This is a genomic window from Alkalibacillus aidingensis, assembly GCF_014595945.1.
Lineage (GTDB): Bacteria > Bacillota > Bacilli > Bacillales > Alkalibacillaceae > Alkalibacillus > Alkalibacillus aidingensis.
In genome coordinates, this window is sequence record NZ_JABXWU010000010.1 from 1 (window position 1) to 83,403 (window position 83,403).

General features: G+C 37.4%; 79 protein-coding genes and 1 pseudogene. 54 read left to right on the forward strand and 26 right to left on the reverse strand.

What is annotated here, in order from left to right; translation table 11 throughout:
• Positions 1 to 267: 267 nt before the first annotated feature.
• Positions 268 to 561, reverse strand: a complete 294-nt coding sequence (locus tag HWQ49_RS12045; RefSeq protein ID WP_188207875.1) for a hypothetical protein — start codon at positions 559 to 561, stop codon at positions 268 to 270.
• A 570-nt stretch (positions 562 to 1,131) separates the two neighbouring features.
• Between HWQ49_RS12045 and HWQ49_RS12050 the strand changes: the two genes are divergently transcribed.
• Positions 1,132 to 2,652, forward strand: coding sequence for a hypothetical protein (locus tag HWQ49_RS12050; RefSeq protein WP_188207876.1), 1,521 nt, complete (start codon positions 1,132 to 1,134; stop codon positions 2,650 to 2,652).
• A 321-nt stretch (positions 2,653 to 2,973) separates the two neighbouring features.
• Here the strand turns inward: HWQ49_RS12050 and HWQ49_RS12055 are convergent.
• Positions 2,974 to 3,173, reverse strand: a pseudogene (locus HWQ49_RS12055) (IS256-like element ISBsu2 family transposase); the annotation flags it as partial.
• A 565-nt stretch (positions 3,174 to 3,738) separates the two neighbouring features.
• Between HWQ49_RS12055 and HWQ49_RS12060 the strand changes: the two are divergent.
• Positions 3,739 to 4,734, forward strand: coding sequence for a virulence RhuM family protein (locus HWQ49_RS12060; RefSeq protein WP_188207877.1), 996 nt, complete (start codon positions 3,739 to 3,741; stop codon positions 4,732 to 4,734).
• Between the two features lie 171 nt (positions 4,735 to 4,905).
• On the opposite strand, the gene HWQ49_RS12065 is transcribed toward HWQ49_RS12060, so the two are convergent.
• From HWQ49_RS12065 to HWQ49_RS12075, 3 genes are all read right to left on the reverse strand, one after another.
• Positions 4,906 to 6,068 (reverse strand): IS3 family transposase gene (locus HWQ49_RS12065; protein WP_188207878.1). Its coding sequence is split into 2 segments (ribosomal slippage): positions 4,906 to 5,789 and positions 5,789 to 6,068, totalling 1,164 coding nucleotides; the frame shifts between segments, so codons are not numbered across the junction.
• A gap of 155 nt (positions 6,069 to 6,223) precedes the next feature.
• On the reverse strand, positions 6,224 to 6,376 hold the full coding sequence (locus HWQ49_RS12070; protein ID WP_188207879.1) for a small acid-soluble spore protein P: 153 nt from the start codon (positions 6,374 to 6,376) through the stop codon (positions 6,224 to 6,226).
• A gap of 202 nt (positions 6,377 to 6,578) precedes the next feature.
• Positions 6,579 to 7,235: a hypothetical protein gene (locus HWQ49_RS12075; protein ID WP_188207880.1), complete on the reverse strand. Its 657-nt coding sequence runs from the start codon at positions 7,233 to 7,235 to the stop codon at positions 6,579 to 6,581.
• 458 nt (positions 7,236 to 7,693) lie between these two features.
• Here HWQ49_RS12075 and HWQ49_RS12080 point away from each other — a divergent pair, with 458 nt between their 5' ends.
• The 8 genes from HWQ49_RS12080 to HWQ49_RS12110 all read left to right on the forward strand — a co-directional run bounded on the left by HWQ49_RS12080 (position 7,694) and on the right by HWQ49_RS12110 (position 14,715).
• Positions 7,694 to 8,650, forward strand: a complete 957-nt coding sequence (locus tag HWQ49_RS12080; protein WP_188207881.1) for a PAS domain S-box protein — start codon at positions 7,694 to 7,696, stop codon at positions 8,648 to 8,650.
• Between the two features lie 339 nt (positions 8,651 to 8,989).
• Complete coding sequence (locus HWQ49_RS12085) at positions 8,990 to 9,685, forward strand: Na-translocating system protein MpsC family protein (RefSeq protein WP_188207882.1); 696 nt, start codon at positions 8,990 to 8,992, stop codon at positions 9,683 to 9,685.
• A gap of 137 nt (positions 9,686 to 9,822) precedes the next feature.
• Positions 9,823 to 10,116 (forward strand): Na-translocating system protein MpsC family protein, encoded by a 294-nt coding sequence (locus HWQ49_RS14710; protein ID WP_317450932.1) that lies wholly within the window; start codon positions 9,823 to 9,825, stop codon positions 10,114 to 10,116.
• A 12-nt stretch (positions 10,117 to 10,128) separates the two neighbouring features.
• Positions 10,129 to 10,506: a Na-translocating system protein MpsC family protein gene (locus HWQ49_RS14715; protein WP_223155166.1), complete on the forward strand. Its 378-nt coding sequence runs from the start codon at positions 10,129 to 10,131 to the stop codon at positions 10,504 to 10,506.
• A gap of 273 nt (positions 10,507 to 10,779) precedes the next feature.
• Positions 10,780 to 12,297, forward strand: coding sequence for a malate:quinone oxidoreductase (locus HWQ49_RS12095; RefSeq protein ID WP_188207883.1), 1,518 nt, complete (start codon positions 10,780 to 10,782; stop codon positions 12,295 to 12,297).
• Positions 12,298 to 12,470: 173 nt separating this feature from the next.
• Positions 12,471 to 13,220, forward strand: coding sequence for a methionine ABC transporter ATP-binding protein (locus HWQ49_RS12100; RefSeq protein WP_188207884.1), 750 nt, complete (start codon positions 12,471 to 12,473; stop codon positions 13,218 to 13,220).
• A complete protein-coding gene (locus HWQ49_RS12105; RefSeq protein ID WP_188207885.1) occupies positions 13,213 to 13,875 on the forward strand; it encodes a methionine ABC transporter permease in 663 nt (220 codons plus the stop codon). The genes HWQ49_RS12100 and HWQ49_RS12105 overlap by 8 nt, the downstream gene beginning before the upstream one ends.
• Before the next feature lie 12 nt (positions 13,876 to 13,887).
• Positions 13,888 to 14,715, forward strand: coding sequence for a MetQ/NlpA family ABC transporter substrate-binding protein (locus HWQ49_RS12110; RefSeq protein ID WP_188207886.1), 828 nt, complete (start codon positions 13,888 to 13,890; stop codon positions 14,713 to 14,715).
• A gap of 496 nt (positions 14,716 to 15,211) precedes the next feature.
• On the opposite strand, the gene HWQ49_RS12115 is transcribed toward HWQ49_RS12110, so the two are convergent.
• A complete protein-coding gene (locus HWQ49_RS12115) occupies positions 15,212 to 16,123 on the reverse strand; it encodes a nuclease-related domain-containing protein (protein WP_188207887.1) in 912 nt (303 codons plus the stop codon).
• A 218-nt stretch (positions 16,124 to 16,341) separates the two neighbouring features.
• Between HWQ49_RS12115 and HWQ49_RS12120 the strand changes: the two genes are divergently transcribed.
• Positions 16,342 to 16,554: a hypothetical protein gene (locus HWQ49_RS12120; protein WP_188207888.1), complete on the forward strand. Its 213-nt coding sequence runs from the start codon at positions 16,342 to 16,344 to the stop codon at positions 16,552 to 16,554.
• A gap of 39 nt (positions 16,555 to 16,593) precedes the next feature.
• Here HWQ49_RS12120 and HWQ49_RS12125 read toward each other — a convergent pair whose 3' ends face one another.
• Both HWQ49_RS12125 and HWQ49_RS12130 read right to left on the reverse strand, forming a co-directional pair.
• The gene (locus tag HWQ49_RS12125; protein ID WP_188207889.1) at positions 16,594 to 17,460 is read right to left on the reverse strand and encodes an FtsZ/tubulin family protein; all 867 of its coding nucleotides are present in this window, start codon (positions 17,458 to 17,460) and stop codon (positions 16,594 to 16,596) included.
• 145 nt (positions 17,461 to 17,605) lie between these two features.
• The gene (locus tag HWQ49_RS12130) at positions 17,606 to 18,061 is read right to left on the reverse strand and encodes a MarR family winged helix-turn-helix transcriptional regulator (protein WP_188207890.1); all 456 of its coding nucleotides are present in this window, start codon (positions 18,059 to 18,061) and stop codon (positions 17,606 to 17,608) included.
• 109 nt (positions 18,062 to 18,170) lie between these two features.
• Between HWQ49_RS12130 and HWQ49_RS12135 the strand changes: the two genes are divergently transcribed.
• The 5 genes from HWQ49_RS12135 to HWQ49_RS12155 all read left to right on the forward strand — a co-directional run bounded on the left by HWQ49_RS12135 (position 18,171) and on the right by HWQ49_RS12155 (position 23,807).
• Complete coding sequence (locus HWQ49_RS12135) at positions 18,171 to 19,103, forward strand: ATP-binding cassette domain-containing protein (RefSeq protein ID WP_188207891.1); 933 nt, start codon at positions 18,171 to 18,173, stop codon at positions 19,101 to 19,103.
• Positions 19,104 to 19,115: 12 nt separating this feature from the next.
• A complete protein-coding gene (locus tag HWQ49_RS12140) occupies positions 19,116 to 19,943 on the forward strand; it encodes an ABC transporter permease (RefSeq protein WP_188207892.1) in 828 nt (275 codons plus the stop codon).
• A 154-nt stretch (positions 19,944 to 20,097) separates the two neighbouring features.
• Positions 20,098 to 20,727: a response regulator gene (locus HWQ49_RS12145; protein WP_188207893.1), complete on the forward strand. Its 630-nt coding sequence runs from the start codon at positions 20,098 to 20,100 to the stop codon at positions 20,725 to 20,727.
• A 627-nt stretch (positions 20,728 to 21,354) separates the two neighbouring features.
• Positions 21,355 to 22,563: a D-alanyl-D-alanine carboxypeptidase family protein gene (locus HWQ49_RS12150; RefSeq protein ID WP_223155167.1), complete on the forward strand. Its 1,209-nt coding sequence runs from the start codon at positions 21,355 to 21,357 to the stop codon at positions 22,561 to 22,563.
• 203 nt (positions 22,564 to 22,766) lie between these two features.
• Positions 22,767 to 23,807: an acyltransferase family protein gene (locus tag HWQ49_RS12155; protein ID WP_223155168.1), complete on the forward strand. Its 1,041-nt coding sequence runs from the start codon at positions 22,767 to 22,769 to the stop codon at positions 23,805 to 23,807.
• Between the two features lie 62 nt (positions 23,808 to 23,869).
• Here the strand turns inward: HWQ49_RS12155 and HWQ49_RS12160 are convergent, their stop codons facing one another.
• Positions 23,870 to 24,100, reverse strand: a complete 231-nt coding sequence (locus tag HWQ49_RS12160) for a YetF domain-containing protein (protein ID WP_394810781.1) — start codon at positions 24,098 to 24,100, stop codon at positions 23,870 to 23,872.
• A gap of 54 nt (positions 24,101 to 24,154) precedes the next feature.
• On the opposite strand from HWQ49_RS12160, the gene HWQ49_RS12165 reads away from it, so the two are divergent.
• From HWQ49_RS12165 to HWQ49_RS12195, 7 genes are all read left to right on the forward strand, one after another.
• Complete coding sequence (locus HWQ49_RS12165; protein ID WP_188207896.1) at positions 24,155 to 24,733, forward strand: CBO0543 family protein; 579 nt, start codon at positions 24,155 to 24,157, stop codon at positions 24,731 to 24,733.
• Positions 24,734 to 24,854: 121 nt separating this feature from the next.
• Complete coding sequence (locus HWQ49_RS12170) at positions 24,855 to 25,499, forward strand: LytTR family DNA-binding domain-containing protein (RefSeq protein ID WP_188207897.1); 645 nt, start codon at positions 24,855 to 24,857, stop codon at positions 25,497 to 25,499.
• 134 nt (positions 25,500 to 25,633) lie between these two features.
• Positions 25,634 to 27,148 carry an acetyl-CoA hydrolase/transferase family protein gene (locus HWQ49_RS12175; RefSeq protein ID WP_188207898.1) on the forward strand — a complete coding sequence of 505 codons (1,515 nt, stop codon included), beginning with the start codon at positions 25,634 to 25,636 and terminating at the stop codon, positions 27,146 to 27,148.
• A 140-nt stretch (positions 27,149 to 27,288) separates the two neighbouring features.
• Positions 27,289 to 28,785 (forward strand): acetyl-CoA hydrolase/transferase family protein, encoded by a 1,497-nt coding sequence (locus HWQ49_RS12180; protein ID WP_188207899.1) that lies wholly within the window; start codon positions 27,289 to 27,291, stop codon positions 28,783 to 28,785.
• A gap of 175 nt (positions 28,786 to 28,960) precedes the next feature.
• The gene (locus HWQ49_RS12185; protein WP_188207900.1) at positions 28,961 to 29,182 is read left to right on the forward strand and encodes a heavy-metal-associated domain-containing protein; all 222 of its coding nucleotides are present in this window, start codon (positions 28,961 to 28,963) and stop codon (positions 29,180 to 29,182) included.
• 147 nt (positions 29,183 to 29,329) lie between these two features.
• Positions 29,330 to 31,225 (forward strand): heavy metal translocating P-type ATPase, encoded by a 1,896-nt coding sequence (locus HWQ49_RS12190; RefSeq protein WP_188207901.1) that lies wholly within the window; start codon positions 29,330 to 29,332, stop codon positions 31,223 to 31,225.
• Positions 31,226 to 31,281: 56 nt separating this feature from the next.
• A complete protein-coding gene (locus tag HWQ49_RS12195; protein WP_188207902.1) occupies positions 31,282 to 31,971 on the forward strand; it encodes a Crp/Fnr family transcriptional regulator in 690 nt (229 codons plus the stop codon).
• Between the two features lie 105 nt (positions 31,972 to 32,076).
• On the opposite strand, the gene HWQ49_RS12200 is transcribed toward HWQ49_RS12195, so the two are convergent.
• Both HWQ49_RS12200 and HWQ49_RS12205 read right to left on the reverse strand, forming a co-directional pair.
• On the reverse strand, positions 32,077 to 32,697 hold the full coding sequence (locus HWQ49_RS12200) for an NUDIX hydrolase (protein WP_188207903.1): 621 nt from the start codon (positions 32,695 to 32,697) through the stop codon (positions 32,077 to 32,079).
• 96 nt (positions 32,698 to 32,793) lie between these two features.
• A complete protein-coding gene (locus HWQ49_RS12205; RefSeq protein WP_188207904.1) occupies positions 32,794 to 33,594 on the reverse strand; it encodes a DUF2935 domain-containing protein in 801 nt (266 codons plus the stop codon).
• A gap of 764 nt (positions 33,595 to 34,358) precedes the next feature.
• Between HWQ49_RS12205 and HWQ49_RS12210 the strand changes: the two genes are divergently transcribed.
• The 6 genes from HWQ49_RS12210 to HWQ49_RS12235 all read left to right on the forward strand — a co-directional run bounded on the left by HWQ49_RS12210 (position 34,359) and on the right by HWQ49_RS12235 (position 42,472).
• The gene (locus HWQ49_RS12210) at positions 34,359 to 36,020 is read left to right on the forward strand and encodes a BCCT family transporter (protein WP_188207905.1); all 1,662 of its coding nucleotides are present in this window, start codon (positions 34,359 to 34,361) and stop codon (positions 36,018 to 36,020) included.
• Between the two features lie 228 nt (positions 36,021 to 36,248).
• Positions 36,249 to 37,469, forward strand: a complete 1,221-nt coding sequence (locus HWQ49_RS12215; RefSeq protein ID WP_188207906.1) for a carboxylate--amine ligase — start codon at positions 36,249 to 36,251, stop codon at positions 37,467 to 37,469.
• A 36-nt stretch (positions 37,470 to 37,505) separates the two neighbouring features.
• Positions 37,506 to 38,555, forward strand: a complete 1,050-nt coding sequence (locus tag HWQ49_RS12220) for a lipid II:glycine glycyltransferase FemX (protein ID WP_188207907.1) — start codon at positions 37,506 to 37,508, stop codon at positions 38,553 to 38,555.
• A gap of 361 nt (positions 38,556 to 38,916) precedes the next feature.
• Entirely contained in the window at positions 38,917 to 40,410 is a 1,494-nt protein-coding gene (locus HWQ49_RS12225; RefSeq protein WP_188207908.1) for a Mur ligase family protein, read from the forward strand.
• Between the two features lie 45 nt (positions 40,411 to 40,455).
• Positions 40,456 to 41,190, forward strand: a complete 735-nt coding sequence (locus HWQ49_RS12230; protein ID WP_188207909.1) for an aspartate/glutamate racemase family protein — start codon at positions 40,456 to 40,458, stop codon at positions 41,188 to 41,190.
• 232 nt (positions 41,191 to 41,422) lie between these two features.
• Positions 41,423 to 42,472, forward strand: coding sequence for an SDR family oxidoreductase (locus HWQ49_RS12235; protein WP_188207910.1), 1,050 nt, complete (start codon positions 41,423 to 41,425; stop codon positions 42,470 to 42,472).
• Positions 42,473 to 42,516: 44 nt separating this feature from the next.
• Here HWQ49_RS12235 and HWQ49_RS12240 read toward each other — a convergent pair whose 3' ends face one another.
• Entirely contained in the window at positions 42,517 to 44,052 is a 1,536-nt protein-coding gene (locus HWQ49_RS12240; RefSeq protein WP_394810780.1) for a DEAD/DEAH box helicase, read from the reverse strand.
• Between the two features lie 345 nt (positions 44,053 to 44,397).
• On the opposite strand from HWQ49_RS12240, the gene HWQ49_RS12245 reads away from it, so the two are divergent.
• Together HWQ49_RS12245 and HWQ49_RS12250 are read left to right on the forward strand one after the other, a co-directional pair.
• Positions 44,398 to 45,645, forward strand: coding sequence for a TraB/GumN family protein (locus HWQ49_RS12245; RefSeq protein WP_188207911.1), 1,248 nt, complete (start codon positions 44,398 to 44,400; stop codon positions 45,643 to 45,645).
• Between the two features lie 19 nt (positions 45,646 to 45,664).
• A complete protein-coding gene (locus HWQ49_RS12250; RefSeq protein ID WP_188207912.1) occupies positions 45,665 to 46,948 on the forward strand; it encodes a glucose-6-phosphate isomerase in 1,284 nt (427 codons plus the stop codon).
• A 67-nt stretch (positions 46,949 to 47,015) separates the two neighbouring features.
• Here the strand turns inward: HWQ49_RS12250 and HWQ49_RS12255 are convergent, their stop codons facing one another.
• Complete coding sequence (locus tag HWQ49_RS12255) at positions 47,016 to 47,882, reverse strand: ROK family protein (protein ID WP_188207913.1); 867 nt, start codon at positions 47,880 to 47,882, stop codon at positions 47,016 to 47,018.
• A 298-nt stretch (positions 47,883 to 48,180) separates the two neighbouring features.
• On the opposite strand from HWQ49_RS12255, the gene HWQ49_RS12260 reads away from it, so the two are divergent.
• From HWQ49_RS12260 to HWQ49_RS12270, 3 genes are all read left to right on the forward strand, one after another.
• Positions 48,181 to 49,350, forward strand: coding sequence for a TraB/GumN family protein (locus tag HWQ49_RS12260; protein WP_188207914.1), 1,170 nt, complete (start codon positions 48,181 to 48,183; stop codon positions 49,348 to 49,350).
• Positions 49,351 to 49,493: 143 nt separating this feature from the next.
• Positions 49,494 to 50,567 (forward strand): 23S rRNA (adenine(2503)-C(2))-methyltransferase RlmN, encoded by a 1,074-nt coding sequence (rlmN, locus tag HWQ49_RS12265; RefSeq protein ID WP_188207915.1) that lies wholly within the window; start codon positions 49,494 to 49,496, stop codon positions 50,565 to 50,567.
• 111 nt (positions 50,568 to 50,678) lie between these two features.
• Positions 50,679 to 51,419, forward strand: coding sequence for a coiled-coil domain-containing protein (locus tag HWQ49_RS12270; protein ID WP_188207916.1), 741 nt, complete (start codon positions 50,679 to 50,681; stop codon positions 51,417 to 51,419).
• 35 nt (positions 51,420 to 51,454) lie between these two features.
• Here HWQ49_RS12270 and HWQ49_RS12275 read toward each other — a convergent pair whose 3' ends face one another.
• From HWQ49_RS12275 to cudC, 3 genes are all read right to left on the reverse strand, one after another.
• On the reverse strand, positions 51,455 to 51,637 hold the full coding sequence (locus HWQ49_RS12275) for an H-type small acid-soluble spore protein (protein ID WP_188207917.1): 183 nt from the start codon (positions 51,635 to 51,637) through the stop codon (positions 51,455 to 51,457).
• Between the two features lie 16 nt (positions 51,638 to 51,653).
• On the reverse strand, positions 51,654 to 51,839 hold the full coding sequence (locus tag HWQ49_RS12280; protein WP_188207918.1) for an H-type small acid-soluble spore protein: 186 nt from the start codon (positions 51,837 to 51,839) through the stop codon (positions 51,654 to 51,656).
• A gap of 154 nt (positions 51,840 to 51,993) precedes the next feature.
• Positions 51,994 to 52,551 (reverse strand): choline uptake/conversion transcriptional regulator CudC, encoded by a 558-nt coding sequence (gene cudC, locus HWQ49_RS12285; RefSeq protein ID WP_188207919.1) that lies wholly within the window; start codon positions 52,549 to 52,551, stop codon positions 51,994 to 51,996.
• Positions 52,552 to 52,815: 264 nt separating this feature from the next.
• Between cudC and betB the strand changes: the two genes are divergently transcribed.
• On the forward strand, positions 52,816 to 54,273 hold the full coding sequence (gene betB / locus HWQ49_RS12290) for a betaine-aldehyde dehydrogenase (RefSeq protein WP_188207949.1): 1,458 nt from the start codon (positions 52,816 to 52,818) through the stop codon (positions 54,271 to 54,273).
• A gap of 126 nt (positions 54,274 to 54,399) precedes the next feature.
• On the opposite strand, the gene HWQ49_RS12295 is transcribed toward betB, so the two are convergent.
• Both HWQ49_RS12295 and HWQ49_RS12300 read right to left on the reverse strand, forming a co-directional pair.
• Positions 54,400 to 55,965: a vanadium-dependent haloperoxidase gene (locus tag HWQ49_RS12295; RefSeq protein ID WP_223155169.1), complete on the reverse strand. Its 1,566-nt coding sequence runs from the start codon at positions 55,963 to 55,965 to the stop codon at positions 54,400 to 54,402.
• A gap of 90 nt (positions 55,966 to 56,055) precedes the next feature.
• Positions 56,056 to 56,814 carry a 3-hydroxybutyrate dehydrogenase gene (locus tag HWQ49_RS12300; protein WP_188207920.1) on the reverse strand — a complete coding sequence of 253 codons (759 nt, stop codon included), beginning with the start codon at positions 56,812 to 56,814 and terminating at the stop codon, positions 56,056 to 56,058.
• Between the two features lie 688 nt (positions 56,815 to 57,502).
• Between HWQ49_RS12300 and HWQ49_RS12305 the strand changes: the two genes are divergently transcribed.
• Both HWQ49_RS12305 and HWQ49_RS12310 read left to right on the forward strand, forming a co-directional pair.
• On the forward strand, positions 57,503 to 57,658 hold the full coding sequence (locus tag HWQ49_RS12305) for a hypothetical protein (RefSeq protein ID WP_188207921.1): 156 nt from the start codon (positions 57,503 to 57,505) through the stop codon (positions 57,656 to 57,658).
• A gap of 142 nt (positions 57,659 to 57,800) precedes the next feature.
• A complete protein-coding gene (locus HWQ49_RS12310) occupies positions 57,801 to 58,181 on the forward strand; it encodes a hypothetical protein (protein WP_317450933.1) in 381 nt (126 codons plus the stop codon).
• A gap of 11 nt (positions 58,182 to 58,192) precedes the next feature.
• Here the strand turns inward: HWQ49_RS12310 and HWQ49_RS12315 are convergent, their stop codons facing one another.
• The 5 genes from HWQ49_RS12315 to HWQ49_RS12335 form a co-directional block, all read right to left on the reverse strand.
• Positions 58,193 to 58,975, reverse strand: coding sequence for a C40 family peptidase (locus HWQ49_RS12315; protein ID WP_188207922.1), 783 nt, complete (start codon positions 58,973 to 58,975; stop codon positions 58,193 to 58,195).
• A 91-nt stretch (positions 58,976 to 59,066) separates the two neighbouring features.
• Positions 59,067 to 59,789, reverse strand: coding sequence for a DUF421 domain-containing protein (locus tag HWQ49_RS12320; protein WP_188207923.1), 723 nt, complete (start codon positions 59,787 to 59,789; stop codon positions 59,067 to 59,069).
• Positions 59,790 to 59,908: 119 nt separating this feature from the next.
• Positions 59,909 to 61,153, reverse strand: a complete 1,245-nt coding sequence (locus HWQ49_RS12325; protein WP_188207924.1) for an ABC transporter permease — start codon at positions 61,151 to 61,153, stop codon at positions 59,909 to 59,911.
• Positions 61,146 to 62,078 carry an ABC transporter ATP-binding protein gene (locus HWQ49_RS12330; RefSeq protein WP_188207925.1) on the reverse strand — a complete coding sequence of 311 codons (933 nt, stop codon included), beginning with the start codon at positions 62,076 to 62,078 and terminating at the stop codon, positions 61,146 to 61,148. Before HWQ49_RS12330 ends, HWQ49_RS12325 begins: the two co-directional genes overlap by 8 nt.
• 65 nt (positions 62,079 to 62,143) lie before the next feature.
• A complete protein-coding gene (locus HWQ49_RS12335; RefSeq protein WP_188207926.1) occupies positions 62,144 to 62,533 on the reverse strand; it encodes a GntR family transcriptional regulator in 390 nt (129 codons plus the stop codon).
• 273 nt (positions 62,534 to 62,806) lie between these two features.
• Here HWQ49_RS12335 and HWQ49_RS12340 point away from each other — a divergent pair, with 273 nt between their 5' ends.
• Together HWQ49_RS12340 and HWQ49_RS12345 are read left to right on the forward strand one after the other, a co-directional pair.
• Positions 62,807 to 64,003 carry a multidrug effflux MFS transporter gene (locus HWQ49_RS12340; RefSeq protein WP_188207927.1) on the forward strand — a complete coding sequence of 399 codons (1,197 nt, stop codon included), beginning with the start codon at positions 62,807 to 62,809 and terminating at the stop codon, positions 64,001 to 64,003.
• Between the two features lie 138 nt (positions 64,004 to 64,141).
• Entirely contained in the window at positions 64,142 to 64,849 is a 708-nt protein-coding gene (locus tag HWQ49_RS12345) for a DsbA family oxidoreductase (protein ID WP_188207928.1), read from the forward strand.
• 41 nt (positions 64,850 to 64,890) lie between these two features.
• On the opposite strand, the gene HWQ49_RS12350 is transcribed toward HWQ49_RS12345, so the two are convergent.
• Together HWQ49_RS12350 and HWQ49_RS12355 are read right to left on the reverse strand one after the other, a co-directional pair.
• Complete coding sequence (locus tag HWQ49_RS12350; RefSeq protein WP_188207929.1) at positions 64,891 to 65,526, reverse strand: GDSL-type esterase/lipase family protein; 636 nt, start codon at positions 65,524 to 65,526, stop codon at positions 64,891 to 64,893.
• A gap of 80 nt (positions 65,527 to 65,606) precedes the next feature.
• Positions 65,607 to 66,083, reverse strand: coding sequence for a hypothetical protein (locus tag HWQ49_RS12355; protein WP_188207930.1), 477 nt, complete (start codon positions 66,081 to 66,083; stop codon positions 65,607 to 65,609).
• Between the two features lie 809 nt (positions 66,084 to 66,892).
• Between HWQ49_RS12355 and HWQ49_RS12360 the strand changes: the two genes are divergently transcribed.
• Positions 66,893 to 67,417 carry a GrpB family protein gene (locus HWQ49_RS12360; protein WP_188207931.1) on the forward strand — a complete coding sequence of 175 codons (525 nt, stop codon included), beginning with the start codon at positions 66,893 to 66,895 and terminating at the stop codon, positions 67,415 to 67,417.
• 107 nt (positions 67,418 to 67,524) lie between these two features.
• On the opposite strand, the gene HWQ49_RS12365 is transcribed toward HWQ49_RS12360, so the two are convergent.
• Entirely contained in the window at positions 67,525 to 67,908 is a 384-nt protein-coding gene (locus HWQ49_RS12365; protein WP_188207932.1) for a rhodanese-like domain-containing protein, read from the reverse strand.
• 161 nt (positions 67,909 to 68,069) lie between these two features.
• Here HWQ49_RS12365 and HWQ49_RS12370 point away from each other — a divergent pair, with 161 nt between their 5' ends.
• The 14 genes from HWQ49_RS12370 (at position 68,070) to HWQ49_RS12435 (ending at position 83,312) form a co-directional block, all read left to right on the forward strand.
• Complete coding sequence (locus tag HWQ49_RS12370; RefSeq protein ID WP_188207933.1) at positions 68,070 to 68,531, forward strand: GNAT family N-acetyltransferase; 462 nt, start codon at positions 68,070 to 68,072, stop codon at positions 68,529 to 68,531.
• Positions 68,532 to 68,752: 221 nt separating this feature from the next.
• Complete coding sequence (locus HWQ49_RS12375) at positions 68,753 to 69,712, forward strand: MBL fold metallo-hydrolase (protein WP_188207934.1); 960 nt, start codon at positions 68,753 to 68,755, stop codon at positions 69,710 to 69,712.
• Positions 69,713 to 70,610: 898 nt separating this feature from the next.
• Positions 70,611 to 71,873 carry a YeeE/YedE family protein gene (locus HWQ49_RS12380; RefSeq protein ID WP_188207935.1) on the forward strand — a complete coding sequence of 421 codons (1,263 nt, stop codon included), beginning with the start codon at positions 70,611 to 70,613 and terminating at the stop codon, positions 71,871 to 71,873.
• A gap of 90 nt (positions 71,874 to 71,963) precedes the next feature.
• Entirely contained in the window at positions 71,964 to 72,368 is a 405-nt protein-coding gene (locus tag HWQ49_RS12385) for a hypothetical protein (RefSeq protein ID WP_188207936.1), read from the forward strand.
• A gap of 18 nt (positions 72,369 to 72,386) precedes the next feature.
• The gene (locus HWQ49_RS12390) at positions 72,387 to 72,605 is read left to right on the forward strand and encodes a hypothetical protein (RefSeq protein WP_188207937.1); all 219 of its coding nucleotides are present in this window, start codon (positions 72,387 to 72,389) and stop codon (positions 72,603 to 72,605) included.
• A 78-nt stretch (positions 72,606 to 72,683) separates the two neighbouring features.
• The gene (locus tag HWQ49_RS12395) at positions 72,684 to 74,327 is read left to right on the forward strand and encodes a CocE/NonD family hydrolase (RefSeq protein WP_188207938.1); all 1,644 of its coding nucleotides are present in this window, start codon (positions 72,684 to 72,686) and stop codon (positions 74,325 to 74,327) included.
• 5 nt (positions 74,328 to 74,332) lie between these two features.
• A complete protein-coding gene (locus HWQ49_RS12400; RefSeq protein ID WP_188207939.1) occupies positions 74,333 to 75,418 on the forward strand; it encodes an alanine racemase in 1,086 nt (361 codons plus the stop codon).
• A 338-nt stretch (positions 75,419 to 75,756) separates the two neighbouring features.
• Positions 75,757 to 76,149 (forward strand): aspartate 1-decarboxylase, encoded by a 393-nt coding sequence (gene panD / locus HWQ49_RS12405; protein WP_188207940.1) that lies wholly within the window; start codon positions 75,757 to 75,759, stop codon positions 76,147 to 76,149.
• A 138-nt stretch (positions 76,150 to 76,287) separates the two neighbouring features.
• Complete coding sequence (locus HWQ49_RS12410; protein WP_188207941.1) at positions 76,288 to 77,862, forward strand: ATP-binding protein; 1,575 nt, start codon at positions 76,288 to 76,290, stop codon at positions 77,860 to 77,862.
• An 11-nt stretch (positions 77,863 to 77,873) separates the two neighbouring features.
• Positions 77,874 to 78,542, forward strand: a complete 669-nt coding sequence (locus tag HWQ49_RS12415) for a response regulator (protein ID WP_188207942.1) — start codon at positions 77,874 to 77,876, stop codon at positions 78,540 to 78,542.
• Between the two features lie 260 nt (positions 78,543 to 78,802).
• Entirely contained in the window at positions 78,803 to 79,858 is a 1,056-nt protein-coding gene (locus HWQ49_RS12420; RefSeq protein WP_188207943.1) for a tripartite tricarboxylate transporter substrate binding protein, read from the forward strand.
• A gap of 79 nt (positions 79,859 to 79,937) precedes the next feature.
• Positions 79,938 to 80,396, forward strand: coding sequence for a tripartite tricarboxylate transporter TctB family protein (locus HWQ49_RS12425; RefSeq protein WP_188207944.1), 459 nt, complete (start codon positions 79,938 to 79,940; stop codon positions 80,394 to 80,396).
• A 12-nt stretch (positions 80,397 to 80,408) separates the two neighbouring features.
• Positions 80,409 to 81,899: a tripartite tricarboxylate transporter permease gene (locus tag HWQ49_RS12430; protein WP_188207945.1), complete on the forward strand. Its 1,491-nt coding sequence runs from the start codon at positions 80,409 to 80,411 to the stop codon at positions 81,897 to 81,899.
• A 12-nt stretch (positions 81,900 to 81,911) separates the two neighbouring features.
• Complete coding sequence (locus tag HWQ49_RS12435) at positions 81,912 to 83,312, forward strand: SLC13 family permease (RefSeq protein ID WP_188207946.1); 1,401 nt, start codon at positions 81,912 to 81,914, stop codon at positions 83,310 to 83,312.
• Positions 83,313 to 83,403: the final 91 nt, after the last annotated feature.

The following is an 83,403-nucleotide window of genomic DNA, read 5'->3' on the forward strand; positions in this document are numbered from 1 at the left end:
TTCGGATGATCATTTTTTGATCATCCGAACCTTTTTATTCGTAGAAACTAGTTTTGTCCCAGCCTCTTTTTTGCCTCTTAAACCATCACGCTGAACCGTATCATCGTTAATGGTAAAGACCAAGGAAAAAGCATGTCGACGATCTGGAAAAAGAAACGCATTACTCAGGGGCCGAATTAACTGCGTTAGTGCTAAGTTTAGAATTAAGGCCACATTGCATATGTCGTAATTTCACTACCTAGTTCCATTTAGTTGTTACCAATATTATTAAGTAATGATAAAAAAACTGTACAATTGAGAGAATACAAAGTTTATAATGACCCATACCCAGCGTTTCCTCCCTAAACCGAATGCTGCGGCTATTATTCCTAAAATGGGCATAAATCCTATTAAACCAGCCCATGTGCTAATTTCGAATCCAGAGTGTTCCATAGTGAGAAGAACGCCTAATGTAACCAAAAAAGTTGCTAATATAGACTGAGCAATAATAATTGAAACTTTTCGATCCTTTTTAAAGAGTCCACACTGCTTTAGCAGTTTGAATATAATAATCTTTTTCATTAGCTGTTTTTCTGAGCAAAAATAAATGCATTAACTAAGCGTAGCGGCTCTTTTCGTTTTGGAAGAGAGCCAACTAATAAACCCGATTCATCTAATATCCCATCCTACTGGAATTGTTTTTCAAAATCTCTCATTGTTGATTCAATTTCTATTCGATTTTTATCTTTGTTAATTTTTTTCAGCAACTGGTTAGTAGTCATTTTTAAGTACTTTAGTGTTATATCATAGAAAAATTTTCGCAAGTACTATCCCCTCCCAAGTTAATATTTAACATATCAATACAATAGTTTATTTAGCGTGGTTCCAGACCTTAGAAAGCATCAAGCACCAATGATGAAGTCACAATTAACGACTTCATCATTGGTGCGATCATGTGAATATCTAAATAGATAAGGTAACTATAAATTTATGGTTAATAGTTTATTGATCTTTATACAACAATATTTCTGATAGTTGATAATTTTTAATCATTTATGACTAAAAATTCCCTAAATATGTTATTATTATGGAAAAGATATGAAAGAGAAGGTCCGTTTTGATAGGATTCTATGATAAGGAGAGGGTAAATTCATGCATTTACAAGATGTATTACCGTTGATGTCGAAGATGTATTTGTCAAGGACAGTGGATAGTTTTTTAAAAGATGTGAAGTTAAACAATGAAGAGGAAATGCGGGACATTATAATTAAGAATATTGATGAGTTTAAGAATGCTGAAAGAGTCAAGCTAAACTTGGACTTTAGGGAAGCGAATCGTGATATTACATTAATGAATCGATTTATCTTGAAATGTTTACTTGGAAGCGAAGGTTACATTCTTTCAGAAAAAGAGATGCATGAGAATGTTTTGGAACTTGAAAGGCAGATACTAGAGGATAGTCAGGATGATTATTTTGTTGAGAATAAGATTGATGAGACGGCTTTCCGAGTGTATAGTGCAGTCTTAGATACGGCTTGGAGTAAAGGAGAAGCCTTAACATCTGATGAAATAAATATTTTATATACGCTTCGTGAAGTCCTTGAGCTGACAACAAGAGAGCATTACATAATGGAAAGTAGAATCGGTAGATTTCCTCAAAAGGGTAACAAACTACATAACTCAAAACATGTGGATCGATCTCTTAAGGATCTTCAACTTAGAGGAATATTATTGCGGTTCAAAACGGATGATGTTTATTACGTCATACCTCATGATATTGTTAGAGAAGTAAGGTATGAGATGGGAGAAGAGCTTCGTACGGCAACTTATATTGAGTTATTGAACTCATTAAATCTAAAACAGATAAGGACAATCTTATCTACACTCAATATAAATATGAGTGGTAACAAAGATGAGTTAGTAGATAAGATCGTGAAATATAATATATTACCTTCAAAAGCGCTCTCTCATTTAAATACTTCAGATTTAACACAGTTGCTACGTTCACTAGATGGATCTAATGTGAGCGGAACAAAGGATACTAAGATACAGAATATAATAGATTATTATGAAAACGTGACGACAACTGAAGACTCAGACCCTACAGATGAACGTTCTATTTATTATGATTATTTTGATGATCTAGCTTCGCGTAACTATAAAGCTTTACGGGCTAATAAAGTAATCGAGAAGGATAACCAGGTTGAGAAATATTTTGAGGAAGCCACGCGATACCTTTTTGAGAAGAAACTTAAAATGCAATTAGAGAACATGAAAGGAAGTAAGCACGCTGACGGTAAAATTAAGATTAGTTCTAATGTTAGTTTATTATGGGACAACAAAAGTGTAGAAAAGCCTTACACTTTCCCAGAAGAACACCTTGAACAATTTTTAGGGTATATTAGATCAGAACCTACACGAGTTTCGATATTCTTGATAGTAACCAGTGACTTTACTCAAGAAGCAGTTCATCAGGCGCAAAAACTTAAAGCATTTTCAGAAGATGATACGGATGTTGCTATAATTACAGCTGAAAACTTAAAATATGTAAGTGATGTGTGGGAAGAGTATTCGGGTAAAAAGGATCCAGAATTTAGCCATCAAGTACTGAACTTAACAGGAGGGCTTAATAGAAGTTTACTTACTAGTCGAATGGAGTGGGCTTTGAAGTAGTGTTCAAGAACTTCTCAATTAAAGTTCTTTGGGTTTGTTAAATAAAGTGTGTAAGTAAGAAATGCGTACGGTTTCTTACTCGCACAGTTTTTTTATTTGGTAGAATATAAGTTTAAAACACCAATAAAGCCGCTCCAATAATTGCAATTATAAATTTATTCATTTTTACTACTCCTCATTTTCTAAATGATGAAATTAATTCCTATGAAATAGTTACCTTAAGGTTAAAAAAGGAAATAAGTGAAGTCAAGTTAGTTTCAAATATCAATCAATTTATCCATAAAAAAGTAGCACCTAAAATTAATAAGATAGGTGCTACTCACTCTTTATTGGTTTTGGACCAATTTCATTAGAATCATACCCTAAATGGTGATTCATCTCACCTTTTAACATCGACTCAAACATGGGACCAAAGATGTTCTTTAACGCATTTTGCATGTTTTCCACTGACTCTGGTTGATACTGTTCAATAATCTTTTAGCTAATTCTACGGAGTTAAGATCTCTTTTCAATTTCCCCAATAAACACTCCTTTAAAGTATGCCTGTGGTGGTTTCTGCAAATGAGTATTGGGAGAAGTCTTTGAACATGAACTGAACTCCCATGAAGAGTCATATGCTGTGACGAAAGTTGAATCTTATTCGATGATTGCAGGTGAAGCCAATGAATCGCCATCAATCTTTAAGAACCCGATCACTTGGGTAGGATTGTTAATCTTAATTGGTTAAAGCGGTAGTTTATTATGGCGTTATAAACGCTTGCATCATTAGTGTTAACCGTCCCTTACGGCCGAGATCCAAAATACAATAGCTTGGTTTAATAATAAAAAAAACGTTGATTACAATTTAACAGATGACAAATTCTATTATTAATGAATGTGAACCATTCATACATTGAGCATGGACGAAAAAGGGTGTTAACCGTTATTATTATCAAATATTAACCATTAAGATTGAAAGGCCTATTGTTACTAGTCCCCTTTGAACAGTCAAACGTTTGAAGGTTTTTTTATAGTCAATAAAAGAACAAGTGTTCTAAAAAGTGATATAATAATGGAAAATAGGAGATAAAAGGAGTGAGAGGTTTAATGCAAAATGATACAAATATCCTAATTTACCAAACAGAAGAAGGAAATACAAAAATAGATGTAAGATTAGAAGGTGAAACAGTTTGGATGACTCAAAAGGCAATAGCAGATCTTTATCAAACATCACCACAAAATATCACATTACACATAAAAAATATTTATGAAGAGTGCGAATTAAAAGAAGAATCAACTTGTAAGTATTTCTTACAAGTTCAAAATGAAGGTTCAAGAGAGATAAAAAGAAAAGCAAAACATTACAACCTCGAGATGATTATTGCTATAGGTTATCGAGTTCGATCCCATCGAGGGACACAATTCCGCCAGTGGGCGACCGATCGTTTGAATGAGTATTTGGTCAAAGGCTTTACAATGGATGATGAACGTTTAAAAGAAATGCGTAATTTTGGTCAAGACTATTTCGATGAACTCCTTGAACGAATTCGAGATATCCGTGCTTCTGAGAAGAGGTTTTATCAAAAAATCACTGATATTTATGCTACATCTGTTGATTATGATCCTAGAGCAGAAATTACACAGGAATTCTTTGCAATTGTTCAAAATAAACTTCATTTTGCTATACATGGTCAAACGGCGGCCGAATTGATCGCAAATAGAGCTAGTGCTGAAGAGGAAAATATGGGTTTGACTTCTTGGAAAGAAGATAAAGTTCGTAAGCCGGATGTTACAGTCGCAAAAAATTACTTAACTGAAAAAGAGATAAAGTCATTAAATCGAATTGTAACAATGTATTTGGATTATGCAGAAGACCAAGCGGAGAGGCAAAGACCAATGTACATGAAAGACTGGGTTATTAAACTAAATGCATTTCTTCAGTTTAATGAAAGAGATCTTCTTGAAAACGCTGGAAAAGTATCGAAGGTCGTGGCTGATCAAATTGCCATTGAGCAATATGAAAAATATAACCAAAACCGCCTAGAACAACATAAAAAAGACGATTTTGATGAATTTGTTCAAAAAAATCAGTTGAAGAAATAACTACAGAGCATATAGAAGAATATATATGAATTACCAGGAAATTTTACTGAGCCATAGCACAAGAAAATAATGATCCATTTAAGTGGTTAACCTCGACATGACCGAATCCCAAAAATAAACCCCGTATTACCATAATGAACTGACCCGAGGAAATGGGACAAGAAAAAACACCTATGCTGCCACGGTCCTGTATTCAACAGGACTGTGGCAATTTAATTTTGAAAAAGGTCGTATATAATTGTAATAATACATGTAATTTATTACTTTTTCTATTACAATAGTAGTTGTTAGGGTCGCTCTTAATTGAGCGACGAATTCTTCTGACTTTAGCGAGGAATGGAAGGATTCAATGACGGCATTATCAAAGCAATTGCCTTTGCGGGACATGCTTGTGGTAATGCCGTTTTCTTTTGCTAGTGCCTGAAAGGCATAGGATGTATATTGTGCTCCTTGATCACTGTGTAAGATGACTTCATGATTCTCCCTTCCGTTACAAGCCTCACGTAGCGTATCCAAAACAAAATCCACCTGTTGCGAGTCACTAATTTTGTAAGCAATAACTTCGTTATTATACAAATCCATAATAGTGGATAAATACAACATTTTTGGCCCGTAAGGTAAGTATGTTATATCTGTCACCCATTTTTGATTCGGTTTCTCAGCTTTAAAATCTTGTTTTAATAAGTTAGGAACTATAATTTTACTTTCTCCTGCAATATATTTTTGTCGCTTTACTTTTACACGACACTGGATTTCGTATTTTTGCATCACTTTTTGAACTGTCTTGCGGTTCTTCTTAATCTGATAATCTTTCCATAAAATCTCTCTAACTTTTCGGTGCCCCACTCGATGTGAAAGTTGTTTACAGGTATTAATGATAAGTTGATGAAAATCTGGGATTTGTTGATTTACCCTTCTTTTCCATCGATAATATGTCGAGCGAGGGATTTCAAAACACTCGCATATTTCTTTCGTCGTAAACCGATCTTTAAAAGCTTCAACAACTTCTACAAAAATTTCTGGTACCACTTCCTTTCGATTTCTTGGTACTTTCCCATTAGCTCATCCCGCATTTCATAATAAGTGACCTTTCTTTTTAATTGCGCTAGTTCACTATCATCCTCAGGACCTTTACCGAAGGTATATTGTTTTCCAATCGGTTGAGCCAATCTGTGATTCTCACCATTACGATGCCATCTCATCCAGGTTTTGATTTGGCTTTTACTCTTTATTCCATACCTTTCCATAATCTCACGATTAGTCCACTCACCAGTTAGCTTCAAACGAATTACTTCTTGTTTCACTTCTTCAGGATAAAATCGATTTTTACCCATAAAGAAAAACACCTCCTAAATTGTCGAATACTTTTACATACGACATAGGGGGTGTTTTTTCCTGTCTCATATTTTTGGGTCACTCTATAACGTGGTACGGGGGTTATATACTGCAATGTAAGCCTTCCAGTTTGGATTAGTCTTTTTTCTAAACTCTACATATCATGATGCGTATTTTGTTTTTGCCGTGAATGATTTCGTTGTTTTACTTTGTGTGAGCCTTGCATGGGTTTGCCATATGGCTGTTGCGGACTCTTTGGTAAGTTTGGTTCTTCCTGCTGTTTTGGCCCTTTTGGTTTTCCACTCATTTTCTATCTCCTCCTTGCTGATTTACGTATAGCTTTCGACAAGGGGAAGAAATCTATACTTTGGAAAGCTTAAAAGGCATCAAATATTGAAGGACCTTATTTTCATGATGCACAGGACGTACAAATGTAGGTGTTAACATATGCTTAAAAACTCCTCAATCAACCCAATCCTATCATGGGCTTGTAAGTATTAATGGTATAATCACCAAATCCTTATCATATAGCCATGTTGAGTTTGTTCCCCGATTCTCTCCACATCAATTTGCTGACTTTGTTGGTTGTAATTATACCTCAACCATCCAACATAAAGACCGTCTTGTGCGGCAACTTGTTCTTCCCACAAGCCTACGCCACTAATCCATTCACCTGTAACATCACCTGGTGGTTGGCCTGGTTGGGGATAACTTGATCCCATAGCTGCTATTACTGTACAGCCAGAAATGGCAGCTAGTTCTTGTGGAAAATAACTCGCCGCAACTCTACATCCAGTCAGAATAATTTCGCAGTCATGACAAAACTTTATTCTTCCTTGTTGAACTAATGAGTTAAGGTCCTGGATGTACCTAGCATGATCGGAATCGATTGGTAACCTGTATGAATAAAATCCTGCATGGTCGATCCCACCTAATTTGACGCCACCTCGATTTCCATTGGGGCTGTATGGCCAAGCATGAGAGAAGATATAAATTTTTTCTAAACAGTCTTTTCCTTGATTGGTAGCTTGCTCAAGTGCTTTAAATATGTCTTTTCCACTACTCCACTGCTTTGTGTTCTCTTTACCTACTGCTCGCTCTCCCCAGGCTAAAAAAGCACCTTCATCCTCTCCAGTGGCGGCAAGGGCTAGATTTCTTTTATTCATATAAACACTCCTTTTCAAGGTATGACTATGCAATAAAAAGGAGTTTTATGTCATTCGCATATCGGAGCCAGGTTATTTATTCACATTTTCTGTAATTGCGTAAATAGTTTTAAATTCTTTTCCAATTTTCTTGAGTAGCATTATCGCAGTGGACAGTAGCAGGTGGGTGTCGATGGCCATATCTCACCTTGAATAGCAAAGCTTAGGAAAATACTTGACGAAAAACCTAAAAACTTGTCAAATTATTCAACAAACGGTATGATTAATCTTGGATAAAGGGATTTATGCCCATATCTAATGACTAGTGACAGCTGACTGAAAATAATTTAATAAACTGGCAATAAGGTCTTTAAGTAAGTTATTGCTTAAGTAATAGTAGCCAAAGTAAGAGTAGAGTTGAGAAAACGACTACGTCTTATTTTGGCTTTTTTAGGCTAATTGGAGAGGAAAATGAAACAATGAATCATGAAAATTCAAAAGTTGCAAAAAATAAAAATGAACTTCTTGACGAATATATCCATTTGGGGGAGGAAGATCGGTTTACGTTAGTGCCTGAAAATGCCCCAGCTCTTATTGTTAACCTGAATGATGAAATTGCTTATGCCAATAAGTTCTGTCAACATATATCCGGTTATAAACCTGAAGAATTAGTTAAGACCCATGCTAATGAAATAATCGTAAATGAAAGTATTCCATTAAGTCATTTATCAAATGACTCTATTCAAATTATACAGGCAGAATTGCTCAAGAAGAATCGTGTAGAAACTATTGATGTGGAGCTTAATTCTATACCTATTTTCAAAGATGAAAGTATAATCGGTAGATATCTCATTATTAAAGGAGAACAAGATTATAGAAAGCACAAGCTTGTGGAAGAGATTGATGATGATACATACTATAACCGTTTAGTCGAATACTCACCTCATGGCATTATTGTATTGAAGGGTGATATTATTAAACAAATCAACTTGTTAGGTATGAATATGATAGAAGGTAGCAACAGAGAATCGGTGTTGGGTCGATCTATTTATTCTCTAATTTATGACGAAGACAAAGATACTCTTAGAAAAAAGGTAAATAAAGTTAAAAAAGGCTTTAATACCAAACCGACTAAACTAAAATTGAAAAAGCTGAATGGAGATATGGCTGAAGTAGAGGTACAAGTCTTACCAACTTTATATCAGAATAAAAAAATGATGCACTTGATCTTAAGGGATTTTACCAATGAAAACGAACATTTGGATTTATCACCACTAATTGCAACGGGGATGGCTCAAGAGTTAAACAAACCGATCATACGTATAAAAGGGTTTGTGGAACTTATAGATCAAGGTGTACATGATGAAGAATATTTAAAGGTCATCAAGGAAGACGTTAATTATATCCAAGAAGTGATCAAAGAGATATTAAGTTGAATTCAAACTCAAACTGTGTTAAAGTATTAAAGGCTAATGTCTTACTGTCATTGGTTTTTTAAACGACTGGAATTATAAAAACTAATACTTTTCAAATATAGTATGGTAAATGGATGGAAACTATTAACTATTAGATGTCTGTCCATGGCCTAACTTCTTTTTGTAGAAGTTAGGCCTTTTTTTATTTTGGCTCGGTTAACAGAATCCATTGTTGATCTGTCTGATTAAAAAGTGTGTAATATTTAAAATTTGAGGGTAAGTCAGCAGTAGAAAAATTAGAATCAACGATATGTTTTAACAGCGCCTTAATAATGTTTATGAAAGGGGAAGAGGATAAAAATGATAACGGAAAAAAACATAGACCAAGAAGACCTCCTAATGCTTAACACGACATTGAGTAAACTGTTAAAGCGCTGGTTTGGTAAAGGACCGGAAAATTGTTTTACATCATTTCATGAGAATAAGTTAATAATCAATGTGAATAATTTTACGACCCCAGCTGAAGGGACTTTAATTGAAAACGATAAGTGTCAATTAGCTTACGAATTTCGCTGTGGTGTCATGGATGTTGTGAAAAATCAGTTCACAGATACACTTAATCAGTCTTTTGGGCTGAAATTTAATTATTTTCATAGTGATTGGAATTTCAGCGATAATTCAGCCCTCTTATTATTTCAAAATGAACATTCTAATTGGGACGATGACCGTATAGGTACTAAGTTGAAAACGGAATTGACCCATCAAATCGAATGTGTTGGTAAGGACATGCATCAAACACCGGCAAAAACTCAGGTGGTGAAAATTAATCCAAAAATGTTTGCCGTAAAGTGTGATGGAGTCATGGTTCAGGTCGAAAAACAATTATATGCTCAAGGACACATAAAGATCCTGCAACAAAGATCGTTCGAGATCCGTGATGCTTATCAAGATCAATATAAAGTGTTTGAAAGTGTCTTTGGAAAAGCAATTGAAAACATTTATATGATCTGGGATTACCGTAATGATCAAAGTTATATTTTCTTCTGTACAAAATAGGACCTACTAAAAATCCAAAATAGGCAGAGGACCATGTTAATCTTTGCCATTTTGGATTTAATTATATTGTTTAATAAGCATATTTAACTAAAAAATCGCACCTTAATACTAAGACCTCGTTATTAGGAGGGGTGGTTGTGAATAATGATAAATTAAATGAAATTAGCAGCTATATGAGTAAATTGTTAAGAAAGAGCTTCGGTAGAGGACCTAAATCGTGTCAGGCTGTTATGTCTGATCAGTTTTTAGTGATTTATGTTCGTGGTTTCATTTCACCAATGGAAGAGGTTCTAATGGAACAAGGTCAAGAGGTTCAAGTGGAAAAAGCAAGATCAGCAGTGATTAACCATTTGATTGATGAATTGACAGGGGTTATACAAGTTTCCTTAGGGATAGAGCTAGAAGAACCATATGATGATTGGAATTTCTAAAGCAACTCTGGAATGATTACTTTTAGAATTAAAAACCAATTGCCTAGTGAGAATGATGATTTACCTATTAATCCGTCTTTATTAGAAGGTGAAGTCGCGAGGGTTAGTGAATTAGTTCAAAAAGTACCCGGTAAGATTCACGTCTATAAGCTGTCTACATCTATCTATATAGTAGAAAGGATCGGGATCTTAATTCCAATTGAGAAAGCTCTGATTAAGAAGAGGTTTAAAAAAGAATTGTTAATAACGAAGGATACGTTAGAAAAAAGCTATTTTCATCGTTATGGAAGGTTTAATGAGATATTTAATAGCGAAATTAAGGACATTTTTATTGACTGGTTTATTGATGAGGATAAGTCGTTGATGGTATTTATTTTAGATAAGAAGTAATCTGTTTATTTTTATTTTATGACTGTTTCCAATCCACTCTCAAACTACATACCAAGAAGGGGTTCTTACACACAACTTACCCACCCGTTGGCTATTTCCCCCCTAATTTTTACCTGGTAAACAAGCCTGCCTATCTATTAGTAAATTATTTTAATCTATTAGTTTTAGTGATAAACTATAAATAGATAATAATGTAGAATTATATGTAATATTGTCGAGTTATTTTACAGATAAAGATTACATTAATCTACCAAAGGGAGTATGAGAGTTAAAATGAGTAATGAACATACTAAATCAGACGTTATACTAATTGGTGCTGGAATTATGAGTGCGACGTTAGGATCATTGCTGAAAGAATTAGCTCCAAACTGGAATATTAAAGTCTTTGAAAAGTTAGATCGTGCAGGAGAAGAAAGTTCTAATGAATGGAACAATGCTGGTACGGGACATGCGGCACTGTGCGAATTAAACTACACCAAAGAACAATCAGATGGATCCATAGATATTAGTAAAGCGATAGATATTAATGAACAATTTCAAGTTTCTAAACAATATTGGTCTTACCTTGTCAATCAAAAGCTTATTGATCGCCCACAAGAGTTTATCATGCCTTTACCACATATGAGCCTAGTGCAGGGTAAAGAAAATGTAGAATTTTTAAAAAGACGATTTGATGCGATGTCTAACAATCCACTATTTAATGGTATGGAGTTTTCGGACAATCCTGAACAGTTAAAGGAATGGATTCCATTAATTATGGAGGATCGCGAATCAGGTGAATCAATCGCAGCTACTAAAATTGACTCTGGTACGGATGTTAATTTTGGAGCATTAACTCGTAAGCTGTTTGATCATTTAGAAGACCAAGACGTAGAAGTTAACTATAAACATAGTGTTGGTGATTTATATCAAAATAGTGATGGTTCATGGGATTTAAAAATAAACAACTTAGAAACAGGCGCGGTTGAGCGGCATAACGCTAAGTTCGTTTTTATCGGTGCTGGGGGAGGAAGTCTTCATCTCCTTCAAAAGTCAGGCATTCCTGAAGGTAATAACATTGGAGGCTTCCCAGTTAGTGGACTGTTCATGGTGTGTAAAAATCCAGAAGTTGTTGAAAAGCATCAAGCTAAGGTTTATGGTAAAGCACCAGTAGGGGCACCACCAATGTCAGTCCCACACTTAGACACAAGATATATCGGTAACGAAAAGTCGTTGTTGTTTGGACCGTTTGCGGGTTTTTCCCCTAAGTTTTTGAAAACAGGTTCCATGTTTGATTTAATTACATCTGTTAAGCCTAACAACGTCCTTACGATGTTATCTGCTGGTATGAAGGAAATGCCACTAACTAAGTATTTAATTGGCCAGGTGATGTCATCAAAAGAAAAACGTATGGAAACGTTGCGAGAGTTTATTCCGAATGCAAAGAGTGAAGATTGGGAACTAGTTGTAGCCGGACAACGTGTACAAGTCATTAAGGATACTGAAGAAGGTGGAAGAGGAACACTTCAATTTGGAACTGAGGTTGTTAGTGGTTCTGATGGTTCGATTGCTGCACTACTAGGTGCATCACCAGGTGCATCGACTGCTGTTTCAGTTATGCTTGAAGTACTTGAACGATGCTTCCCAGCGCAAATAAAAGAGTGGGAACCAAAGATTAAAGAAATGATTCCTTCTTATGGAAAATCATTAATGGACCATACGGAAATGATTCCAGAAATTCATCGTTATACAGAGAAAGCTCTTGGATTAGCCGATCAAGAAGCTAAAGACGAAGTAGCTGCAACGACATAAATGAAGGTAATTTGTTTAAAGAGGCTAGGATTGAACGAAGCAGTCCTAGCCTCTTTTTATGGGGATAGGTAGAGCTCTATGAGGCGATTTATCTATCAAATGACAACTCTATCATATTCAGTTATAATAAATAGGTTGTAATCACCTTTCAAGCAGTAGAAAGGGGTTTTTTTGTGATTCATTTACAAAATGTAAGTAAACGTTTTGGAGACTTCCAAGCGATTAAATCGGTTTCTATTGACATAGATCAAGGCGAAGTATTTGGGATCATCGGAGCAAGTGGAGCAGGGAAATCAACGTTATTACGGTTGATTAATCTGTTAGAGATGCCAGATCAAGGTAAGGTGCATGTTGGAGGTCAAGATTTAACTAAGTTAACTAGCAAAAAACTTAGACAAGCAAGGCAATCTATTGCGATGATTTTTCAACACTATAACCTTTTAGGAAATAAAACTGTATATGACAATGTAGCCGTTCCATTAGAATTAGCTAAAATCTCAAAACAAGAACGACAAAATAGAGTCTTGGAAAGTTTGCAATTCGTGGGGTTAGCTCATTTAAAAGACCAGTACCCAGCTCAATTAAGTGGGGGTCAAAAGCAACGTGTAGCGATCGCACGAGCTTTGGCAATTCAGCCACAAGTGTTATTATGTGATGAGCCGACTTCTTCACTCGACCCCAACACGACCGCTGAAATTTTAAATGTGTTAAAAAGTATTAATGAAAGACTAGGCGTGACGATTGTGGTTGTTAGTCATGAAATGGAAGTCATTAAAAGTATCTGTCGCCGTGTTTCGGTTATGTCAGATGGTGAAGTTTTTGATACGGTAACTATCGAACCAACAGGAATTCGAACAATCGACCATAGTGCTAAAGGGTTTGTGGAGCGATTGACTAAGGATGGTGACTCAAACCATGCCTGATGTTTTAATGCAATATCAAGCTGAGATATGGCAAGCAATTGGGGAAACGTTTATCATGGTAGGGTTCTCAATTTTAGCGGCGATTTTAGTCGGCTTGCCTGTTGGGACATTTTTATTTTTATGTAGAAAAGATCAACTGTTAGAAAATCAACTTGTTTTTTCATCGTTGAACCTTTTAGTTAATATCATCAGGTCCTTTCCATTTCTACTGTTAGTGATATTTTTGATTCCATTTACGAGATTTATTATTGGAACGGCTTTTGGTACAGCTGCGGCGACTGTCCCACTAACCATTATCGCTATTGCTCATTATTCTAGATTGGTTGAGCAATCCTTGTTAGACATCCCTAAAGGTGTCTTGGAAGCGGCTGTTTCAATGGGTGCTTCTATCAAGAATATTATTTTTAAATTTTTGTTTGTAGAAGCACGTTCGGGCTTGGTGCTGGGTCTTACGACATCAACAATAAGCTTTATCTCATATTCGACAATTATGGGAGTCGTTGGAGGTGGGGGCATTGGAGACTTTGCGATCCGCTATGGTTACCAGCAATTCAGAACCGATTTAATGATGTATATGATTGTAATCATGGTGATTCTAGTGCAGTTTATTCAATTTACCGGAATTACCATCGCAACAAAGATAGACAAAAGATAGGAGAGTCATAACATGAAGAAGTTACTAGTTTTACTCACGTTATCACTATTAGTTTTAGCTGCTTGTGGTGATAACGATGATACGAATGAAAATGAGGAAGCACAAGAGCCAGAACAAGAAGAAGTAACCTTAGAAGTTGCTTCATTAATTCCGCCAATGACTGAAATTCTAGAGCTTGTTGAGCCTCAATTAGCTGAAGAGGGCATTAATCTAGAAATCGTCGTGCTAAGTGATAACATTCAGCCTAATGAAGCATTAGCAGAAGAGGAAGTGGATGCAAACTTCTTCCAACATGTTCCTTATATGGAGGAGTACAACCGTAATAACGATGCAAGTTTAGAAGCGGTTACGCCGATTTACTTTGCTAACTATGGCGTTTATTCAAAAGAGTATGATGCTATGGATGAAATTCCAGAAGGTGCTGACATCGCCATTGCAAACGACATTTCAAACATCGATCGTTCGTTAGCGCTACTAGCACAGCATGATGTCATTACGTTACAAGAAAAAGAAGGCCCATATTATACTCAAGCAGATATTATAGAAAATCCAAAAGATTACAATTTCAAAGAAGTCGATCTACTTATGCTAGCTAGGACCTATGACGATGCTGAAGCAGTCGTGATGACACCAGCTTATGCAGAGCCGTTAGATCTCACACCTAAAAGTGATGCACTTCTAACTGAAGGAATCGAAAACGAATTTGCGATCACTCTTGTTGCCCGTGAAGATAACGTCGACTCAGAGCCAATACAAAAGTTAGCAGAAGCTATGACAAGTGAAGACGTACGCGACTTTTTAGAAGAGAACTATGATGAAACATCCATTCCAGCATTTTAATATCGTTGAAACAGGACTATCTCTATTGTGGGGTAGTCCTTTTATTTTTTGGCTTATGGATGAGTGGTGGTGAGGGGCGCACATCGTCGGTGACGAGATTGATCGAGTAGGGTTGGCTCTCAAGGCCAAAAGAGTTGATGGAGTGGAGAGAAATGTCCGATAGAGCAGTTCTCGAGGCCAAAAGAGTTGATCATTTGGAGAGAAATGTCCGATAGAGCAGCTCTCGAGGCCAAAAGAGTTGGTCATTTGGAGGGAAATGTCCGATAGAGCAGTTCTTAAGGCCAAAAGAGTTGATCATTTGGAGAGAAATGTCCGATAGAGCAGCTCTCGAGGCCAAAAGAGTTGATGGAGTGGAGAGAAATGTCCGATAGAGCAGCTCTCAAGGCCAAAAGAGTTGGTCGAATGGAGAGAAATGTCCGATAGCCCCACTCTCAAGACCAAAAGTGTCAATCGTCAGAGGTAAAAGTCCGGTATACTCACTAATTTATCCAGTATTTTATTTTGCTTGATAGTAAGCCCAACGATTTGTTCCAACTTTTACCAGGTGTTGATCTAAAACTCTCCTTACTCTTTTTTCGGAATCAATAACCTGACACCAGTCATGAATAATACTTGTCGTAATCCTCATGTTGGGGAACAGAAGCATTAACTCTTCGGTAGAACGGATAATAGCGGTTGAGGCAAATTCAGCATGTGTGCATTTACTGCATATACACCTTCGTCCTTCTACATAAACCTCAAAACTCCCACAACAAGGGCACTTCATCCCTTTTCTTAGTTGATTATATTCGTAATCTGGAATATTTTTAACAGGTGACTCTGTGATATGGAGAGAGATTAATTTGTCTGCTAATCGTTTATGGTAATTATTCAATGTTGTTGAGGACGAGTCGAGTTCAGTTAAGTGACGTTTAACTTGGGTTGGGAATATCAAAGGTTGATTAAGAGGTGCTTGATATAATGTGAAAGTGGGATTGATAAAAACGACGGAGGCATCGATGTTGTTTTTAAAGCCCTGTTGAAGGAGTAAATGTTGAAACAAAGATTGACTACATGCTATCTGGTGAAGAGGATTAGTGATCTCATAGCGAGGTTTTTTAAAGAACTGATCAGAATCGTAATAATAATCTCCTTCTAAATTCTTAATTTCATACAGGTAAATGGATGTTGGCTTGATGATGAGAGAATCAATTTGGAAGGTGGTGTTATTGGATTTAAAAAGAAGGTCGTTTAAGATGAGGCAGTCAGATTGAAGCTTCGCTGTAAATGAATCGAAAAGTACTTCGCCTTCATATCCTCTTTTCAACTTCCTAAAATAATGCTTGTCCTTAGTGGATAAATCCATTCGGTCGTGGAGTGATTCAAGAATTTTAAGTTCGGTAGGTTTACTTCGTGGCTTATATAGCATAGCTCACATCCTTTAACAATTTAACTGTTATTATACTAAATAATCAAAATTAATTGAAGGTATCCATCTTGTATTACAGGAATTTTCTAAAAAGCTGGTAGACAGACCCAAACGAGCTTTATCCCCCCACCAATCTCCCTCCAAAAAGCCTTCACACTATCTCTAACTAGCTTCTATGCTTTATAATATGACCAAATAAATACAAGGGGCGTTATACGATGTTTGATGTCTTAAAACCAGGGAGTCAATTAGGCAAAGTTGGTTTAACTCTCTTAATAATAGGGGTCGTAGGCTTTGTCATACTTGAGGTATATTACACGCTTTATCTGCAGGAAAATCAAATGGTTAGTTTATTTTTCTGGGGAGCAGGATTTGTGGGTAGTGTGATGTATATTGTTGATCTGATTAAAAATCGAAAGCTTAAGGAATAGGTACCACGGTGAAATCCAAGACAATGAGTCATACATAACTCACTGTCTTGGTTCATTTTTAAGAAGCTGTAACCGTCTTTTACCCTTTTCGATCAGTCTTTGCCATTTAAAATAGAGTTCCTTATATTTAGAGAGCTCTTTATAGTTATCGGGAACGTCAACTGGATCCTCTATGCCATTGACGACTAAAGTGATTTTAAAGCGTTCGCCTGGTTCGTCAATAAAGTAGGACCCAATTTTAAAGGGTTCAGCTTTTGAAAATAGATCATGGAGACGTAAATTAAGCTGACGAAACATCTCCATATTCACACCTCTTGTATAGCCGATATTAATGATTAACTGCTTTCCGTCAATAAAATCTTCTGGTAAATAGGGTGCAGAGATTAAATATTTTAATGGAATATCAAAGGAATCCCCTTCAACTGTATGTAAAAATAAGGCTCCTTTATTTTTACGGATAAATGCCTCAATATCATGGAAATCAATATTTATATCACCACTATTCTCCAAAAGTTGTGTTAGGGAGTGTATGGCTTCCTCTTCAATGGCATCAAAAGTTGAGTTAGCTTCATGAAGAGGCGTTTCATCATCAATTAACTCCATTAATGCATCACTTTGGAAGTAGATAACTGCATCACAAAGTTCTTTCACCCTGAGATATTGTATGGCTGCTGTTTGTAATCGCTTCTTCCCTTCAAAACGAAATGGGAAGCGGAAAATTCCGATTACAAGAGGTTTCTTGTCTTTTAAAGCACGTAAATTTTCAATCAATCCTTCTGTTTCACTTGGATTCCCACCTATGAATCTAAAGAAATACAAATAGTCTTGTAAGGGATTTGGTGAGAATTGCTTGTCCGATCGTAAATCACCTTGGTTAACATGGTAAATTTTTGCGGGTGTATCCATTCTCTCCTCTCCTTAATAACACTTTTCACCATTATAAGAAACACTAGCTAAGTAACTTGTCAAAAGCTGTTACAAAAAAGAACTTATTTTGTAGGATGATGAAACATCCTCACAAATGATGGAATTTTAAATTATAAGAGGAAAATCATTCATCTTTTATTTTAGATAGTAGCTCTCCTAGAGTAGATAAGGATTCTTGAAGTTTTAATTGTTCTTCGGTATTCAACTCTGATAAACGTTCTTTCACCCTTAGTTGCAGAAACTGTTTCTGGTCTTCCAAAAAGGTTTTGCCTTCCTCTGATAATTCGATGTACGTTTTGCGACGATCTTGTTCACTCTTCATTTGAGTAATGAGTTTTTTCTTTGATAGTTTTTGAATCAATGGGGTTAAATTGGATTTTTTAACCGCTAATTTTTCAGCGATATCACCCATACTAAGAGAATGATGGCACTCTATAATATAAAGGATATGGAAGTGAGTTGGATGAAGGTCATGATTAGATAAGCTTTGTGGGTTTCCGAATAACTTTTTAGGCATAAATGGGATGACAAAAAGAATCTGATTAACGAGTTCATTAGTTTGATTTTCAGGCTGTGTCATGTAATTTCCTCCTAGGTGTTCGATAGTGTTTTGACAAACGACTTCATAAAGCAGATAATGTTAAATAGTTATTGAATCATAACTAATCGTAGGAGTGGGTGTTAGTACTTTGAGTTCTATTATATCAGTTAAAGATCTTACCAAAACATATAAAAAAGTTGATGCAGTTAAAGGGATTAATTTTGAAGTAGAAGAAGGGGAAATATTCGGCTTTTTAGGTCCTAATGGGGCTGGGAAAAGCACGACGATAAATATGATTTGTACGATGTTGAAGCCGACTTCTGGCAGTATTGTCATTAATGGGTACGATGTGAAGAAGTCAAAAGATAAAGTTCGGGGTAGTATTGGCATTATATTTCAGGAAAATACACTTGATGAAAAGTTGACGGCATATGAAAATTTAATGTTACATTGTCGCTTTTATCAAGTGCCAAAATCAGAGCGTGATGAACGAATACAAGAGGTGTTAGAAATAGTCGACCTTATAGATGAGCAAAAGCAGCGTGTAGAAACTTTTTCTGGGGGAATGAAGCGGCGCTTAGAAATTGCGAGAGGCCTATTACACTATCCACGGGTATTATTTTTGGATGAACCGACAGTAGGACTCGATCCCCAAACACGTGCCCATTTGTGGGAGTACATATTAAAACTCAAGGAGAAGAAGGGCATTACCATGTTCTTGACGACACATTATTTAGATGAAGCTGAAATTAGTGATCGTGTAGCCATTATGGATCAAGGTAACATCATTGCCATTGATTCACCGAAAGCTCTAAAGGACCAATTAGGTGGGGATATTATTGAGCTATCAACTGAGGATAATGATCAGGCGTTGAAAGAAATTAGTGAGAAAGTCAAGGAAGCGGAAGTTACTGTGAATGATGACATCATCCATTTGAAAGTAGCAAGTAGTGATGCCTTTATTTCGTCGTTTATTAAAACTTTGGATATTCCTATTACAAGTTTAAATATACGTAAACCAACATTAAATGATGTGTTTCTAGCCTTTACGGGAAGAAAGATCGGGCAGACATCAGAATAGGGGGAGAAAAACGTGGAAGGAATTATCGCCATTTGGCAACGAGACCTGATGAAATTTTTCCGAGATCGTGCTCGATTATTTGGTTCATTTACGATGCCGATCTTGTTCTTATTAATTTTTGGTGGTGGTATGAGTGGTACGATGGAAGCGATGATGACTGGGAGCATGCCAGGTGAAGCTGACAGATTTAATTATGTTGAGTTCGTCTTTCCGGGAATTGTCGCGATGACTCTGTTAATGACATCTGTTTTCTCGGCGATGTCAGTCATTGAAGATAAAGACTTTGGCTATATGAAGGAGATTCTAGTTTCACCAATTTCACGAGTTAGTATTGCTGTTGGTAAGATGCTTGGTGCTGCGTCTGTTGCAACTATTCAAGGTGTACTGCTTTTTATTCTTATCCCCTTATTAGGTTTATCCTATAATCTTAAGGCCTTGGTTCAAGTTATACCTTTTATGTTCTTATTAGCTTGTGCTTTATCGGGCTTAGGGTTATTGTTCGCTAGTTTAATTAGATCGACTCAAGGCTTTCAATTAACGGTACAAATACTGGTCATGCCAATGATCTTCTTATCAGGTGCCTTATTCCCGGTAAGCAATATGCCTGCATGGATGGATGTGATTGTGAAAATTAACCCAGTGACTTACGGAGTAGATATCATGAAAAAAGTTATGATTGATACAGAAAATTTGTCGGCTACTGTTCTAGATGCTATGGGGCTGAATATTACTTTGTTTGGTAGGCAAATCACGATTTTTGAAGAAATGTTGTTTATAATTATTTTCACGATCGTACTCGTCTTATTAGCAACAGTAAGTTTCAAGCGAGCAAACGCATAATTAAGTCTTTCCTTTAAAGTGTCAGGACTTGTGTAACCTGGTTTTTTATTAAAAATTTGTGAATAATGATCTTAAAAAAGTTTGCTCTCCTAAAAGTGGGTATCTATCCAATAAAATAAAATAGAGGTTAAAGCTTTGTTAAGGAGAGATTAATTTGAGTACGATCGCTTTAATTGAACCTAAGCATATTGTTAGAAATGCGTTAAAGAATCGACTTACAGATGAAGGGTATTACGTTTTTGACTTTGAATCGTTAGATAAATTGTTCTTACAACTAGATGTTTTAGTGCATGTTGACCTTATTTTGTTAACCCAATATGACTTAGCAAACTACAAAGATTATGTAAAAAGAATACAAAAACAGCGTACGATCCCGATTGTATTGTTATCAGATCACTTAAATAAAGAGGAAGTTAATGAGGCAATGGATTACGGAGTTATAGATTTTATATTACTTCCGATTGATTATGAAGATTTAGTAATGAGGGTATCGAAAATCCTACCCATTTCTTCTGTGACTCTTAAGGTAGACGACTTACTAGAAAATGAAATTGCCCGTGCTCAAAGAGGTGACTATTCCGTAAGTATTGTGGTGATCGAAGCTAAAGCTAATAATTCATTTTCTTATAACCAATCTTTAAAAATTATGAAGTGGTTAAAAGAAGAGTGTTCAGATGCTCTTCGCAAAACAGATATGGTAACAGAGTTCGGCGATAAGGTTCTAATCTTCTTGCCTATGACTTCCATTCAAGGGGTTCATACAGTGGTTAAGAAAAATAACTGATCATTTAACCACCAATCAAGGCGAATATTCATACAATGATTTGAAGGTTGGATACGCGTCTTTTCCTGATGAAACTAATAACCATGTGGATCTTCTGTCTACTGCTCATGGACGACTTAATTTGAAAACAGAAAGCCTAGTTTAACTTAAATATTGGCACTGACATAATAACAACTTATTCCATCATGAATAAGTTGTTATTTTTTTATTTACCGTTATATAATAAGATCGGAATACGAAATGTTTTTGTATATTAAATTCAGCATTATCTTTTATAAAAATATTGTGGAGTAAGTTAGATAGATAATAAATTCATATGACGTGGATTACTTTATGGGGTGATAGGCACTGATGATTGACGGAAAAGGCTTCGAGGGGTGGTGTAGCGTTAATTAGATCGCTTCTCATTGATGGTAAAAGCTACATGAGGTGGCAAAACGGTATTGAGACCGGTTCTCTCGTACATTTCACGCTTCAACAGGAGCAAAACGTCCTTGAGACCACTTCTATCCGACACTTTGCCTCATCCTATTGCTGATCATGTCCTTGAGCCCTTAATAAGCACCAGAAACCTATTATGAGTAGTACTACCTAAATGCAAGCTATAAAACATAAAGGAGAAACTGCATGAAAAGGGTAATAAAAAATAAAAGAAGAGATAGTTTTACCTGTTCCATGATCTTTATTTTGACACTGATGATTTTCGCACCAGTAAATACGAGTTTCGCGCATGAAACTGAAACTCATTTAAATCTAAATAGTGAAGCGGTTATTATGATAGACGGAACCACAGGGGAGCCTTTATATACTAAGAATGAAGATAGGACGATGTATCCGGCTAGTATTACGAAAATCGTAACAGGAATCATCGCGATTGAGGCAGGAAATCTCGATGAACTTGTCACAATTAGCGAGGAAGCTACTCAAGTAACGGGTACAAGTGTTTATTTACTTGAAGATGAAGAGATTACCCTCAAAAACTTAATTAAAGGAATGTTGATCAACTCGGGAAATGACGCCTCAACTGCCATTGCTGAACACTTTGCTGGGAGTGAAGAGGCTTTTGCTAAAAAGATGAATGAGTTTGTTACTAATACAGTTGGAGTGACTGACACTAATTTCGCTAATCCACATGGCCTTTATCACCCTGATCAGTATACGACTGCAGAGGACATGGCTAAGATCACCCAATATGCATTGGAAAATGAAACATTTCGAGAGATTGTTGCAATTAAGGAGTATGATTGGGTTGGAGAAGGTTGGGAAACAACTCTATATAATCATCATGATATGGTTAGGCAATATGATGAGGTATTTGGTGTTAAAAATGGTTATGTTAGCCAATCCGGTTATACATTAGTTACATCTGCGCTTGAGGAAAATCAAATCGAGCTGATCGCTGTTACGTTAAATGCCAGTACTGCCGATCAAGCATATGAAGATACGAAAGAGCTATTGGAATACGGTCTTTCAACTTATCAAACTAATGAAGTGGAAGAGGGAACTGTGTTTGAAGATGATCAACAAAACAGTTATGAGCTTGAAGAGACATTATATTTTACTAGTTTGATTGATGAAGAGTGGAGTAGTGATGTAGATAACGATGGTAATCTAATTGTACAAGCTGAAAACGGTGAAACACTTTATGAAAACAAACTCAACTTAAGTGAGGATGCCACTGTCCAAACGACTAGCACTGAAGAAGAAAAAGATTTACCTAAAGATGATGACGATGGTCATTCTATGTGGTGGTTATACCCTATTCCTATTGTTGGATTAGCTTTACTGGCCTTACGAATTTGGAGAAAAGGTATGTTTAGTAAAAGGATTTTCTAAAAATAAATTACCATAAAAGAGTCTGAGCGATAATTATAGGTCAATCAGACTCTTTATTTAATATTTCCACTTAGTAAAATTTCATATAGAATTAGAGTTACTAGATGAAACAAATCATAAGTTTTTATCTTGGCATCACTCTATGTTGTTTTAGTAGAATTTCACTAAATGATATGGCATGAAAAACCTTAGGAGTGTTTATGTTGGGAAATCATATTATAAATGAAGCTTTTTGGCTAAGGGCCATCGCCTGTTTAGCTGTTGTGGCAACCCATTCTGTCGATACAACTTTGCTTAATTATCAACACTCAGCTTCTCAAGTTGAGGAGTACGGGTTAATCTTTGTTCGTTTTATGGGGTATTTTGGTACTCCTACTTTTATTTTTATTTCTATATTACTATTGGCAAATGCTTACCCAAAAGGTGTGCCGACTGATTTTTTGGCTAAAAGGGTTAAATACATATTGTTGCCATTCGTGTTTATGGCTTTTGTGTTTGCGATTGTAGAAAATAATTCTATAAATAGTTTTATTAATGGTTTAATATATAACATCTTTTTAGGTGGGTATACGGGGTACTTTATTATAATTATCTTTCAGTTTTATATATTATATATGTGGTTATATAAGCACCTGATGAAATGGTCACCCAAGGTTGTTTTATCAGTCTCTTTCATTATTAATATTAGTTATCTGGCGTTCTTTAATTTCACTGAACCGATCAATATTCCATTGGGTGAATATATTTGGATGAGAGGATATTGGTTGCCGTTTTTAGGTTGGATCTTTTATTTCGCACTAGGTTTTTATTGTGGGAGATATTTTGATCAATTAAAACTTAAACTGAGGAAGTTCCCGGTCTTAATCTGTTCCTTACCTGTATTCAGTCTATTGTTAGTAGTGGTTATGGTTCGTGGTGATATGATTACAGCCGTTTCGTCTAAAAGAATAGATATTATTTTATATACGGTGAGTGTAATATTTCTAATCGTTTTATTGGCATCTTATACTCGGAAGGTCCCGGGATTCATTCTTACGATTAGTAAACACTCGTTTCACATTTATCTTGTTCATAAGATTTTCCTTCATTACTTACAGCGAATAGAGGGTCTCCACCCATGGCTTTATTTTATCTTTGCGATGGTGTATGCAGTTCTTGCATCGATTCTCATTTCTAAATGGGTATCTAAAGTGAGGGTCAGTAAGTTTCTGGTTGGAAGAGTACTGCCTGTTCCCAAGAACTAACCTACTTAATTTTATGAAAAAGGCTGGGACAAAAGTGGTTACACTTAATTTGTCCCAGCCTTTTAATGTTCAATCGGAGGTTCGTTCACGTTTTCTGTATGGTAAAGCGTGACATGTAAATTTAAGTTACGGTTAATAGATGCATAAAAAACATCCTTAACATCGTTAACATCTTTGGCTATTAGCTTCTTTTCAAGCCAGGTCTTATCTAAATTAAATTCACTTATCACATGCTCATAGACTTCCCCTTCAATAATAACTAGGAATGTGATTCTGTTACTTGTTTTACATATTTAGTAAATTGGGAGGTAAATTATTATTGAGAAAAAACGTTTAAGGAGAAGATTATGAAACAAAAACATGTGGCATTAATTGTGGTGATCATTGTCGTCAATTTGATGAAAAAAACCTGGAGAGATATACCCAAGTATTATAAGAGTATGATATATGTTAGTTCAGTCAATGCCTTATACTATTATATTTGTAATCGACATTTAATTTGGGAATTTACGCCCTTCGGCATAAGCTGGAGATTACTCAGGGGGTTACACATCTTAGTTGTCACACCACTTTTAGTTCTAGCTTTTTTATCAAAATATCCGGAAATGTTCTCAAAGCGATTAATCCATTTATTCAGATGGGTATTCGGAGTTACAATTGTTGAACATTTAGCACACAAACAAAAACTGATTCAATATAAACATGGCTGGAATATATTTTGGTCAGGTATTGTGTATCTACAAATGTTTTTGTACAGTCATCTGTTTAATCGCCGTCCAATAATGACTTTATTTATGTCCTTTTTCACGATTATCCTGTTTGTAGCAAAGTTTAAAGTTCCACTCAGAACCAATCACCCATTTTCGAGAAGATTTAGCCGTTCGGTTGATTTCTTTTATCATTCCATTCTCGAGGACGTATTTTAATCACATAAAGGTCTTAGAACAGAGGACTAGCATGCTTTTATAGGTTTGAACTCTATTGGGAAGTCATTTATAATAGATAAATTAGGTTCCAAAACTAATAGTCTTAGGTAGGTGTATTCTGATGGAACCATTAAAGATGACGACCCTTCTAGATTTAATAGGTGAATTACTATCTGATGAAACGTCAATTGCTTTATCGGATACCGATCAGTACCTATATTATTTACCTAGTAAACAAATTGATCTAAAGATTAAATCAGGGGACCCTATTTTAAAAGGAACGATTACTTACAAAGCCTTACAGATGAAGCAAAAAGTATCCGAGTATATTGATCGCGATGTGTTTGGTGTGCCTTATTATGGAATGGCAGTACCTTATAAAGATCAAGGTGAGGTTAAGGGATGCGTGACTGCGATCTTCCCTACATTGACCAATGCTATGTCAGTCGTTTCGATCAAAATGGATGATATCTGGGTCCCAACTCCTTTCGATGAGGTTGTGTACATAGAAGCTAAGCAACGAAAAACATATATAGTTAGTCAAAAACATATGGGGACGCACAAATATACACTTAACGAATTTGATTATTTCTTACCCCGTGACTCATTTATTCGGTGTCACCGTTCATTCATTGTCAATGTTAATCATATTGATGAAATTTATCCAGATAGCCATTCTACATTCACATTAAAGATGGTTGATGGTAGTATCATCCCAGTTAGCCAATCCCATTCTAGTTATTTAAGAAAACTGTTAGGATTGTAAATTTTCTGCCTTATCCGTCTATTTTCTCGTTCACCGTAAGTTCATTAATTTCCGTCTAAATCAGCCCTTTCCCGTTTAGAAATCGGGTAAAATATAAGTGTAAGGTTTAAATATTTAATAAGGGAATGGTTTAGATGGAAAACATCATTGAACGTATACATGACCCAGCCCTAAGAGAGCGAATCGTTACTGCAGAGGAAGCAGCATCTTGGATTAAAGATGGTATGACGCTCGGACTAAGTGGCTTTACTCGAGCAGGCGATGTCAAGGCGGTTCCTTTCTCCTTAATAGAACGTGCTCAAAATGAATCTTTTAAGGTCGACGTATTTACGGGGGCTTCTTTAGGTTCTGATATTGATCGTTTATTTGCTGAAGCAGGTATCTTAAGAAAACGTTTGCCGTTTCAAGCAGATCCGGTTATGCGTAAGGAAATAAATGCAGGTTCTTTTCACTTTGTGGATCAGCACTTATCACATACATCTGAATTAATTCGTTCCAATGTAATGGAATCAATTGATTATGCGATTGTTGAAGCGGTTTCGATTACTAAAGATGGAATGATTATCCCTACTACTTCAGTAGGAAACTCAGCTATTTTCGCTCAGTATGCCAAAGAGGTGATTGTTGAGATTAACTCTTCTCAGACTGAAGCTCTAGAAGGTGTTCATGATATATATACTTTAGAACAACAAGGCAAGCGCCAACCGGTACCTCTAACGAAACCAGACGATCGCATTGGTGAACCTGGTATTAAGGTAGATCCGAGCAGAATCAAAGGGATTGTTATGACCGAACAATTAGACTCACCTTCAAATATCGTCCCACCTGATGAAGAGACCCAAATAATTGCCGGACATTTAACAAACTTTCTAAGAAAAGAAGTGAAAGAAGGCCGTTTAACGAATAGTCTTGCTCCTTTACAATCAGGAATTGGTTCTATTGCGAATGCCGTGCTTCATGGGTTACTAAATTCCGAATTCGAAGACCTTCAAGTTTATTCTGAAGTTCTACAGGATGCGGTCTTTGACTTAATTGATGCGGGTAAAGTGGACTTTGCTTCATGCTGTTCAATTACTTTATCCGAGGAAAAAATGAATCAAGTATTTTCTAACTTTGAACAATATAAAGACAAACTCATAATGAGACCACAAGAAATCTCTAACTTCCCTGAGATTATTCGACGTCTCGGATTGATTTCAATTAACACAGCTCTAGAGTTTGATATTTATGGTAATGTCAATTCCACTCATGTTAGTGGTACTAAGATGATGAACGGAATTGGTGGCTCAGGTGACTTTGCCAGAAACGCGCGTTTAGCAGTCTTTGTTACTAAATCTATCGCTAAGGATGGGAAGATCTCAAGTGTCGTTCCATTTGTTCCCCATGTTGATCACACAGAACACGATGTTGATGTTTTGGTGACAGAACAAGGCTATGCAGACTTAAGAGGTTTAGCGCCAAGACAGCGAGTTGAACTAATTATTGAAAACTGTGCTCACCCAATGTATCGTGATCAGTTAAGAGAATATTATGAAGAAGCGTTACAAAGAGGCGGACAAACGCCACATGTTCTTGAAAAAGCCTTATCTTGGCATACTAACTTGGCTAAGTACGGTACGATGTTAGAGAGAGAACCAGTGCTCACTTAGTTTGTTATATTATACCCATTTAAATAGTCGAACAGTGACCATACCAAAATGGTCACTGTTTTTTTTGTACCTTTATTCATGCTAAATCCCTTGTTTTAGCACATACTAAGGCAAAAACATGTAAGGGAAGGCTAATGTATATGGAAATCATTCAAGACCGAATCAAAGTAGAGCAGCTTAAGAATCGTGTCGTTTCAGCTGATCGTGCGGCTTCATGGATTAAAGACGGTATGACCCTTGGGCTAAGTGGTTTCACGCGTGCAGGTGACGCTAAAGCAGTACCCATGGCATTAGTTGATCAAAAGAGAAACGAAGACTTTAAAGTGAATGTTTATACAGGGGCTTCTTTAGGCTCTGATCTTGACCGATTATTTGCAGAAGCAGGTATATTAAATAAACGGCTACCGTTTCAAGCTAACCCTGTGATGCGTCAGAAAATCAACGATGGTCAGATTCATTTCATTGATCAACATTTATCACACACTGCTGAATTAATCAGAGGAAGAGTGTTAGAACCGATCGATATCGCTGTGGTTGAAGCAATCGGTATAACGGAGGATGGTCAGCTGATTCCAACCACGTCTGTTGGGAACTCTCCGATTTTTGTTGAGCAAGCGAAAGAGGTAATTGTCGAGATTAACGTTGCCCAACCTCAAGAGTTAGAAGGAGTTCATGATATTTACCAATTAGACAAACAAGGAGAGCGCGAACCCATTCCTTTAGTCAAATCAGATAACCGAATTGGCACAAAAGGTATTCCGTTAGATTTTGAAAAAGTGAAAGGAATCGTGATTACTGACCAACAAGATTCACCATCAACCATTGTTCAACCTGATGAAGAGACCAAGATGATTGCAGGTCATTTAATCGACTTTCTAAATAAAGAAATTGAAGTAGGGCGATTGACTAAACAGCTTGCCCCTTTACAATCTGGAATCGGATCGATTGCTAACGCGGTGTTGCATGGGTTAATTGATACGGACTTTGAAGATTTAGAAGTTTATTCTGAGGTGTTACAAGATGCTGTGTTTGACTTAATCGATGCTGGGAAGGTTCGCTATGCATCTTGTAGCTCAATTACATTATCGGAATCAAGAATGAAACAAGTCTTTTCTAACTTTGATCAGTATCGGGAGAAATTAACATTACGGCCTCAGGAGATTTCTAATCATCCTGAAATTATTCGCCGCCTCGGCTTAATATCGATTAATACAGCTTTAGAAGTTGGCATTTACGGAAATGTCAATTCAACACACGTTAGTGGTACAAAAATGATGAATGGCATAGGTGGTTCTGGTGATTTTGCTAGAAATGCGCGATTAGCCATTTTTGTGACCAAATCGATTGCTAAGGATGGGAAAATCTCTAGTGTTGTCCCGTATGTTTCCCATGTGGATTCAACGGAACATGATGTTGATGTCATTGTTACCGAGCAAGGTTATGCAGACTTACGTGGGTTAGCTCCACGAGAGCGAGTCCCTTTAATGATCGACCGTTGTGCACATCCGATGTACCGTGATCAATTGAGGGAGTATTATGAAGAGGCTAAAAAACGGGGTGGACATACGCCACACGTATTAGAAAAAGCTTTATCTTGGCATACCAACTTAAAAGAAAATGGAACGATGCAGTTATAAATTCACTAAATAGAAGGGGTTGGGACACAATTGACATATTGTGTTCCAGCTATTTTTATTTCAATTCATTGATTACGACACATAAATAAAACTTTAACCTAACTTGATGGGCGTCAATTATTTTTGAATATCTTCATTGTACACTTGAGTTAACAAATGATTGGGAGGTATTCGGATGAAAAAAGCAGTCTTTCAATTAGAACCATTAACTTGTCCTTCTTGTATTAAAAAAATCGAGTCAACGTTAGGTAAAACATCAGGTGTTCATTCAACTAAGGTGCTATTTAATTCAAGTAAGGTCCGAGTTGAATTTGAGGAGAATCAAGTGGGTGTGCAACAAATAGAGGGGGTTATCAATAAGTTAGGTTATCCAGTCACATCTAAAAAAGTATCTTAAGTCAGTAAAAAGAACTTAAACCTAAAACGGGTTTAAGTTCTTTTTTTACCTACCGATCAAATTCCCCCCAATTCTTGACGACCATCAATTCATTTAAACTGAACTGGCTGTATGATGAAGTTAAGAAATTCGGAGGGGGGAGAAGTCATGAGATGGATCCACAAGTATAAAAACGTTATAACAGCATTATCTGGTTTATTAATCGTTTTAGCTTTTATAGCTAATAAAGCAGGTTACAGTATAACTAAAGAAGTGGCACTGATTACAGCGACTGTGATTGCTAGTCTTCCAATCTTTCTTAAAGCACTCCAAGCTCTAAGATTGAAAGCTTTTAGTATCGAGCTTTTAGTGACGATCGCAGTGATTGGCGCGCTTTACATTGGTGAATATGTTGAATCAGCTGTTGTTACATTCCTATTTCTATTTGGAGCCTACTTAGAAGGGCGAACTTTAGAGAAAACTCGCTCATCACTTAAGAAATTGACCGATATGGCACCACAAGAAGCAACGGTTATACGTCAGGGCGAAATCATGAGTATAGGAATAAAAGAAGTGGTTGTTGGTGATCGAGTCATCATTCGGCCCGGGGGAAAAGTTCCTGTAGACGGCAAGGTTATCACAGGTCATGCCAATTTAAATGAATCAGCTGTAACCGGAGAAAGTGTACCAGCACATAAACAAATTGGCGATCAAGTATTTAGTGGTACGATTGTTGATGATGGCTATATTGAAATTTCCGCTGAAAAAGTAGGTGACGATACAACATTTGCTAAAATTATTGAGTTGGTTGAAGAGGCGCAAGAGTCAAAGTCAAAAACACAACGATTCCTTGATCAGTTTGCGAATATCTATACACCGTCAGTGATTGTTTTATCGATCCTTGTGTTTCTGATAACGAATAATTTGCTTCTTGCGGTCACCTTTTTAGTAGTGGCTTGTCCGGGTGCTTTAGTCATTGGAGCACCAGTATCTAACGTTTCAGGGATCGGAAATGGCGCCAAACAAGGTGTCCTCGTTAAAGGTGGAGAAGTGATGGATCAATTTTCTAAAGTCGATACCATTGTGTTTGATAAGACGGGAACTTTAACGAAAGGAAAGGCAGAAGTTACAGATGTTCATCCTTTTACAAATGAGGACCCTGATGAACTATTACGCTTGGTTGCCGAAGTCGAAAAAGTATCGGAACATCATTTAGGTCAAACGATTGTAAAAGAGGCTAAACAAAGAAATTTAGATATTTCAAATGATCCTAACCAAGTGGAAGTGGTCAAAGGAAATGGCCTTCAGGCACAAGTAGAAGGGCACTACCTTGTTATCGGCAATCGCCAGTTAATGAATCAACAGGACTTATTTATTTCCGAGGAAATAGACAACTATGCGACACGTCGCGAAAGGGAAGGCAATACGGCGATCTTCTTCGCTATCAATAACGAGATTAAAGGCATTATTTCAATAGCGGACCAGATAAGAAAAGATGCCGTCGAAGCACTTGCTGAACTAAGAGCTAATGGCATTAAGAAGATGGTTATGTTAACTGGGGACAATCAGCATACGGCGCAGTTAGTTGCTGAACAACTAGGTTTAGATGAATATCATGCTGAACTCTTACCAGAAGAAAAGGTAGAGTTTGTACAGAATTTAAAACGAAAAGGTCATGTTGTCGGTATGGCTGGTGATGGAATTAACGATGCACCTGCGATTGCAAGTGCGCATATTGGCTTAGCAATGGGTGAAGGCGGTACCGATATATCTATGGAGACTGCAGATGTTGTTCTTATGGCTGATCGACTAAAGCAGTTTGCCCATGCGTATGCATTGTCCAAAGCAACGATAAGAAATATGAAGCAAAATATGTACTTTGCAGTAGGTATCGTTTTTGTATTACTCATAGGCGTACTGACTGGATATATTCACTTAGCTTCAGGCATGTTTATTCACGAAGCAAGTGTCTTAATTGTCATACTCAATGCAATGAGGTTACTCAAGTTTAGGCCACAACAACGAAAAGAATTCAACATAAAAAATCAACCTGCTTATACGTAATCGTCCATCATGCGCTGAATTTCATGATAGAATAAATTATAACGGAGGTGGTCGAAATGGGATTAGAAGTTGAGCATACTTGTAATCACCATAATCAGTGTATCTCAATTGTACCGATCTTTAATCATTTAAATCAAGATCAGATGGATGAGATTATGAGTAAGGTTAGGTCGGTTTCCTTTAAAAAGGGCGAGGTTATCTATCATTCGGGTGACGAATCAGATTCGCTTTACATCGTTAATAATGGCAAGATTAAAATTTACCGATTGTCTGAAACGGGTAAAGAACAGTTACTTCGAATTCTATCACCGGGTGATTTTACTGGAGAGCTTGCTCTGTTTAAACAGAGTACTCATGAGGCTTATGCAGAAGCGTTAGTGGATACAACAGTTTGCATCATTAAGCGCCCAGATTTACAGCAGTTTTTGTTAAAATACCCATCAATTTCAGTACGGATTCTTAATGAATTTTCCAATCGCTTAGAACAATCGGAGAAACAAACAACTAGGTTTGCGACAGAAAGCGTTGAAACACGGATTGCTTTATATTTGGCTGAGTGTGTTGAAGATGAAGATCATTATGAATTCACATTACCAATGAATAAAAAGGACTTAGCCTCCTATTTAGGAACAACTCCTGAAACAATCAGTCGTAAATTAACAGATCTAGAGACAAAAGGTCTAATCAAGCAGAAAACGCATAAACGAATAGAGGTAAAAGAATTGGATGGGTTACTACTCATATAGTCCAAAAATACTTATGTAAGTGGGTAAGGTCATCGACGGAGGATTTTGTCCACTATCTTCTTTCTAAAGAATAGCTGAGGCTGGGCCATTTCCCAACCTCTTTTTTTATGTCTTTTTAATTAGCGTGATGAATTCTTTTAAGATTTTAGCGGTTAAACCCCAAATGACTTGCCCTTGATAATAATAAAAATTCTCTTCATATTGAAGTGTTTGCCATTTGTAATCATCTCCGTTAACCAGATCATCATAAGGGAAGTTTTCTTCTGGCTTCATATCAATGTTTATGTAATGAATCTTTGGCTCATAGTCGATGAAGAATTGTAGTGGAACAGTAAAGACTTCTTCAACTTCGTCGGGGTTGATAGAAAAAGCGTCTACAGGTTGGATCATTCCGACAAAGACATTAGCCTTCATACCAAATGGGGACACGAATAGTCCGAGTAAGAATATATCTTCTATTTGCTGATTGGAAACTCCTAGTTCTTCATATAACTCTCTTTCTCCGGCATCTTCTGGCCCTTGGTCACTGTTGTCTATTTTTCCCCCTGGAAAACAGACTTCTCCGGGCTGCCGGCGCATCAGTTTAGATCGCACTTCGAAAACAACATGCGTTTCTCCATTGACCTCCATTAACGGCAGGATGATTGAGTACTCCCTTGACTGTGACATGCCGAGGATGGTTGGCGTGTTGTTTACGAGTTTTCGCTTGATTGTTTGTAAGTTCACTATAGTCACCTCGAATAGTTCTGAGTTCCGTTTTTAAGTGTCGTGATTAGCTACCACTTATTATAACATTAATGGTAAATATCACTTCTGACTAGCTTATTCAACTCTTGGTTTAGTTGGGTCACAATCAGGCATGGTCACATTTGAGGATTCTGCAAGCTTCATAAGATAATAGCATTCTTCACGGTACATATGATCCGCCATAAGCTCAGAGAATGTACTAAGGACGGTATTTGATAATTCCATCTCTTCTACTTCATGCAGGAAGGTCTTAAAAAGGTTTAATTCAACCTCAACATCATGGTTAAATCGATTTAATGCTGGAAAGGAATCAATATTTGAGCGTAAATACCCAGTCAGTTCAACAGCCTTTAGATAAAACTGGTCAAAGTGCTCTGCGAATTTTTCACTTTTTTCTTTAAGTCGTTTTTCTACGCCGTCCAGTTCATCATTAATAGCACCGGCGTGACCAGAAGCATCCAGCAACCAAACTAGGTGGTGATGAAGTTCGTGAAAGATGGGAGGTGTGGCGCCTTGCTTTAAGTAACTGAGAACTAATTGATATTCTTCTAGTTCATTTACCATATGGTTTAAGAAGGTTGGTGATAGGTGGATCCCAATGTCCCCGACTAAGTGACGTCTAATAATAGAGAGTTTGAATTCTTTTAATTGGTTGGTCACCATTTCAACTTGGGTGGTGAAATTAACAGCATTAGCTTCCGTTAAATGTCTGGACTGTTCAAGCAGTTGATCAAACTGCTCGACAAACTGTTTAGCGATTTGAACATCCATCACTTCATCAGGATACAAAGAATCACGAATAAATCTAGAGTGGTCTCCAAGAACCTGAAGCCAGAACTGGTGTTCAAATGTAGCACTTTCTAAGTAAGTTTTCATCTAGATGTCATCCCCTTTTATTAATTCTCTTATAACTTTATTCTTATGAAGAGTGATTTATTATCTATAACTCACACTGTGATTAAAAACTCTTTTTGAAAAGCATTGTCAATAACGCTTCTCCTTCGTGTGAAGCGCAAAATGTAAGAGAGAAGGGGCTTCGATAACGTTTTGATATCGTGTGAAGCACAAAATGTAAGAGAGAAGCAAACTCAATACTGTTCTGCCACCGTATAAAGTCCAAAACGTCAATAAAAGCACCAACTAACCAAAAGTTAATGACATCCTATCCATTTTGTGTCATGACCTGTCTCCATTTTTGGACACTAAGTTTCACGGGGGCGATGAGTGTTCCTTTTACAGATTGCCGTTAAGGTTCAGTGGATTTTTCAGCATGAATCAAGCCACTTAGGGAAAATTGTATATATAGGGAGATCTTATTTCGGGATGATGTGCCCTAATCACCTAAACACTTGGGAGAAAAAACCTGCTTTTTGATTATTGACAAAATACTTTGATTGATTGGCCTATCCTTGTAACTCTTGGCTTAATATGGTAGTGTATTAAACGGCGTTTTATCTGAAGTTAGGCATAGGTTTGTCAAGTGTTTTTATGAGAAGTATAAACATTGTTAAAAATGTCATTATTTGTTTATATGTTTAATAGTTCCTGATATGGGTATTGAAGAGACAGGCTATAGTCATGATATTTGATTTTAGAGACATGTTTGATGAATTGGAGAAATTTTAGAGGAGGATCAATTTATGTCACCCAAACGTAAAACTAAACAAAGACCCAAACCAAAAGGGTTAACATCTTTTAGTGCAGCACTAAAGACACCTACGTTTATCATTTCAATTGCTATTGCCCTTATTTTCTTGGCTTTTGGGGTCTTTTTAGAAGACTTTGGAGATTACATGGATGTTACTTTTAACTGGGTTGTAACCAATCTCGGTTGGTCGTTCATCCTAGGAGGAAGTGCATTCATCTTAGTAACCGTTTTCCTAATCTTAAGTCCACTTGGAGAAATTAAATTAGGTGATGATGATGAAAAACCTGCTTTCTCAACAGGTGCTTGGTTTGCGATGTTATTTAGTGCAGGTATGGGGATCGGCTTATTATTCTGGGGTGTATCTGAGCCAATTAACCACTATGATTGGCCTGCTTATGGAGAAGGTGGTACAGCAGAAGCTGTGCATATGGCATTACAGTACTCCTTTTTCCACTGGGGCTTACACCCATGGGCTGTATATGCAGTAGTTGCTTTATCACTGGCATATTTCTCATATAGAAAAAACCTGCCAATGTTATTAAGCTCTACCTTAGAGCCGTTGATCGGAAGAGATCGCTTGAATGGTGGTTGGGGTAATACCGTTAATATTATTGGTGTTATTGCGACGTTATTCGGTATTTCTACATCACTAGGTCTAGGAGTTATGCAAATTGGTGGTGGTTTTGAAACTCTATTTGGGATTCCGAATGATACTGGCCTGTGGTTAATTATTATCGTCGTCGTGACAGCACTTGCCATTATTTCAACAACGACCGGTATTGATAAAGGGATTAAATGGTTAAGTCAGGCTAACCTAGGTGTTGCCGCGTTGCTTCTATTGTTTGTCTTTATTTTAGGTCCGACACTATTTATTTTAAATTCGATGACCCATTCAACAGGTTCCTATTTACAAAACCTATTCCAAATGTCCTTTGGTATTGATGCAGCAGGTGAAGGTGCAGACGGTTGGTATGATGCTTGGACAATCTTCTATTGGGCATGGTGGATCGCATGGGCACCATTTGTTGGTTCATTTATTGCTCGTGTATCTAGAGGACGTACCATTCGGAGTTTCGCTGTCGGGGTTTTATTAGTCCCAACGGCAGTAAGTATCCTATGGTTTAGTGTCTTTGGTGGAACGGCTTTATTCCAAGAACACTTTACCGATAGTAGTATTATGGATGCAGTTTTCGAGGACGAAGCTCAAGGATTCTTTGCGTTACTTGAAGGCTTCCCATTCTCAAGCTTACTTATCGTCGTTGCGATGATATCATTAACTGTGTTCTTCATTACGTCATCTGACTCAGGTACGTATGTAATTGGAATGTTGACCTCTAAAGGTAATATGAACCCACCAATTGCTTTACGTATTACTTGGGGATTAATTGAAGGTGCGTTTGCGGCAGTCTTATTAATGGCTGGTGGTTTAGCAGCGTTACAAACAGCATCTGTTGTTGGTGGCTTTCCATTTATGATCATCATGTTCTTAATGATGTACTGTTTAATATATGCGCTATTTAAAGAGTTGAGTGAAGGTTCACTACCAAGAGAGAGACAGCGTATTTACCACGCACTTGAAGATCTAACAGAAGAAAATAGGGTTTCAGAAGATGTCATTACAGACCCGGATGAGGTAACAGAAGAAAATAAATAATTATCAGTTCAGGGGTTGTCCTGCAGTCAATTTTTATGACTGTTGGGACGACCTCTTTTTATTTAGATGGGGCGATGAGGACGACATAGTTAATCTTACTTAGGCTAAATGCCCTGAGTTTTACTGGTAGCCTTAGCCATTTCTTGACTTAAAAAATGCCCTCATATACACTTAAAAAAGATTGACTGAAGCATGGTTAGATGTAGTTTGGGGTCTTGGAGGATTAAAATGAATAAAGAAAACTTTATCCCTGTCATTCTCGGTTCAGATGATAATGCATATGGAATGGCAAGGGCATTTCATCAGGAATATGGAATTACTAGTGTGGTAGTAACTAAGGGTGAACTTCTTTCAACAGCTCATAGTCAGATTGTTGATAAGAGAATTTTCGAGAATTTTGATGAGCCCGAGTCGTTTGTACAAGCCTTATTAACGTTAAAAGATGAACTTAAAGAGCGGTCTGAACACTTAATTTTAATTGCTAGTAATGAGAACTATGTTGAACTTGCAGTGAGAAATAGGTCTGAGTTAGAGCCTCATTTCATTCTTCCTTTTGTTGAAGAAGAAATGATGGATGCCATTATTTTTAAAGAGAATTTCTACAATTTATGTGAGAAATATGATCTCGATTATCCTGATACACTTATTTTCACCAAGGGTATGGACCCAGAGCAGGAATTACCTTTTGGGTTTCCAGTTGTTGTTAAAGCCTCTGATAGTATGAGGTATTTTAATGCACAGTTTCCTGGGAAGAAAAAAGCTTACGTCATACATAGTAAAGAGGAGTTTGTTCAAACAATCCACAATATTTACTCTTCAACCTACGACGGAACGCTGATTATCCAGGACTATATTCCAGGAAATGACACCGTTATGCGAGTACTTAATGCTTATTGTGATCGTAACGGTAAAGTAAGAATGATGTGTTTAGGACGAGTTGTCCTAGAGGATTACACACCTGTTTTAATTGGAAACTATGTAGGTATCGTCGGTGAACAAGATCAGCAATTGTACGATCAGTATAAGACCTTCTTAGAGGAACTTGGATTTACCGGTTATGCAAACATTGATTTAAAGTATGACCGACGCGATGGTAAGTATAAAATTTTTGAATTGAATATTAGACAAGGCCGTAGTAGCTATTTCGTTACGGCAAATGGCTATAATATGGCAAAATACTTAGTTGAGGATCGTGTGTATCAAAAAGACTCGGAAGTTGATTACGGTAAGAATGAGGTGTTGTGGCATTCTGTCCCTAAAAAGCTGTTAGTCAATTACACGATGGATGAAGATCTAAAGTGCCAAATTAAAAAATTAATTAGACAGAAGAAAACTTCCACCACGCTTTTTTATCAAAAAGATTTCAATTTACTTAGGTATGCAAAGTTACTAAGACAGTATTTTAGTTATTATAAAAGGTTTAAGAACCACTTTAAGGTTAAAGAATGACGTATTAGCATAAAGCCGTGAAAGGATTGAATATTTGTGCCTGTTTTAGATAAAACAGATGAAAAAAAGGTAGATCAATATAAGGAATTTGTTAGGAATTCCACTCACCGATCGTTAACACAAGATTATAATTGGAAAAATGTTAAAGACGATTGGGGTAATGAACAAGTTTATATTGAAAGAGATGGGGAAATAGTTGCCGCGTTGTCTTTACTTATCCAAAAGACACCAGGTGGATACTCTTTGTTGTATGCACCTAGAGGACCAGTTTGCGATTTTTATGATCTTTCCTTAGTTACTGAACTGGTTAATGAGGCTAAGGAAGTGGCAAAAAAACATAAAGCATTTGTGCTTAAAATGGATCCAGAGGTTTTGTATACAGATGAGCTGGATCAGAAGTATCGTCGTGCTGGTTTTGTTGTGAGAAATTCAGATGATGACCAGGATGATTTAATTCAGCCGATGATGAATATGGTGGTTGACTTAGAAAACAAAGATGAAGAATCATTAATGTTAGGTTTTAAACGAAAAACTCGAAATAACATCAGACGAGCATTGAAAAAAGGTGTTAAAACAACTTATTCAAGAGAAGATGATTATTTAGAAAAGTTTTATGAGATTTATAAAACGATGGCTGAGAGAAATGGAATCGCAACTCGTCCTTTCGATTACTTTATTAAATTGCGTGATTCCTTCGAGGGTCTTCGTATTTATTTAACTGAGCATGAAGGGGACTATTTATCTGGAGCAATTACGATCAATTACGAAGGTAAGATGTATTACATTTATGCAGGTAGTACGAATGAAAAGCGTAATTTAAGCCCAAACCATGTCATGAATTATGAGATGATGAAGTGGGGCATTGAAGAAAATGCCATTCAATATGACTTAGGTGGCATCTTTAGTTTAAATAAAGAAGAAGACGGATTATTTGAATTTAAACGAGGATTTTTCAAAGAAGAAGAAGAGGGAGTAAGAAGGTATATAGGTGAAGTGGATTATGTCTATAAACCTTTCATTTATAAATTATTCGTTAAGTTCTTACCAATGATTAAACAATTAAGACGTAAGCTGAAAAGGAACTAATGGATTAGATTCTTAATCATACTACACTAGCCCAGTTAGTTATCATTAAAAGCTAACTGGGTTTTTTTAATGTGTTCCAAGACTTTCTTAAAGATATGATCATAAATTGATATAAATTCATTTAAAACTTATAATGGAATTAATATAAATGTGTTAAATGGAATTTAGCAGTAAAAAATTGAATATATACTGCGAATTAGAGTTTATAAACGTTGAAACTGTTAAAACTAAGGTCAAACTAAAGCTTTTTTGTCCGAATTGACCAAAATACGTTTTAATCTCTCGAAAGGTATATCATGTTAAAGTACTGGTTGATAAGTTGTAACGGTCATTCATTGATAAGTGAAAAGGGGTAATATTTATGAGGTTAGAAACACTTCTTCAGGCGGTAAACGTATCTAAAACATTTAAAGCTGAAGATGTTGTGATTGAGGGAATCGCCTATCATTCTCAGAAAGTAAAACAAGGTGATCTATTTGTATGTGTTCGTGGGTTAAAGACTGATGGACATAAGTATTTAGGACAAGCCATGCGTAAAGGAGCTGTTGCAGCAGTAGTTGAGGAATTTCAGGAGGATTTGGATATTCCTCAATATTTAGTTGAGGATAGTCGTTTGGCTTTGGCGCGTTTAGCCGCTAAATTCTATAATAATCCATCAAAGAAGCTTAATATGATTGGAATTACGGCTACAAACGGAAAGACGACTACAACTTATATGACTAATGCCATTCTTGAACGCCAAGGCTATAAAACGGGAATGATGGGGACTGTAACCGTTAAAATTGATGATTTGTCGATTCCGGCTCAGTTAACTACTCCTGAATCATTGGACTTACAACAATACTTGAGTCAAATGTATCACCGTGGAGTTTCCCATGTTAGTATGGAAGTGTCATCGCAAGCATTAGAGATGAACCGTGTCGAACAGGTTGATTACGATATTGTGACTATGAACAACATTAGCCGTGAACATATTGATGCACACGGGTCATTTGAACGATATTTTGATATTAAATCTAGCTTAATTAGGCATGCCAAACCTGATGCCTTTGCTGTACTAAATATGGACTGCCCTTACACATCAAAGTTAGTCGACCAGACTGAAGCTAATGTATTAACTTACAGTGTTAATAATGACGAAGGTGATTTGATTTGTGAGAATTTAGACCTTTCAACTGGTCGAGCTAATTTCACAGTCAATTTAACTAAACCTTTACAGACTAAAACACAAAGATATAAACCGATGACATTCGATGTGAGCTTAGCTGTACCTGGTTTGCATTCAGTTTATAATGCGATGATGGCTATTTGTATTTCTTTACTTTCAGATGTAGATGTTGAGACTATTCAAGAAACCTTGAAGTCTTTTGGTGGTGTTGAGCGCCGATTTGAATTTATCTATGAGGATGATATTAAGGTCGTTGACGATCACTTCGCAAATGCTGGTAATATTGATGTAACCCTTGAAACGTTAAAGAAAATGGATTATCGTAACTTACACTTAGTCTATGCGATAAGAGGTGAGAGAGGTCCAACAGTGAACCGTGAAAATGCTGAAGCCATTGCCTCTTGGGCTGATGAACTAGGACTTGAAAAAGTGATTGCGACTAAAAGTGAATCACATGTAACAGACAAAGACCGTGTCACTCAAGAAGAACAAGCTGTTTTCCAAGAAGTCATGGATCAGGCTAATATTGATGTTGATATCTTTGATGAATTGCCTCATGCAATTGACCAAGCACTTAACGAAGCACATGAGGGCGACTTGATTTTACTAGCAGGTGCCCAAGGGATGGACAGTGGAGCGAGTATTGCTTTAAATGAAATAGATAAGCGAAAAAAGCAAACCATTTAGTCCAATATGGTAAGGAACAGATTCTACTTAAAAGAAGGTTGATTTATGAAAAGGAAAAAAATAGGTGTACTAGGTGGGATGGGATCTCAAGCTACTTCAGTTTACTTTAATCGGGTAGTTGAACAAACTGAAGTGAAGAATGACCAAGACCATATAGACATGATCATCTTAAACCATGCAAGTTTACCTGATCGTACAGAAGTGATCCTAACGAATCGCGAAGAAACCTTCTTAGAGCCAATTAAAAAAGATATACAGCTATTAACTGACGCTAATGTTGATTATATTGCGATGACCTGTAATACAGCGCATTACTTTTTTGATTTGTTACAGGCGACTACATCCGTTCCTATGATTAATATGGTTGAAGAAACTTTAAAATTAATTGAACAGCATTATGGAAGAGGCTCGAAAGTAGGTATACTAGCTACAGATGGGACGATTGTATGTCATACGTATCAAAACATGTGTGAACGTTATGGTATGATTCCTCACGCACCAAATGAAACCATTCAACAACAGACGATGGATTTAATCTATCGAGTCAAAGCGGATGAAGAAGTTGATGCTGGTCAGTTAGAGACCATAATTCATCACTTAATGGTTGAGGAGAAATGTGATTGTGTCATCTTAGCTTGTACAGAGTTATCATGTATCAACATTGGATCGACTTTTAATAAGCATACAATTGATGCCATGGACGCACTAGTTGGTTCAACGATTCGCTTAGCGGGAGGCAAACTTAAATCATCAGTTCTCCCATATGAGAAAATTAAATAATGAACGTATTAAATTCGTATAATAAGAGGCTGGATATAACGAAGTGAAACAATAGTAAAGCCAAACCATGCACTAGTTAAGCGATGGATATTCGCAATAGCTAATAGTTCGGTTTTTCCATTGATCAACACGTTTGTCTAAGCCTCTTTTTGATAATTGTAGATTTTTATCGCTTAACATTATAAAATGTTTATGGATGATTGCATCATAGAGAAAGGTTTGGTTGATGTTTATGAATATTTTAATCACAGGTGGAACGGGTTTTTTAGGAACTATTTTAGTGAAGCGCCTCGTGCAAAAGCAGCATCAAGTCTATGTTCTAGTTAGGAATCAGTCGAAATTAGAAGCTTTGTATAAACACTTTAATGAACAAGAGCGCCAACAAATCAAGGTAGTAGAAGGTGATTTGCTTGATGAAAACTTAGGTATCAGCTCTTCAGTATTAGCCGAATTAGCGAAGAAAATTGATGCTATTTACCACACTGCCGCGTATTTGTCATTTGATGAGGAAGAAAGGCAACGTGTATTTGACATAAATTTAACAGGGACTAAGCGAGTATTAGAATTGGCGACTTCCCTGGATGTGGACAAATTTATTCATGTAAGTACAGCGTATACGTTAGGTGAGCAAACGATCGGGGAAGAAAAGCTACATTCAACGAACCGTTCATTCGTTAACACATATGAAGAAAGCAAATGTCATGCCGAGCATTTAGTGATGTCTTATCAAGGTCAAATGAATGTCATGATCATGCGTCCAGCAATTATTATAGGTGATTCATTTACGGGTGAAGCGGATACTACCTTTGGATTATACGGCATTTTACGGACGGTTAAATTACTTAAGAAAAAGGTTGAGCGAAAAGGGGAACCTAAGCAAAACTTTAGGCTATTAATTGAAAAAGATACAGTATCCAACTTGGTACCAGTTGACTTTGTGATCAACATGTTGATGCTAGGATTGACTTATGGCGAAGATGGAAAGATCTATCATATTACCAATCCCAACCCACCAACCAATGGTGAGATTTTTGACGCTATTCGTAAAGGGTTGGATTTCCCTCATGTGGAAATTGTGTCTTATTCAGAGGCAAATGAATTAACCGAAGAAGAGCGGAAACTGAATCAGCCATTAGAGGTGTTTGAGCAGTATTTAAACCGTTCAATTACATTTAAAAGAGAGAATACAAAGCGCTTATTAAAACAAGCTAATGAAGCAGATTTGTCCATGGATCAAGAGATGCTTTTAAGGATTATTAAAGGTTTTGATGAGCAAGAATAAAAAGGAGACTAGTCACATGATGATGTGAACTAGTCTCTTTTTGTTTAGTTATTTTGATTTCTTTTTCTGTTGCGACGTGGTGCTTGATTTTTACCGTTACCACGTGGTTTTTGTCCTTGACGGTAACCACCGCCACCACGGTTCCCACCACGATTACCGCCACGGTTTCCACCACTACCTCGATTTCCACCGCCGCCACGACGACCACGTCCACCGCCGCCACGGCCTTTTCCACCTTGACGGTTAGATACTTTTTTGACTCTTAGTGGTTCAACAGCAGATAATTTAACAGGGGTTTGACTTGGTTCTTTTGTTAATAGCTTGACTGCTGCAGCTACGACATCGACTGCTTCTTCTTCAGATAGTAAACGTTTTGCAGCCTCATGATAATCTTTACCTTCACCGGATAATACAGCATGTTTTAATTGTTCGATCGCTTCTTCTTGTAAGCCTTCCAAAACAGCATGGTAAGAAGGAATTGGTTGTTGTTCAATCTTACGTTTGGTTAATTTTTCAATCGTTTTTAAATGGTCCATTTCACGAGGTGTGACAAACGTATAAGCTCTTCCTTTTTCCCCTGCACGTCCTGTACGCCCAATTCGGTGTACATAGCTTTCAGGGTCTTGAGGTAAGTCAAAGTTATACACGTGTGTTACACCAGAAATGTCCAAGCCACGTGCTGCTACGTCAGTCGCAACTAGAATATCAGTCGCTTGGTCTTTAAAGCGACGAATAACTTTTTCACGTTTCACTTGTGGAATATCACCATGAATTCCTTCTGCTGAATAACCACGTTTCATAAGTCCTTCAGTTAGTTCATCTACACGTTTTTTCGTACGTCCAAAAATGATAGCCAAGTCTGGGGACTCGATGTCTAAAGAACGACATAGAACATCAAATTTCTTGTCTTCTTTAACATCAAAGTAATATTGATCGATATGATCAACAGTAAGCTCTTTAGATTTGACGCGAATAATTTCAGGCTCTGACATAAATTTTTCAGCTAATAATTGGATTCGTTTTGGCATGGTAGCTGAAAATAAAAGCGTTTGATGTTCTTGTGGCATTTCAGCAAGAATCGCCTCTATGTCTTCAATGAAGCCCATATTTAACATTTCATCTGCTTCATCTAATACGACGGTTTGAATGTTACCTAGACGAATCGTACGTCTTCTAATATGGTCTAACAAACGCCCTGGTGTTGCGGCAATTAATTGTGGTCGACGTTTTAACGCACGAATTTGTCGGTTGATATCTTGTCCACCGTAAATAGGTACAGTTTTAACGCCTTTTACCTGTCCGATTCTATTTAATTCCTCTGCGACTTGAATAGCCAATTCACGTGTTGGAGCTATAACAACTCCTTGAATATCTTTGTCTTGAGGGTCAATCTTATCAATCATCGGTACTCCAAAGGCGGTTGTTTTCCCTGTACCCGTTTGAGCTTGTCCGATCATATCCTTACCTGATAAAGCTACAGGGATGGCTGATTCCTGAATAGGTGTTGTTGTTTCAAACCCCATCTTGGCTAGTGCTTCTAATATACTGCCTTCAAGGTTTAATTCGTAAAAAGTTTTCAATATTGTTCCTCCTAAGTATTTTTACCTCTATTATTTACATAAAAAAAGTAGCACATGCTAAATGTCGGAAAAAAAGTTGCTTCCTACACTTATTAGTAGCTACAGATTACTTTTCTTCTTATGGTAAATTTAACAAATACGACTAAGTATAACCTTTAGCATGATAAAAGTCAATTTTTATATTTTTCCCTTCGATTTCATTCTAACAAATAATCGGTCGATATGTGTAATCAAAAGGTTTAATTTGGTAATTTTCTTCATATTCAAATGTAAGATACACTCTTATCATGTATAATTAAAGCTAAGGTATGTATGTAATTAAATGACAAAAAGGGAGTTTAATTAATGGGGAATTTAAGAGGATTTGTATGGTTGGCCATATTTTCGGTACTTGTAATAACAGGATGTCAAGAACAAACTATAGAATTTGAAGACAATCAATTAGAAAGTGCAATTATTGATGAGATTGATGCTGATGAGGAAATTATACATTCTGATGTTGAAGGGGTACAAGAGTTAGATTTAGCTAATCAAGAAATTGAAAGCTTAGAGGGACTCGAGGCCTTTACCAAATTAGAAAGTTTGAATATAGAGGGAAATAACGTTTCCGATCTAACACCCATTATGGAATTAGAGAACTTGAGCGAACTTAATATTGTTCATAATCCTCTCCTAGAAGATGAAGAGCAAGTTGCTCTTTTGACTGAGTTAGCTGAGCGTCAAGTAGTTCTTATGGATGAAGAACAGATTGGTGACCCAGACGGACCTGGTGGGTTTTTGTGGAAGGTAGAAAACGAGGGGACAACGGTCTATTTACAAGGGACCATTCATGTGGGCCCTAAGGATTTTTATCCCCTGCATGAAAAGATTGAACGGGCTTATGATGAAGCAGATGTGATTGTTCCTGAGATCGATATGAATAATATCGATCAAGGTGAAATGCAGGAGGTTCAATTCGAATTAGGCATGTATCAGGATGGATCGACTATTGGTGATCATATTTCTGATGATTTATATCAGCAGTTAGAGGAAACACTAACTCAATTTAATATGTCAGTTGAAATGGTTGAGATGTATAGGCCATGGCTATTATCAAGTCTGATTCAGCAATTAATGGTTCAAGAATTGGGTTATGTTTATGGTGTGGATGAGTACTTTCTAAATCAGGCGATGATGGATGATAAAGAAGTGGTGGCACTAGAAACAGTCGAACAACAATTAGATGTCTTATCAGGTGCTTCTGAAGAATATGAAATCACCATGTTAGAAGATACGCTTGTAGATTTAGAAGAGTATGGTGAGGAATTAACAACCATGTTTGACATCTACCGTGAAGGTAATGAAGAGGAACTTCTAGATTATCTATTAGTGGAAGTTGAGGATGAATCAGAGGTAGATGAGGAAGCCACAGCTTATATGGAGGCCTTAAATGACGAGCGCAATTATGGAATGGTGGATAAGATCGATGAATTTTTACAATCTGAAGATGAGCAGACCTATTTTGTGATTGTTGGAGCTTTACACTTAATTTTAGAACCACATGTCGTCTCACTATTGGATGATCTTGGCTATGATGTTGAGCGTGTGCATTAATAGATGTAGGAGGGTTTAGATGATTAAAGTAACGTATTCAGGTGATCGAGAAGCGATATTTACAGACGAGCGAATTAATCAACTAAAAGAAATTAACCATAATCTTTATACTAAACAAGGAGCTGGTTCTGAATTTTTAGGTTGGTTAGATTGGCCAAGCAATATATCTGATGAGTTTTTAAATCGTATTCAGGAAACCGCAAAAGAAATTCAAAATCAAGCCAATGTCTTAATTGTTGTTGGGATTGGTGGCTCTTACTTAGGTGCTAAGGCGGTGATCGAAGCGCTTCAACCTTATTTTGAGAAAAATCATGAATTAGAAGTGATTTTTGCTGGACACCAGGTAAGTGGAGCGTATTTGAAACAGTTAATGGATTATGTTGAGGATAAGGAAGTGGCGCTAAACGTTATTTCTAAATCAGGGACCACGACCGAACCGGCACTCGCATTTCGCTTTTTACAGCAATACTTAGAAGATCGATATGGTGAAGCTGCAGCTAACCGTATTTATGTGACAACCGATGAGAATAAAGGTGCCTTACTAAATCTGGCTAAAGAGAAAGGCTATAACCGTTTTGTTGTACCTGATGATGTAGGGGGGCGCTATTCAGTTTTTACTGCTGTTGGCTTGTTACCTATTGCAGTTGCTGGTTTTGACATTGAGCAGTTGATTCAGGGTGCCAAACAGTCTGAAACCGAATTGGCTCATGTTGATGTGGAGAGTAATCCAGCTATTCAGTATGCAGCTGTTAGGCATCAGTTATATGAGCAAGGTTATACGAATGAAGTACTGGCTACATTTGAACCTAAATTAGCCTATGTTCAAGAGTGGTGGATGCAGTTATATGGTGAGAGTGAAGGAAAGGACCAGAAAGGAATATTTCCGGTGTCTGTTATTTATACGACAGACCTTCATTCCTTAGGGCAGTATATTCAAGATGGAAAGCGTGATTTATTAGAGTCATTTTTGATTATTGATGAAGTGGATGAAGACTTAGAAGTTTTTGAAGCTGAAAATAATGCGGATCAGTTGAATTATCTAGCTGGATTATCCTTACACGAGTTTAATATGGTTGCTTATCAAGGAACGTCTAATGCTCATTTATCTGGAGGGGTACCACAAATAGGGATTCATTTAAAGCAGATAGACGAGTATCATTTAGGTTATCTACTATATTTTTATATGTTAGCTTGTGCTTATAGTGCTTACCTATTGGATATCAATCCGTTTAATCAACCAGGTGTAGAAGAATATAAAACCAATATATTTAAATTACTTAAAAAGCCGGGATATGAAGATTAAATAAAAGCCGGCTCGTCATTTGAATTGACCAATCCAGAACAGGTCATAAATGACGAGTCGGCTTTTATTATTTTAAAACTAATAAGGCTGCACCTAGCATGCCAGCTTCATTCCCGAATTGTGCAATTTTTACATCAATGGGATTAAGTAAGTGATTTTCCAACTGTTCTTCTAATAGTCCAAACCATTTGTCTGCTGATTCAGAGACACCACCACCGATGACTACAACTTCCATATCAAAAACTGCTTGTAGTGTACTTATGATCACAGCAAGGTCACTTGTAAATTCTTTTATAAGCTGTTGAGCCTTAGGATCATGGTCAGCTTGTATGAATAATTCCCTTGGAGTGTAAGATAATCCTGACTCCTTAATACGCCTTTTAAGAGCTGTTCCAGATACATATTGTTCAAAGCAGCCATGATGACCACAAGGGCAGGGCTGTCCATTCGGATATAAAATCATATGACCAAGTTCAGCTGCGCCACCATTTGGTCCCCCTGATACGACGTAATCATCTAAAATAACACCCCCACCGAGACCTGTTCCAAGTGTTAGACATACGGTACGATTATAGTCTTTTGCGACCCCAGCTTTAGCTTCAGCCAATGCTGCAACATTGGCATCATTATCGACTTCGACTTTTCTACCGGTTGCTTGCTCCAACTGTTTTTTTACCTCTGTACCGGACCAGCCTGGAAGTAGCTCAGTTGCGTAAACAACCCTCCCTTTTTTGGAATCTACAAAGCCATGAGTACCAATGCCAATACGCTCAACATCGGGGTGTTCATCTAAGATTGCTAAGATTTCTTTTTCTAACATGTCATATAATGGGAAGGTTGTAGGGACTTGTTGATCTAAATGGACTTTAAAATCTGAATCAACAATTCCCATCCGTACCTTTGTCCCACCTATATCTATACCTAATACTTTCATATTTTAACCTCCCATTATCAGTCACGTTCTTAGCTATATTGTACATTAATTAATGTAGAGAGGTGGAGTATTTTCGATAAATTCCTAAAAATCTAAATTTATCCCACACTCCACTCCCTTAAATGTATTAGTACTGCACATCTTCCGTCCACTGCATGAAAAATCTTATGAAAAAGACTTAACAAGTTACGCAAAATCTTCTCTTTTTCATTAAAATTTAATAGAAAATCATTTTGTCTTGTACGATTAATGTTAAAATTAGATATAGTGCAGAAAACTGAAGAAAAGGAAGTAAAATATGGACGAAAATAACATTACACGCATTCATTTAGATGGCAAAGAGATCATCCTGATCGGTACGGCTCATGTGTCTAAACAGAGTGCAGAACAAGTTAAAGAAGTCATTGAGTATGAACAACCCGATTCAGTTTGTGTTGAGTTAGATGAACAACGTTTTCAATCGGTTAGTGAAGGTAATAAATGGAAGAAAATGGATATATTTAAGGTAGTAAAAGAAAAGAAATCCACCTTATTGTTAATGAACATGATGATCTCATCATTTCAAAATCGTGTGGCAAAGCAATTTGGGATCAAACCTGGTCAGGAGATGATTCAAGGGATTGAATCTGCTGAAGAAGTAGGAGCAGAGTTGGTTCTGGCTGATCGTAACATTCAAACGACATTCTCAAGAGTGTGGCGAAGTATTGGTTTATCAGGTCGAGCGAAGTTGTTACTTTCTGTGTTTTACAGTATTTTTAATCGTGAAACCATCTCTGAACAAGAGCTTGAACGCATGAAGAATCAAGACATGTTAAATACGGTGATGAATGAATTCACTGAAGCATTTCCAAGACTTAAAAAACCATTAATTGACGAACGAGATCAATACTTGGCTCAAAAAATAAAAGAAGCACCAGGTAAGAAGATAGTTGCTGTTTTAGGTGCGGCTCATGTTCCTGGAATTAAAGAGGAGATTTTTCAAGAACAAGATTTAACCAAACTAACGAAGGTTCCTCCAAAATCTAAGGCACCTAAGGTTGTTGCATGGGCGATTCCGATCATCATTTTATCCATTATTGCCTACACATTTTCTGTCAATCCAGATGCCGGGTATCAGCAAACGTTAAGTTGGATTATTTGGAACGGTTCATTATCAGCAATTGGTGCCATAGTCGCACTCGGCCATCCAATTACTGTTTTAACCGCCTTTTTAGTAGCTCCACTAAGTTCGCTCAATCCAATGCTGGCGGCAGGATGGTTTGCTGGAATCGTTCAAGCTTATATTCGTAAACCAAGTGTGGCTGACTTTGAAAATTTATCAGAAGATGTTTTATCTTTTAAAGGCTTCTGGCAAAACAAAGCCACACGAGTCTTATTAATTGTTGTCTTAACGAACATCGGGAGTTCATTAGGTACCTTTATCGGTGGTGCTGATGTCATCCGAGTTTTTCTTGAAAATATTTTTTAATTAAAAATCCTCCTTCATTGAAGGGGGATTTTATGTATGTAAGAAACGGTAAGTCTTCCTCATATTATGGCTTGCTACTCAGCTTGATATCAATTAGTATATACAAAGGAAACATCTAAAGTTTTTGAAATGAGGTTTTATAAATGAAACCATCTATTTATGGTTTAACAAAAGAAAAATTACAGAATTGGTTAGTGGAAAACGGAGAGAAACGTTTCCGTGCTAATCAAGTTTGGGATTGGCTATATAAAAAACGTGTTAAGTCATTTGCTGAAATGAAAAACGTGAATCAATCAACAATCGAATTGTTAGATAAGAACTATTCAGTGCAATCATTAAAGGAAGCGATTAAACAAGAATCGAAAGACGGGACGATTAAGTTCTTATTCGAGCTTCCAGATGGTAACCATATCGAAACTGTACTCATGCGTTTTGATTATGGTTTATCAGTTTGTGTGACTACGCAAGTTGGATGTAATATTGGTTGCTCCTTCTGTGCGAGTGGAATTTTAAGAAAGAATCGTGATTTAACGAGTGGGGAAATCGCTGAGCAAATTATGAACGTACAGCACCATTTAGATGAACGTAATAATGATGAGCGTGTTAGTCACATTGTTGTTATGGGAATTGGGGAGCCATTTGATAATTACGATAACACGATGGACTTTTTAAGAGTGGTTAATGATCAGGATGGACTGTCAATTGGTGCGCGTCACATTACTGTTTCAACAAGTGGTTTAGTGCCTAAAATTTACGAATTCGCTGATGAGAATTTACAAGTTAACTTAGCTCTATCTCTCCATGCACCTAACAATGAGCTAAGAACTAAAATTATGAAGATTAATCGTGCTTACCCGGTCGAAGAACTGATGAAAGCTGTTGATTATTATTTAGAGAAGACCAATCGAAGAATTACCTTTGAATATATTCTACTGCATGATGTCAATGATTCGAAAAAAGAAGCGAAACAGCTAGTTGAATTGCTTAAGGATAAACGACACTTATCATATGTGAACTTAATCCCTTACAACCCGGTTGCTGACCATCCGTACGACCGAAGCAGTAAACAAAACATCCTAACATTTTATGAGACACTTCTTAAAAATAACATCAATTGTGGTGTTCGTGCTGAACAAGGAAGTGACATTGACGCAGCCTGTGGGCAATTAAGAAGTAAACAGCTTAAAAAATCTAAAAAAGAATCGGTTAAGGCATAACTAAAACTTGGCGTTTTCAAAACGCCAAGTTTTTTTGCTTCCATATCGGTTTAACTTAATTACTAACTACTGCATAAGTTATTACAGTAGAACTAAGAAGGATGTGACAGCATGGCTCTATACATCAACAACGGAAAACATCCCAATGTTTATAAAAACAAGAAGCCTGTGAGTGAACCTAATCAAAATTTTTCAAAGATTGATCGCTTAAGCGAATATATGGCTGAACAACAGCGAGTGAATCGGGCTTTATCAAACAAATATAGTTTCTTAAATCAATACCAAAAACAACAAAATAACAGACAGGATCGATTACAAAACCAATTACAAGAGCTAAATAAAAAGGCTTCTAACTATGATTCGTTTAAAGAACAAATATTGGAGAGGTTACGCGTGTTAGAGGGTCAAAGTTATCAGGTGGAAAAGTGGATTAAGGGTGAGCAAAATGTAAAAGTGGAGTTGGTTGACCAAGTAAAAAAACTTAACGAAACGAATCAAGAAATTAAAGAGCAGTTACATGAACAGGATTTAACGAAATCAGACATTTTAGAGCAAATGGATCAACTAATTGAAGCCCACCAACGCTTATCAGATCAAATTGTTGATTATGATAAGGATCAAAAACGGATGGTTGAAAGGATTGAAAATCAAGAGGCGTTAATGGAAAAAGTTCTTAGACAGATGCTTAATCTTCGCTCTATATTTTATGAGCGTAGTCATCATTTAGCTGATAAAATTGAGGATCACTACGAATTAACGTCAACCTATTTCCACAAAATGTTAACAGGAAAAGATCAACCGTTAACCTTGCTGATGGATCAAAAAGATAAAGAGGACTCAAAAAAAGGATGACTCTAACTAAACGTTGAGTCATCCTTTTACTTAATTTAAATTTTTTCGTGTAGATCAGATAATTGAGCATCGAATTCGTTCTCAGGGTCGTTCAAATCATAAACGCGTGCTGTTTCGCTTCCGTCATTTACATGTTGAATATACACTTTCTTTCCATGGCATTGGACATTTTTCATATCCGGTGATTCAGCAATTTCTTGTGCTCGTATTCGATCCATAAGTAGCGACCTCCTTTTAGGTTGGGTCATCCTCATACAACCCATCTAAATCAACTTCTTGTTCGTGGTGCATTTCATCTAAAGGAAATACAGTTGCTGTTTGTTCATCATTTAACTCTTGTATATAAACGGGAATACCATGGTATTTAACATTAATCATGACTAAAGAATCGATAATTTCTTTGGCTCTTTGTTCATCCATTATCCTCCCTGCCTTTCTTACACATATTTTTTGACAGGAAGTACAAAATATACGATGAACAAATGGGTAAAAAATCCCTCACCAGTAATGGTAAGGGATTTAGTCAGTTTAGGATTATATGGGGTTGAAGCCTTAAGATGTTAAGGTTGACGCTTTATTCGTGATGATTTTGTTCAACTGGAAAAGCTTCGAATATTTTACCACTTCTTATACCTTCAACGAGCTGCTGAAGCCAATAATAATAGGCCTTGGAGTACTCAATTTGGACATAAATGGATTGTGCTTCATTTTTAATTTCTTGTGACACATCATCTGAATTAATCACTTCTTCCAAAATGGGTTGAGCTTCTTTAATGGCATCTAAGTTAAGTGTCACCTCACGTTCCCATTTTTTGGTAAAGAATTTATTGAAAAAGCTAAAGAAATTCTTTTCAGCTACAAAAGTTTGCTTTCGTGTCCCTCTTTGAAAGGATTGTTTGACAATATCAAATTCTTGAAGTTTCTTCACACCGGTACTCATACTCGGCTTGCTCATTTTTAGTTTCTCACGCATCTCATCAAGTGTCATACTTTCCTCGAAATACATCGTCCCGTATAAGTTACCTACGCTTCTAGTAACACCATATAAATCCATTGTTTCACCAAGTGATTCGATGACAAGATCTTTTGCTTGATCAATTGATTCTTTAGCTTGCTCATCAGTTGGCTTCATTTAACAACCCCCTAAATTAAGTTTGTTAAATATTTTTCATATAAATATATTGTTAACTATTAAGTTAATAATGTCAAAAGTAAAAAAAGCTTTGGCCTCCCAAACCTGTATCATCACAGGGGTTTGTTTAACATATATTAATTTTTTTCGTCTTTAACCTTTGACAGTTCTATTCGTAAATGCTAAATTTAAATCATAAAATTCGTTAAGAAAAAAATTAACAAACTTAACAAAGGGGAGGCGTCGCAGTTGTCATTAAAACAAATGTACATCGACGGGCAATGGGTTAATGCTAAAAGTGGTCAAACCCGTGAAATTATAAATCCATTTAATCAAGAAATTATTGCTACTGCAACTGAAGGTGATCGGGAAGACACCAAGCAGGCGATTGAAGCAGCGAGGAAAGCATTCGATGAAGAAAGTTGGACTAAGACACCAGCAAGCGAACGAGGAGATATCGTTCAAAAGATCGCTAATTTGATCCGTAGAGATAAAGAAGAACTAGCCAAACTTGAAACGTTAGATACAGGTAAGACGTTAGAGGAAAGTCTAGTGGATATGGAAGATATTGCAGGAGTTTTTCAATACTTCGCTGGACTTGCTGATAAAGATGAAGGTGAAGTGATCGCTTCACCGATTCCGAATTCAGAAAGTCGTGTCGTTCGTGAACCAGTTGGGGTTTGTTCGCAAATTACACCTTGGAATTATCCGTTATTACAAGCTGCATGGAAGATTGCGCCAGCACTGGCTGCGGGTAATACCATCATTGTTAAACCTAGTGAAATTACACCATTAACAACTGTTAAGGTGTTTGAATTAATGGAAGAAGCAGGTGTTCCTAAAGGAGTAGCTAATTTAGTTTTAGGTGCAGGAGCCACAGTAGGTGCCGAATTGTCAGAAAGCAACCAGGTTGACCTAATTTCATTTACAGGTGGTATTGAAACAGGTAAGAAAATTATGCAAGCAGCAAGCAATAACGTGAAAAAATTAGCGTTAGAGCTTGGAGGGAAAAACCCGAATATTGTCTTTGCCGACGCTGATTTTGAATTGGCTGTTGACCAAGCTTTAAACGCCGTATTTTTCCATGCTGGACAAGTTTGTTCTGCAGGTGCGCGTCTTTTAGTCGAAGAAAGTATCCATGATCAATTTGTCGAGGCACTAATTGAGCGTACAAAAAATATTAGATTAGGAAATGGGTTTGATCAAGATACGCAAAGTGGCCCACTTATATCTGCAGAACATCGGGGTAAAGTTGAGAAATATGTAGAAATAGGTATTGAGGAAGGGGCCAAGTTGGTTGTTGGTGGTAAACGTCCTGAACAAGAAGAGCTTCAGAATGGATTCTTCTTTGAGCCGACGATTTTTACTAACTGTACTTCCGATATGCGCATCGTTCAAGAAGAGGTCTTCGGACCAGTTTTAACAGTCGAAACCTTTACAAGTGCTAATGAAGCTGTTGAAAAAGCAAATGATACGATCTATGGCCTTGCAGGAGCTGTGTTCTCCACTGATATTGGCAAAGCTGAGGAAGTTTCTGCGCAGCTACGTATGGGAACGGTTTGGATTAATGACTTCCATCCTTACTTTGCTCAAGCCCCTTGGGGTGGTTATAAACAGTCAGGCATTGGTCGCGAATTAGGTAAGCCTGGATTAGATGAATATACAGAAGTTAAACACGTTTTCCGAAATAAACAACCAGAACCTCTTGGTTGGTTTAAATAAACAATCCTAAATAAATTATAATTTATGTTAAGCTGGGACAAAAATGTTTTGCTAAGAAGGTTTGATCTAGTGGTACAATTAACCATTTAATTAGCATTATTTCACTTTATTATGTCCCAGCTTTTCTTATATGGTAATGGTTTGACCGTCATACTTAGTAAATTTAAACCTTGTAAAATGTTCGTTAAAGGTGTCTTTATAATCCTTTAGAATCCCAATAGCAACTGCCTCTCCAAGCTTGATCCCCTCTATACTATCTGATCTCCAGTGAACACCAGCAGCATCACGACCCAAAGCAATGTTACTGGCAAGTTTATTAAGTTCACCACCTACAGTTAAAGGTTCTCCTTTATAAGGATTAAGCGATAAACCGTCTGAAGAAGCAACTAAAGGTTCTGGAATCGTAAAATCCTCATCGAAAAAAGCTTTTAACATGGTAATGCCTGCTCCTGCAATACAAGCATGACCTGCAGGGTATGCTGGGTGTGTTGGGCATCCTTCTGCAAAAGCCATAGGTAAAAGGTAGGTTCCGTATCTTTCTTCAATATAATTCAGGACTCTAGATTCAACTAGTTCTTGATGAATTGGAGCATATAGGTTGCCAGATAAATATTGGTGAACAACTCCCCCAAATTCTTCTGGTCTCACCCGCCTATGAACAAGCCACTTTTGAAACCAAGCAGCTTCTAATGCATTTCGAGCGGATTTGGTTACCATATCTAGGACATGAGCTGCTCCGAAAGTAATAAACCCAACCTGTGACTGTGAGTTAAGATAAGGGTTGGTAGGGTTAATAGCCTCACTGCCATAACTTAGCAAAATTAAACAAGCGTTAAGAAAGGCTTGGAACGTAAAGTCACGATGTACCCACTCACCTAGGTCACGGGCGTTTCGAACATAACGTCTTTGAGGGTCGTAGATGTTCTGCTCTGAAGGTTTCCTGCCATTTTGAACTTTTAACCACTCATCATAATCAGTCATGTAGTCTTCGCATGAAATAGTTGTACGATACTTTTGTCTTAGAATGTTATTCCCATAAGGGATATCTTGCCACATAAATTGAGAGATAATTGGTCCAGTTAATTCTTCTAAAGAATCACCTCTAAATAAGGTTCGTGTTGTTACTTTCCCTCGAACCTTAGGACCTTTAAAATTTGAAAATCTAGATAGGTCTCTTGTGGCTTCTATAATCAGTCCATTCTTGTGATATTCAGTAAAGGGTATATCACGTGTTAGAGCACGCCAGTATAACTCAGCCATCTCACTAGCATGCCAGCTGGAGTCAATTGATGGTGGATTTGGAATGGGGAAGTGGTGTGAATCATACCCCAATAAGTCAAAAGCGTAAGCTGCTTGAGGATTTGCTAGCTTTAAATCTCCTCCTAATGGTATCGTTTCAAAGCTGTCAGGTTTACCACTTTTCAACGCATTAATTATGGCATTATAAGCAGATGTTTTTACTAAACCAGATTGATCATGAGGCAATCCTTTAGAGTAATTGCCAATCTTATTTGAATAGGTTTGTTCATCATTGTTGCAAGTGTGATCCGGAACTGGTGAATCTCTTTTATTCTCTGCGTTATTTAACCGAATCTGGAAGGCAGCAAGTTTCCTTTCACCACCTCCTAGTGGGGCTAGTTCCTCACACTCAGAGTCAATAAGATGATTTAAGAAATCATCAAAATCATTCAAAATTTCACCACCCTATTAACACAGTTTATAATAACCTATGTCAAAGGATAGAGTGTGATTGTACATTTCTAGAAAATATAGCCCAATTATTTACCACCCACCAGATACGCTTACGCATTCACCTGTAATAGCTGCAGCTTTCTCTGATGCTAAGAATACAGCTGTATCAGCAATTTCCTCTGGATCAAGTAGCCTTTTCATGGGTTGCTTGATCAGTAAATTTGCTTCAAGGGCTTCTTGTTCACTAATACTATCTTGTTCAGCTAGTTTAGCAAGTTGATTTTCAATTAGTTTGGTACGCGTTGCTCCTGGCATAATGGCATTCACAGTCACTCCATCATTAGCCGTTTCGATCGCTACAGTTCTTGTTAAGCCGACGACCCCATGCTTAGCTGATATGTAGGCTGCTTTATAGGGTGATGCTGACTTCCCATGAACAGAGGAGATGTTAATGATACGACCAAATTGTTGTTTTTTCATATAAGGAACAACGTATTTTGTCGTTAAGAATGGCCCTGTTAACATAACGTTGAGTAGTAAATTCCACTTCTCTAAAGGAAAATCTTCAACCTTGTCAATGTGCTGTAATCCAGCGTTATTGATTAGAACATGAATCCCACCATATTCCTCAGCCACATGTTTGATCAGTTCGCGAATCTTTCCCTCATCGGTTACATCAACTTGAAATCCTTTAGTGTTTTGTAAAGTTGAAGCGGCTTCATTCACTTCATCTAAATCCAAGTCACAAATGAAAACTAAATAATCTCTTTCACTAAACGCCTTAGCGATTGCGTATCCAATCCCTCGGGCGCCACCAGTAACCACCACAGTCTTTGAATTATATTGCACTATGAGCCCTCCTTATTTGTCGTTACAAATATTATACAATAAACGGACTGAATTTTCAGATTATTAGTCATTCCTAGTAACTTCCTTGTTGATGGATAATGTTCAGTAACTAATCTTTGTGTTGGACTCAATGATCTTATGAGCAATTTCGTGGTTCGAGGAGCGTTTCAGTGACGATTTGACCTTGTGATAGGCGCAAAATGTTATCGAGGAGCGTTTTCAGTGACGATTTGACCTTGTGATAGGCGTAAAATGTTATCGAGGAGCGTTTCAATGACGATTTGACCTTGTGATAGGCGTAAAATGTCATCGAGGAGCGTTTCAATGACGATTTGACCTTGTGATAGGCGCAAAGTGTCATCGAGGAGCGTTTCAGTGACGATTTGACCTTGTGAGAGGCGCAAAATGTCATCGAGGAGCGTTTTCAATGACGATTTGACCGAAGTGGAGTTACAGCACTCAAAATAGACAAGGTTGTTGCAACTTCTATAAGGTGGTGTCTACATATTAGTCATTCACCACATTACAGCTTTAAAGTTAACCTATATAAAGAGTATTTGGTTATATATAAGAGAATGTAAGAACATTTTAAAGAATTATAAAGTTTATATTGTAAAAATCGGAATATTTGATACTATATAGATGTAAATTATAATATATAGCAAATTTTAGAAAGGGGTGTTGTGTTATGGTTACTTCGTTAATCATGATGTCGTTAGTTGTGTTATTAACTTTATTAACCATTAATGTGGTCGATCATTTCATGACAACGTTTAAAAAAAGAAAAGCGCCACTTCACATAGAACGAGTATCTGACCAAGATATAGAAGTGGGTCATCGTTAATGAAACATCTCGATTAACAAGGTACTAACCAGTTTCCCAAAAGCTGATTAGTACCTTGTTTTTATTTGAGGGCCTACATAACCTCCATTGGTTAGACATATTATGGAATAAGGACATGAGTGGTCTAAAGGGGGGGAGTTAAGTGTCTCAAATAAAGATTAAAGAAGACGAGAGAGAAAGGCGATTTGGACAAGAGCCTAAACCACCTAATGATGTTGAGGAAAATAAGGGTTTAGCTGTCGTTGCCTATATCCTCTTCTTTATTCCATTATTGGTTGCTAGGCACTCGCGCTTTGCAATCTATCATGCTAATCAAGGATTATTACTATTAATTACGGCAATCTTGATATACACTGCAGGACTTATAATCCCAATAATCGGTTTAATGATCATTATACCTATAGGCTGTTTATTCATTTTTATTTTGTGGCTGATTGGAATATTAAATGTGATAAAAGGAGAAATGAACCCTCTTCCCCTCATTGGACATTACCAAGTGATCAAAATGCCTCAAGAGGGTTAAAGTGCTATTCCCTACTTGAGGTAATGCTCCCAGTTTAGGCTAATTTTAAAATCAAAGTTAGGATGTTCATAGACAACTTCAAAATTATCATCATCTTTAATATTCTCCTTTAGATCAACTGGAGCGAATAAGAAAAATGGGTTTGAAAACTCAACACCTGCACCGTAGTAATAACTTAACCAAACTAACTTAGAACAGTAAATCGCACTCCAAGGGTCATCTAGTGAAACAAATGGTGTAAATGAAAACGGGGGTACGGGATCCTCGTTTTGCAGATTTTCATTATACTGGTTTAAGTATCCTTCCGCATACTGTGCCGCTGCTAAGCCGATATTTGGATCTTTACTACGCGCATGTAAAACTTCCGTGTGAGTGGATAAGAAATCTGTGATCAGTGATTTCCTTACCTGGGGATCAGAAGTAACAGCTTCAATCATGTGTTGTTCGTCCACGACAATAGCGGAGTGGCCTATGTAGCCTGATGGAAAGGTATCTCCATAATTATCACTAGCTACAAGAATATCACCAGGTTTAAAGTCCTCAAATGGCTCTTGTTGATTTGACCTACTACTGAATTGGAAGTGAAAAGGGCGCCGTACTTGGGTGTTGTCCACACAGACGACTGTTACTGGTTCACGATGCCTATTTTTAAGTTGCAATGTGCGAACGGGTTCAAAGGCACCTATCCTTTCTCCATTCTGATATATTTCAATATATTTAATGGGATAGCTATCCATATTGATATGAAAGGTAACTAAGTCTCCAACGATATTTGCAGAAACGAGTGAATCCATTGTTAAACCACCTCATTATGATGAAATCTACTATTAACATATAGGTGTTTTGTTTAATTAGTGCTTGTCTAGCTTCTCATTTTTTGATTCGTTAATGGAATACTCGAGGTGGCTTAACTTGGTTCTTTTTTAACGAAACGTGTAGATCATGTTCTTTATTAATTGAAGCATAAAATACGTCATCTTGGCGGTGAATTCCTTGAGCATCAAGTTGTTTTTTTAGCCAGGACGGAGTAAGTCCTAGATCTTCTAAAACATGTTCATAGATCTTCCCTTCGACAATGACAGGGAGAGCAATTCCTAATGATGGTTTCACGATATTCATGTCAGAACGAGTCACATTAAGAGCAGAAGGTTTCTTTAAAACACTCATTTCACCATCTGATTCAATAATTGCCGTTTCCACTTCATTTAAGTCAAAGATATCTTTTTCACGTAAAAACTGTAAAATATTATCAATGGAGTAACCAATCTTTTTGATGTTCTTCTGTAAAAGCTGACCATTTTGGATCACTATAGTGGGTTCGAAGGTGATTAAGCGACCAAAGCGTCGATTAGACAGTTTAAATTTAGTCACAACCTTTTGTAAGACTCCTACAGCAACAACAGCAAGTGCAGTTAGAAAATGACTGATTGAAGGGTCTGCTAAGTCAGCGCCAACGATCGAGCCGAGTGAGATAATAATCAAAAAATCAAAAACAGGGAGCTGGCCAATCGCTCTTTTCCCCATAAAGATAGTGACAAACAATAATAAAGGAAGAATCGTAATGATCCGACCAAGAACGATTAAAGAATCCTTTAGTATATCCTCCATGACTGATCCTCCTTAGGATAATTGGTAATTATAGCTTTAACGTTTCTAAGAAAAATATCGTTAGCTTTTGAAAATCAATAAAAAGCGACCCATCTTGTGAGTCGCTTTTCTAGACACCATTATGCTCTTAGCCATTTCCAAATTTCCTGAGGAGTAGCATTCTTACCGTAAATTAAAATTCCAACTTTAAAAATCTTACCAGCTAACTTCATGAAAATCCAAATACTAACTAATAAAATAGCGATACTGATCAGGATTTCTAGCCATGGCCATTTATCCAAAATAGCTAATCGTAAAATTAAAACGGTTGGTGAAGTAAACGGAATATAACTCGTAACTTGTGCAATGGTACCTGTTGGGTCTGAGACGATTGGTCCAATAAAAATCACAGGTAAGAATGGTAGCATCATGACCATTCCTTGGAAATTGCTTCCTGATGCTGCATCTTCTAGCGTCGCTCCTAAACCTACAAAGATAGAAGCGAATAATAAATAACCTAATACGGCTATAAACACTAAGATCGCAGTCTCTGGTACAAATAAATATTCAAGCACGGGTACATCCTCTAACAGCCAGATCGCAAGTGGGAGAGCAAAGGTTAACCAAACTCCGACTTGGATTAACCCTAACACAAAGTACCCTAAGATTTTTCCTTGCATAAGTTCACCAGGTGTTACTGATGAAAGAATGATTTCTGCTACCTTATCCTTCTTTTCTTGAGAAGCACTTTGGAAGATCATCATTCCCGTAATGACAATTGAAAAGAGAATTAAACCTGCAAATATGGCTGGAATCCCTTTTTCAAAAGGATCAGCACCTAAACCAGCTTCGGCTTCTTCTATTTCTCCAGTCGCGCCTTCGTCAGTCTCGATAGATTCAAAATGAATCGGCATACTAGCCAATTGAAGCTGCTCTTCAGTTAAGTCAGCTTGTTGTAATTGTATTTGTTTTAAAGGTTGCTCTAGAATACGGATTTGCCCGTCAAACGCCGGATCTAGTCCTTCACCAGCTATATAAGTAACAACACTTTCATCGATTGTTTCTTCATTTAATTCGATGTAAGCTGAATTTGCTTGGGTGGCAATTCGATCTTCCATTGTATCCCAATCATCTGTTGTAGGTACCACTTCCCAATTGATCATAGGGTCGTCTTCTATAAACGGTTCAACCATTTCCCATACACCGAGCTCGTCGTTCATGTAAACTTTCGTTGCACTAGTCTGATCTTCATTATCACTTAGCAAATTAGGAACAGTAGCAAAAATAATAAAGATTAACGGTGTTAAAAATAAGGAAATAATAAAGGATTTGTTTTTAATATTTCGCTTAATTTCCCATTTCCCAACCTTAAAGCTGTTACGCATGGGAATCACCTACTTCCTTAGCAATAGATTGACCAGTAGCTACGTCGATGAAAATTTCATGAAGTGAAATCCGATCAACAGATAGTTCCTGGATATTTAATGATTCAGGTATTTGTTTAATCCAAGATGGTACTTGAACATCTTGAGTTAAATAAAGTATAGAAGTCAGACCATCCTGTTCAACACGAGTGACTTGAGGGATGGTTTCTAACTGTCTTAGCTCATTATTTCCGTAGATGGTACATTTAAAGTTCGCATACTCTGCTTTAACATCATTCATCGAACCATAAATCACTTTTTGCCCTTGGTGAATCATAAATAGTCGATCGCACATTTCTTCGACTAAGTTCATTTGATGAGAACTTAATAATATTCCAGTTCCGTTACTGGCTAATTCCTTAATTTCTTGTTTGAAGACTTCCTGACTTACTGGGTCCAACCCAGAGAAAGGTTCATCTAGGATTAGAAGTTCTGGTTCATGGATTATTGAGCCAATAAACTGGACTTTCTGGCCCATACCCTTTGATAGCTCTTCCACAGAGGCATTTTCTTTTCCTTCCAAACCGAATTTTTTTAAATAATCCAATGCACGCTTCTTTGCTTTTTCTTTTGGGTAATCTTTTAACTCGGCAAAATATAATAAAATATCCATTACTTTGACGTTTTTATAAAGGCCACGTTCTTCAGGTAGATAACCTATTTTATGACGTGGGATCCCTTCTCCATGATGGCCATGGAATGTGACTTCGCCTTCATCCGGATACATAATCCCCATAATATTACGGATCGTCGTTGATTTACCCGCACCATTTGGACCTAAGATGGCCATGATTTCACCTTTATTTACTTCAAAGGAAATGTCTTGCAATACCTTTGTCTTCTTAAATGACTTCTCTAAGTTATGAACACTTAGAACGTTTTCCATAAAAACCTCCCCTTTCACTATAAGACCACATTACCTAAGCATTACTATTATGGTGTCTTCTAAATCTAAAGGTTCTCCTCCTTACTTAAAGCTTCTAGAAATGTATCACGTATCTCTTCTTCCGTATAATTGTGTTGCTTAGCTGTTTGTATGGCTTGTTTTACCGCCTGATAGACCATATCTTTCTGGACTTCATCCTTAAGAGATTGATGAACATCTGAAACGAATGTGCCTTTACCTTGAGATGTATGGATCAACTCTTGATACTCCAAGTTTTGATACGCCCTCCTTGTAGTAATGACACTCACTTCTAAATCATTGGACAAGGACCTAATGGAAGGAAGTGAATCTCCAGCTAGTAGTTGGCCACTTGCGATTAAAGCTTTTATCTGCTGTTCAATTTGATGGTAAAATGGCTCACGTGATTGTTTTGAGAGTTTAATCGGAAGCTTCACTTCACATGTCTCCTTCCGTTGTTATTAACATAAATAGTCGATTTCAGATACTTTCTTAAGAGCATAATGACCAAGCACCTAAGCTGAACCAAGTGATGATTACAGTACTAAGGGCTATTATACTGTTCATGTCTATATATACAGTTTATGTTTTAAGTTAGAGTTATTCAAGTGCTTTTATGAATGATGGTAAAGGTGGTTATATAATCAGCTTAAAATGATATGATAGTACCTACAGAGTCTTAAGGGATAATAAGGGAGAAGAGTTATTACATGACACATGAAATGAAAAAGAACAAGTTTAGATTGTTACTAATGCTAGGTGCCTTAACGGCTATGGTACCTTTGACGATTGATATGTACTTACCAGCTTTTCCGGTTTTAACAGATGAACTAAATACAACTGTTTCATTGACACAAATAAGTTTAACGGCAAGTCTACTAGGGATCGCTTTTGGCCAGTTAGTGGTCGGGACATTAAGTGATGTACATGGTAGAAAGAAACCATTAGTTATCTCTATTATAGTATTTATCATCGCTTCTATTATTTGCGCTATTGCACTGAATATATGGGTGTTGATCATGTTTAGGTTTATTCAAGGTTTTGCTGGCGCTGGCGGTATTGTCATCTCTCGTTCTATTATTAGAGATTTATATGATGGCAAGTCTATGACTAAAATGTTCTCATTATTAATTCTGGTTATGGGATTAGCGCCAATATTGGCACCCATGATTGGAGGGCAAGTATTAACATTTACTTCCTGGCGTGGAATCTTTGTTATTCTAGCCATATTTGGAGGATTGCTAGCCTTAGTCACCACCTTTCGTCTAAAGGAAACATTATCTGTTGAGCACCGTTCAGTGGGTGGTTTGAAAAATTCATTCTCGATATTTGTGCGCTTAACCAAGCAACGAACATTTATGGCCTTCGCGTTAATTCAGGGGTTTACAGCAGCATATCTATTTTCCTACATATCTGGTTCTTCATTTATTTTGCAGGACATTTTTGCACTAACTCCACAGACTTATGGTATTGTATTTGCTGTAAATGCATTAGGGTTTATTACACTTAGCCAAGTAACAGGGAGATTAGTTGACTATGTTAAAGAAGAACGCTTATTGATTGTTGGGTTTGGGATCGCTTTAACAGGTGGAACATTCCTATTAATCGCCTCTTTAATACAAGGGGGGATGACTCCGGTATTAATAGGTTTATTTTTTGTTATTTCCAGTGTAGGTGTCATCAACCCTACAAGTCTGTCTTTAGCAATGCAATCACAGACTAAGAATGTTGGAAGTGCCGCTGCTTTACTTGGGTTGTTTCAATTTATATTCGGTGGTATTGCGGCTCCGATAGTCGGTTTAGCAGGAACAGAGTCTGTCTTACCGTTAGCCTTAATTATAATAACTTGTCAGTTTTGTACCATTATTTCATATATGTTAATGGTTAAACAGAAAATAAAGCGCTGAGTACCTATTGAAGTTTTGAAGGCTGCTTATCTTAATAGTGAGTTGGCCTTTTTAGGGAGTCCATAGGCATACCGTTTGCTTTTTAAAGCGGATTCATCAATAATGTGTACAAAGTAGTTCTCAACTGGAGGTTAGATCATGAAAGTAGAAATGTGGTCGGACGTTGTTTGTCCGTTTTGTTATATAGGAAAGAGGCGATTCGAAGCGGCGTTGGAGCAGTTTGAAGGTCGTGATCAAGTAGATGTTATCTTGAAGAGTTTTCAATTGGATCCAACAGCTAGAAAAGGAGAGCACAGTGATATTCACGCCATGTTGGCCAAAAAGTATAATGTGCCATATGAAAAGGGTAAAGAAATGAATAATCAAATGGCTGAACAAGCAAAAGAAGTTGGTTTAGAATTTAATTTTGATTCAGTTATTCCAACCAATACGAAAGATGCACATCGCTTAAGTTTATTGGCAAAAGAAAAGGGTAAAATGTATGAACTGATGGAGCAATTAATGAAGGCTTATTTTACCGAAGGCCGTGATGTAGGTAGTCATGATGTGCTGATAGATCTTGCGAAGGACGTCGGGATTGACGGTGAAGAAGCAAGAAATGTTTTAGCTGGTGATGATTTTGAAACAGGTGTCGAGCAAGACCAACAAGAAGCTGGGCAAATTGGAGTTCAAGGTGTCCCATTTTTTGTTTTTAATCATAAGTATGCCGTATCCGGTGCACAACCAACGGAAACCTTCCTGGATGTTTTGCAAAAAGTTTTTGAAGAAGAGAAGAATGAATCAAAGGTTCAAATTCTTAATGACCAATCAAAAACTGAATATTGTGATGGGGATTCTTGTTCATAAACAAAACGCCATTGGTTTTAAAGAACCAGTGGCGTTTAATTTTATACCAAAGGGTAATAACCAGTTTCTGCTAACTTGTGTGCAATGAGATTATACCCATGTTTATTTGGGTGCATACTTCCAATCGCTAATAACTTCTTCCTTCCTTGATCAAAATGAGGAAGGATGTCAACATATTGGACGATATCAGTAGCAAAATTCTTAAGAATTTGGTTAAAACGATTGACCCAAAAGAGACTATAGCTTAGGTCTGGGTAAGGGTTATAAAGACCGATCAACCGTACGAAATAGGGTGTGGAATGTAAGCTTTTTAACAGCTGAATTTCATGAAGAATGTAAAGAAGGTTTTCGTAAAATTGTTGTTCAGCATGCTCAAAGACGATTGGATTGTACGTCTTTAAAAACATCCGGTTAGCATATAATAAATCATTTCCACCTGTAGTAATGGTAATCATGTTAGCTGGAATCAAGCGAAAACGAACGTGTGGATCTTGTAGCATAGCTCGTAACTGACCACTTGTCATTTTATTTTTGGCAAAAACTTCTGTACGAACTGGACGCCTTAACGTTTTAAGGCTAATTTGAGCATAGCGACTCACGAACCCTCCACTGAAATAATTACCGACACCAAGAGTTAATGAATCGCCTAATGCTCGATAAAACAGATCATCTCCCATTGAAAACACCCATCCTTCATAAGCCATCTCCTACATATAATGAGGGGAGAGGCTAGAAGGTATGGGTGAATCACACTAAATTATAAAAAGAATGGGAATGTTAAACCTCTTAAAAGACCAAATGGGAAGCGACGACGTCTAAAACGACGGAATCTTCTTGGGTAGCCATAACCTGGGCCAAATCCTGGACCAAAACCAGGTCCAAAACCAGGGCCGTATCCATCAAATATACGTTCACCCTCACCGTCACGTTCGTAATCGCCCCAAGGCATAAGAAGTGTTACACCATCATCACCGGTGTCGTCGATAATCCCTTCAACCATCTGTCCGTCCTGTAGTTGAATTTGAACCAAATAAAGATGATGCTGGTGACACATGTCTTGGATTTGTTTAGGATCCATATGTGTTTGATCCATATGATGTGGATTCATGTGGTTTGAATCCATGTATTGTGGTCCCATTTGCTGTGGTGACGGCATCATAGGACCTTGCTGTGGTTGCATAGGCATATGACCACATGGTTGTTGCATCTGTGGTTGTTGATGATAATGACTCATTGAAGTATGACCTCCTTATTGTATTCACCCATAACATATTCAAATATTAGGTAGATGTTACAAGAGTTGGGCAAGAGTGTAGAGTTTTTAGGTGGGACATTTGACTTTAAAGTTGAGGCAGCTGTTTAAAGTACGAAATGGATTAGGATGTTCATTAGCTGTTGGGTAGTTGGTGTTTTTCATTGACGATTTGGGCTACACACGGGGTCAAACCGTCAATGAGAGCAGCAGTCGATGACGTTTTGCGCTTCACATGGGGTCAAACCGTCAATGAAGGCACTAGTCGATGACGATTTGGGCTTCACACGGGGTCAAACCGTCAATGAGAGCACTAGTCGATGACGATTTGGACTTCATAAGGAGGCAAACCGTCAATGAGATCATATCTCCCGTACAATTTACCCCACAAAGTTTCTCATCATATCATTGAGGCCGACACAAAACTCGTAAAGAACATTAATTTATCTAATGCACAATTTAGGTGTTGTGAAATTTGTAGGACTAACTCAGCGGTGGTTGAACTAAGCATCTAAGAAACTTGATTTATTGAGACCCTGGGGAATAAACTGCTGAAATGAAGGTGTTTAGCTCGAGGAGATCCCTAAAGCTATTGGTCAATTGATGGAGAGGGTGATTAAAGAATAATTGCTTGAAGTTATAAAAGTAAGGGTTTTGTTGGAATGAATAGTCTTGTCTATTTTGGTAATTTTTCCAATTATATTATACCACAGTTTTCCAATTTATTTTAGTCTATTATTATATCCTTAAACCTTCTATGATAAAGTAAGATTATTTTAAGGAGGTTTTCTATGTTAGGCGTAAACAAAGGAACTGTCTTATTAAAACCTCATCATGAAGATTATCATCTAATGTTTGAAAAAGAAAAGGTCTTACTAGAAGAGTTATTCGGAGACCATGTTGTAGCAATCGAACATATTGGTAGTACATCTATTAAAGGTATCCAAGCTAAGCCAATTATTGATATTCTAATAGGGGTTCGTGACCTTGAAGCATTTAAACGGATTGAAAAGGTCAACATGAGTAAGAACGATTACTATTTCCTACAGGTGAAAATAGAGGGAAAAGCAGTCATCGCAAAGTTCTCAAGTTTAGAAAACCTTACCAAAACTCACATCCTACACGTCGTAGAGTATGATGGTGATTGGTGGCATGCACATACGGTCTTTCGCAACAGATTAAACGCAGACCCATCTCTTGCCAAGGAATATGAGCAGCTTAAAATTGATTTGGCAGAAAAATATCATGACAATGAGCGGGCTTATATGGATGGAAAACAAGCCTTTGTCAATCGTATCGTTAATGGGAAGGTCTGAGTTACAGAGTAACCCTATTAGTTGCAGTAAGTTTTCTCTCTTGGGTAATGTCGTATCACTTCAAATGTTCGTGACTATTAATACAATTGTAGCTAGAGGTGAGGTAGTTAGTCGACTACCTTACCATCCCAAGAACTCATCCCATCAGCTACGTTTACAACATCAAAGCCCTCATCAGCTAGTATCTCACTAGCTTCAGCCGAACGGTTACCTGTTTCACAAATAATCACATAAGACAAATCAGGTTGAAGAGGGTCAAAGTCTCCATCTTTTAACTCAGATAAAGGCTTGTTAATTGCTCCCTCGATATGGCCAGCTTCATACTCGCTATGTTCACGCACATCGACAATGGTGAATCCTTCTTCTTGTTTGGTTAATACCTCATTTAGTTCGATTGTTTGGAAATCAGCCTCGGCCTCAGTACCACTTCCACAAGCAGAGATTAACATAGTTAATAATAATGTTAGTAAGATTAAAATATATTTTTTCATAAAAAAACCTCCTAAAATCTAATATTAGTTATAGCATTGTTAAAATGAATTGGATACATACACTACCGGTTATGAGCTTTTACGGTTAGAAGTAGAACTGGTACGATGCTCATTGGAATGGATTATATGAAACGAGATCTTTAAAAAAAGGGGGACAGGAGATGAAGTTTATTCCTATTAATCCAATTCAACATCGAGAAGTTACGATAACATTTAGAAGAGACTCCTATAAAGTTAGCTTTGGTCATGATCGAAACTTTGATGATGAGGAATATATAAAATTTCTAGATGTAAAAGTTAGTCAATTCCCGAGTGGCTTTGTATTAGTGAAAGAGCGTGGTGAATTTATTGGGCAACTAGAGCTTTCCATTCGACTATATGAAGGACGACAAATTGGTTATGTACATTTGTTTTATTTAATTCCTAAAGAAAGAGGAACAGGAAAAGGTTTCAAGCTTTATAGCTACGCAAAAGATTTTTTTGAAAAACACCATGTTAATGAATTTCACTTAAGAGTATCACCTACCAATAAACGAGCAAGGAGATACTATGAAAAAATGGGCATGAGAGAACTCAAACCTGAAGTCAATGGTAAGGTGATTAGAATGGTAGGGGAGATTTAACCCTTTTTAATAACGAGCCAAACAAACGTCGCAAAAAAGACGATCCAAAATAGAAGAAATCCGTTACTAAACACAAAATCAAGCATGATGATTCTCCTTTCTTTCTTCATATGTTTACATAGTTGAACAGAAAAAGCTATGGAGAAATCGTGAAATGAGAAGGGAAATCAATAGCTATAATAGAAATTATATAGTAAAGGTTTTAAAGAAAGAGGGAGAGTATGTCGAAGCCAGTAGATTTAGGAAATCAAATATCTCTAATAGACTTGTATGATTTAGGGTTACCTCAGCGAACAGGGTCTTATGTAATACAGGCTGAAGAGTTAACGATCATTGAGACGAGTGCAAGCCCTTCTGTTCCTTATTTACTAGAAGGACTTCAAGATTTGGGATTAAAACCCGAGGATGTCCATCATATTATTGTGACACATATCCATTTAGATCATGCGGGTGGAGTTGGGCTATTATTAGAGAGTTGTCCAAACGCAACAGTTTATGTTCATCCACGCGGAAAACGACATCTGATTGACCCGTCTAAGTTAATTAAAGGTGCACAAGCAGTCTATGGTGACAGATTTGATGAGTTATTCGATCCAATTGTACCAGTTCCTGAGGAGCGTTTAGTAGCAAAGGATGATGGTGATACCCTGGATATTGGTTTTGAGCGGAGGTTGACTTTTTATGATTCACCAGGTCATGCTAAGCATCATTTTTCAATTCATGATTCATTAAGTAATGGCATATTCACAGGTGATACGATCGGTGTCTTCTACCCACAGGTTAAAGGTGTGGATTTCGTTTTACCATCAACTTCACCTAATCAATTTGACCCTGATGCCATGTTAGCATCGCTACAAAAAATAGAAGACTTAGATGTTGATACGATCTTCTTTGGACATTTTGGGAAATCTGACCTTCCTGATTTAGTCTATCAACAAATACGTGAGTGGTTACCGAAGTTTGTAGAAGAAGGTGAGAAGGTGTTAACCAGTCATAAGGATTCGGATATGAACACTCAAACACGCGTGTTAATCGACCGGCTTAATCAGATGGTGATGAGTTATTTAGATGAACAACAATTAGACCGAAATGATCTTGTTAATCAACTTCTAAAAATGGATATGGACGTATGTGCCATGGGGTTGATTGATTACTTACATAAAAAGGTAAGGAGTGTTTAGGTTGAGCTTCACCATGCTACTAGCTTTGGTTGTTGGAGGTATTATTGGAGTATTAGTTGTCGCTATGGTCAATAAAAAATCAGATGACTGATACAAGCCGGTCGTTTAAGATCGGTTTTTTTAATTGGAGGTTGGATTTAATTATTAAGTGGGTCAAACAAGAGAGTGGGGTGCGTCTCTTCCCGTAGTGGTTGTTTAAACGTGATTCCGGTCAAAGAGAGACGTTCTCACTTCCCATAGCAGTCGGTAAAACAAGACTCCGGTCAAAGAGATACGCTCTCTCTTCCCATAGCGATCGATCAAACGAGATTCCGGTCAAAGAGAGGCGTTCTCACTTCCCATAGCAGTCGTTCAAACGAGATTCCGGTCAAAGAGATGCGCTCTCTCTTCCCATAGCAGTCGGTCAAACGAGATTTCGGTCAAAGAGAGGCGCTGTCCCTTCCCATAGCGATCGATCAAACGAGATTCCGGTCAAAGAGAGGCGTTCTCTCTTCCCATAGTAGTCGGTCAAACGAGATTCCGGTCAAAGAGAGGCGTTCTCTCTTCCCATAGCAGTCGGTCAGACGAGATTTCGGTCAAAGAGAGGCGTTCTCTCTTCCCATAGTAGTCGTCAAACGTGATTCCGGTCAAAGAGAGGCGTTCTCTCTTCCCAGAGTAGGTCGTTAAAACCTGCACCTGTCAAATAGAAGCAGTTTCCCCCCACATCCCTCTCATTCTAAGAAGAACCAGGAAAATAGCCTCTCTACCACTTCATCACCTCCCTAAAGCGACCATCCCTTGACAAAAAATGAAAAAGTTCCCATAACGAATTTTTTTTGGGTTGACTAATTGGCTCCAAGCGAATATAGTATAATATGTGTTTATTTCCGAGTAAGTTTATCAGAAAAGGAGAATTAAAATGTCAACAACTAAGATTCAACCGGTTAGTGAAGTAAAAGATCCAGTCACTGTTGATCAACAGGATACTGGTTTAAATAAACCACAAAACAAGTTAATTATTGGTGCGCTTGCTGTTACAGCTGTTTTAATGATTCATTTAATGACATCATATGATGGAGTTCAAGCGTTACTATTGATTATTGGTCTATTATTAGGTTATACGTTATTTCATGCTAGATTCGGGTTTACATCGGCATTCCGTCGTTTAGCATCAGTAGGGAACGGGCAAGCATTAAGATCGCATATGCTCATGTTAGCTGTTGCTGTGACACTATTTGCACCAATTCTAGCATTTGGAATCTCGTTTTTTGATACACCTGTGTCAGGCTATGTATCGCCAGTTGGTGTTAGTTTACTAGTTGGTGCATTTATGTTTGGTGTAGGGATGCAATTAGGTGGTGGCTGTGCATCAGGGACGCTATATGCTGTTGGTGGCGGCCGCTCGGTGATGTTCGTTACTCTATTATTCTTCATCGTTGGTTCAACAATCGGGGCATATCATCTACCATTCTGGACTGAAGAAATGCCTGCTTACCAACCTGTTTCATTAGCAGAAACAACTGGATGGGGATATGGAGGTGCTTGGTTAGTTTCCATTGCATTATTCGGTTTAATTGCTTGGATTACATTAGTCATTGAGAAGAAAAGAAAAGCACCGAAAATGGCACCTCTCCCGACTGAAAAGGGTTGGAAGCGAATCTTCCGTGGGTCATGGCCATTATTTGCAGCTGCAATCGCTTTAGCTGTGTTGAATGCTCTGACTTTAATGACACGTGGTCAGCCATGGGGTGTCACGTCAGCATTTGCCTTATGGGGATCTAAGGTTGCTGATTTTATTGGTATCGATGTAGCTAGTTGGAGTTACTGGCAAGGCGCTAATGCTGCTGCCTTAGAAGCTTCCATTCTAGCAGACTCAACAACAGTCCTAAACTTTGGAGTTATTATCGGTGCGTTTATTGCATCAGCAGCAGGAGGCTTATTTAAGTTTTCTAAACTGACAAAAGGAAATGTATCCGCAGCGATCATTGGTGGATTACTAATGGGTTATGGAGCTCGACTAGCATTTGGTTGTAATATTGGTGCTTACTTTGGTGGTATTGCTTCATTTAGTCTACACGGCTACATTTGGGGAATACTCGCCTTAGCAGGAACGTTCTTAGCTTTATATCTAAGGCCGTTATTTGGACTCTCCGTACCCAAATCAAAAGACTCATTCTGTTAGAGGAAAACTCCCATGTGAACTATTCGCATGGGAGTTTTATTATGTTGAATGGTGGAAAAATATGTTACCATGCTTGTGGGAGTGGTATAAATGAAAAGGTTAATCCTACTTTTAGTGATGTTCCTTATTAGTTGTGGAGTCCTTGAAGAGGAGCCTACTAAAGAAGATGTAGAAGTGTTTATTGGAAACCTAACGTTTCATGAAGAAAGTACATATGCCAAAATTAATTCATATACCATGACGTTTGGTGAAGGAGATGATCTCCGAGTAGAAGCATATTTGATTGAAGACTTCTATGATGAAAATGATCATTATCTGGAAACACACTTAACGCATTCAACCACTGAAGATGGGGATGATGTAGAGGTTGTCAATGAACCACATGCAATTCTACTTGATGATGAAACGGACATACATCAGTCGATCGATTTAAGTGAAAGTGAACAAGAACAGGTGCTTCAGCATATTGAGCAGATTTTTGATAGTAAACATTAATGTATTGGTGAATCGTGAGTGTGTAAGTGTTATAAACATGACAGTTTTAGAGTTCTATTGTTAGTGGGCTTAACCTTAGTTCTAGCGTTATTTACAGCATTTGGACGTCGTGCTTTTTGGCCAGCTCAACCGAAAGTAGGAGAGGATTCGTTAGAGAAGAGTCATTTTTGGGCGAAAATGAGTAAAGTGGCCACAACCAAGCCGATTTTATTAGGACTTTTGTTAATATCCCCTTAAACAATAGGGGCTTTTTTATTTTAAAGGATTTTTGGTTCGAATGTCGAAATATACTACCAAAAGGGAGGTAGATTCACGATGACTTATCGAGTGATGAGAGATATGAAAATTCCACTACGAGATGGCGTATTACTGTCAGCTGATCTTTATTATCCAGAACAAGATGGTGAATATCCAGCGATTGTCGTACGTACACCTTATGGAAAAACACGTGAGAAGGAGCATCAGCAAGGGGAGTATTTTGCTGAACATGGTTATGTGGTTGTAAATGTTGATGTGCGTGGTCGTGGTGACTCAGAAGGAGAGTTTGTTCCATATAGAAATGACGGGGTAGATGGCTATGATGTGATTGAGTGGGTGGCAGAGCAGCCTTGGTGTGACGGTAATGTTGGAACTTTGGGTGGCTCTTATTTAGGGCGAATTCAGTTTTTAACAGCGCTTGAACAGCCACCGTCTTTAAAAGCGATGGTACCTTTAGTCACCCCATCTGATCCTTTTGTGGAATGGCCTACAGGTTTGCCAAACCCAATGCATATTTGTTGGCTATATATGACCAGAGGAAAAGTGATGCAAAATATTAATTTAGTTGACTGGCAAAAGGTTTATTGGCACTTACCTTATTATGAAATGGATACTGAGACTGGGTGGTATTCAGAGCAGTGGCGCGAGGAAATTGAGCACCCGTACTTTGATGATTATTGGAAACACATCGCTTATCAGCATCGTTTTGATGAGATTGATGTGCCAACGTTACATATATCGGGATGGTATGATGATGAGCAGATTGGTACCCCATTGAACTTCCGTGGTATGGTGGAGGCAGGAAAAGACAATCAACATTTGTTAATGGGTCCTTGGCCACACCAATTAAATAAATCGACTAGACTGGGTGACTTAGATTTTGGTGAAGACTCTTTGATTAATATGAATGACTATCAACGTCGATTTTTTGATTATTATTTAAAAGGCTTAGAAACAGATTTTACTGAAAAAGATCCTGTTGATATTTTTGTGATGGGTGAAAATAAGTGGTATCAAGAAAAATCCTGGCCACTACCAGGTACGAAGTGGACGGAGTTTTACTTGAGTAGTGGTGGGCGAGCGAATAGCCGTTTTGGAGATGGTAAGTTAGGTGAAAAACTACCAGCTGAAGGTAGTGCAGAATTGGATCAGTACGCTTACGACCCAGCTGACCCTGTGCCATTTATTACGGAGATGGTATCTCATCAAATAGGTGGTCCGGATGATTATTCCTCTGTCGAGCGTCGGGATGATGTCCTTGTTTATACGAGTGCCGTTTTAGAAGAAGATGTTGAAGTAACAGGTCCAGTGAAAGCGAATCTATTTGTTTCAACCGACGCGAAGGATACTGATTTTACGGTGAAACTACTAGATGTTAGACCGAGTGGAGTGGCGCAACGGTTAACGGATGGATTAGTACGAGGTCGATTTCGAAATGGGACAGACCAACCTGAATTAATGGAGCCTGGCGAAGTCTATCAAGTTGAAGTCGATTGTTGGAATACATCACATGTCTTCAAAAAAGGTCACCAGATTCGAATTGAAGTTGCTTCGAGCGCATTTCCTAAGTATGATCGAAACCTCAATACAGGAGATACCTTAGGGAAAACATCTGAAATGAAGGTGGCTAATCAGACCGTTTATCATTCTGAAAAATATCCATCTTCTATAACACTGCCAATTATTAATAGAAATGGGTGAGTAAGATGAACATCGATACGCCGAGTCTATTGCTTCATGAAGAGAAGCTAGAAAGAAATATGCAACGAATCTCTGACTTTGTACAGTCTCAAGGGATCGCTTTACGTCCTCATACTAAAACCCATAAAAGTGTAGAGATTGCAAAAAGACAAGTTCAAGGTGGAGCAGTTGGTGTAACGGTTGCTAAATTAGATGAAGCGGAAGTGCTGATTGATGGGGGTATTGATCATGTCTTTATAGCCTATCCTTTAACGGCGCCAAAGAAAGTTGAGCGCCTAAAAGCCTTAAGCGCACGAGCAGGTTTAATTGCAAGTGTTGACTCTAGGGTTGGTGCCGATTTACTGAGTGATGCTTTTTCAGAAGCTCCTCTAGAAGTATGGATCAAGGTTAATTCCGGGTTGAATCGATGTGGGGTTGAACCGGAAAATGAAACATTAGAGTTAGCGCAGTATATCAGTACCCTTCCTGGACTTAAGTTAACCGGCCTATATACTCATGCAGGTCACTCGTATGCGGCAAAGTCTGAAGAGCAACGTTTTGAAATTGCTAAACAGGAAGCAGAAAGTATCGTGAAAAGTGCCGAACTGTGTGAAGAAAAGGGGATTCCAATCCCAAATAGAAGCGTAGGTGCTACGCCAACGTTTATGGAGTCTGGAAAAGCCTCTGGTATTACGGAGGTTCGCCCAGGTAATGCAGTGTTTTTTGATATGGTACAAGTCGGGCTTGGGGTGGCTAAAATAGAGGATTGTGCTTTAACGGTTTTAGCAACGGTAGTGGCTAAGCATCGTGATCGCTTGGTTATTGATGCAGGAAGTAAAGCTCTTTCTTTAGAACAAGGAGTTCACGGAAATAAGAGCGTCGTTGGTTTTGGTCATGTCGTTGGTTATCCTGATTTAGTGATTGAGCGCTTATCTGAAGAACATGGCGTTATTCCTGTCGATGGTTATACACCCTTAGATATCAACGACACCGTAGAAATTATTCCTAATCATGCATGTGTAGTAGCTAACTTATTTAACCGTTATACGATTAAAAAAGAAAACGGCATCGTCCATTATTGGCCAGTGGATGCACGTGGTGGTGTAAAATAGCCTTTTAAAATTGGCTCTGTTAAAGTTTGGTGTTGATAATTTAAGGAATAGTTCTTAGTTGTTGTATGGTGAAAAGCGAAGCACCATAACAACAACGGACTTTAACAGAGCGTTAAAATTAAGGGAAAGGTCGTAAACTTCTGTTTAATTAGTGTTTTAGTGAGTTCACACTATGCTAATAATCTTATAAGAACACCTAGTTGTTCGGTAGGAATTTTTTATCTTCTGAATATTATATATTTATAGAATGTACAGTCTTAGATAGTTATAATTATTAGTAGAGTTACAACATTGGTTAACATATCTAATCATATGAAAAAGAACTGAGGAGGAGTCTCATGCATCGTTTAATGTGTAAAGGTAAAATTCATAGAGCAACTGTAACAGAGGCTGAACTGGATTATGTTGGCAGCATCACAATTGATTATAAGCTAATGAAAGAAGCGAACATAAAACCATATGAAATGGTTCAAATTACAAGCCTCAAAAATGCAACGAGGTGGAAAACCTATGCGATCCCCGCACCTGAAGGTTCCAATCGAATTTGTCTAAATGGACCACCCGCTCATTTATTTAGCCCAGGAGACATTGTGATTATCCTAAGTCTAGGGCTTATGACAGATGAAGAAGTCGATGATTTAAAGCCAAGAGTGGTATTTGTTGATGATGAAAACAACATCACTAAAATCGAAGAGCATGACCTACACTGGCCAGAAGGTGTAGAGTTATAAAGTAAATCTAAAAAAGAGTTGCCGAAATTAAAATAAGGCAACTCTTTTTTAGATGATTATAGCACAATTTATTTGAACGGTTTTTCGACAAATTTCGAGAAGTGACAGGCACTTAAACGGGAGGTACCAGGCACTCATATGCGATCATTAAAAACTAAGATTATTACGTTGGTGGCGTTGTTGCTGATTTTGGTTATTTTGCTTATTACGGCTATTTTTTCTTATATTGAGTGGAGTAAGACGAAGGAGAATATTGGGCAGCGTGCTTTGGATGTGGCGACGTCTATTTCACATACGCCGGAGGTTATAGAAGCATTTGAATTAGATAATCCATCAGAAGTCATTCAACCTATAGCTGAAGATATTCGTAAAGCAATTGGAGCAGAGTTTATTGTAGTTGGTAACGAAGATAGTATTCGTTACTCGCATCCTAATGAAGATCGCCTTGGATTGAGGATGGTAGGGGGAGATAACGACCGTGCATTAATACATGGCGAGTATTATAAATCCGAAGCGGTCGGGTCATTAGGACCTTCTTTAAGAGGTAAAGCACCTATATTCAACGAAGAAGATGAAATTATTGGAATCGTTTCTGTTGGTTTTATGCAGGAGGATATCAGAAGTATTATTTTTGATCGACTAAGGACTTTATTTATGAGTTCCTCTATAATATTGGCGCTCGGTGTTTTAGGGAGTATTTTTCTAACTAATAGTATAAGAAAAGATATATTAGGTTTAGAGCCTCACGAAATTGTTCAACTCTATCGCGAGCGAAGAGCCGTCCTACGTTCAATTAAAGAAGGAATCATTGCTATTGACCGGAATGGAAAGATTACGATTATGAACCACTCGGCGAGGAAAATGCTAGACTTAACCGAAGAGGAAAAGTCACAACACATTGATGAAGTACTACCTAACACTAAGGTGTATCAAGTATTAGAACATGGAGAGCCAGAATATGATGATGAAATGATCTTAAAAGATCGGGTTGTTATTGTGAGTCATACCCCTATCTGGGAAGAAAATGAAGTTGTCGGTGTCGTGGCTAGTTTTCGGGATAAAACGGAAATTCAGGATATGATTAATACACTGTCAGAGGTAAAAAATTACTCAGAAGATTTAAGAGCACAAACCCACGAATATACTAATAAACTTTATGTTATATCAGGTCTATTGCAATTAGGTAATTATCAAGAAGCTATTAATATGATCCAAGAAGAATCAAAGCAACACAATCACCAAACAAAAACCTTATTTTCCAATGTTGAAGATCAATCTGTACAAGCTATTTTATTAGGAAAGTTAGGAAAAGCATCTGAGAAAAAGATTGATTTAATTATTGATGAAGGTAGTTCCATGTCAACATCACCAGAGCATATTAGTACATCCAAACTAGTGACCATTCTAGGTAATTTAATCGATAATGCGATGGAAGCAGTTAGTCATAAAGAACATGGGAAAGTTGTTTTTTCTGTAACAGACCTAGGGAATGATATAATTTTTGAAGTAAGTGATCAAGGTGATGGAATCCGTGAAGAGGATCAACAGAGGATCTTTGATAAAGGATTTTCTACTAAAGGACATAGAGATCGAGGATACGGCTTATTTATTGTTGAAGAAGTTGTACACGAACTAAACGGAACCATTGAAGTCCATAGTGAACCAGGTCAAGGGACTGTATTTATCGTTTATTTACCTAAACAAAAAAACTAGAGGTGATAACCATGCTTAAAGTCGCTATAACTGAAGATGATTATCGTGTGGCTTCCATACATGAAGGCTTCCTTGCACAAGTTGAGGGGTGCGAATTGGTCTTTAAAGCTCTGACTGCAGAAGATACTTTAGAAAAACTTAAGCAAGTCGAAGTCGATTTAATTTTATTAGATATTTATATGCCAGATCGGTTAGGTATCGATATTATCGAGGAAATTAAAAAAATTAGTCCACGAATTGGGATTATCATGATTAGTGCTGGTACGGATAAAGAGATTGTCCATAAAGCCCTCTATAAAGGGGTTTTCGATTATATAATAAAGCCTGTAACCATGGAAAGGTTCGTCAAAACCGTAGAGAAGTATAAAGACTTTTTAGCCCAATTGGAACAACGAGATGAAATCGATCAACAGTTTTTAGACCAATATTTTGGACACCGAGAGCAACAAAGCCAAGAAGAGAATACCCCTAAAGGAATTGATCCATTGACCTTAAAAAAAGTTAAGGAAATTCTTCATAATGAAAATGGAGTGACAGCTGAGGAAATGGGCGAACAGATGGGAGCTTCACGTACGACAGCTAGACGTTATTTAGAGTATTTAATCTCAGAGGGTGAGTGTCATGCTGAACTTGAGTATGGGATCGTTGGAAGACCAGAGCGCCGTTATTATAAGAGCTAGAGTGAACCATCACTTTAGCTCTTTTTTTATTAGTCCGTTAAAACTAATGTGTTGTTCATAGGTTGATTGAAATTTGACAGAGCAAGAAGTCGTACTAAATCAACTTCGTGAACAAAATGAACAAAATAAATAAAAAGTTAAAAATGAGACTTATTTTGAAAACGGTTACATCCTAAAGATTAAGAATTATCATAGTAAACAGCAAATTTAATTGTGACATTTTTATAAAAATGATTTGAACAATAAGGGGAGGAAAAATTATGAAGAAGTTATTAGGTGTTTCGTTTTTAGTACTAATGTTAATCTTCTTAGCTGCATGTGGTGATGACACATCGACTGAGGAAGATACAGAGAGTAATGAAGATACTACATCAGAAGGTGATGTAGACAGTGAAGAGAATGGAGATTGGGAGCCTGAACAGAGTATTGAAATTGTCGCTCCAGCTGGTGCAGGAGGCGGTTGGGATACAACGGCACGTATGACTGCACAAACACTAACTGAAGAAGGTTTGATTGATCAGAGCATTGGAGTTGTTAATGAGCCAGGTGGTGGTGGAGCCGTCGGTTGGGCTAGTATTGCCAATAAAGAGGGAAGTCCATATGATTTATTCGTTTCATCTTCACCAATTCTACTTGTACCATTGAATGGTCAGTCTGAATATGGTCATGAAGATTTCACGCCAATTGCAAATATAATTGCTGAGTATGCTGGGTTTGCTGTAAGAGAAGATGCTGAGTGGGATACTTTACCAGAGTTGTTTGAATCAATGAAAGAAGACCCATCAGAAATAACAGTTGTCGGAACGTCTTCTCCAGGTAGTATGGACCATATTCAATTCGTTCGCTTTGCTAAAGAGGCTGGTGTTGATATTACACAAATTAAATACGTATCAGCTCCAGATGCTGGTGGGGTCACCCAGTTATTAAATGGTAGTGCTGATGTATTCTCAACAGGAGTCGGTGAAGTTGTCGAACAAGTTAGATCTGGTGATGTTCGTTTACTAGCTGTAACTTCAGAAGAGCGTCTAGAAGGTGATGTCTTATCGGAAATTCCAACAGCTAAAGAGCAGGGTATCGACGAAACGTTTGTTAACTGGCGTGGCTTCTTTGGACCACCAGAGATGGACCAAGCAGCTATTGACTATTATGAAGCAAAGTTTAAAGAATTAAGTGATTCTGACGCATTTGCTGAAATTCGCGACAATTACAATTGGGAAGAAATGTTCATGGGTAGCGAAGAATATGAAGAGTTCCTTGACCAAGAGAAAGAATCATTTCAGGAAATTCTAGATGAATTGGATTTATCTGAAGAATAAATAATTAAAAGAGGAAGTCAACGGGATTCTACCGTTGACTTCTCCATATTTTAGAAAGGCTGAGGGGAGGCGATTAACTGTGCTAAAAGGAGTAAATAGAAAGTTAGGCTTAGTCATTTTTCTATTATCAGCAGGCTATTTGACCTTAAGCTATAATCTTCCGACGTACCCATATATTCCGGTAGATGCGGATGTTATACCAAAGACACTAGGATGGATTTTATTAGTTTTATCTATTGCCTTATTTTTTGCAAAAGATCAGGATAGTGAAGAGCAGAAAGCAAGACGTCATATTCCTAGAGAAGATGTGAAAGCTTTACTTGGTGTATTTGTATTCGTGTTCATTTACATTACCTTGTTTGAAACTATTGGATTTATCATCATGACTGCCGCTTTTGTGTTTTTCTGCTCATGGTTCTTAGGATATAAGCAACATGTAGTCAATGCATTAGTATCTATTTTATTTCCGGTATTTTTGTATAGTGTATTTGTCTTTTTATTAAGTATTAATCTACCACAAGGAATATTACCGTTTTAAAGGAGGGATCATATGGGAGCGGTTGAAGGAATTTTAACAGGTTTTGAAGTGGCCCTTAGTTTAGAAGGGATTATGTTTGTTTTATTAGGTGTTTTTGTTGGTACATTCATTGGTATGTTACCAGGGTTAGGGCCGATTAGTGCCATTGCCATTATGATTCCTATTACATATGGCATGAATCCAACTTTAGCGCTTGTTATGATGGCAGGGGTCTATTATGGTGCAGTGTTTGGTGGTTCAACATCTTCTATTCTATTAAATGCACCAGGGATTTCTGGAACAGTAGCAACATCATTTGACGGTTATCCTTTGGCACAAAAAGGCCAAGCTGGTAAGGCGCTGGCGATTGCAGCGATTTCTTCATTCGTTGGGGGAACCATCAGCGTAGTTTTATTAATGATTTTTGCTCCAGTTCTTGCTAGTGTTGCTGTTTCATTCGGGCCACCCGCCTACTTTGCTCTAATGCTACTAGGTTTGACGGCGATTGCTAGTTTATCAGAAGGGTCTACCATTAAGGCGTTGATCGCAGCGATCGTTGGTTTTATGATTGCAACCATTGGGATTGATCCACAAACGGGGACAGGAAGGTTTACGTTTGGAAGCGCCAATTTACTAGATGGAATTGACTTCTTGGTTATTGCTCTTGGTTTATTTGCTATTGCAGAGGTTTGTTTCTTAGTTATGAATCGTCGCAAGAAGTCAGTTACAAATGGAAAAGATATCGGAAGTCTAAAACTATCTAAACAAGATGCAAAAGAAATCAGTGGTCCTGCCGGGAGACAGTCGTTCCTTGGTTTTATCCTAGGTATTCTTCCAGGAGCTGGTGCGACAATTGCATCATTTATTAGCTATATAACAGAAAAGAGAATCGCTAAGAAACCTGAGGAATTTGGCAAAGGTGCTCTAAAAGGTATTGCTGCTCCAGAAGCATCCAACAATGCAGCAACTAGTGGTTCTTTTGTACCTTTACTCAGTCTTGGTATTCCTGGTTCAGGTACAACGGCAGTCATGTTAGGGGCATTCTTAGTCCTAGGTGTTCAGCCTGGTCCAATGCTAATGGGAGACCAACCAGAGATTTTCTGGGGAATCATCGCGAGTATGTATATCGGTAATATCTTTCTACTGATTCTGAATCTACCATTAATTCCTTACATCTCAAGAATCTTAACGGTGCCTAGACCTTTACTAATCTCATTAGTCATCATGTTTAGTTTAATCGGCGTCTATGCGATAAGCTTTAGTACATTTGATTTATACTTATTGCTCGCATTTGGTGTACTTGGATTTATCATGAGAATCTTTGCGTTTCCTGCTCCACCGTTCATTTTAGCCTTCATTTTAGGAGGTATGATGGAACAATCCTTTAGGCAGGCAATGACTAGTTCTGGTGGTAACATATCAGTTTTCTTTACAAACAATATTTCTCTAGTATTAATTATTTTGTCGGTAATCTCTTTCGCATTCCCGATTATTAGGAACTTACGTAAGAAGAAAGCTCACTAAAGAAGGTTTATCATGCGAAATATCCTTCAGACGAGTAGAGGTTCTCTGTTTGCATGGGTGTCATTGGTTGGAGTTTTTTTGCTTGGTAGAGTCACATTTCTTGAATCTTTTTCAACCGAACAACAATTCACATTACTCATACTAGTCGTTGCTATTTATTTGTGGACAGCTTCCTCCATGCCTTCGGGTGCAGCCAGTGTGTTTGTATTAGCTTTAATCATTGGTTTTGGGGTAGTAGAAGAAGCAGAAATGGCTTTCCAAGGTTTCTTATCGACAGGGCTTTATTTTATTGTACTGCTCTCTTTAATTAGCCAAGTATTAGTGAAGGTTGGCTTTGATCAAGTCGTGGCGAGGTTGTTTCAGCGGTTAAGTGGAGGGCGATTAATCAGAATTATGATGATGTTACCTCTTATTATGCTGTTACTTCCGATTATTTTACCGTCGGCTGTAGCGAGGTATAAAATTTTATATCCTTTAACCGTTAAGATCAATGATTTGAATGGACTTAGAAAACGGAGTGCCTTTCATAAGTTTAGCCTTTTTTGTGTAAGTTATATCAATCAAAAGGCAACATATGTAGTGTTTACTGGTGGTGGGTTTGCCGTTATTGCTTATCAATTAATGAGTGATTACGGTGTTGGTCAACTTCAGTGGCTTGAATGGTTTATGTTGATGGCACCTCCCCTATGGACTTCGATCTTATTAACGTCAGTGATCGTTTGGTTTTACTTTAAGTGGTCTCAAAATGGTCAAGATGAACTAAAGCTAAACCAATCTAAACCTAAATTAGATCAAGATCACAAGCCTTCACATGAACATTTCTGGCCAGTTGTGATTGCTTTCTCCGTAATGGTGTTAGCTTGGATGGTTACCGACCCAACGTCCGTACCGATTATACTTCCACCTATGCTACTGGTTGCATTTTACGGCTTGCCAAGATTCGGTTTGGTCAATAACCAGGTTATCAGAAGCTTTGATTGGGAAACGTTTTTATTATTGGGAACTTCATTTTCTTTAGGATTCATTATGGCCGAAAATGGTACGGCTGAGATGATCGCGCATGGATTAATTCAGCTAGTGCCAAATGGTACATATAATTGGCTAATGATCGTTTATTTTATATTCTTTATCGGAATCTTAAGAATGATGTTCACCAATTCAACATCAGCCATTGTCGTTATTTTCCCAATCATTCTGTCTTACGGTGATTTAGTCGATATATCTCCGGTTGCACTCGCATTTTTAATAATTATGGTTCTTGGTGGTATGCTTCTAATACCAATTCATGCCCCGACTACTTATTATGCAAGTCAAACAGGCGTCTACACAAGAAAAGAACAATTGGTCATCGGTGTGATCTCAGGAACAGTCGTATCCCTCGTTGCCGGCCTAGCAGTATTCCTATATTGGTAAGAAAAAGCAGCCCCTTTTATTGAACTGCACCCCAAAAAGTGGACAGTATTAAAAAAACTACGCAGCTAAAAGGTGATCCCGATACTGATTC

Coding starts and splice junctions, on each gene's coding strand:
- HWQ49_RS12045 (WP_188207875.1), bottom strand. CDS start 561: ATGAAAAAGATTATTATATTCAAACTGCTAAAGCAGTGTGGACTCTTT.
- HWQ49_RS12050 (WP_188207876.1), top strand. CDS start 1,132: ATGCATTTACAAGATGTATTACCGTTGATGTCGAAGATGTATTTGTCA.
- HWQ49_RS12060 (WP_188207877.1), top strand. CDS start 3,739: ATGCAAAATGATACAAATATCCTAATTTACCAAACAGAAGAAGGAAAT.
- HWQ49_RS12070 (WP_188207879.1), bottom strand. CDS start 6,376: ATGAGTGGAAAACCAAAAGGGCCAAAACAGCAGGAAGAACCAAACTTA.
- HWQ49_RS12075 (WP_188207880.1), bottom strand. CDS start 7,235: ATGAATAAAAGAAATCTAGCCCTTGCCGCCACTGGAGAGGATGAAGGT.
- HWQ49_RS12080 (WP_188207881.1), top strand. CDS start 7,694: ATGAATCATGAAAATTCAAAAGTTGCAAAAAATAAAAATGAACTTCTT.
- HWQ49_RS12085 (WP_188207882.1), top strand. CDS start 8,990: ATGATAACGGAAAAAAACATAGACCAAGAAGACCTCCTAATGCTTAAC.
- HWQ49_RS14715 (WP_223155166.1), top strand. CDS start 10,129: ATGATTACTTTTAGAATTAAAAACCAATTGCCTAGTGAGAATGATGAT.
- HWQ49_RS12095 (WP_188207883.1), top strand. CDS start 10,780: ATGAGTAATGAACATACTAAATCAGACGTTATACTAATTGGTGCTGGA.
- HWQ49_RS12105 (WP_188207885.1), top strand. CDS start 13,213: ATGCCTGATGTTTTAATGCAATATCAAGCTGAGATATGGCAAGCAATT.
- HWQ49_RS12110 (WP_188207886.1), top strand. CDS start 13,888: ATGAAGAAGTTACTAGTTTTACTCACGTTATCACTATTAGTTTTAGCT.
- HWQ49_RS12115 (WP_188207887.1), bottom strand. CDS start 16,123: ATGCTATATAAGCCACGAAGTAAACCTACCGAACTTAAAATTCTTGAA.
- HWQ49_RS12120 (WP_188207888.1), top strand. CDS start 16,342: ATGTTTGATGTCTTAAAACCAGGGAGTCAATTAGGCAAAGTTGGTTTA.
- HWQ49_RS12125 (WP_188207889.1), bottom strand. CDS start 17,460: ATGGATACACCCGCAAAAATTTACCATGTTAACCAAGGTGATTTACGA.
- HWQ49_RS12130 (WP_188207890.1), bottom strand. CDS start 18,061: ATGACACAGCCTGAAAATCAAACTAATGAACTCGTTAATCAGATTCTT.
- HWQ49_RS12150 (WP_223155167.1), top strand. CDS start 21,355: ATGAAAAGGGTAATAAAAAATAAAAGAAGAGATAGTTTTACCTGTTCC.
- HWQ49_RS12165 (WP_188207896.1), top strand. CDS start 24,155: ATGAAACAAAAACATGTGGCATTAATTGTGGTGATCATTGTCGTCAAT.
- HWQ49_RS12170 (WP_188207897.1), top strand. CDS start 24,855: ATGGAACCATTAAAGATGACGACCCTTCTAGATTTAATAGGTGAATTA.
- HWQ49_RS12175 (WP_188207898.1), top strand. CDS start 25,634: ATGGAAAACATCATTGAACGTATACATGACCCAGCCCTAAGAGAGCGA.
- HWQ49_RS12180 (WP_188207899.1), top strand. CDS start 27,289: ATGGAAATCATTCAAGACCGAATCAAAGTAGAGCAGCTTAAGAATCGT.
- HWQ49_RS12185 (WP_188207900.1), top strand. CDS start 28,961: ATGAAAAAAGCAGTCTTTCAATTAGAACCATTAACTTGTCCTTCTTGT.
- HWQ49_RS12190 (WP_188207901.1), top strand. CDS start 29,330: ATGAGATGGATCCACAAGTATAAAAACGTTATAACAGCATTATCTGGT.
- HWQ49_RS12195 (WP_188207902.1), top strand. CDS start 31,282: ATGGGATTAGAAGTTGAGCATACTTGTAATCACCATAATCAGTGTATC.
- HWQ49_RS12205 (WP_188207904.1), bottom strand. CDS start 33,594: ATGAAAACTTACTTAGAAAGTGCTACATTTGAACACCAGTTCTGGCTT.
- HWQ49_RS12210 (WP_188207905.1), top strand. CDS start 34,359: ATGTCACCCAAACGTAAAACTAAACAAAGACCCAAACCAAAAGGGTTA.
- HWQ49_RS12215 (WP_188207906.1), top strand. CDS start 36,249: ATGAATAAAGAAAACTTTATCCCTGTCATTCTCGGTTCAGATGATAAT.
- HWQ49_RS12225 (WP_188207908.1), top strand. CDS start 38,917: ATGAGGTTAGAAACACTTCTTCAGGCGGTAAACGTATCTAAAACATTT.
- HWQ49_RS12230 (WP_188207909.1), top strand. CDS start 40,456: ATGAAAAGGAAAAAAATAGGTGTACTAGGTGGGATGGGATCTCAAGCT.
- HWQ49_RS12235 (WP_188207910.1), top strand. CDS start 41,423: ATGAATATTTTAATCACAGGTGGAACGGGTTTTTTAGGAACTATTTTA.
- HWQ49_RS12245 (WP_188207911.1), top strand. CDS start 44,398: ATGGGGAATTTAAGAGGATTTGTATGGTTGGCCATATTTTCGGTACTT.
- HWQ49_RS12250 (WP_188207912.1), top strand. CDS start 45,665: ATGATTAAAGTAACGTATTCAGGTGATCGAGAAGCGATATTTACAGAC.
- HWQ49_RS12255 (WP_188207913.1), bottom strand. CDS start 47,882: ATGAAAGTATTAGGTATAGATATAGGTGGGACAAAGGTACGGATGGGA.
- HWQ49_RS12260 (WP_188207914.1), top strand. CDS start 48,181: ATGGACGAAAATAACATTACACGCATTCATTTAGATGGCAAAGAGATC.
- rlmN (WP_188207915.1), top strand. CDS start 49,494: ATGAAACCATCTATTTATGGTTTAACAAAAGAAAAATTACAGAATTGG.
- HWQ49_RS12270 (WP_188207916.1), top strand. CDS start 50,679: ATGGCTCTATACATCAACAACGGAAAACATCCCAATGTTTATAAAAAC.
- HWQ49_RS12275 (WP_188207917.1), bottom strand. CDS start 51,637: ATGGATCGAATACGAGCACAAGAAATTGCTGAATCACCGGATATGAAA.
- HWQ49_RS12280 (WP_188207918.1), bottom strand. CDS start 51,839: ATGGATGAACAAAGAGCCAAAGAAATTATCGATTCTTTAGTCATGATT.
- cudC (WP_188207919.1), bottom strand. CDS start 52,551: ATGAAGCCAACTGATGAGCAAGCTAAAGAATCAATTGATCAAGCAAAA.
- betB (WP_188207949.1), top strand. CDS start 52,816: ATGTACATCGACGGGCAATGGGTTAATGCTAAAAGTGGTCAAACCCGT.
- HWQ49_RS12305 (WP_188207921.1), top strand. CDS start 57,503: ATGGTTACTTCGTTAATCATGATGTCGTTAGTTGTGTTATTAACTTTA.
- HWQ49_RS12315 (WP_188207922.1), bottom strand. CDS start 58,975: ATGGATTCACTCGTTTCTGCAAATATCGTTGGAGACTTAGTTACCTTT.
- HWQ49_RS12320 (WP_188207923.1), bottom strand. CDS start 59,789: ATGGAGGATATACTAAAGGATTCTTTAATCGTTCTTGGTCGGATCATT.
- HWQ49_RS12325 (WP_188207924.1), bottom strand. CDS start 61,153: ATGCGTAACAGCTTTAAGGTTGGGAAATGGGAAATTAAGCGAAATATT.
- HWQ49_RS12330 (WP_188207925.1), bottom strand. CDS start 62,078: ATGGAAAACGTTCTAAGTGTTCATAACTTAGAGAAGTCATTTAAGAAG.
- HWQ49_RS12340 (WP_188207927.1), top strand. CDS start 62,807: ATGACACATGAAATGAAAAAGAACAAGTTTAGATTGTTACTAATGCTA.
- HWQ49_RS12345 (WP_188207928.1), top strand. CDS start 64,142: ATGAAAGTAGAAATGTGGTCGGACGTTGTTTGTCCGTTTTGTTATATA.
- HWQ49_RS12350 (WP_188207929.1), bottom strand. CDS start 65,526: ATGGGAGATGATCTGTTTTATCGAGCATTAGGCGATTCATTAACTCTT.
- HWQ49_RS12355 (WP_188207930.1), bottom strand. CDS start 66,083: ATGAGTCATTATCATCAACAACCACAGATGCAACAACCATGTGGTCAT.
- HWQ49_RS12360 (WP_188207931.1), top strand. CDS start 66,893: ATGTTAGGCGTAAACAAAGGAACTGTCTTATTAAAACCTCATCATGAA.
- HWQ49_RS12365 (WP_188207932.1), bottom strand. CDS start 67,908: ATGAAAAAATATATTTTAATCTTACTAACATTATTATTAACTATGTTA.
- HWQ49_RS12370 (WP_188207933.1), top strand. CDS start 68,070: ATGAAGTTTATTCCTATTAATCCAATTCAACATCGAGAAGTTACGATA.
- HWQ49_RS12375 (WP_188207934.1), top strand. CDS start 68,753: ATGTCGAAGCCAGTAGATTTAGGAAATCAAATATCTCTAATAGACTTG.
- HWQ49_RS12380 (WP_188207935.1), top strand. CDS start 70,611: ATGTCAACAACTAAGATTCAACCGGTTAGTGAAGTAAAAGATCCAGTC.
- HWQ49_RS12385 (WP_188207936.1), top strand. CDS start 71,964: ATGAAAAGGTTAATCCTACTTTTAGTGATGTTCCTTATTAGTTGTGGA.
- HWQ49_RS12395 (WP_188207938.1), top strand. CDS start 72,684: ATGACTTATCGAGTGATGAGAGATATGAAAATTCCACTACGAGATGGC.
- HWQ49_RS12400 (WP_188207939.1), top strand. CDS start 74,333: ATGAACATCGATACGCCGAGTCTATTGCTTCATGAAGAGAAGCTAGAA.
- panD (WP_188207940.1), top strand. CDS start 75,757: ATGCATCGTTTAATGTGTAAAGGTAAAATTCATAGAGCAACTGTAACA.
- HWQ49_RS12410 (WP_188207941.1), top strand. CDS start 76,288: ATGCGATCATTAAAAACTAAGATTATTACGTTGGTGGCGTTGTTGCTG.
- HWQ49_RS12415 (WP_188207942.1), top strand. CDS start 77,874: ATGCTTAAAGTCGCTATAACTGAAGATGATTATCGTGTGGCTTCCATA.
- HWQ49_RS12420 (WP_188207943.1), top strand. CDS start 78,803: ATGAAGAAGTTATTAGGTGTTTCGTTTTTAGTACTAATGTTAATCTTC.
- HWQ49_RS12430 (WP_188207945.1), top strand. CDS start 80,409: ATGGGAGCGGTTGAAGGAATTTTAACAGGTTTTGAAGTGGCCCTTAGT.
- HWQ49_RS12435 (WP_188207946.1), top strand. CDS start 81,912: ATGCGAAATATCCTTCAGACGAGTAGAGGTTCTCTGTTTGCATGGGTG.